The following is a 111,875-nucleotide window of genomic DNA, read 5'->3' as shown; positions in this document are numbered from 1 at the left end:
TGCTGGGGGTTCGCGGTACTCACTTCCGGGTACGCAATGACGATCAGCAATCCCTGGTGGAGGTGCTCAATGGCCAGGTGGCGGTGAATCGCGAAGAGGACGCGCCGCAGCCGGGACCGCGGCGTACGCGTCAGCGCCCTGTGGATAAACCGGCAGGCCCGGTGCCGGGTGAAGTCCAGGTCATGGCGCGCCAGGGGCTGCGGATCCAGAAACAGGGCGAGCTCAAGCCGGTGGAACTGCTGGCCGCGCCGAGGCTGCTGGGGCAGGCTGGGCAGACCGGTGCCCTGCCCGTCTGGCAACTGATCCTGCAACCTTTGCCCGGGGCCAGCCGCTACCGGGCCCAGGTCGCTACCGACAAGGACTTCCTGAACATCAAGCAGGAGCAGTTCTCCAGCACCCCGCAGGTCAACTTCACCGGCTTGCAGGCATTTTTTTATCACGTGCGTCTTTCGGCGTTCGATGAGCACGGCCTGGAAGGCGAAACCGGGGTCTATGACATCTTTTATTACCCCAGGACCACCCGTGTTGAATAACGCCCCGGTGGGCCGTCCATGAGCGTATGGCGCCGTCGGGCCGAAGGCCGTGAACCGACCCAGGCTCAGCGCCTGTTCCGCGGGCTGGTGCGGGAGTGGCTGTGGGTCAGCCTGATTCTTCTGCCGCTGACTGCGGTGTTGTCCCTGAGCCACGGCCTGGCCCTGAACAATCTGTTCTACGACAACCTGCGGCGCTTCACCCCGCTACCGGTGGACCCGCGCATCCTGCTGGTGACCATCGACGACTACAGCTTGCAGCAACTGGGGCGCTGGCCCTGGCCGCGGGCCATTCATGGCCAACTGCTGGACCGGCTGAGCGCGGCCGAGGCCAAAGGGGTGCTGTTCGATGTGATCCTCAGTGAACCCGGCAGCACGGTGGAAAACGACACCCGCCTGGCTGCCGCCCTGTGCCGGGCCGGCAATGTGTTCCTGCCGGTGCTGCGCCAGGGCGTTGCCCGCTATGGCCAGGACATTGAGGAAATCCCGCCGGTGCCGCTGCTGCGCAATTGCGCCCGCGGCCTGGGCCATATCAATGCCGAAGCGGATGCCGATGGCACGGTGCGCAGCGTCTACCTGCGCGAAGGCCCGGTGCTGGCTCCCCGGGCGCAACTGACGTGGCTGCTGTACCAACTGACCGAAGCCGAGCCGGCATTCCCCCATATGCCCGGGCCCGGCAAACCTCGCGTGGCCCAGGGGTGGCTGCGGTCCAACCCGGTGCGCATTCCCTTTATCAGCGCCGACGCCGGCTTTCCCAGCGTGCCCTATGTCAGCGTGCTGCGGGGCGAAGTGCCGCCGGAGCTGCTGCGCGACCGGCTGATCCTGGTGGGCTCCACGGCCCCGGGGCTGGGGGACCGCTACGTGACCCCGCAATCCGGCAGCCAGGGCACCACCCCGGGGGTGGAGATCCAGGCCAACCTGCTCAACGGCCTGCTCCAGCATCGCAGCGTGGTTGCCCTGGGCCAGTGGTCGGGGATGCTGCTGTCCATGGCCCTGACCGCTGTGTTGCTGGGCCTGTTGCTGTGGCGGCCGCGCCACGCGCTGTGGATAACCCTGGGTTGCATGGGGCTGGGCCTGGCGGGCTCGGTATTGATGCTGCGGCTGGGCTACTGGTGGTCGCCGGTGGCCAGCCTGCTGGGCATGCTGCTGGCCTACCTGATCTGGAACTGGCGCCGGCTGAGCGTGATCCTGGCCTACTTCGGCTGGGAACTGGCGCGCCTGGACAGCGAGCCCAAGGTGTTGCCGGAACGCCGGCGCAGCCAGGCCCCGGCCGGGGATGTGCTGCAGGGGCAGATCGTCGCTCTGGAGCAGGCCCTGAGCCGCACCCGGGACACCCGGCGTTTTATCGCCGATGGCCTGGAGTACCTGCCGGTGGCGACCCTGATCAGCGACCCCGACGGCAAGATCCTGCTGGCCAACCGCAATGCACGGGAAGTGTTTGCCCATTCCCTGGTGGGTGAAGGGCTGATTGCCCAGTTGGCCGCCCTGGGTTACCCAGGCCTGACGGAACCGGCCTTGTACCCCCGGCTGGAACAACTGCCGGCGGTGGAGTTCCGTGATGTTCAGCAGCGCAGCCTGCGCATGGAACTGGCGCCGCTGCTGCCGGTGGACAGCGATACCGCCATTGGCTGGCTGCTGAGCCTCACCGACCTCAGCGTCGAGCGCGACGCCGAACAGCAACGCAGCGTGCTGTTGCGCTTTCTGTCCCATGATCTGCGCGCGCCCCATTCGGCGATCCTGGCCTTGCTGGATTTGCAGCGCCATCAGCCGGCGACGCCCCGGCAGGTGTACGGCCAGATCGAACAGCAGGTACGCCGGGCCCTGGCTCTGACCGAGGCCTTCGTGCAGTTGGCCAAGGCCGAGTCGGAGGCCTACCAGTTCGAACCGAGCATGTTCGCCATGCTGGTGCTGGACGCCTTCGATCAGGCCACGACCCTGGCCCAGTTGAAGGACATTCACCTGGAGCATGACCTGGACGACGAGGCCGAAGGCCTGGTGCTGGCGGACCAGTCGCTACTGACCCGGGCGCTGTTCAACCTGCTGGAAAACGCCATCAAGTACAGCCCGGTGGAGTCCAGGGTGAGTGTGCGGGTCAGTTGTACCCCAGGCTGGCTGCGCTGCGAGATCAGCGATGAAGGCCGGGGTATCGATGCCGCGGATCTGCCCCAGCTGTTCGGCCAGTACCAGCGCTTTGCTTCGGCCAAGGGCATTGATGGCCTGGGCCTGGGCTTGTCCATGGTCAAGGCGGTGGTGGACCGGCATCAGGGCCGTATCAGTTGCCAGAGCGTGGTGGGTCGGGGCTCTTGCTTCATCCTCGAACTGCCTTTGCTGGAGGAATGAAGGGCCGGGAATATCCCAGGTGAAAAAAACCGGCTCCAAGGCCGGTTTTTTCGTCTGCTGAAAAACTTATGCACGTTTTTCCACATTTTATGAGTTTGGGAAATATATATATAAATCAGTGAATTATAACTCGATTTCAAGCCTTGTAGGAAAAGTCGTACACAGGTTATCCACAGAAGCTCATACAGCAACCTTATCCGTAGAAGTGGCCAATGGTGGCAATGAGCCCATATCCCGTTGAGCCTGTTCATTCCAGGCCGCCACCCGGTCATTGAGCTCGGCGATGGCTCGCGGGCCGCTGCCTTCGGCATACATCGGCGCGCCGATGGTCACGGTGATGGTGCCGGGGCGCTTGGCCCAGCCGGTCTTCGGCCAGAACTTGCCCGCGTTGTGGGCCACCGGCAGCACCGGCAGGTCGGCATTCACCGCCAGGGCGCTGCCGCTGCGGGAAAACTTGCCGATCTGGCCGTAAGGCACGCGGGTGCCTTCAGGGAAGATCAGTACCCAGACATTGTCCTTGAGCAACTCGTCGCCCTTGCTCGCCACCTGCTTGAGGGCAGCCTTGGGGTTGTCCCGGTCAATGGCGATGGGCCTCAGCATGGCCATGGCCCAGCCGAAAAACGGCACATACAGCAGCTCGCGCTTGAGCACCTGGCTCAGGGGCTCGAAGTAGGCCGAGAGAAAGAAGGTTTCCCAGGTGCTCTGGTGATTGGAAACGATCACGCAAGGCCGCTCGGGGACGTTTTCCGCGCCCTTCACTTCCACGCGGATATTGAGGAATACCTTGGTCAGCCACAGCGCGCAGCGACACCAGTAGACGTTGATAAAGCGATAGCGCGCCTTGAATGGGAGGAACGGCGCGATAAAAAAGCTCAGGGAGCACCACAGCAAGGAACTGGTGCCCAGTAGCAGGTAAAAGAAAAAGGTTCTGATGGCCTGCAGGATCGACATAGCGGCATTTACCATTGCGGGCATGCCCGCCTGTTAAAAAGCGCTCTCCCGAACAGTCCTTGGTCAGGATGCCAGAAGGGGCCTAATTGTGGATAAGTTCAGCGGCAACGGCCGCCAGGTCGTCAAAAATCAAGGTGCCTACCGGCAGGGTTTTCCCCAGAGTCTTTTCGCCTTTCCCGGTCTTTACCAATACTGGCTGAGAGTCGACGGCTTTTGCGGCTTCCAGGTCACCGAGACTGTCACCGACAAACCATAGACCTGTCAGTTCTGCCTGGTAATGCTCGGCAATGGTTAGCAGCATGCCCGGTTTCGGTTTGCGGCAGGCGCACCCTTCGTCGGGCCCGTGAGGGCAGTAGACGATCAGCCCGACTTCGCCGCCCTGCTCCGCCACCAGTTCGCGCAGGCGCGCGTGCATGGCATCGAGGGTGGCCAGGTCGTAGTAGCCGCGAGCGATGCCGGACTGGTTGGTGGCGATCGCCACCGTCCAGCCGGCCTTGCTCAACTGCGCAATGGCTTCGATCGCGCCGGGGAGCGGAATCCACTCCTGCACCGATTTGATGTAGGCATCGGAGTCGTGATTGATCACGCCGTCACGATCGAGTATCAGCAGTTTCACAGCAGTTCCTTACCTGATCAGCTCAGTACCGAAATGTCGGCCACGCCCAGGAACAGGCCCCGCAGCCGCGCCAGCAGCGCGTAGCGGTTGGCCCGTACATTGGCGTCCTCGGCATTGACCATCACCGCCTCGAAGAAGGCGTCCACCGGCTCGCGCAGGGCAGCCAGGCGGGCCAGGGTCTCGCTGTACTGGCGGGCAGCGGCCATGGGCTGTACAGCCTGGTCCGCTTGCTGGATCGCCGAGTACAGGGAGAACTCGTTGGCGTTGTCGAAGTACTTGGCTTCGATGGTGGTCGGCACATTGCCTTCGATCTTGCTCAGCAGGTTCGACACGCGCTTGTTCACCGCAGCCAGGGCGGCGGCTTCCGGCAGCTTGCGGAAGGCCTGCACGGCTTGCACGCGCTGGTCGAAGTCCAGGGCCGAACCCGGCTTCAGGGCACGCACCGAGAGGTAGGTGGCTACATCCACGCCTTCGTCTTCGTAACGGGCACGCAGGCGGTCGAAGATGAACTCCAGCACCTGGTCGGCCAGGCCGGCGGCCTTGACCTTGCTGCCGAAGGCGCTGACGGCGAAGGCCACGGCGTCGTTCAGGTCGAGGTCGAACTTCTTCTCGATCAGGATCCGCAGCACGCCCAGTGCCGCGCGACGCAGGGCGTAGGGGTCCTTGCTGCCGGTGGGCAGCATGCCGATGCCGAAGATCCCCACCAGGGTGTCCAGCTTGTCGGCGATGGCCACGGCGGCACCGGTCACGGTGCTGGGCAGCTCGGCGCCGGCGCCACGTGGCATGTACTGCTCGTTCAGGGCCAGGGCGACATCTTCCGGCTCGCCGTCATTGAGAGCGTAGTAGTAGCCGGCGATGCCTTGCATTTCCGGGAACTCGCCGACCATCTCGGTGGCCAGATCGCACTTGGACAGCAGGCCGGCACGGGCGGCGCGCTGGGCGTCGCCGCCGATGCGCGGGGCAATGAAGGCGGCCAGCTTGGAGATCCGCTCGGCCTTGTCGTAGACGCTGCCGAGTTTTTCCTGGAAGACCACGTTCTGCAGGCGCAGGTTGAAGTCTTCGAGCTTCTGCTTCTTGTCCTGCTTGAAGAAGAACTCGGCGTCGGTCAGGCGTGGGCGCACGACTTTCTCGTTGCCCTCGATGATCTGGCGCGGGTCCTTGCTCTCGATGTTGGCCACGGTGATGAAGCGCGGCAGCAGCTTGCCGTCCACGTCCAGCAGGCAGAAGTACTTCTGGTTGTCCTGCATGGTGGTGATCAGGGCTTCCTGGGGCACTTCGAGGAAGCGCTCCTCGAACGAGCACACCAGTGGCACCGGCCATTCGACCAGGGCAGTCACTTCGTCCAGCAGGTCCGCCGGGACGATCGCCGTGCCTTCCTGCAGGGTCGCCAGTTCCGCGGTGCGCTTGCTGATCAGCTCGCGACGCTCGTTGGCGTCGGCCAGCACGTAGGCGGCACGCAGGTCGGCCAGGTAGTTGGCCGGCGCGGTGATGCGCACGCTTTGCGGGTGGTGGAAGCGGTGGCCGCGGGAGTCGCGACCGGCCTTCTGGGCGAGGATGGTGCAGTCGATGACCTCATCGCCCAGCAGCATCACCAGCCATTGAGTCGGGCGCACGAACTCTTCCTTGCGCGCGGCCCAGCGCATGCGCTTGGGAATCGGCAGGTCGTTCAGCGAATCTTCGACGATGGTTGGCAGCAGGCTGGCGGTCGGCTTGCCCTTGATGCTCTGGCTGTAGCGCAGTTTCGGGCCGCTCTGGTCGATCTCGCTGAGTTCGACGCCGCACTTCTTGGCAAAGCCCAGGGCCGCCTGGGTCGGGTTGCCTTCAGCGTCGAAGGCTGCCTGGCGTGGCGGGCCGTCGAGGTTGATGCTGCGATCCGGCTGCTGGGTGGCCAGTTGGGTGATCAGCACCGCCAGGCGCCGTGGCGCGGCGTATACGTGCTTGGCCTGGAAGCTCAGGCCGGCGCTCTGCAGGCCTTTTTCGATGCCGGCCAGAAAGGCTTCGGCCAGGGTGTTCAGGGCTTTGGGTGGCAGTTCTTCAGTGCCCAGTTCAACCAGAAAATCTTGCGCACTCATTGTGCCGCCTCCAACTTAGCCAACACTTCATCACGCAGGTCCGGGGTTGCCATCGGGAAGCCCAGCTTGGCACGGGCCAGCAGGTAGGCTTGCGCAACGGAACGCGCCAGGGTGCGCACACGCAGGATGTACTGCTGGCGTGCGGTGACCGAGATTGCCCGGCGTGCATCCAGCAGGTTGAAGGTGTGCGAGGCCTTGAGGACCATTTCATAGCTCGGCAGCGGCAGTGGCTGATCCAGTTCGATCAGGCGCTTGGCTTCGCTTTCGTAGAAGTCGAACAGTTCGAACAGCTTCTCGACGTTGGCGTGTTCGAAGTTGTAGGTCGACTGCTCCACTTCGTTCTGGTGGAACACATCGCCATAGGTGACCTTGCCGAACGGGCCGTCGGCCCAGACCAGGTCGTACACCGAATCCACGCCCTGCAGGTACATGGCCAGGCGTTCCAGGCCGTAGGTGATTTCACCGGTCACCGGGTAGCACTCGATGCCACCGGCTTGCTGGAAGTAGGTGAACTGAGTCACTTCCATGCCGTTGAGCCAGACTTCCCAGCCCAGGCCCCAGGCGCCCAGGGTCGGCGATTCCCAGTTGTCCTCGACGAAGCGGATGTCGTGCACCAGCGGGTCCAGGCCCACGTGCTTCAGGGAACCCAGGTACAGCTCCTGGAAGTTCTCCGGGTTGGGCTTCAAGACCACCTGGAACTGATAGTAGTGCTGCAGGCGGTTGGGGTTTTCGCCGTAGCGGCCGTCAGTCGGGCGACGACTGGGCTGCACATAAGCGGCGTTCCAGGTTTCCGGGCCGATGGCCCGCAGGAAGGTAGCGGTGTGGAAAGTGCCGGCGCCTACTTCCATATCGTAGGGCTGAAGTACCACACAACCTTGCTCGGCCCAGTACTGCTGGAGGGCGAGGATCAAGTCTTGGAAGGTACGCACGGCTGGCGTAGGCTGGCTCACGAAATTCACCTGTTACTTGGGCTGCGATTTAAGGAGCGGGAGTATACCCGATTCAGTCCTGCGCACGCCCCCTGGAGCCTTATGCCACGCTGCTTTTGGTGTTCCGAAGATCCGCTGTACATGGCTTATCACGATCAGGAGTGGGGCGTGCCGCTGCGCGATGGGCAGCGCTTGTTCGAGTTGTTATTGCTCGAAGGGTTCCAGGCCGGGCTGTCATGGATCACCGTGCTGAAGAAGCGCGAGCACTATCGCCAGGTGCTGTTCGGCTTCGATGTGCAGCGCGTGGCGCAGATGAGCGATGCCGAGATCGACGACCTGATGCAGGACCCGGGCATCATCCGCAACCGCCTCAAGCTCAACGCCGCGCGGCGCAACGCCCAGGCCTGGCTGGAGCTGGAAGACCCGGTGGCCTTTCTCTGGGCCTTCGTCGGTGGCGTGCCGAAGATCAACCATTTCAAGGACCGCAGCGAAGTGCCGGCGGTGACGCCGGAGGCCGAAGCCATGAGCCGCGGCCTGCGCAAGGCCGGCTTCACTTTCGTCGGCCCGACCATCTGTTATGCGCTGATGCAGGCCTCGGGGATGGTCATGGACCACACCCTGGACTGTGATCGGTACGCCATCCTGGCCGATGCGCGGTTAGAATAGCCGGCTGGCGACACGCTTCATGACCAAGATCAGGAGTCATTTGTGGATAAGTTCAAAGGCGCCCTGCTGGTGGGTGCTCTGCGGTTGTTTGCCCTGCTGCCCTGGCGCGCGGTGCAGGCGGTCGGCGCAGCCATCGGCTGGATCATGTGGAAGACGCCCAATCGTTCCCGCGAGGTGGTGCGCATCAACCTGGCCAAGTGTTTTCCACAGATGGACCCGGCGGAACGCGAGCGCCTGGTGGGCCAGAGCCTGAAGGACATCGGCAAGTCCCTGACTGAAAGCGCCTGCGCCTGGATCTGGCCGGCCGAGCGTTCCATTGCCCTGGTGCGTGAAGTCGAGGGCCTGGAAGTGCTCAAGGACGCCCTGGCCTCGGGCAAGGGCGTGGTTGGCATTACCAGCCACCTGGGCAACTGGGAAGTGCTCAACCACTTCTATTGCAGCCAGTGCAAACCGATCATTTTCTACCGTCCGCCCAAGCTCAAGGCGGTGGACGAACTGCTGCGCAAGCAGCGGGTGCAACTGGGCAACCGCGTGGCGGCTTCCACCAAGGAAGGCATCCTCAGCGTCATCAAGGAAGTGCGCAAAGGGGGGGCAGTGGGCATCCCCGCCGACCCGGAACCGGCCGAATCCGCCGGGATCTTCGTGCCCTTCTTCGCCACCCAGGCCCTGACCAGCAAGTTCGTGCCGAACATGCTGGCCGGCGGCAAGGCGGTCGGCGTGTTCCTCCATGCCCTGCGCCTGCCCGACGGCTCGGGCTACAAGGTGATCCTCGAAGCGGCGCCGGAAGACATGTACAGCACCGATACCGAAACCTCCTGCGCGGCCATGAGCAAGGTGGTCGAGCGTTATGTGGGGGCCTATCCGAGCCAGTACATGTGGAGCATGAAACGCTTCAAGAAGCGCCCGCCTGGCGAGGCGCGCTGGTACTGAGGGAGCTGGCACGATCTGTGGATAACCCCGCATCGGGAGTTATCCACAGCACACCGAACAAGGGCGCAGAAGATGTCCGATCATCGCAAGTCGTTCCGCATCAAGATTTCCCACGAAAGCATCGGCGAATGCCTGGGGCAGACCCGCAACCTGTCCGCCAGCGGCGTCTATGTACAGAGCCCGGCCCTGGCAAGACTGCCCAAGGGCGCGGTGGTCTACGGCCAGGTCCAGGGCCTGCCGGTGACGGCGCCGCGGGTGCGCATGGAAGTGGTGCAAGTGGACGCGGAAGGGATCGCCCTGCGCTACCTGTGAAATAGCCCTGTAGCCGTTGCCGAGCCCGCGAGGCTGCGAAAAGGACCGAAGGGCCTTGCTTGGCGCTCTCTTGTCGAGCCTGTGCGGGTCTTCAGAGCTAGCGAGCAGTGCATCGGAGTGCCGCCCAGCTCGTTCGCAGCCTGCAGCAGCGGCTACCGAGGAGGGGTGGGGTCAGCCTTGAGACTGGCGGTCGAGTTTTTTCAGGAACACCGTCATTTCCTTTTCCGCCTGCTTGTCGCCGTGGCCCCGGGCCGCTTCCAGGCCCTGTTCCCAGGCCTGGCGCGCTGCCGGCAGGTCGCCCTGCCCCTGGCAGGCCTTGCCCAGCAACTTCCACGCCGCGGAATACTTGGGGTCGAAGGCCACGCAACGTTGCAGGTGCTCGGCGGCCTTGGCGAAATCGCCCTGATCCAGGTAACCCTTGCCCAGGCCGAAGCGCAGCAGGGCGTTATCCACACCCTTGGCGAGCATTTTTTCCAGGGATTCAAGCATCGTTGTCACTCCTGTGGGCTCATGTAGCCGCCGCAGGTTGCGATCAGGCCCGCAGGGCCTTCGCAAGGGCAGCGCCTGCTGCGCAGTCGATCGCCGCCTTCGGCAGCGGCTACAGAGTTGTTGATCAGAAGAAGCTCAGGCCGACGTGGAACAGTTTCTCCACGTCGCGGATGTGTTTTTTATCCACAAGGAACAGGATCACGTGGTCGCCGGCTTCGATCACCGTGTCGTCGTGGGCGATCAGCACTTCTTCGTCGCGAATGATCGCGCCGATGGTGGTGCCCGGCGGCAGGCCGATGTTCTCGATGGCACGGCCGATCACCTTGCTCGACTTGGCGTCGCCGTGGGCGATGGCCTCGATGGCTTCCGCCGCGCCCCGGCGCAGGGAGTGCACGCTGACGATATCGCCGCGGCGCACGTGGGCCAGCAGCGTGCCGATGGTGGCCAGCTGCGGGCTGATGGCGATGTCGATGTCGCCACCCTGGATCAGGTCGACGTAGGCCGGGTTGTTGATGATGGTCATCACCTTCTTCGCCCCCAGGCGCTTGGCCAGCAGCGAGGACATGATGTTGGCTTCGTCGTCGTTGGTCAGGGCCAGGAAGATATCGGCGTCGGCGATGTTTTCTTCCAGCAGCAGGTCGCGGTCCGAGGCGCTGCCCTGCAGCACCACGGTGCTGTCCAGGGTGTCGGAGAGGTAGCGGCAGCGGGCCGGGTTCATCTCGATGATCTTCACCTGGTAGCGGCTTTCGATGGCCTCGGCCAGGCGCTCGCCGATCTGCCCGCCACCGGCGATGACGATGCGCTTGTAGGATTCCTCCAGGCGGCGCATCTCGCTCATCACCGCGCGGATGTGGGCCTTGGCGGCGATGAAGAACACTTCGTCGTCGGCCTCGATCACCGTATCGCCCTTGGGCATGATCGGCCGGTCGCGACGGAAGATCGCCGCCACCCGGGTGTCGACGTTGGGCATGTGCTCGCGCAGCTGGCGCAGTTGCTGGCCCACCAGCGGGCCACCGTAGTAGGCCTTGACCGCCACCAGTTGCGCCTTGCCTTCGGCGAAGTCGATCACCTGCAGCGCACCGGGGTGCTCGATCAGGCGCTTGATGTAGTTGGTCACCACCTGCTCGGGGCTGATCAGCACGTCCACCGGGATCGCATCGTTGTCGAACAGCCCGGCGCGGGTCAGGTAGGCGGCTTCGCGCACCCGGGCGATCTTGGTCGGGGTGTGGAACAGGGTGTGGGCCACCTGGCAGGCGACCATGTTGGTCTCGTCGCTGTTGGTTACCGCCACCAGCATGTCGGCGTCGTCGGCGCCGGCCTGGCGCAGCACCGTCGGGAACGAGGCGCGGCCCTGCACGGTGCGGATGTCCAGGCGGTCGCCGAGGTCGCGCAGGCGTTCGCCGTCGGTGTCGACCACGGTGATATCGTTGGCTTCGCTGGCCAGGTGTTCCGCCAGCGTGCCACCCACTTGCCCGGCGCCGAGGATGATGATCTTCATCCAGTCACTCCCTTAAAACCGTTTAGCCGCGAGCTGCGGCGATCTTGATCAGCTTGGCGTAGTAGAAGCCGTCGTGGCCGCCCTCTTGCGCCAGCAACTGGCGCCCGTGGGGCTGCTTGAGGCCGGCGGCAGGCTGCCCCAGTTGGCCGCCGATGTCCAATTCACGAGCCCCCGGGGTGCGGGCCAGGAAGGCCTCGATGACCTCGGTGTTCTCGGTGGGCAGGGTCGAGCAGGTGGCGTAGAGCAGGATGCCGCCCACTTCCAGGGCCTGCCACATGGCATCCAGCAGTTCGCCTTGCAGTTGCGCCAGGGCGGCGATGTCTTCGGGCTGGCGGGTCAGCTTGATATCCGGATGGCGGCGGATCACCCCGGTGGCCGAGCATGGCGCGTCCAGCAGGATCCGCTGGAACGGCTTGCCGTCCCACCAGGCCTGGGTGTCGCGGCCATCGGCGGCGATCAATTGGGCGTCGAGCCCCAGGCGGTCGAGGTTTTCCCGTACCCGCACCAGGCGCTTGGCCTCCAGGTCCACCGCCACTACGCCGGCCAGGGCCGGTTGCACTTCGAGGATGTGGCAGGTCTTGCCGCCCGGTGCGCAGCAGGCATCCAGCACCCGTTGCCCTGGGGCCAGCTCCAGCAGATCGGCAGCCAGTTGCGCGGCTTCGTCCTGGACGCTGACCCAGCCTTCGGCAAAGCCCGGCAGGCTGCGCACATCACCGGCTTCGTCGAGGACGATGCCGTCCTGGCTGTAGACGCAGGCCTTGGCCGCAACCCCCGCTTCGCTCAACAGCTTCAGGTAGGCATCCCGGGAGTGATGACGACGATTGACCCGCAGGATCATCGGCGGGTGAGCGTTGTTGGCGGCGCAGATGGCTTCCCATTGCTCGGGCCAGAAGGCCTTGAGGGATTTCTGCAGCCAGCGTGGGTGGGCGGTGCGCACCACCGGGTCGTGCTCAAGCTCGGCCAGCAGCGTTTCGCTTTCGCGTTGGGCGCGGCGCAGCACGGCATTGAGCAGGGCCTTGGCCCAGGGCTTTTTCAGCTTGTCGGCGCAGCCCACGGTTTCACCGATGGCGGCGTGGGCCGGAACCCGGGTGTAGAGCAACTGATAGAGGCCCACCAGCAGCAATGCTTCGACATCGGCATCGGCTGCCTTGAACGGCTTCTGCAGCAGCTTGGCCGCCAGCGCCGACAGCCGCGGCTGCCAGCGTGCGGTGCCGAAGGCCAGGTCCTGGGTGAAGCCGCGATCACGGGCCTCGACCTTGTCCAGCTGGATCGGCAGCGAGCTGTTGAGCGAGGCCTTGCCGTTGAGCACGGCAGTCAGCGCCTTGGCGGCGGCCAGGCGCGGGTTCATTGGGCCTCCGCTGCTGGGCCGAGCAGGGTGCCGATGGCGAATTTCTCGCGGCGGCTGTTGAACAGGTCGCTGAAGTTCAACGCCTTGCCCCCGGGCAGTTGCAGGCGGGTCAGGCACAGCGCCTGCTCACCGCAGGCAACGATCAGGCCGTCCTTGCTGGCGCCGAGGATTTCCCCCGGCGCGCCCTTGCCTTCGGCCAGGGTGGCGGCCAGCACTTTCAGCGCTTCGCCATTCAAGCTGCTGTGGCAGATCGGCCAGGGGTTGAAGGCCCGCACCAGGCGCTCCAGCTCCACGGCCGGGCGGCTCCAGTCGATGCGCGCCTCGTCCTTGTTCAGCTTGTGGGCGTAAGTGGCCAGGCTGTCGTCCTGGACTTCGCCTTCCAGGGTGCCGGCGGCCAGGCCTTCGATGGCTTGCAGCACTGCGGGCGGGCCCATCTCGGCCAGGCGGTCGTGCAGGCTGCCGCCGGTATCTTCGGCGCTGATCGGGGTGCTGACCTTGAGTAGCATCGGCCCGGTATCCAGGCCGGCTTCCATGCGCATCACGGTCACCCCGCTTTGCGCGTCACCGGCTTGCACCGCACGCTGGATCGGCGCGGCACCGCGCCAGCGTGGCAACAGCGAAGCGTGGCTGTTGATGCAACCCAGGCGCGGAATATCCAGCACCGCCTGGGGCAGGATCAGGCCGTAGGCCACCACCACCATCAGGTCCGGCTTGAGCGCTGCCAGTTCGGCTTGAGCCTCGGCATTGCGCAAGGTCGGCGGTTGCAGCACGGGGATGTCGTTTTCCAGAGCAAGCTGCTTGACCGGACTGGGCATCAGCTTCTGCCCGCGCCCCGCCGGACGGTCCGGCTGGGTGTAGACCGCAACGATCTGGTAAGGGCTGTCGAGCAGGGCCTTGAGGTGTTCGGCGGCGAATTCGGGGGTGCCGGCAAAGACGATGCGCAGTGGCTCAGTCATGGGAATTCTCGATGTTAAACATGCGGAAAAGAAAAAGGCTTGCCGTAGCAAGCCTTTGCAAGACGGTCATCAAGCCTGCTGGCGATGCTGCTTTTCCAGCTTCTTCTTGATCCGGTCACGCTTGAGCGTGGACAGGTAGTCGACGAACAACTTGCCGTTCAGGTGGTCGCATTCGTGCTGGATGCACACGGCGAGCAAACCTTCGGCGATCAGTTCGTAGGGCTGGCCGTCGCGGTCCAGGGCCTTGATCTTGACCCGTTGCGGGCGGTCGACGTTTTCGTAGAAGCCCGGTACCGAAAGGCAGCCTTCCTGGTACTGGTCCATCTCGTCGGTCAGGGCTTCGAACTCGGGGTTGATGAACACCCGTGGTTCGCTGCGGTCTTCGGACAGGTCCATGACCACCACGCGTTTGTGCACGTTGACCTGGGTCGCCGCCAGACCGATGCCTGGGGCCTCATACATTGTTTCAAACATGTCGTCGACCAACTGACGCACTTCGTCGTCCACTACGGCCACTGGTTTGGCGATAGTGCGCAGGCGCGGATCAGGGAATTCGAGGATGTTTAAAATGGCCATAAGCGTAATTGCTACACGTGTGAAGTAAGGGCGGAGTCGGCGTCCGCGCAGGTTCTGGACCTGGGCCGCCGGTGCAAAACGTGCTCTGGGATGGAGCGAGCCGTGCAGGCTCTGGCGTTTCACGCGAACGCACATAATAAAGGGATTCAGCCCATGAGGAAATCACTGTTCGCCCTGCTGCTGGCGGGCTGGACCGCCATCGGCCAGGCCCAGGTGCAACTGCGGGACAGTTATCCACAGCACTATCGGGTGCAGCCGGGCGATACCCTGTGGAGCGTCGCCAGCCTGTATCTGCAGCAGCCCTGGCAATGGCGCGAGCTCTGGCCGGCGGGCTTCGCCGGGCAGATCTTCCCCGGCGACCGCCTGCAACTGGTGCGCAATGACGGCCCGCCACGCCTGCAGCTGGAGCGACCAGCGGCGCCGCCGACGGTCAAGCTCGCGCCCCAGGCCCGGCGCCTGCCCCCTGCCCCGATTCCGAGTATTCCCCTGCAAGCGATCAGCAGCTTCTTGCTGGACAACCGCATCGTCGATCAGCCCGGGGCCCTGGAGCAGGCGCCGTATATCGTGGCCGGCGAGGGCGAGCGGGTGCTGGGTGGCATGGGCGACCGGCTTTTCGCCCGTGGCCGGCTGGACCCTGAGCAGCCGGTCTATGAGCTGTTCCGCCAGGGCAAGGTCTACCGCGACCCCCTGAGCCAGGAACTGCTGGGGGTCAACGCCGACGCCATTGGCAGCGCCCGGGTGGTGGCGAGCGAAGGTGACCTGGCCACCCTCGCCTTGCAGAGCAGCAACCAGGAAGTGCGCCTGGGTGATCGCTTGCTGGCCGCCGATACCTCGGGGTTGCCGGGCTCCTTCAACCCCAGTGCCCCGCAACGGCCGGTGGAAGGGCTGATCATCGACGTGCCCCGAGGGGTCACCCAGATCGGCGCCCTGGATGTGGTGACCCTCAACCGCGGGCGCCGCGACGGCCTGCTGGAGGGCAACGTGCTGGCGGTGATCAAGACCGGTGAAACCGTGCGCGACCGGCAAACCGGCGAGCCGCTGAAAATCCCCGACGAGGCGGCCGGCTGGCTGATGGTGTTCCGCAGCTACGACAGGCTCAGCTACGGATTGGTACTCAAGGCCACGCGTTCGCTGGCGGTGCTGGACAAGGTCCGCAACCCCTGAGGGAGATCTTTCCTCAACAAGTTACCAACAGAGTTATCCACAGCTTGTTCCAGCTCAGGCTGGAGCCCTGACGATCAAGGATGATCCATGTCGAACTCGATGAGCGGCAGCATTTCCCCGGCAGAACTGGAAGCTCGATTGCGCTTGCACGTCCTGCCCGAACTCGGGCCGATGCGTTTTCAGCGCCTGCTTCAGGCATTCGGTTGCGCTTCTAAAGCACTCAGTGCCCCGGCCAGTGCCTGGCGTTCCCTGGACCTGCCGCCGGCCTGCAGCGAGGCCCGGCGCAGCCCCCAGGTGCGCGACGGCGCCCGTCGCGCATTGGCCTGGATAGATAGCCAGGCCCAGCATTTGCTGATGTGGGACCAGCCCGGCTACCCGCCCTTGCTGGCGCAACTCGAGGATGCGCCGCCGCTGCTGTTCGTGGCCGGCGACCCCTCGATTCTCGAACGGCCGCAGTTGGCGATGGTGGGCAGCCGTCGCGCATCGCGACCGGGGCTGGACACCGCCGGGGCCTTTTCCCGCAGCCTGGCCCGTGCCGGTTTTGTCATCACCAGCGGTCTGGCCCTGGGCATCGATGGCGCTGCCCATCAGGCGGCCCTGGATGTTGGCGGGCGCACCGTGGGCGTGCTGGGCACTGGCCTGGAAAATTTTTATCCACAGCGGCACCGGGCCCTGGCCAGGGCCATGATCGACCAGGGCAGCGCGGTGGTTTCCGAGTTCCCGCTGGACACCCCGGCGCGTGCGGAACACTTCCCCCGGCGCAATCGAATCATCAGTGGCCTGGCCCTGGGCGTGCTGGTGGTGGAGGCCAGCGTCGCCAGCGGTTCGCTGATTACCGCGCGGCTGGCGGCGGAGCAAGGCCGCGAGGTGTATGCCATCCCCGGTTCTATCCACCACCCCGGTGCCCGGGGTTGCCACCAGTTGATCCGCGACGGCGCGGTGCTGGTGGAAAGCGTGCAGCACATCCTGGAGACCCTGGCCGGCTGGCAGAACCTGCCGCCCAGCGCCTCGCTGCCGACAGCGGCCTGTACCCACCCGTTGCTGGCCTTGCTGCATGCGGCGCCCCACAGCAGCGAAGCCTTGGCCAGCGCCAGCGGCTGGCCCCTGCCCCGGGTGCTGGCGGCCCTGACCGAGCTGGAGATCGAAGGCCGTGCGGTCCATGAAAATGGGCGTTGGTATGCGCGTCTGAGCTAGGTTTTATAAGCAGGATGGGTAAACTGCGCACAGCTTTTATCTGGAGAGTCGGCAATGGTCAGCAGTTGGCGCGTGCAGCAAGCCGCACGAGAGATTCGCGCAGGGGCGGTGATTGCCTATCCAACCGAAGCGGTCTGGGGCCTGGGGTGCGATCCGTGGAATGAAGAGGCGGTGGATCGCCTGCTGGCAATCAAGTCACGGTCGGTGGACAAGGGCCTGATCCTGATCGCTGACAACATCCATCAGTTCGATTTCCTCTTCGAGGACTTCCCGGACACCTGGATCGATCGCATGTCCAGCACCTGGCCGGGGCCCAATACCTGGCTGGTGCCCCATCAGAACCTGTTGCCCGAGTGGGTCACCGGGGTCCATGACACGGTGGCGCTGCGGGTCAGCGACCATCCGCTGGTGCGTGAGCTGTGCTCCCTGGTGGGCCCGCTGATTTCCACCTCGGCCAACCCCCAGGGGCGCCCGGCGGCGCGCACGCGGCTGCGCATCGAGCAGTATTTCCGTGGGCAACTGGATCTGGTCCTCAGTGGCAGCCTGGGCGGGCGCAAGAACCCGAGCCTGATCCGTGACCTGGCTACCGGCAAGGTAGTTCGGCCTTCCTGAAGCGCTTCGCCGGCAAGCCGGCTCCTACGATACTCGGTAGGAACCGGCTTGCCGGCGAAGGCGTTCAAGGCAGCAGCACAGTCGAGCCAGTCGTGCGTCGTGCCGACAGTTCGATATGGGCCTTGGCCGCATCCGCCAGGGCGAAGCGCTGGCCAATCTCGATCTTCAGCTTGCCGCTGGCAATCATGCCGAACAGGTCGTCGGCCATGCGCTGCAGGTTCTCGGCATTGTTGGCGTAGCTGGCCAGGGTCGGCCGAGTCACGTACAGCGAGCCCTTGGCCGAGAGAATCCCCAGGTTGACCCCGTCCACTGCGCCAGAGGCGTTGCCGAAGCTGACCATCAGCCCGCGTGGGGCCAGGCAATCCAGGGAGGTCAGCCAGGTGTCCTTGCCCACGCCGTCGTAGACCACCGGGCACTTCTTCCCGCCGGTCAGTTCCAGCACTCGCTGGGCCACGTCTTCATGGCTGTAGTCGATGGTTTCCCAGGCGCCCAGGGCCTTGGCGATGGCGGCTTTTTCCGGCGAGCTGACGGTGCCGATCAGCTTTACCCCGAGGGCCTTGGCCCACTGGCAGGCCAGGGAGCCGACACCGCCGGCAGCGGCGTGGAACAGCACGGTTTCGCCGCCCTGGAGTTCATAGGTCTGGCGCAGCAGGTACTGCACGGTCAGGCCCTTGAGCATGACCCCGGCGGCCTGTTCGAAGCTGATGGCGTCCGGCAGGCGTACCAGGTTGGCTTCGGGCAGCACATGCACATCGCTGTAGGCCCCCAGTGGGCCGCTGCCGTAAGCCACGCGGTCGCCGACCTTGAAACGGGTCACGGCACTGCCTACGGCCTCGACCACGCCCGCGCCTTCGGCCCCCAGGCCTGAAGGCAGGGCGGGCGGTGCGTAGAGACCGCTGCGGAAATAGGTGTCGATGAAGTTCAGGCCGATGGCCTTGTTGCTGACGCGAACCTGTTGCGGGCCCGGTTCCGCCGGTTGGTAATCCACATATTCGAGCACTTCGGGGCCGCCATGGGCGCGGAACTGGATACGTTTGGCCATCTGCATTCTCTCCTCGGACGTGTCGTGAAAGTGCTCTATCGGACTCCTCTGCTTGACCTTCGTCAACTGCGGAGCGCCCCGGCGCGGTGTTATGCTACGCGCCCATTTGCGCCGGCCCGTGCTCCATCCCTAGCGCCGCGTAGCTTTGCCCGATTCAAGGTGATGCCATGACTACCCGCACCGAGGCCGTGAAAGCCTACCTGCTCGACCTGCAAGACCGCATTTGCGCTGCACTGGAAACCGAAGACGGTGGCGCACGCTTCATCGAGGACGCCTGGACCCGGCCTGCCGGTGGTGGCGGGCGTACCCGGGTGATCGGCGACGGTGCAGTGATCGAAAAGGGTGGGGTGAACTTCTCCCATGTATTCGGCAGCGGCCTGCCGCCATCGGCCAGTGCCCACCGGCCCGAGCTGGCCGGCCGTGGCTTCGAGGCCCTGGGCGTGTCCCTGGTGATCCACCCGCACAACCCCCATGTGCCGACTTCCCACGCCAACGTGCGGTTCTTCATCGCCGAGAAGGAAGGCGAAGAGCCGGTCTGGTGGTTCGGCGGCGGTTTCGACCTGACCCCCTACTACGGCAACATCGATGACTGCGTGCACTGGCACCGGGTTGCCGAGCGGGCCTGCGCGCCCTTCGGTGCCGATGTCTACCCGCGCTACAAGGCCTGGTGCGACAGCTATTTCCACATCAAGCACCGCAATGAACCGCGGGGCATCGGCGGCCTGTTCTTCGACGATCTGAACGAATGGGACTTCGACACCAGTTTCGCCTTCATGCGCGCCATTGGCGACGCCTACATCGAGGCCTACCTGCCCATCGTCCAGCGCCGCAAGGCCGCGGCCTACAACGCGCAGCAGCGGGAATTCCAGGAATTTCGCCGGGGCCGCTACGTGGAGTTCAACCTGGTCTACGACCGTGGCACCCTGTTCGGCCTGCAATCGGGCGGGCGCACCGAGTCGATCCTCATGTCGCTGCCGCCACAAGTGCGCTGGGGCTATGACTGGAAGGCCGAGCCGGGCAGCGAAGAAGCGCGCCTGACCGAATACTTCCTGCAGGATCGCGACTGGCTGGCAGCCAGCAACTAAACCGCACCCACTGTGTAGAAGCCGGCTTGCCGGCGAAAAGGCCTTCAAGGCGGATGCGGTTCCTACCCCTGTGTTGAGCAAATGGGATGAGAGATGGATCAGTACGTTGTCTTTGGTAACCCGATCGGCCACAGCAAGTCGCCGCTGATCCATCGGCTGTTCGCCCAGCAGACCGGCCAGCAGCTGGAGTACAACACCCTGCTGGCGCCCCTGGATGATTTCGCCGGCACCGCTCGCAGTTTCTTCGCCCACGGGCGAGGGGCCAATGTCACGGTGCCGTTCAAGGAAGAGGCCTATCGCCTGTGCGACAGCCTGACCGAACGGGCCCAGCGCGCCGGCGCGGTGAACACCCTGAGCAAGCAGGCCGACGGCCGCCTGCTGGGGGACAACACCGACGGCGCCGGGCTGGTGCGCGACCTGAAGGTGAACGCCGGGGTCAGCCTCAAGGGCAAGCGCATCCTTGTGCTGGGGGCTGGCGGCGCGGTCCGTGGTGCCCTGGAGCCGTTGCTGGCCGAGCAGCCGGAGGCCTTGGTAATCGCCAATCGCACCGTGGAAAAGGCTGAGCTGCTGGCGGAGTTGTTCGCCGACCTGGGGCCGGTATCGGCCAGCGGCTTCGACTGGCTGCAGGAATCGGTGGACCTGATCATCAATGCCACCTCCGCCAGCCTTTCGGGCGAGCTGCCGCCGATTGCCGGCAGCCTGATCGAGGCGGGCAAGACCGTGTGCTACGACATGATGTACGCCAAGGAGCCGACGCCGTTCTGCCGCTGGGCCAGTGAACAGGGCGCGGCCCTGGTGCTGGATGGCCTGGGCATGCTGGCCGAGCAAGCGGCGGAAGCCTTCTACCTGTGGCGCGGCGTGCGCCCCGACAGTGCCCCGGTGCTGGCTGAACTGCGTCGTCAGCTGGCGCAGTAACCCCCCTTAGGAGCTGGCTTGCCAGCGAAGGCGGCTTCAAGGCTGGGCCAGGCTCAAGGGCTTATTCGCCGGCAAGCCGGCTCTGACGTCGGGTGTGGGCAAGGCGCCTGCGGGTTCAGTCTTCGAAGTGGATCGGGCAGCGTTCCGGGCCTTCGAGCTTGATCAACTCTTCTTTCACCGTCTGCCGTGCCCGGCGCAGGATCAGGCTACGGTCCTGGCGTTTCAGCCGGCGCGCCTCTTGGTGCAGCATTTCCACCCCTGAGTAGTCGATAAAGTTGATCTGCCGTGCGTCGATCACCAGCCTGGGCGCGTGGCAGCGCTGCATGCGCACCTGCAGGTAATGGCTGGCGCCGAAGAAAATCGAACCGCCGACCCGCAGGATGTCTTCATCGCCTTCGCTGGACTGCTGCACCCGCGGTTGCGAAGTGCGCTTGAGGTAGAAGAACAGCGACGCCAGGACCCCGGCATAGATCGCGGTCTGCAACTCCAGGAGCAGGGTGGCGACGCAGGTCAGGCTCATCACCACGAACTCGGCGCGGCTGACCCGGAACAGCGCGCGAATGCCCCGGTGGTCCACCAGCCCCCAGCAGATCAGCAGGATGCTGCCGGCCATGGCCGGGATCGGGATATGGGCGATCAGCCCGGCGCCGGCCACGGCGAACAGCGCCACCCACAGCGCCGAGAACACCCCGGCCAGGGGCGAGCAGGCGCCGGCCTCGTAGCTCAAGCCGGAGCGGGTGAAGGAGCCCGAGGACAGGTAGCCGGAGAAAAACGCCCCGACCATGTTCGACAGGCCCTGGGCGCGGACTTCCTGGTTGGCGTCCAGCAACTGTTCCGAACGTGCTGACAGCGAGCGGGCAATCGACAGGCTGGTGACCAGCCCGAGCATGCCCACCGCCACTGCACTGGGCAGCAACCGCAGGATCAGTTCCAGGTCCAGGGGCAATGGGCTAAACGGCGGCAGCCGGCCAACGAAGGCGCTGACCAGTTGCACATGGCCAAACACCCCTGGCAGCAGCCATACCACCAGGGCACTGAACACCAGGCTCAGCAGCAGGCCGGGCCAGCGCGGCGCCAGCAGCTTGAAGGCGACCCCCAGCGCCAGGGTGCCCAGTCCCAGCAGCAGCGAAGGCCGGTCCACCTCGCCCAGGTGCTGCAGCAACTGGCTCAGGCTGTTGAGGGCGGTGGCCTGGTTCGGCAGTTCCAGCCCCAGCAGGTTGGGCAACTGGCCCAGGGCGATGACCACCGCCGCGCCGAGGGTGAAGCCCAGCACCACCGAGTGCGAGACGAAGTTCACCAGGGCGCCGAAGCGCAGCATTCCCAGCAGCCACTGGAAGACCCCGGCCAACAGCGTCAGGAGCAGGATCAGGGTGATGTAGTCCTCGGAGGCCGGCACTGCCAGGGGGCTGACGCTGGCATAGAGAACGATGGAAATCGCCGCCGTGGGGCCGCAGATCAGGTGCCACGATGAACCCCACAGGCAGGCGATCAGCACCGGGACTATGGCCGCGTATAGCCCGTACTCCGGGGGCAGGCCGGCGATCAGGGCATAGGCGATGGATTGCGGCAGAGCGAGGATCGCGCCGCTCAGGCCCACCAGCAGGTCACGGCCGACGCTGGCCCGGGTCTGGCGCGGCAGCCAGCTCAGCAAAGGCAGGAGAGATTGGCGGTCGGGCCAGGCCATGGTTCCTCACGGGTGGGTTGATTCGGTGGGCCAGGGTAAAGCATTGCCAGGCTTTGGGTGCAGGAGCCGGCTTGCCGGCGAATGGCCGGCGCACCTCGGGCTACAACCTGCTCTTCACCGCTGCCAGGGCCTCTTTGTCATCAATGGTTCGCACTCCCTCCAGCCATTGCTCCAGCACTGCCGGGTGGGCCTTGATCCAGGCCTTGGCGGCCTCGGTGTTGCTGAGTTTGCTGTTGACCACCGCGGCCATGATGCTGTTCTCCATCTCCGGGGTGAACCGCAGGTTGCCCAGCAGTTTGCCGACGTTCGGGCAAGCCTGTGCATAACCCTTGCGGGTCAGGGTGTAGACGCTGCCGCTGGCGCCGAAGTACTTTTCGCCGCCGGTCAGGTAGCGCATCTTCAACTGCACGTTCATCGGGTGTGGGGTCCAGCCGAGGAAGGTGATGAAGCGCTGCTTTTTCGTGGCCCGGGACACTTCGGCGAGCATTGCCTGTTCACTGGACTCGATCAGCTTCCACTGGCCCAGGTTGAACTGGTTGCTCTTGATGATTTCCTGCAGCGACAGGTTGGCCGGCGCGCCGGAGCCGATGCCGTAGAGCTTTTTGTCGAACTTGTCGGCGAACTTGTCCAGGTCGGCAAAATCATGCACTCCGGCCTCCCACACATAGTCCGGCACCGCCAGCGTGAACTCGGTCCCTTCCAGGTTCTTGGCCAGCTGGGTGACGTCGCCATTGGCCACGAACTTGTCATGGAAGCCTTGCTGCGCCGGCATCCAGTTACCCAGGAATACATCCACCCGGCCATCCTTCAGACCCCCGAAGGTGATGGGCACGGCCAGGGTGTCGATCTTCGCCTTGTAGCCCATGCCGTCCAGCAGGAAGCCGGTGATGGCATTGGTGGCGGCGATATCGCTCCACCCCGGGTCGGCCATCTTCACGGTCTCGCACGAGTCGGCCCAAGCGGATGCGCTGCCCAGGGCCAGAAGCCCGAGCGTCAGTGCTGTGGATAACCTTTGCATGCTTTTCCCCTTACGTTTTATTGGTTTTGGCAGGGTTGTGGATAACGGGCCTTGCGCTCCAGGTCATCGAGGTCGATGTGGTTGCGCATGTACTGCTGGCTGGCGTCTACCAGCGGCTGGTGGTCCCAGCTCTTGAGTTTGCCCCGGCTCAGCGCCTCGGCCACCAGCCGGCGGCGGCGCTGGCTGGCCAGGACCTGTTGGTGAATGCGCGGAATGTCCCACTTGGCGCGGGCCTCTGCCAGGAACGCGGCGAACAGCGGCCGATGCTCGGGCGACTGGCCAAGGTCGCAGCGCTCTTGCGGGTCGTGGTGCAGGTCGAAGAGTAGGCAGGGGTCGTCTTCGCTGTAGATGAACTTGTAGGCACCGCGGCGAATCATCATCAGCGGGCCGATGGTGCCTTCGGCCATGTATTCGCCGAACACCTCGTCGTGCCCGCCCTGCCCTTGCAAGTGCGGGACCAGGGAGCGGCCATCCAGCGGCAGGTCGGGATCGACCCGGCCGCCGGCCAGCTCTACCAGGGTCGGCAGCAGGTCGGCGGTGGAGACAGCGGCGCTGACCCGGCCGGCAGTGAACTGCCCCGGTGCACAGATCAGCAGCGGTACCCGGGCGGCCATTTCAAACCAGTGCATTTTGTACCAGAGGCCGCGCTCGCCGAGCATGTCGCCGTGGTCGCCGGAAAACACGATCAGCGTGTCGTCCGCCAGCCCGGTGTCTTCCAGGGTCTGCAGCAGCTTGCCGACGTTGCTGTCGATGTAGCTGCAGGCGCCGAAGTAGGCGCGGCGCGCGTCGCGGATCTTATCCACAGGCAAGGGCTTGTCCCACAGGTCGTAGACCTTGAGCAGGCGCTGGGAATGCGGATCCAGCTCGCTTTGGGGCGGGGTCTGCGGCAGTGGAATCTGGTCGTCGCGGTACAGGTCCCAGAAGGCCCTGGGAATGGTGTACGGATCGTGGGGGTGGGTCATGGAGACGGTGAGGCAGAACGGCTGGTCGCCGGCCTCGCGCACATGGTCGAACAGGTATTGCTGGGCCTTGAACACCACCTCCTCGTCGAAATCCAGCTGGTTGGTGCGTACACAGGGGCCGGCCTGCAGTACCGAGGACATGTTGTGGTACCAGCTGGGGCGCACATCGGGCTGGTCCCAGTTCACCGCCCAGCCATAGTCGGCGGGGTAGATATCGCTGGTCAGGCGCTCTTCATAGCCGTGCAACTGGTCCGGGCCGCAGAAGTGCATCTTGCCCGAGAGCGCAGTGCGGTAGCCCAGGCGCCGCAGGTAGTGGGCGTAGGTAGGCACGTCGGCGGGGAAGTCCGCGGCGTTGTCGTAGGCGCCGATCCGGCTGGGCAACTGGCCGCTGACCAAAGTGAAGCGCGAGGGTGCGCACAAGGGGCTGTTGCAGTAGGCGGCGTCGAAGACCACGCCCTGGGCGGCCAGCCGGCTGAGGTGAGGCAGCTTGATCGGCGAGGATCCGTAGAACGGCAGCAAGGGTGCGGCCATCTGATCGGCCATGATGAAAAGAATGTTCTTGCGCTTCATGGATTCGCGGCATTCCATAGTCGATGGTTATGCGAAAGTGCTGCAATCGAGCATGGATCCCATGCCGTTGGTGGTAAAGCCCATGTACAGCAATGACTAGGATAAGCACAGCTTATGTATGAAGCCCTTGGCGACCTGTCCCTGGACCTGCTCCGAGTGTTCGAAGCAGCCGCGCGCCTGCGCAGCTTCACCGCCGCGGCGGTGGAACTGGGCACCACCCAGCCGGCTATCAGTCAGCAGATCAAGCGCCTGGAGGAACAGCTGGGGGTGCGCCTGTTCGACCGCATCTACCGGGGCATAGAGCTGACCGAGTCTGCAGCCTTGTTGCTGGATCAGGTCCAGGCCGGCCTGCAGAGCATCGATGCCGGCCTCAGCGCCCTCAGCCAGCAGCATCAGCATGAGGTGCTGCAGGTGGCCACGGATTTCGCTTTCGCCGCCTATTGGCTGATGCCCCGCCTGCATCGCTTTCATGAGGCCAACCCCCAGGTGGATGTGAGCCTGGTCACCAGCGAGCGCAGCCACAGCATGCTGCGCAGCGATATCGACGTGGCGGTGCTGTTCGGCGACGGGCGCTTCAGGCAGGGGGAAAGCCACTGGCTGTTCAGCGAAGAAGTGTTTCCGGTGTGCAGCCCGCTGCTGCTCAAGGACCGTGCTGCGCCGCTGCCCGCCCCTTCCCTGCTGGAACTGCCGCTGCTGCACCTGCGGGGTGAAGGCAGCAACCACTGGTTCGACTGGAGCGGGGTATTTCGCGAGCTGGGCCTTGCGGGTGCGCCGGCCCCAGGGCAATTGCGCTTCGACAATTACACCCTGCTGATCCAGGCAGCCATCGGCGGCCAGGGCGTGGCCATCGGCTGGCGTCACCTGGTGGATGACCTGCTGGAGCAGGGCCTGCTGTGCCGGCCCATCGCCGAGAGCGCGCTGTCCGCCTACGGCTATTACGTGGTGCTGCCCCAGCGCAAGCGCCGCGGCCCGCTGATCCAGCGTTTCGTCGACTGGCTGATGAGCGAGCAGGCCGGCAGCGCCCAGAGCCTCAAGGGCCTGGCGCTGCCGTCCATTGCCCGCTAGGTGGCGGCCTGGGGTTGGGTGGCGATGAAACTCACATGCTCGCGCAGGTGCAGATTCAGGCGCAGCTCGTCGCTGATGCCGATTGCCACGCCGTTGAGCCGTCGCAGCGGCTCGGCAAGCCCCGGCTCGAGGCTGTCGCCAACCTGGTTGAAATGCTCGATACCCAGCCCGGCCACGCCCCGCGGCGCGTTGATCAGGGTCCAGTCCAGCGCGCTGCTGCGCAGTGCATCGAGGATTTCCTGCGCGGCATGGTGAGGCAGGCTGGTGCTGGAGGGCGGGTTGTCGAGAACGCTGAACTCCCCCACCAGCATCAACCTACGGATGCCGGCGCCCTGCATGCCTTCGATCAGGGCATCCACTGCCCGTACCTGGTTCACCGGGTCGGGGGCCTGGCCGGGCGTGGTGCTGCCGGGCAGATCGGGGGCATCCAGCAGGCAGATCACCGCCGAGCTACCGGCTACGCTCTGCTTGACCCGGTCCGGGTCGAACAGGTCGCCGCCCTTGGCGCGCAGGCCTGGGCGCGGGGCCAGCGCGGTGAGGTCGTCGAGAATGGCGATCACCTCATGCTGGCGCCTCAGGCTCTCTGCCATCAACGCACTGCCCAGGCTGCTCATGGCACCATAGAGCACCAGTTTGACCACCGGAGTTTCGGCATTTTTCATGGCCTGGCTTCCTTATTTTCCACAGGTACCGGTTGTGACCTGTGGCGAGCCTTGAGGGTTCGTCTTGATTGCGAGGGTTTGCATGCAACGGATCAAGGGCTACCACGCCCATGTCTACTTTGACGCCAGCACCATCGACCAGGCTCGGGCCTTGTGCGAACGGGCGGCGCAGCTGTTCGAACTGAAAATGGGCCGGGTCCACGAGCGGCCGGTGGGGCCGCATCCGGACTGGAGCTGCCAGTTGGCGTTCGGCCCCGAGGTGTTTGCCCAAGTGGTGCCGTGGCTGGCCCTCAATCGCCAGGGGCTGGTGGTGTTCCTGCATCCGGATACCGGTGATGACCTGCTGGACCACACCGACCATGCGATCTGGATGGGGGCTATGCGGCCACTGGACCTGAGGGGGTTCTGAGGGCGACGGACCGCCGGCAAGCCGGCTCCTGCAGGGGCCGGCCGGTCGGGTGAGGTCAGTAGAGCACGCCGTCGAGGATCTCGTAGACGATGCCGGTGCCCACGGCGATCAGCACGATGTCGCCCCCCATGCGTCGCCATTCGTACCCCGGGTACACCGGCAGGCGCGACAGGGCCCGGGGCTCCAGGCGTTCGCCGTAGTAGCCGCGCGGCAGTGGCTGGCCGCGCACCAGGTGGATGCCGGGAGGCGGCGGCGCGCCCCGGACGAAGTAGCCGTGGTTGTCGCGGATGGTCTGGCGCACCGGGCCGAAATCCTGTGGCGGGCCGCCGCGGCGATCATCCCCCGGGCCACGGTGCTCGTTGCCACGGTTGTCCCAATGGCCCTGTTGTGGCCCGCCACGATCATAGCCGCCGCGCTCGTCGGCCATGACCTGCAGCAACGGGCTGGCGCTGAGCATCAGCACCGCGGCACCGGCAATCAGACGTTTGGGCATTTTCATCAGGTATTCCTCGCAACACACAGCAAAAAGGGGTTCGCCACCTTGGTCGCGAACCCCCGGGTCTTGCTGTTTAGTCTGTGTCTCGAGGCGCTAATTCCTCTGTATCAGGAACTTTACCCTCAGCTGACGCGGGCCTTACGTACGCCCTCGGACAGCGCCGCACACAGGCTCAGCACCCCATCCACCGCCTGCTCGGCAGACTCGGCGCTGGCGATGTGGTCGATCAGCGCCGAGCCCACTACCACGCCGTCGGCCAGGCGAGCGATGGCGGCTGCCTGCTCCGGAGTACGGATGCCGAAACCGATGCTGATGGGCAGGTCGGTGTGGCGACGCAGGCGGGCCACGGCCTCTTCCACATGTTCCAGGGTGGCGGCGCCGGCCCCGGTCACCCCGGCCACCGAGACGTAGTAGACAAAGCCTGAGCTGCCGTCGAGCACCTTCGGCAGGCGCGCGTCGTCGGTGGTCGGGGTGGTCAGGCGGATGAAGTCGATACCGGCGGCCTGGGCCGGGTCGCACAGTTCGCTGTTATGTTCCGGCGGCATGTCCACCACGATCAGGCCATCGACACCGGCGGCCTTGGCGTCGGCGATGAAGCGCGGCACGCCGTAGTGGTGGATCGGGTTGAAGTAGCCCATGAGCACCAGCGGGGTGTCGCTGTTGCCTTCGCGGAACTCGCGAACCATCTGCAGGGTTTTCGCCAGGTTTTGCTTGGCCCCCAGGGCACGGATGTTGGCCAGCTGGATCGCCGGGCCGTCGGCCATCGGGTCGGTGAAGGGCATGCCCAGTTCGATCACGTCGGCGCCCGCTGCGGGCAGGCCCTTGAGGATCGCCAGGGAGGTGTCGTAGTTCGGGTCGCCGGCGGTGACGAAGGTTATCAGGGCGGCGCGATTCTGTTCTTTAAGCTGTGCGAAGCGGGTTTGCAGGCGGCTCATCAGTGTTTCTCCTGCTGGGACTGTTGCATGTGGTGCATGACGGTCTGCATGTCTTTGTCGCCACGGCCCGAGAGGTTGACCACCATCAGGTGATCCTTGGGCAGGGTTGGCGCGCGCTTGAAGACTTCGGCCAGGGCATGGGCGCTTTCCAGGGCCGGGATGATGCCCTCCAGGCGGCAGCACTGGTGGAACGCGGCCAGGGCTTCGTCGTCGGTCACCGAGGTGTATTCGACGCGGCCGATATCGTGCAACCAGGCGTGTTCCGGGCCGATGCCGGGGTAGTCGAGGCCGGCGGAAATCGAGTGGGCGTCGATGATCTGGCCATCGTCGTCCTGCAGCAGGAAGGTGCGGTTGCCGTGCAGTACGCCGGGTACGCCGCCGTTGAGGCTGGCGGCATGCTTGCCGGTCTCGATGCCGTAGCCGGCGGCTTCGACGCCGATGATCTCGACGCTCTTGTCGTCAAGGAACGGGTGAAACAGGCCCATGGCGTTGGAACCGCCACCGATGCACGCCACCAGGCTGTCCGGCAGGCGGCCTTCCTGGGCTTGCATCTGCTCGCGGGTCTCCTTGCCGATGACCGCCTGGAAGTCGCGGACCATGGCCGGGTACGGGTGCGGGCCGGCGACGGTGCCGATCAGGTAGAAGGTGCTGTCGACGTTGGTCACCCAGTCACGCAGGGCTTCGTTCATCGCGTCCTTCAGGGTGCCGGTGCCGGCCACCACCGGGATCACTTCGGCGCCCAGCAGCTTCATGCGAAATACGTTGGCCTGTTGGCGCTCGATGTCGGTGGTGCCCATGTAGATCACGCAATCCAGGCCAAAACGCGCGGCCACGGTGGCGGTGGCCACGCCATGCATGCCGGCGCCGGTCTCGGCGATGATGCGTTTCTTGCCCATGCGCCGCGCCAGCAGGATCTGGCCGATGCAGTTGTTGATCTTGTGCGCGCCGGTGTGGTTCAGCTCTTCACGCTTGAGGTAGATCTTGGCGCCGCCGCAGTGCTCGGTCAGGCGTTCGGCGAAGTACAGCGGGCTGGGGCGGCCCACGTAATCGCGCTGGAAGTAGGCCAGTTCCTTGAGGAATTCGGGATCCTCCTTGGCCTTTTCGTATTCGCGGGCCAGGTCGAGGATCAGCGGCATCAGGGTTTCGGCCACGTAACGGCCGCCGAATGCGCCGAACAGGCCGTTGTCGTCAGGGCCATTGCGTAATTGGGACTGGGTCATTGCAGCGCTCCCGGGGGAAGTTTGGAGAAAGAAGGCCTGGTGGAAAGACCGCTTCGTAGAAACACAATGGAGCCCACTCTACCCCTGACATCCGATGCTGAAAACCGATAAGATCGCCGCAACCTGTCAGAAAAACTCACAGATAAAATGAGCCGCGACCTGCCTCCCCTGAATGCCCTGCGGGCCTTCGAAGCCACTGCCCGGCTCAATAGCGTCAGCCAGGCGGCCGAACAGCTGCACGTCACCCACGGCGCGGTCAGCCGGCAGTTGAAGGTGCTTGAAGAACACCTGGGGCTGAGCCTTTTCGTCAAGGAAGGCCGTGGCCTTAAACTCACAGATGCCGGCATTCGCCTGCGCGATGCCAGCAGCGAGGCCTTCGAGCGCCTGCGGGATGTCTGCGCCGAGCTGACCCAGGGCAGCGCCGATGCGCCCTTTGTCCTGGGCTGTTCCGGAAGCCTGCTGGCGCGCTGGCTGATCCCGCGCCTGGGGCGCCTGAACGCCGACCTGCCGGACCTGCGCCTGCACCTTTCGGCCGGTGAAGGCGACCTCGACCCCCGGCGCCCGGGCCTGGATGCCTTGCTGGTCTTTGCCGAGCCGCCCTGGCCGGCGGACATGCAGGTCTATGAACTGGCCAGCGAACGCATCGGCCCGGTGCTCAGCCCGCGCTACGCCGGTTATCCACGCCTGCGGCAGGCGCCGGCTGGCGTCCTGGCCAGCGAGGCCCTGCTGCACACCACTTCCCGCCCTCAGGCCTGGCCCAGTTGGGCACGGCGCAACGACCTGAATCCCGAAACGTTGAAGTACGGGCAGGGTTTCGAGCATCTGTATTATTTGCTGGAGGCGGCCGTGGCGGGCCTGGGGGTGGCAATTGCCCCGCAGCCGCTGGTGGCCGAGGACTTGCTGGCGGGCAGGCTGGTTGCGCCCTGGGGTTTTTCCGACACCCCGGGGCAACTGGCGCTGTGGTTACCCAAGCGCGCCGCTGATGGGCGCGCCCGGCAATTGGCGCAGTGGCTGGAAAACGAACTGCGCCAGCAGCTTTAGTCGCCGCGCTTGCACAGCAGATAGGCGGCCAGCAGGCCGATGGCACCCACGGCAACCCCGGCGGTGGTCCAGGGGTGTTCCTGGGCATAGTCGCGGGTCGCGATCCCGGTTTCACGGGTTTTCACTTTGACTTCTTCATAGGCATCGCTGAGCAGGCTGCGCGAATGCTTCAGCGCGCTTTCGGCATTGCTCTTGAGCGCCTTGAGGGTCTTGCGCGACTCGTCGGACGCATCGTCCTTCAGGCTTTCCAGCGATTTGAGCAGGCTGGAGATCTCGGCTTCCATACTTTCCAGTGAGGCTTTGCGTAACGAGGTGTTGGCCATGTCGGCTCTCCTGCAGGGTGGTGAATGGGCTGTGTAGGTTCCGACTGCGGCGTGTTGGGAAAGTGCAGAAAATCTGAACTTAGCCTTGGGCGCAGGCGCCACAAGTAATAAGAAAAATCACTGCTAGGCTGTAATTCACAGCTAAAAAGGAGAGCGCCATGACTGATCATCACACTTACAAGAAAGTCGAACTGGTGGGTTCGTCGCCGAACAGCATCGAAGATGCGATCAACAACGCGCTGGCGGAAGCGCACAAGAGCATCAAGCACCTGGAATGGTTCGAAGTGACTGAGACCCGGGGCCATATCAAGGACGGCAAAGCGGCGCATTTTCAGGTCACGCTCAAGGTGGGCTTCCGAATTGCCAATAGTTGAAGGCTTGAGCTAGGCTCTGGAACTTGTGCGCTGGCCGAGTGCCATAGGAAATGGCAAAGCGCTACAAGTGTCTTGAGCCTCTGTCAGGCAGGCGTCAATGCCGCCTCTTTTGATCCGACCAGGGAATGTGACCGATGAAAAAACTAGTATTAGCTGCTGCTTTGTTGAGTCTTGCGGGAACAGCCCTTGCCGCTGGCAAGCCGTGCGAAGAACTCAAGAGCGAGATTGCCGCCAAGATCGACGCCAACGGCGCCACGCACTACTCGCTGGAAGTGGTGGACAAGGGCGCGGCGGCGGATGGCAAGGTAGTCGGCTCCTGCGAAGCCGGTACCAAGGAAATTGTCTACAAGCGCGGTTGAGCCTTGTGGATGGTCAAAAAAAAGCCGACGCAGAACGTCGGCTTTTTCATGCCTGTCGTTTCAGCCTTTCATCACCTGTGACAGCAGCTCGTAGGAGTGCAGCCGATCGGCGTGTTCGTACAGATCGCAGGTGAAGATCAGCTCATCGGCTCCGGTCTGCTCGATCAGCACCTGCAGCTTGGCGCGGATTTTCGCCGGGCTGCCGACCATCGCCAGGCCGAGGAAGCTGGCAACCGCTTCCTTCTCATGGGGCAGCCACAGGCCGTCCATGCTTTGCACCGGTTTGCGCTGGACCAGGCTATGGCCACGCATCAGCGCCAGTATGCGCTGGTACACCGAAGTCGCCAGGTAATCGGCCTGTTCGTCGGTGTCGGCTGCCACCAGCGGCACGCCAAGCATCACATAGGGCTTGTCGAGCACCGCCGAAGGCTTGAAGTGGTTGCGGTAGACGCGAATCGCCTCGTGCAGGTAGCGCGGTGCGAAATGCGAGGCGAAGGCGTAAGGCAAGCCCCGTTCCCCGGCCAGTTGTGCACTGAACAGGCTGGAGCCCAGCAGCCATACCGGCACGTTGGTGCCGGTGCCCGGCATGGCGATCACCCGTTGTTCGGGGGTACGCGGGCCCAGGTAGGCCATCAGTTCGGCCACGTCCTCAGGGAAATCGTCGGCGCTGCCGGAACGTTCCCGGCGCAGGGCGCGGGCGGTCATCTGGTCGGAACCCGGGGCGCGGCCCAGTCCCAGGTCGATGCGCCCCGGGTACAGGCTTTCCAGGGTGCCGAACTGTTCGGCGATCACCAGGGGCGCGTGGTTGGGCAGCATGACCCCGCCGGAACCGACACGAATGGTCGAAGTACCGCCCGCCAGGTAGCCGATCAGCACCGAGGTGGCGGAACTGGCGATACCGTCCATGTTGTGGTGCTCGGCGACCCAGAAGCGCGTGTAACCGAGCTTCTCCACATGCTGCGCCAGGTCCAGGGAGTTGCGCAGGGACTGCCCCGGGCTGCCGTTTTCACGCACGGGCACCAGGTCGAGGGTCGAGTATTTAACAGCGGACAGCGGTTTCATAAGCCTGCTTCTCCTTGGGGTGCGCAGGCTTTTGTCATGAGCCAAAACCTGCCGAAGTCTGTAAGTCAGATCTATGCAATGTGGGCATATACCCGAGTTTCAATAGCCTGAGTGAATTTGTCGGGTAAACGGGCATCGGCGACAACGGCTGAACTTTGCCATCGGATCTATCCTCAGAACCCTTAGGCAACAAAAAACATCAGGGTGCGAACTTTCGCACCGGTTCTTGAGGAGAAAGCGATGAGCATCAAAAAGAAAGCCTCGGCGCACTGGGAAGGTGACCTGAAAACCGGCATTGGCTCGATCTCGACCGAAACCGGCGTGTTGCGTGAGGCGCCCTACGGCTTCAAGGCGCGTTTCGAAGGCGGCAAGGGCACCAACCCGGAGGAACTGATTGGCGCGGCCCATGCGGGCTGTTTCTCCATGGCCTTTTCCATGATCCTTGGCGAGGCCGGGCTCAAGGCGGACAGCATCGACACCCAGGCAGAAGTGACCCTGGACCAGGTCGATGGCGGCTTTGCCATTACCGCGGTGCACCTGATCCTCAAGGCGAAGATCCCCGGTGCCAGCCAGCAGCAGTTCGATGAGCTGAGCAAGAAGGCCAAGGAAGGGTGCCCGGTGTCCAAGGTGCTCAACGCCAAGATCAGCCTGGATGCGACGCTGCTGAGTTGAGGCAACTGCTTGGCCGGCAAGCCGGCTCCTGCAACGGTCCGTAGGAGCGGGCTTGTCGGCGAATGCGCCTGTGCGGCGGACAAGCACCTGTGGTCGAATACGCGACTGCGGCTTCAGCGCACCCCCGTGTGCACCGCAGCAAGGGAGCTTTAGATCATGAAACGTTTTGCCTTGGCGGTTGTTAGTTGTGCGCTGGCCACATCGGCCCTGGCCGCGCCCAAGCCCTGCGAGGAACTCAAGGCCGAGATCGAAGCCAAGATCCAGGCCCAGGGCGTACCTTCCTACACCCTGGAAATCGTTACCAACGACGAGGTCCACGACAACAACATGGTGGTCGGCAGCTGTGAAAACGGCACCAGGAAGATCATCTATCAGAAGAACGATCGCTGACCCGACTCAGGGCACGCAGTTGATCATGCGCTCCTCGGCGACTATTTCGCGTTGGGCGTTGTACAGCCGGGCGCTGGGGGTGAACCCCAGGTTGCGCGCCTCCAGGCGATAGCGCTGGCCGGCCTGGAAATGGTCGTAGCGCAGGCTCAGGTAGCACAGGCGCTCCTGGGGATCGTTGTTCATGCCCATGCCGCCGGCGAACACTTCGAAATCGAAGCGCACCATCAATTCGTGGCTGCCGGGGCTGACCTGGAAGAAGCGCCCGTCGTCCAGGCGCTGGTTGTCCAGGCGTTCGGCCATGACCAGCTTGCCCCCGGGCGTCGGGGTGGCCAGGTCGATCCAGGCCTGTTGCGGATCGACGCCCGGCAGGGGCGTGGTGCAGGCGCTGAGGGTGCCAAGGGCGAGAAACAGTAGAAATGGACGCATGACTGGGGCCGAGTGAGCGAGAGGCCCTCAGCATAGCGCCGTTCAACTGCGCTGGCAGCCTGCCGGCCGGGCTTTGTCGAGCAGGGTGTGCTGCTCGTCGTAGAGCCTGGCCCAGGGGTGGAAACCGATGTTCCCGGCCTGTACCTGGTAGCGCTGGCCGGCGCCGAAATCCTTGAATTTCACATTCAGCTGGCAATCGCGCCACAGCGGCTCGGCGTCTGGCCCGATGTTGCTCGGTTGCACGGCGAACTGGTAGCGCAGGGTCAGTTCATGGCTGCCGGGCTGGACCTGGAAATAGCGCGGATCATCGATGTTCTTGGCGTCCACCTCCAATGCCTGCAGGTGGGTGTCCCGGGGCGGAGCCAGGTCGACCCAGGCCTGGGCCGGGTCGGGGTCGGGCAGGCCGGCGCAACCGCCGAGGGTCAGCAGGCCGGTGGTCAACAGCAACACGCGCATGGCGAAACTCCAGGCTGGCGAGATAGTCTTGCGGACAGACTCTCTGTGGATGATTCGATTTGACTAGGCCGTGTTCAAGCCATGGGTTACTTGATCCTCTTTTACGGTTTTTGTTTCCGGCACTGATGCTTTTGCTGCTCAACGGTTGCAGCAGCGTCGGTTATTACAGCCAACTGGCCAGTGGCCAATTGCAGCTGCTGCGAGCCCGTGTGCCGGTGGCGCAAGTCGTCGCCGACCCGAGCTGCGATGCGAGCCTGCGCGCCCATCTGGCCCAGTCGCAGCAGGCACGCCGCTTTGCCAGCGAGCACCTGCACCTGCCGGACAACCGCAGCTATCGGCTGTACGTCGACATCGGGCGGCCCTATGTGGTGTGGAACGTGTTCGCCACCCCGGAGTTTTCCCTGAACCCGCAAACCCACTGCTTTCCCATTGCCGGTTGCGTGGCTTACCGCGGCTATTACAGCCAGGGCGCGGCCCGGGGCGAGGCGGCGTTGCAGCAGTTGAAGGGCATGGACGTGGCGATCGGCGGGGTCGAGGCCTATTCCACCCTGGGCTGGTTCGACGACCCGATCATCAGTTCGATGATGCACTGGGGCGACGAGCGCCTGGCGACTCTGATCTTCCACGAGCTGGCGCACCAGCGCTTCTATGTGAAGGACGACACCGAGTTCAACGAGTCCTACGCCACCTTCGTCGAGCAGGAAGGCACCCGCCAGTGGCGCGCCTATCGCGGGCTGGCGCCATTGAGCGACGGCGAGTTGCGCCAGCGTGACCAGTTCACCCAGCTGGTGCTCGATACCCGCAAGCGCCTGGAGCAGCTTTATGCCCTGCCCTTGCCCGCCGAGCAGATGCGCCAGCGCAAGGCCGCGGAGTTCGAGCGCATGCGCAGCGAGTATCGGCAGTTGCGCGACAGCCAATGGGCGGGTTCCAAGCGCTATGACGCCTGGATCAACGCCCCGCTAAACAACGCCCGGCTGCTGCCCTTCGGCCTGTATGACCAATGGGTGCCGGCGTTTGCCGCCTTGTTCAGGCAGGTGAAGGGGGACTGGCCGGCATTCTTCGCCGCCGTGGAGACGCTGGGACGTTTGCCGGCCGAGGAGCGCAAGGCGGCCCTGATCCGGTTGCAGGACACCGTCGCCCTGGCGCCGGCTCCTGCTTCGGGCCTGTAGCAGCCGGCTTGCCGGCGAAGCCTCTGCCCTAACGCGGCAAAAACGCCTGGTGCAGCTCGCCCAGGGTCTGGAAGTGATATGCCGGGGCTTCGGCAGTCAATTCCTCATGGCTGCCAAAGCCATAACCCACCGCCGCCGCATCCAGCCCGTTGCGCCTGGCGCCGATCAGGTCGTGCTTGCGGTCGCCGATCATCAATGTGCTGGCAGGGTCGAGTTGCTCCTGCTCCAGCAGATGGGCGATCAGCTCCACCTTGTCGGTGCGGGTGCCGTCCAGTTCGCTGCCGTAGATCACCTTGAAGTGCTTGGCGAAGTCGAAGTGACGGGCGATCTCCCGGGCGAAGACCCAGGGCTTGGAGGTCGCGATGTACAGTTGCCGCCCTTGCCCGCCGAGGGTTTCCAGCAGCGGCGTGACGCCATCGAAGACGCGGTTTTCATACAGGCCGGTGACCTTGAAGCGTTCGCGATAGAAGTTCACCGCTTCCCAGGCCCGGGCCTCGTCGAAGCCGTAGAACTGCATGAAGGCCTGCAACAGCGGCGGGCCGATGAAGTGTTCCAGTTTGCTCAGGTCCGGCTCGTCGATGCCCAGTTTGCCCAGGGCGAACTGGATCGAACGGGTGATGCCCTCGCGAGGGTCGGTGAGGGTGCCGTCGAGGTCGAACAGTACGGTTTGGTAATGCATGGGGATTCCTGGGCTGTGCAAGGGGGGGTCAGGGCCGGTCGTAGCCTTCGGCCAGGTGCAGGTCCTTGAGCCTCACGTAGTTGGCGGCGCTGTAGGTGAAGAAGGCGCGCTCCTTGTCGGTCAGCGGGCGCGCCTGTTTCACCGGGCTGCCGACATACAGGAAGCCGCTTTCCAGGCGCTTGCCCGGCGGCACCAGGCTGCCGGCGCCGACTATCACATCGTCCTCCACCACCGCGCCATCCATGACAATGCTGCCCATGCCGATCAGCACCCGGCTGCCGATGCTGCAACCGTGGAGCATGACCTTGTGGGCGATGGTCACGTCGTCGCCGATCAGCAGCGGGAAGCCGTCGGGGTTGAACGGGCCGGCGTGGGTGATGTGCAGCACGCTGGCGTCCTGCACGCTGGTGCGCGCGCCGATGCGGATGCGGTGCATGTCGCCGCGGATCACGGTCAGCGGCCAGACCGAGCTGTCGGCGCCGATTTCCACGTCGCCGATGACCACCGCCGAGTGGTCGACAAAGGCCCGCTCGCCCAGGTTCGGGGTGTGGTTCTGGTAGCTGCGAATGGCCAAGTGCGAATGCCTCTCTGAGATTTATTAATGGGGGCTATAGCTGCGGTGGGCGTCGATTGTAATTAAGATGGCTCAATGTTTCTTCCAGCCAAGGTGCCCACCGTGAGTGTGAACAACCCTCTTCTGCAGCCCTACGACCTGCCGCCGTTCTCGGCGATCCGCGCCGAGCATGTGCAACCGGCCATCGAACAGATCCTGGCTGACAACCGCGCCGCCATCGCTGACATCCTCAAGACCCAAGCCACCCAGCCGACCTGGGCTGGCCTGGTGCTGGCCATGGACGAGCTCAATGATCGCCTGGGCGCTGCCTGGAGCCCGGTCAGCCACCTCAACGCAGTGTGCAACAGCGCCGAACTGCGTGAAGCCTACGAGGCCTGCCTGCCGGCCCTGAGCGCCTATTCCACGGAAATGGGCCAGAACCGCGAGCTGTTCCAGGCCTTCGACGCCCTGGCCAAGAGCCCGGAAGCCGCCGGTTTCGACGTGGCGCAGAAGACTATCCTCGAACACTCCCTGCGGGACTTCCGCCTGTCGGGCATCGACCTGCCGCCCGAGCAGCAAAAGCGTTATGCCGAGGTGCAGAGCAAGCTTTCCGAGCTGGGCAGCCGGTTCTCCAACCAGCTGCTGGATGCCACCCAGGCCTGGACCAAGCACATCACCGACGAAGCCGCCCTGGCCGGCCTGACCGACTCGGCCAAGGCGCAAATGGCTGCCGCCGCCCAGGCCAAGGACCTGGAAGGCTGGCTGATCACCCTGGAATTCCCCAGCTACTACGCAGTGATGACCTACGCCCAGGACCGTGCCCTGCGCGAAGAAGTCTATGCCGCCTACAGCACCCGCGCGTCGGACCAGGGCCCTAACGCCGGCCAGAATGACAACGGTCCGGTGATGGAAGAAATCCTCGACCTGCGTCAGGAGTTGGCCAAGCTCCTGGGTTTCGCCAGCTTCTCCGAGTTGAGCCTGGCCACCAAGATGGCCGAGTCCAGCGACCAGGTGCTCAGCTTCCTGCGGGACCTGGCCAAGCGCAGCAAGCCGTTTGCCGCCCAGGACCTGGAGCAGCTCAAGGCCTACGCCGCCGAACAGGGTTGCCCCGACCTGCAAAGCTGGGACAGCGGTTTCTACGGCGAGAAGCTGCGTGAGCAGCGCTACAGCGTTTCCCAGGAAGCCCTGCGCGCCTATTTCCCCATCGACAAGGTGCTGAGCGGGCTGTTCGCCATTGTCCAGCGCCTGTACGGCATCGAGATCGCCGAGCAGAAAGGTTTCGATACCTGGCACCCGGACGTGCGCCTGTTCGAGATCAAGGAAAACGGCCAGCACGTCGGCCGCTTCTTCTTCGACCTCTATGCCCGCGCCAACAAGCGCGGCGGTGCCTGGATGGACGGTGCCCGCGATCGCCGTCGCACGCTGGACGGGGTATTGCAAAGCCCGGTAGCCAACCTGGTGTGCAACTTCACCCCGGCGGTCAGCGGCAAGCCGGCCTTGCTGACCCACGATGAAGTCACCACCCTGTTCCACGAATTCGGCCACGGCCTGCACCACCTGCTGACCCGGGTCGAGCACGCCGGAGTGTCCGGGATCAACGGCGTGGCCTGGGACGCCGTCGAGCTGCCGAGCCAGTTCATGGAAAACTGGTGCTGGGAGCCGGAAGGCCTGGCACTGATCTCCGGCCACTATGAAAGCGGCGAACCGCTGCCCCAGGACCTGCTGCAGAAGATGCTGGCGGCGAAGAACTTCCAGTCCGGGCTGATGATGGTGCGCCAGCTGGAATTTTCCCTGTTCGACTTCGAACTGCACGCCACCCACGGCGACGGCCGCAGCGTGCTGCAAGTGCTGGAAACCGTGCGCGACGAAGTCTCGGTGATGCGCCCGCCGGCCTACAACCGCTTCCCCAACAGCTTCGCGCACATCTTCGCCGGCGGTTACGCCGCGGGGTACTACAGCTACAAGTGGGCGGAAGTGCTGTCGGCCGACGCCTTCTCCAGGTTCGAGGAAGAGGGTGTGCTCAATTCGGCCACCGGGCGTGCGTTCCGCGAGGCGATCCTGGCCCGTGGCGGCTCCCAGGAGCCTATGGTGCTGTTCGTCGATTTCCGCGGACGCGCGCCGTCGATTGACGCACTCTTGCGCCACAGCGGCCTCAGCGAGGACGCGGCAGCATGAGTGACGCACCCGTGAAGACCAAGAAACGCTTTATCGCCGGGGCGGTATGCCCGGCGTGCAGTGAGCAGGACAAGCTGATGATGTGGAGTGAGGACGATGTGCCTCATCGCGAGTGCGTGGCCTGTGGCTACTCCGACACCCTCAACGAACAGGGGCTGTCGGTGCCCAAGGAACTCGGGACCCGGGTCAACAGCGCGACGCCCAAGGTGGCGGACATCAAGGTGCAATCGGTGCAGTTTTTCCCCAACCCCAAGTTGAAGAAAAAGACTGACTGACCCCGCAGTAAAAAGCCGGCTCCCCTCCAGGAGCCGGCTTGCCGGCGAAGCGCTTCGCCCCCCTTCTTTCGATCCCTGGGTTTTCGCAAGCAGGCTCGCTCCTACACAGGGTGTGGCGCTCAGTTGCTCAGCGGCTTGGTCGCGCTCACCGTCTCGAACCAGCTCTTCACCGAACAGGTGGCGAATACGCTGGTGCTGCAATCGCCATTGGCCAGGGCGGTGCGCAGTTTGTCGACATCGGCCTGCATCATGTAGCGAATGCCATCCTTGAAGTGGGAACTGTCGCCGTACCCACCCTGGGTCATTTCATTCAGCGCTTCTTCTTTGCTCCAACCCTGGATCACCACCCGGTACATGGCCGACATCAGGCCGGTGCGGTCCGAACCATGCTTGCAGTGCATCAGCACCGGGCCTTGGGCTTCGGCGCTCTGGATCGCGCGCAGGGCCTTGAGCACATCGGCGTCGTCCACATGGTTGGTGCGATAAGGCAACTGCACCTGGTTGATGCCTGGTGCCGACAGCCAGCTGGCGTCGGATTCCGGCAGGAAGTTGATCACCGTTGCCACCTTGAGCTGCTGCAGCAGCGGCACCGCGCCTTTGTCCGGCAGGGCGCTGCGATACAGGGTCGGGGACATCTGGTACAGGTTGTACTGCTTTTCCACTGGCTGCGCCCATTGGTCCGGGCGGCTGGAGGGGGCCTCTGCGGCTTGTACCTGTGGCCCGGCCAGCAGCGCCAGCAACGACAGGCAAAGGGCCGGGATGAAACGAATGCTCGACATGCGCGGGATCACCGATGAGGGGATTCAATGCCGCGCAGTATCGATTTGCCGGGGTCAAAGCCCCGTGAGCCCTCTGTCAAAGAATCGTGAAGCTGATCCGCTTTTTCCGGCGGTTTCTGATCTTTTTTCCGCCTGAAACGATTCATCTGGATGCTTAGCCTGCTACCATTTGTAACTAAAGTTTGCTGATGTGTTCATAAAACCGGGTCTTCCCGGCCTTTTGCGTTGCCAAAACACAAAGTCGCGCCATGACGCGGCTGACCAATCCATCAATGCCTGATGAGGTGCACCCATGTCTGATCAAGATCGAGACAACCCGCGGCGTGAGTTCTTGCGTAAATCCCTGACCTTGATCCCTGTGGTCACCGTCGCCAGCACCGGCCTGGGCGGCTCCCTGCTGGCGGCTGCACCTGAAACGGCTGCCGCTGCCACACCGGCCACGCCGGGCAAGCAGCCCGCCGGCAGCGGCCAGGGCTATGAGCCGGGCTATTTCACCGCCGAGGAGTGGGCCTTCATCAAGGCCGCGGTGGAACGCCTGATCCCGGCCGATGAAATGGGCCCGGGCGCCCTGGAAGCTGGCGTGCCGGAATACATCGACCGGCAGATGAATACCCCCTACGCCGCTGGCGCCCTGTGGTACATGCAAGGCCCGTTCAAGGCCGATGCCGCACCGGAGATGGGCTGGCAGAGCAAACTGGTGCCCAAGGACATCTATCGCCTGGGCATTGCCGCCACGGATGCGTGGTGCAAAGAGCTCAAGGGGCAAACATTTGCTGTGCAAGACAGCGCTACCCGAGACGACTTGCTCAAGCAACTGGAGGCCGGAACCCCGCAGTTCGACGCGGTCCCGGCCAAGCTTTTCTTCAATCTGCTGTTGCAGAACACCAAGGAAGGCTTCTTCAGCGATCCGATCCACGGGGGCAATAAAGGCCTGGTGGGCTGGACCCTGATCGGCTTTCCCGGCGCTCGCGCCGATTTCATGGATTGGGTGGAACGCAACGAGCAATACCCCTTCCCGGCTGTATCGATTCGCGGCGAGAGGGCTTGAGCATGGCAACAGTGATGAAGAAGGTCGACGCAGTGATCGTCGGTTTCGGCTGGACCGGCGCGATCATGGCCAAGGAACTGACCGAGGCCGGGCTCAATGTGCTGGCGCTGGAACGCGGGCCGATGCAGGACACCTACCCGGATGGCAACTATCCCCAGGTGATCGACGAACTCACCTACAGCGTGCGCAAGAAACTCTTCCAGGACATCTCCAAGGAGACGGTGACCATCCGCCACAGCGTCAACGACGTGGCCCTGCCCAACCGGCAACTGGGGGCCTTCCTGCCGGGCAATGGCGTGGGCGGCGCCGGCCTGCACTGGTCCGGGGTGCACTTTCGGGTCGACCCCATCGAGCTGCGCATGCGCAGCCACTACGAAGAACGCTACGGTAAGAACTTCATCCCCAAGGACATGACCATCCAGGACTTCGGCGTCAGCTATGAAGAGCTGGAGCCGTTCTTCGACTACGCGGAAAAGGTCTTCGGCACCTCGGGCCAGGCCTGGACCGTGAAGGGCCAACTGGTGGGCGACGGCAAGGGCGGCAACCCTTATGCGCCGGATCGCTCGGACCACTTCCCGCTGGAATCGCAGAAGAACACCTATTCCGCACAGCTGTTTCAGAAAGCGGCCAATGAGGTGGGCTACAAGCCCTACAACCTGCCGTCGGCCAATACCTCGGGGCCTTACACCAACCCCTATGGCGCACAGATGGGGCCGTGCAACTTCTGCGGCTTCTGCAGCGGCTACGTCTGCTACATGTACTCCAAGGCCTCGCCCAACGTGAACATCCTGCCGGCCCTCAAGCCGCTGCCGAACTTCGAGCTGCGGCCCAACTCCCACGTGCTCAGGGTCAACCTCGACAGCAGCAAGACCCGCGCCACCGGCGTCACCTACGTCGATGGCCAGGGCCGCGAGATCGAGCAGCCGGCGGACCTGGTGATCCTCGGCGCCTTCCAGTTCCACAACGTGCGCCTGATGTTGCTGTCGGGCATCGGCAAGCCCTACGACCCGATCACCGGCGAAGGCGTGGTGGGCAAGAACTTCGCCTACCAGAACATGGCCACCATCAAGGCCTACTTCGACAAGGACGTGCACACCAACAACTTCATCGGCGCCGGCGGCAACGGCGTGGCGGTGGACGACTTCAACGCCGACAACTTCGACCACGGCCCCCACGGCTTTGTCGGCGGCTCGCCGATGTGGGTCAACCAGGCCGGCAGCCGGCCCATCGCCGGCACCTCCAACCCGCCGGGTACCCCGGCCTGGGGCAGTGCCTGGAAGAAAGCCACCGCCGACTACTACACCCATCAGGTCTCCATGGACGCCCACGGAGCGCATCAGTCCTACCGTGGCAACTACCTGGATCTGGACCCGGTGTACCGCGATGCCTACGGCTTGCCCCTGCTGCGGATGACCTTCGACTGGCAGGAAAACGACATCAAGATGAACCGCTTCATGGTGGAGAAAATGGGCAAGATCGCCGAGGCGATGAACCCCAAGGCCATTGCCTTGCTGGGCAAGAAGGTCGGTGAGCACTTCAACACTGCGTCCTACCAGACCACCCACTTGAACGGCGGCGCGATCATGGGCACCGACCCCAAGACCAGCGCCCTGAACCGCTACCTGCAAAGCTGGGACGTGCACAACGTCTTCGTGCCCGGGGCTTCGGCCTTCCCTCAAGGCCTGGGCTACAACCCCACTGGCCTGGTGGCGGCGTTGACCTACTGGTCGGCCCGGGCGATCCGCGAGCAGTACCTGAAAAACCCCGGCCCGCTGGTTCAGGCATAAGGAGCGATGACCATGAAAGCACTCGTTATCGCCACCCTGGCGCTGCTGGGCAGCGCAGCCGCCAATGCTGCCGAAGCGGATCAGCAAGCCCTGGTGCAACAGGGCGAATACCTGGCCCGCGCCGGTGACTGCGTAGCCTGCCATACCGCCAAGGACGGCAAGCCGTTCGCCGGCGGGCTGCCGATGGAGACCCCCATCGGCGTGATCTATTCCACCAACATCACCCCGGACAAGACCGGCATCGGCGACTACAGCTTCGAGGACTTCGACAAAGCCGTGCGCCATGGCGTGGCCAAGGGCGGCAGCACCCTGTACCCGGCCATGCCGTTTCCTTCCTACGCCCGAGTCAGCGACGCCGACATGCAGGCGCTGTATGCCTACTTCATGAAGGGCGTGGCACCGGTGGCCCGGGACAACCAGGACAGTGACATTCCCTGGCCCCTGAGCATGCGCTGGCCGTTGTCCATCTGGCGCTGGATGTTCGCCCCGAGCGTGGAGACCCCGGCACCTGTGGCTGGCAGCGATCCGGTGATCAGCCGCGGTGCCTACCTGGTGGAAGGCCTGGGCCACTGCGGCGCCTGTCACACGCCACGGGCCCTGACCATGCAGGAGAAGGCCCTGAGCGCCAGCGATGGCAGCGACTTCCTGTCTGGCAGCGCGCCGCTGGAGGGCTGGATCGCCAAAAGCCTGCGTGGCGATCACAAGGATGGCCTGGGCAGCTGGAGCGAAGAGCAACTGGTGCAGTTCCTCAAGACCGGTCGCAGTGATCGCAGCGCGGTGTTCGGCGGCATGAGCGATGTGGTGGTCCACAGCATGCAGTACATGTCCGATTCCGACCTGACGGCGATTGCCCGCTATCTCAAGTCCCTGCCGGCCAATGACCCCAAGGACCAGCCGCACCAGTACGACAAGCAAGTGGCCCAGGCCCTGTGGAACGGTGACGACAGCAAGCCGGGCGCGGCGGTGTACATCGACAACTGCGCGGCCTGCCACCGCACCGACGGCCACGGCTACACCCGGGTGTTCCCGGCGCTGGCGGGCAACCCCGTGCTGCAATCGGCGGATGCCACCTCGCTGATCCATATCGTGCTCAAGGGCGGCACCTTGCCAGCGACCCACAGCGCGCCTTCGACCTTCACCATGCCGGCCTTCGCCTGGCGCCTGTCGGATCAGGAGGTGGCCGATGTGGTCAACTTCATCCGCAGCAGCTGGGGCAACCAGGCCTCGGCGGTGAAGCCCGGGGATGTGGCGGCGCTGCGCAACGGCGACTTGCAGAGCACCTCCAACGACGACCTGGGGCAGGTCACCAGCCACTAACCCCAAGGCCGGCGCTCGCTGCGGGCGCCGGCCCGGGATGGCCGTTCAGCCCTGGGTGAAGCGCTGGATGCCCAGGCGGCTTTCCAGTTGATAGCCGGCAATGCAGTCCGCCAGCCCGGCGGTCATCAGGTCTTGCCAGCTTGCGGGGAGCAGGCCGATGCCGTCGTGGCAGGGGCTCCAGCGCACCTCGGCGAACTTCGGGTCCGCTTCATCGAAGGGTTGCTGGCCGTTCACAGTGGCCTTTTCGATGTCCTGGGTGCACAGCTCGAATTCGCAGGCCACTCCCCACAACTGCCCGTCGGGGGCCCTGACGATGATCAGGTCGGCACCTTGTTCGTAGCTGGGGAGGTAGGCCTCTGCGGCGTAGAAAATCTTTTCCAGCGTGCCGGGTGTCCTGGGCATGCTTGTGCTCCTGTTCTTTGAGCCTGCCTTATACCCTAACGCCACACGCCCGCAGTAGCCGGCTTGTCGGCCAAGGATGCGGTACGCTTTGTGTCGCATTGGGGAACGTCCGCTGGCAGGGGTGGGTTTCGGTCCGACGGTGCTGGTCAGGTAAATCCGGCTCCATTACTGTATGTACATACAGTTATGGAGTGCTTCCATGTTCAACCCCCTGCCTCCCCGTGGTCGCGGTACCGCGAGCAATCCGCACAACCGTTTTGCGCCCAATCGTTCGGTGGCCGAGGATGATGGCTGGTACCAGGAAGTGCCGTTGACCCAGGGCACCGAGGTGCGCTTTGAAACGGCCAAGTCGATCATCACCCGCAACAGTTCGCCGGACCTGCCCTTCGACCGCTCCATCAACCCCTATCGCGGTTGCGAGCACGGTTGCATCTATTGCTACGCGCGGCCCAGCCACGCCTATTGGGACCTGTCCCCGGGGCTGGATTTCGAAACCAAGCTGATCGCCAAGAGCAACACCGCGGCCTTGCTGGAGCAGCAACTGTCCAAGCCCGGCTATCGCTGCGCACCGATCAACCTGGGGTCCAATACCGATCCCTACCAGCCCATCGAGCGCGAACAGCAGCTGACCCGGCGCACCCTGGAGGTGCTGCTGCGTTATCGACACCCGGTGACCATCGTCACCAAGGGCTCGTTGATCCTCCGGGACCTGGACCTGCTGAGCGAGCTGGCGCGCCAGCGCCTGGTGGCGGTGATGATCAGCCTGACCACTTTGGACGATGAGTTGAAGCGCATTCTCGAGCCCCGGGCGGCGGCGCCCAAGGCGCGCTTGCGGGCCATCCGGGTGATGCGCGGGGCGGGCATCCCGGTGGGCGTGCTGTGTTCGCCGATGATCCCGATGATCAACGACAGCGAGCTGGAAAGCCTGCTCAGCGAGGCCCATGCCGCGGGGGCGCAGAGCGCGGCCTACATGATGCTGCGCCTGCCCCTGGAAGTGGCGCCGCTGTTCGAGGAGTGGCTGGCGGCGCATTACCCGCAAAGGGCGGCCCATGTGCTCAGCCTGATCCGCCAGAGCCGTGGCGGTGAGCTCTACGACAGCCGTTTTGGCGCCCGCATGCGCGGTGAAGGGCCCTTCGCCGATCTGCTGGCCCAGCGTTTTGCCAAGGCGCTCAAGCGTCTGGGGCTCAACCGTCGCGAGGGTTTCGATCTCGACTGTTCAGCCTTCTGTCCGCCGGGCGGGCAGATGTCGTTGTTGTGAGCGGCATTGGCCTATCGTTGAGTAGTGGGCGCAGCGTTCCCGAGGTACTCTGGTCGCCTTTTGCCATCGCTCATAGTGGCGTTCTAGAGCCTTCCGTTCAGTTTGAGTTAAGTATTCATGGCTACCTTGTTCATCGAGTGACCTACGGGTCGCCGCCAGCGGGTCGGTGGTTTTTTTATCGATGGCTGGCGTCGTGCCGGATATTTCTGGAAAATTCACCAAATCCGACAGAGAGGATGAATCATGAGTGACAAGGATAAACAGCCGTTGGCTGCGTCGGCTCCGGCACCCACAGAAGTCGCCGAGACCGCCGATGCAGCGCTGCAGCACATCGTTGACGGCTTTTTGCATTTTCATCATGAAGTCTTCCCGCAGCAGGAAGAGCTGTTCAAGAAACTCGCCACCGCTCAGCGGCCGCGGGCGATGTTCATTGCCTGCGCCGACTCGCGCATCGTTCCCGAGCTGATCACCCAGAGCTCCCCGGGCGATCTGTTCGTGACCCGCAACGTGGGCAACGTGGTGCCGCCCTACGGGCAGATGAACGGTGGTGTCTCCACGGCGATCGAGTACGCGGTGCTGGCCCTGGGGGTGCATCACATCATCGTCTGCGGGCACTCGGATTGCGGCGCCATGCGCGCGGTACTCAACCCGCAGAGCCTGGAGAAAATGCCCACGGTCAAGGCCTGGCTGCGCCACGCCGAAGTGGCGCGGACCATGGTCCACGAGAACTGCGATTGCGCCGACGAATCCTCCAGCATGCATGTGCTGACCGAAGAGAACGTCATTGCTCAACTGCAGCACCTGCGCACCCATCCTTCCGTGGCCTCGCGCATGGCCAACGGCCAGTTGTTCATCCATGGCTGGGTCTATGACATCGAGACCAGCTCGATCAAGGCCTACGACGCCGACAAGGGGTGTTTCCTGCCTCTGGATGGCAGCCACCCGATCCCGGTAGCGACGCCCAAAGCGCGTTTCTGACCCCACCTCAATCCCCCTGAGTGGTTGTAGCCAGGGCTGCCATCTGGCGGCCCGGCTTTGCCACGCCTGAAGAAAAGTCGGGAGAACTGTCATGCGTGCAGCACAGTTGAAAAGTGTCCTGCCACGGGAGCTGCTGGCTTCGGTGGTGGTGTTTCTGGTGGCCCTGCCCCTGTGCATGGGGATCGCCATTGCCTCGGGCCTGCCGCCGGCCAAGGGCCTGATCACCGGGATCATCGGTGGCCTGGTGGTGGGCTGGCTGGCGGGCTCGCCCTTGCAGGTCAGCGGGCCGGCGGCCGGGTTGGCGGTGCTGGTGTTCGAGCTGGTGCGCCAGCATGGGGTGGCCATGCTCGGGCCGATCCTGCTGCTGGCCGGGCTGCTGCAATTGCTGGCCGGGCGCCTGCGCCTGGGTTGCTGGTTCCGGGTCACGGCGCCAGCGGTGGTCTACGGCATGCTGGCGGGCATCGGCGTGCTGATCGTGCTGTCCCAGGTGCATGTGATGCTCGATGCCGCGCCCCAGGCCTCGGGCCTGGATAACCTTGTGGGCTTTCCCCAGGCTCTGGCGCAGGCCTTGCCGAGCCTGGGGTGGCAGGCTGGCTTGCTGGGGTTGGCGACCATCGCGGTGATGTGGGGCTGGGACAAGTGGCGGCCCCAGGCGCTGCGGTTCATCCCCGGTGCCCTGCTCGGTGTCGGGCTGGCGACCCTGGCCAGCCTGCTGCTGGCGCTGCCGGTGAAGCGCGTCGAGGTGCCGGCCAACCTGGCCGAGGCCATCGACTGGCTGCGCCCCGCCGACCTGCTCAACCTGGCGGACCCCAACCTGCTGATCGCCGCCTTCGCCGTGGCCTTTATCGCCAGTGCCGAAACCCTGCTGTCCGCCGCCGCGGTGGATCGCATGCACAGCGGCCAGCGCTCGGACTTCGACCGTGAACTGTCGGCCCAGGGCGTGGGCAACATGCTCTGCGGTCTGCTGGGTGCCCTGCCCATGACCGGGGTCATCGTGCGCAGCTCGGCCAATGTCCAGGCCGGGGCCCAGACCCGTTATTCGACGATTTTCCATGGCCTGTGGCTGCTGGGTTTCGTGCTGGTGCTGTCCAGCGTGCTGCAGAGCATTCCGGTGGCGAGCCTGGCGGGGGTGCTGGTCTACACCGGCTTCAAGCTGGTGGACCTCAAGGTCTTTCGCGGCCTGGGGCGCTACGGGCGCATGCCGATGCTGACTTACGCGGTGACGGCCCTGGCGATTGTCTTCAGCGATCTGCTGACCGGGGTACTGATCGGCTTTGCCCTGACCCTGGCCAAGCTGGCGTTCAAGGCATCGCGCTTGAAGATCAGCCTGATCGACCTGGCAGAGGAAGGCGAGATGGAGTTGCGTCTGGTCGGCGCTGCGACCTTTCTCAAGGTGCCGGCCCTGACTCGGGTACTGGCGACGATTCCCCCGGCCACCACTGTGCATGTGCCCCTCAGCAACCTCAGTTATATCGACCATGCGTGCCTGGAGTTGCTGGAAGACTGGAATCGGGCCAACAGTGCCAAGGGCTCGCGGCTGGTGATCGAAACGCGGGGCTTGAAGCGGCGCCTGGAGGGCCGGTTGACCACCACCAGCGGCGTGGGGGCGGCTGCGGCGAGAGGTTGAATCGCCGGTTGGGCGAGAGGGGCTTGGGCGAGCCAGGCCCTTCGCCACAAGGCTCGCTGCGAGCCTTGCTGGCGAGGAGTGGGTCAGGCGGCTGGCTGGTCGAGTTCCAGTTCCACGCCCAGTTGGCGTGACAGGCAAGGCCAGCGTTTCCAGGCGGCCTCGGTGTCCGGGCTGCTGAGTTTCTCGCGGTAGGCTTCCACCGACTCCAGGGCGAAGCTTTCTTCGTCGAGCATGGCGTCGACGGCGTGGTGCACCGCTTCGTCCAGCTGGTTGGCGAAGGTTTCGCCGATCAGTTGGTGGGCGATGAGGTTGGCGACAGTCATGTCCAGGGGGATCAGCGGACGGCCGAAATGCTTGATGTACAGGTCGTTGACCTCTTCCACCAGACGGTGGGCCAGATAGGCTTCATCCAGCAGGCCGTCGAGGCCGACGTGGCCATCCATGATGGCCGGCGGCTGGAGGAAGAATTGCTCGGCGATCTTCAGCACCGGCTTGATCTGCGACTCGATGCCGGCTTCCCGGGCTACAGAGTTGGCGGCGTCCAGAAGGTCTGGAACCTGGTCGATGTAGGCGCTGACAAAACGGGTCATGACGCCCTTGGCGTCGACTTCGGGCAGCTGGATGGCGGGGTGCAGGTGAGGCAATTGGCTCTCCAACTGACGGGTCAGGAGGCCGGTACTGGCTTCGTGCTGCTGGGCCAGTTTGATCTGCTCGCGCAATGCGGCGGTGTTCATGAAAACTCCAGGGAACAAGGGCAATTGAATAGGGAGAACATAAGTTAGCCTGCTTACAAAAGCGCTTAAGACGCATTTGTCATAATTATTTCATGCTTAGTCACCACGGTTATATCGTTTCGCCATCCAGGGCACTCGATCCCTTTCCCGCCGTGGCCTGCAAACCTCCTTATTAGTGTTTCAGCTGATTTACGCCCTCGCGTTGCGAGGTGGGAGTCGCTGTCTATACTCGCCCTTGTATGAAGTTAGCTGATGACGCCCGACTGCAAATGCAGCGAAGGCTCGGCCGGTTTAAGTTCGTAGTCTAGGCAGCCGCTCCCTTGCCGCAGGTGTTAAGCCGGCGGGATAACAAGAACGATAAGGGGAACCCGCAATGATGCGACATCCACATGTCTGGATGGGCCTCCTGTTGTGGTCGGTATTCAGCCAGGCGCAAGCCGCCTGGACCGTGAATATGACGCCTGGGGCGACCGAGATAAGCCACGCGGTATTCGACCTGCACATGACCATCTTCTGGATCTGTGTGGTGATCGGCGTCATCGTCTTCGGTGCGATGTTCTGGTCGATGATCGTTCACCGCCGTTCCGTCGGCCAGGTCCCGGCCAAATTCCACGAAAGCACCACGGTGGAAATCCTCTGGACCATCATTCCCTTCCTGATCCTGGTGGCCATGGCCGTGCCTGCCACGGCGACGCTGATCAAGATGTACGACACCAGCGAGCCGGACGTGGATATCCAGATCACCGGCTATCAGTGGAAGTGGCACTACAAATACCTCGGCCAGGACGTGGAGTTCTTCAGCAACCTGGCCACCCCCGCCGACCAGATCCACAACCAGAGCACCAAGGGCGAGCACTACCTGCTGGAGGTCGACCAGCCGTTGGTACTGCCGGTGGGCGCCAAGGTGCGCTTTCTGGTGACCGCCGCCGACGTCATCCACTCCTGGTGGGTGCCGGCCTTTGCGGTCAAGCGTGATGCTATCCCGGGTTTCGTCAACGAAGCCTGGACCCGGGTCGACAAGCCCGGCATCTACCGTGGCCAGTGCGCCGAGCTGTGCGGCAAGGACCACGGCTTCATGCCGATCGTGGTGGAGGTCAAGAGCCAGGCCGACTACGACACCTGGATGGGCGAGCGCAAGGCCGAGGCGGCCAAGCTCAAGGAACTGACCAGCAAGGAATGGACCCTAGACGAGCTGGTGGCCCGCGGTGACAAGATCTACCACACCACCTGCGTTGCCTGTCACCAGGCGGAAGGCCAGGGCCTGCCGCCGATGTTCCCGGCCCTCAAGGGCTCGAAGATCGCTACCGGGCCCAAGGAGGCTCACCTGAGCCTGGTGTTCCACGGCAAGCCGGGCACCGCCATGGCGGCCTTCGGCAAGCAGCTGTCGGAAGTCGACATCGCCGCCGTCGTCACCTACGAACGCAACGCCTGGGGCAACAACAAGGGCGACATGGTGACGCCCAAGGAAGTCCTGGCGCTGAAGCAGGCGGAAAGCAAATGAGCCGGCTCATGGGGTATGTGCGCAACCGGTCGCGGCGTCTCGCCGCCGATCATCCAGTCCATTCGCTCGCAGGAGACAGGACATGAGTGCTGTGATCGATGACCACGGCCACGCCGGCCATGATGACCACGCCCATGGCCCGGCCAAGGGCCTGATGCGCTGGGTACTGACCACCAACCACAAGGACATCGGCACCCTGTACCTGTGGTTCAGCTTCTGCATGTTCCTGCTGGGCGGCTCGTTCGCCATGGTGATCCGTGCCGAACTGTTCCAGCCCGGGCTGCAGATCGTCGAGCCGGCGTTCTTCAACCAGATGACCACCATGCATGGCCTGGTGATGGTCTTCGGTGCGGTGATGCCGGCCTTCGTCGGCCTGGCCAACTGGATGATCCCGTTGATGATCGGCGCGCCGGACATGGCCCTGCCGCGGATGAACAACTTCAGCTTCTGGCTGCTGCCGGCGGCCTTCCTGTTGCTGATCTCGACCCTGTTCATGCCCGGCGGCGGGCCGAACTTCGGCTGGACCTTCTATGCCCCCCTGTCCACCACCTACGCCCCGGAAAGCGTGACCTTCTTCATCTTCGCCATCCACCTGATGGGCGTCAGCTCGATCATGGGCGCGATCAACGTGATCGCCACCATCCTCAACCTGCGAGCCCCGGGCATGACCCTGATGAAGATGCCCCTGTTCGTCTGGACCTGGCTGATCACCGCCTTCCTGCTGATTGCAGTGATGCCGGTACTGGCCGGGGTGGTGACCATGATGCTGATGGACATCCATTTCGGCACCAGCTTCTTCAGTGCGGCCGGCGGCGGTGACCCGGTGTTGTTCCAGCACGTGTTCTGGTTCTTCGGCCACCCCGAGGTGTACATCATGATCCTGCCGGCCTTCGGCGCGGTCAGCTCGATCATCCCCACCTTCAGCCGCAAGCCACTGTTCGGCTACACCTCGATGGTCTATGCCACCGGGGCGATCGCCTTCCTGTCGTTCATCGTCTGGGCGCACCACATGTTCGTGGTGGGCATCCCGCTGGTGGGCGAGCTGTTCTTCATGTACGCCACCCTGCTGATCGCCGTGCCCACTGGAGTCAAGGTGTTCAACTGGGTGAGTACCATGTGGCAGGGCTCGCTGACCTTCGAGACACCGATGCTGTTCGCGGTGGCCTTCGTCATCCTGTTCACCATCGGCGGTTTCTCCGGGCTGATGCTGGCCATTGCTCCGGCGGACTTCCAGTACCAGGACACCTACTTCGTGGTGGCGCACTTCCACTACGTACTGGTGCCGGGGGCGATCTTCGGGATCTTCGCCTCGGCCTACTACTGGCTGCCCAAGTGGACCGGGCACATGTACGACGAGACCCTGGGCAAGCTGCACTTCTGGCTGTCCTTCGTCGGCATGAACATGGCGTTCTTCCCCATGCACTTCGTGGGGCTGGCGGGCATGCCGCGGCGGATCCCGGACTACAACCTGCAGTTCGCCGACTTCAACATGGTGTCCTCCATCGGTGCCTTCACTTTCGGTGCGACGCAGATCTTCTTCCTGTTCATCGTCATCAAGTGCATCCGCGGCGGCAAAGCGGCTCCGGCCAAACCCTGGGAAGGTGCCGAAGGCCTGGAGTGGAGTATTCCCTCGCCGGCGCCGTACCACACCTTTGTCACCCCGCCGGAAGTGAAATGAACATCTGTGCTGTAGGAGCGAGCTCGCTCGCGAAGGCGCCAGAGGGTGGTGCCCGCTTCGCCGGCAAGCCGGCTCCTACAGGCTTGGGAGGACGTTGAGATGGCCGAGGTAACGCTGAAGAAACTGGTGACCCGCCTGTTGCTGGTGGTGGTGGCGATGTTCGTCTTCGGTTTTGCCCTGGTGCCGATCTACGACGTGATGTGCAAGGCCCTGGGGATCAACGGCAAGACCGGTGGGCAGTATGCGGACCAGGGGCAGCAGGTGGATGTATCGCGCCAGGTGCGGGTGCAGTTCCTGTCCACCAATGCCATCGACATGGTCTGGGATTTCTATCCCAAGTCCGATGACATCGTGGTCCATCCGGGGGCGGTGAACGAGATGATCTTCATCGCCCGCAACCCCAGCGACCACCCGATGAGCGCCCAGGCGATCCCGAGCATCTCCCCCAGCAGCGCGGCCATGTATTTCCACAAGACCGAGTGCTTCTGCTTTACCCAGCAGGTGCTGCAGCCGGGCGAGAAGATCGAGATGCCGGTGCGTTTCATCGTTGACCGTGACATGCCCAAGGATGTGAAGCACCTGACGCTGGCTTACACGCTGTTCGATATCACCGCGCGTCATCCACCGGTGGCGGTTGCCGCCAAGAACGGTGGCTAGACGATCTAGCGTGCCCGATAAGGAGAACAACCCATGGCGACTCATGAGCACTATTACGTTCCCGCCCAGAGCAAGTGGCCGATCATCGCAACGGTGGGCATGTTCGTCACCGTGGTGGGCCTGGGCACCTGGTTCAATGACCTCAAGGCTGCGCGACCGGAATCCCACGGCCCGCTGATCTTTTTCGTCGGCGGCCTGCTGCTGGCCTACATGCTGTTCGGCTGGTTTGGTGCGGTGGTCAAGGAAAGCCGCGCCGGGCTCTACAGCGCCCAGCTCGATCGCTCGTTCCGCTGGGGCATGAGCTGGTTCATCTTTTCCGAAGTGATGTTCTTCATGGCCTTCTTCGGCGCGCTGTTCTATGTGCGGCACATGTCCGGGCCCTGGCTCGGCGGTGAGGGGCACAAGGGCATCGCCCACATGCTGTGGCCGAACTTCGAGTTCGTCTGGCCGCTGCTCAACAACCCCGACCCGAAACTCTTTCCGCCGCCCAAGGGCACCATCAGCCCCTGGGGCCTGCCGCTGCTCAACACCATCCTGCTGGTGAGTTCCAGCGTCACCGTGACCATCGCCCACCACGCCTTGAAGAAAGGCCATCGGGGCGCGCTGAAGATCTGGCTGGCGCTGACGGTGCTGCTGGGTTGCGCCTTCCTGGGCTTTCAGGCCGAGGAATACATCCATGCCTACCACGAGCTGGGGCTGACCCTGGGTTCGGGGATCTACGGCGCCACCTTCTTCATGCTCACCGGTTTCCACGGTGCCCACGTGACCATTGGCACCCTGATCCTGTTCGTGATGCTGATGCGCATCATGCGCGGGCATTTCGACGCCGAGCACCAGTTCGGCTTCGAGGCCGCCAGCTGGTACTGGCACTTCGTCGACGTGGTCTGGATCGGCCTGTTCGTTTTCGTCTACGTGCTCTGAGGCGCCCTACCAAGGCGCGTGGGAGACCAGCTGGCCGCTGAAGAAACCCCAGGCGATCAAGCCGACGGTGACCACGGCCAGCGCGACCCGAATGCTCAGTGAGGTCACCAGGCGCTTGGATGAACTGTCGTCCTTGACCAGAAAGAACAGGCCGCTGAACAGGCTGACAACCGTGGCAATCAGCATCAGGACGATGGCTGCTTTGAGCATGGTGGGACTCCGGGGGAAACGCGATGTACAGCAGTATAGCGAGTGGATTTCTCAGCCTTGCAGGCCAGCCATGAAGGGCTTCCGGCCGGGCATCGGGCCGACCCTGGTGGTGCTTTTGCTGCTGCCGGTGCTGGTTGCCCTGGGCTTCTGGCAACTGGGCCGGGGCGAGCAGAAGCGCCAGTTGTTGGCCAGCTACGCCGAGCGCCGAGCGGCGGAGCCGGTGGCCCTGTTCGAGCTGTTGGCCAGCGAGGATCCGGCTTTTCGCCGGGTACGCCTGCACGGTCATTTCGATGCCGACCACAGCCTGTTGCTGGATAACCGCCTGCATGACGGCAAGGTCGGGGTCGAGCTGCTGCAACCCTTCCTCGACCAGGCCAGCGGTCGCTGGCTGCTGGTCAACCGCGGCTGGCTGCCCTGGCCCGACCGGCGCACGCCTCCCGTATTCAGCACTCCGCAGCAGAACCTGAGCCTGGATGCCCGGGTCTACGTTTCGCCGGGCGCGGCATTCCAGCTGCACGCCGACCCCAGCGGTGCGATCTGGCCGCGGCTGATTACCGCCGTGGCGCCACAAGCGCTCTGGGCCGAGCTGGGCCGCAGCGGTTTCGACCATGAAGTGCGCCTGGAGTCGGGCCCGGGTGCCTACCTGACCGAATGGCCGGTGGTCGCCATGGGCCCGGAAAAACACCAGGCCTATGCGGTGCAGTGGTTCGCCATGGCCCTGGCGCTGTTCGCTCTCTATCTCTATTTCGGCTGGCACAACACTCGGGAGAAACGCCATGGGAACGGCCATGAATCCACCCAACATCTCTGACGCCCAAGCGCCCAACCGGCGGCGCGGCCGCTGGCAACTGGTGCTGATCCTGCTGATGGTGATCGGCCCGATGATCCTTGCCACCGGCATGTACAAGCTGCAGTTCTGGGTACCGGAAAGCCGCAGCTATCACGGCGAGCTGATCGGCAATGGCCAGACCCGCGCCCAGATCGGCGTGCAGGCCGAGGAGGATCGCTGGCAGGTTCTGGTCACCGCGCCCGGGGAGTGCGCAGTGGATTGCCAGCAACTGGTGTACCTGGCGCGGCAGATCCAGATCGCCCTGGGCCGTGATGCCTCGCGGGCCAGCCATGCCCTGGCCAGCGCCCGGCCCCTGAGCGCCGAATACGAAGCCAAGCTGCAGCGTGAATACCCGCAACTGCAACGCTACCCCCTGGACCTGGCGACCTTCACCAAGGGCGCCAACGACAAGGAGGCGCCGCAACTGTGGATCGTCGACCCCCACAGCAACCTGGTGCTGCGCTACGACGCCCGGGTCAAGGGCAAGGACCTGCTCAACGACCTGCGCCACCTGCTGAAACTGTCGAACATCGGATAAGGGCATCGTCATGGCCAAACCTGGATTTCGCCTCGCGTTGTTTGCCACCTTGCTGGCACTGATCGTGGTGCTGCTGGGCGCCTACACCCGGCTGACCCATGCCGGCCTCGGCTGTCCGGACTGGCCCGGCTGCTACGGCTTTATCAGCGTGCCCAAAAGCGAAGCCCAACTGGCCCATGCCGAACTGCACTTTCCCGACACCCCGGTGGAAGCCCACAAGGGCTGGAACGAGATGATCCACCGATACTTCGCCGGCACCCTGGGGCTGCTGATCGTGCTCCTGGCGGCCCGGGCCTGGACCCATCGCCGGCATCCGGGGCAGCCCCTGAAGCTGCCGCTGTTCCTCCTGGCAGTGGTGTTCGCCCAGGCGGCCTTCGGCATGTGGACGGTGACCCTCAAGCTCTGGCCGCAAGTGGTCACCGCGCACCTGCTGGGCGGTTTCGCCACCCTGAGCCTGTTGTTCCTGCTGACCTTGCGCCTGTCCGGGGTATTGCCGGCGCTGATCGTGCCGCGGCGCTTGCAGTACTGGGCCACCGCCGGGCTGGTGCTGGTGATCGGGCAGATCGCCCTGGGCGGCTGGGTCAGTTCCAACTACGCGGCGGTAGCCTGTATCGACCTGCCCACCTGCCATGGCCAGTGGTGGCCGAACATGGATTTCGCCAACGGCTTCCATCTGACCCAGCACATCGGCCCCAACTACCTGGGCGGGCAACTGGACAGTGATGCCCGCACCGCCATCCACATGACCCACCGGGTCGGCGCGGTGCTGGTGACCCTGGTGTTGCTGGGCCTGGCCTGGCAGCTGCGGCAGACCGGCATGACCCGCCTGGCCGGGCTGGTGCTGGTGGCGCTGGGGGCGCAGGTCAGCCTGGGCCTGAGCAACGTGTTCTTTCATTTGCCACTGCCGGTGGCCGTGGCCCACAACGCCGGGGGGGCGGCGCTGCTGCTGACCCTGGTGCTGGTCAACTACCACGCCCGTACCAGCCTGGTACGGGCCCGGGATCGCCTGCCCCTGGGCTGGCGGCTCAGCCCGCGTAAACAGATGGCGGGTCCCATCACCATCAAAGGAGAGATGCCATGGCGACTCTGATCAGCGAACGTCAGCATCCCCAGGCCATCTGGCGCGATTACCTGGAGCTGACCAAACCCAAGGTGGTGGTGCTGATGCTGATCACCTCGCTGGTGGGCATGTTCCTCGCCACCCGCGCCGGGGTTCCGTGGACGGTGCTGGTGTTCGGCAACCTGGGCATTGCCCTGTGCGCGGGTGGCGCGGCGGCGGTCAACCATGTGGTGGATCGGCGCATCGACGCGCTGATGGCCCGGACCCACAAACGGCCCCTGGCCGAAGGCCGGGTATCGCCACGAGCGGCGCTGGCCTTTGCCCTGCTCCTGGCGCTAGCCGGGCAGGCGCTGCTGCTGACCTTCACCAATCCACTCACGGCCTGGCTGACCCTGGCCTCGCTGCTGGGCTATGCGGTGGTCTACACCGGGTTTCTGAAACGTGCGACGCCGCAGAACATCGTGATCGGTGGGCTGGCCGGCGCGGCTCCACCGTTGCTGGGCTGGGTCGCCGCCACCGGGCACATGAGCGCAGAACCGCTGCTGCTGGTGCTGATCATCTTCGCCTGGACCCCGCCGCACTTCTGGGCCCTGGCCATCCACCGCAAAGAGGAGTACGCCAAGGCCGATATCCCGATGCTGCCGGTCACCCATGGCGAGCACTACACCAAGGTGCACATCCTGCTCTATACCTTTGCCCTGCTGGCGGTGAGCCTGCTGCCCTATGTCATCCACATGAGTGGCGTGCTGTACCTGGTGTGCGCCCTGGCCCTGGGCGGGCGCTTCCTGCAATGGGCCTGGGTGCTGTACCGTGGCACTCGGCCGCACGCGGCGATCAACACCTTCAAGTACTCTATTTATTACTTGTTCCTGCTGTTCATCGCCCTGCTCGTAGACCACTACCTATTGTTGAACCTATGACTCGAACTCAGAAAACCGTCTTTATTCTCGTTGCCCTGGTGGCCCTGGTGCTGGGGCTTACCGTCAACAAAGTACTGTCCGGCAAGGGTCAGGGCGACCCCACTGCACTGATCGATGCGGGCATCATCCTGCTGCCGCAAAGCCGTACCCTGCCTGCGGTGAAGATGGTCGACCAGGACGGCCAGCCAGTGGTGATCGACGAGTTGAAGGGCAAATGGTCGCTGCTGTTCTTCGGCTACACCTTCTGCCCGGACATCTGCCCCACCACCCTGGCGCAGTTGCGGCAGATCAAGAGCGAGCTGCCCAAGGAAGCGGTGGACAAGCTGCAGGTGGTCCTGGTCAGCGTCGACCCCAACCGTGATACCCCGCAGCAGCTCAAGCAGTACCTGGGCTACTTCGACAAGGACTTCAAGGGCCTGACCGCCTCCTCGGTGGAAGACCTGCAGAAGCTCGCCAACGCCGTGAGCATTCCCTTCATCCCGGCCGATACCAGCAAGCCCAACTACACCGTGGACCACAGCGGCAACCTGGCGGTGATCGGCCCGGACGGTACCCAGCGCGGTTTCATCCGTGCTCCGTTGAACAACCAGAAGCTGGTGGCCCAACTGCCGGTGATGCTGCAGCGCAAATAACGCTACATGCTCGAACCGCCGAACCGCCGAACCGCCGAACCGCCGAACCGCCGAACCGCCGAACCGCCGAACCCTGTAGCCGCTGCCGCAGGCTGCGATCGGCCTCGAAGAGGACGCGCTCCTGAGGCCCTCGGAAGACGCTGGGCGCCTTATCCCGGCCTTCGGCAGCGGCTACAACGAAACGGGGCGCCCCAAGGCGCCCCGTTTGTGTTTCTGCAACCGATCAGAACGCCGGCACGATGGCGCCTTTGTACTTTTCGAGAATGAACTGCTTCACTTCAGGGCTGTGCAGGGCCGCGACCAGCTTCTTCATGGCGTCCGAATCCTTGTCGTCAGGACGGGCCACCAGGATGTTCACGTAAGGCGAATCCTTGCCTTCGATCACCAGGGCGTCCTTGGAAGGATCCAGCTTGGCTTCCAGGGCATAGTTGGTGTTGATCAGCGCCAGGTCGACCTGGGTCAGCACGCGCGGGATGGTGGCGGCTTCCAGTTCACGGAACTTCAGGTCCTTGGGGTTCTCGGTGATGTCCTTGATGGTGGCCAGGATGTTGTTGGAATCCTTGAGCTTGATCAGGCCGGCCTTGTCCAGCAGCAACAGCGCGCGGCCGCCGTTGGTGGCGTCGTTGGGGATCACCACGGTGGCGCCGCCCGGCAGTTCGGAGAGCTGCTTGTACTTGCTGGAATAGGCACCCAGGGGCTCGACGTGAATACCGGCAACGTTCACCAGCTTGGTGCCCTTGGCCTTGTTGAACTCATCCAGGTAGGGCTGGTGCTGGAAGAAGTTGGCGTCCAGGCGCTTTTCGGCGACTTGCACGTTGGGCTGCACGTAGTCGGTGAAGACCTTGACCTTCAGGTCCACGCCTTCCTTGGCCAGGGCCGGTTTGACGAATTCCAGGATCTCGGCGTGGGGCACTGGTGTGGCGGCCACGGTCAGGGTTTCGGCGGCGTGCGCGGAGAACGCGGCAACGGCTGCGAAAGCGACGAGTAGTTTTTTCATCCAACAAGCTCCTTGTAAGTCGCCCGACCCCGGGCGCCTGCCGGCCTGGGCCGGCAATTTTATTTGCGGGAAAAGTGCACCACCAGCTTGTCGCCGACGGTTTGCAGAACCTGGACCAGCACCAGCAGCAACACCACGGTCACCACCATCACATCGGTCTGGAAGCGCTGGTAGCCGAAGCGGATCGCCAGGTCGCCCAGGCCACCGGCCCCCACCACGCCGGCCATGGCGGTGTAGGACACCAGGGTAATGGCAGTCACGGTGATAGCGGCAAAGATGCCCGGGCGGGCTTCCGGGAGCAAGGCATTGGTAATGATCTGCCGGGTGCTGGCACCCATGGACTGGGTGGCCTCGATGATGCCGCGATCCACTTCGCGCAGGGCGGTTTCCACCAGCCGGGCAAAGAACGGCGTGGCGCCGACCACCAGCGGTGGAATGGCCCCGGCAACCCCCAGCGATGTGCCGGTGATCAGTACGGTGAAGGGAATCATCACGATCAGCAGAATGATGAACGGCAGCGAACGCAGGATGTTGACCACCAGCGACAGCAGCGCATACAGCGACTTCTGCTCCAGCAGTTGGCGCGGGCTGCAGAGGAACAGCAGCACGCCCAGTGGCAGGCCCAGCAGTACGGTGAACAGCAGCGAGCCGCCGAGCATCATCAGGGTGTCGCCGGTGGCCAGCCAGATTTCCAGCCAGTCGATGTTGGCGAAGAAGGTATCCATCAGCGCAGCACCTCCATGTGGACATCGGCCGCGGTGAAGCGGGCGAAGGCCGCTTCCATGTCACCGCCGGTGATGGCCAGGGTCAGTTGCCCGTAAGGGGTGTCCTTGATGCGGTCGATGCGTCCGGCGAGGATGCTGTAGTCGACCCCGGTCTCCCGGGCCACAGTGCCCAGCAGCGGTGCGTAGGTGGCATCGCCCTGGAAGGTCAGGCGCACGATACGGCCTGGCACGTGGGCGAAGTCGTCGCGTTGCTCGTTCTCGTCGATCTGCTCGTCTTCCTGGACGAAGCGCCGGGTGGTCGGGTGCTTGGGGTGCAGGAACACGTCGGCCACCGGGCCCTGTTCGACGATCACGCCGGCGTCCATCACCGCCACCTGGTCACAGACGCGACGGATCACGTCCATCTCGTGGGTGATCAGGACGATGGTCAGGTTCAGCTCGCGGTTGATCTCGGCCAGCAGTTGCAGGACCGAGGCAGTGGTCTGCGGGTCCAGGGCGCTGGTGGCCTCGTCGCACAGCAGGATCTTCGGCTTGGTGGCCAGGGCGCGGGCGATGCCGACGCGCTGCTTCTGGCCGCCGGACAGCTGCGCCGGGTATTTCTTCGCGTGGTCGGCCAGGCCGACCCGGTCCAGCAGCTCGGCCACCCGGCGGTCGATGTCGCTGCGCGACAGCTCGCCGGCCAGGGTCAGGGGCAGGGCGACGTTGTCAGCCACGGTCTTGGACGACAGCAGGTTGAAGTGCTGGAAGATCATGCCGACCTGCTGGCGGAAGCGGCGCAGGCCACTGGCGTCCAGGGCGGTGACGTCTTCGTCGTCGACGACGATGGTGCCGCCACTGGGGTTTTCCAGGCGGTTGATCAGGCGCAGCAGAGTACTTTTACCCGCACCGGAGTGGCCGATCAGGCCGAACACCTGGCCATTCTCGACCCGAAGGCTGGTCGTGTGCAGGGCGGGAATATCCTTACCGGCGACCCGGTAGGTTTTATGGACGTTTTGAAACTCGATCACGTAGCGAACCTTGTGGGGCGCGTTAGAAAAGGATCAGCGGTTAGCCGGGCGCGCATTTTAGCCTGTCCGTATAGAGGTTCTTAGCATTTATTTCGCAATCATCCTGCCATTTGGCAATAACGCGATCAAAGGTCATAAAAAAGGAACGCTCGCACCTTCTCGTCAGTCACTAGTTAAGTCACTCGAAAGCCGCCAGGTGCCGTGCCTGGAGGCCTTTGCCCACGAAGCCCCGGCACGCCAGGGATTTCGCCAACGAGGAGTTTTGCCTGATGAGCACGAAGAAGCCCGATACCCCAAAAAGCCAGATGGCCGGGACCGACACCCTGGACCGCGGCAACAGCAACAGCAAGCTCAAGAGCCTGGAGACGTTCCGCTCCGACGCCACCGGGCAGGCCCTGCGGACCAACCAGGGGGTGAAGATCGCCGACAACCAGAACACCCTCAAAGCCGGTGCTCGTGGGCCTTCGCTGCTGGAAGACTTCATCATGCGGGAGAAGATCACCCACTTCGACCATGAGCGGATTCCCGAGCGCATCGTGCATGCCCGAGGGGTGGGTGCCCATGGTTACTTCCAGAGCTATGACAACCATTCGGCATTGACCAAGGCCGGTTTCCTGCGTGATCCGGGGAAGAAAACACCAGTGTTCGTACGCTTTTCCACGGTCCAGGGGCCAAGAGGCTCTGGCGACACCGTGCGTGACGTGCGCGGCTTTGCGGTGAAGTTCTTCACTGACGAAGGCAACTTCGACTTGGTGGGCAACAACATGCCGGTGTTCTTCATTCAGGACGCGATCAAGTTCCCCGATTTCGTACACGCCGTGAAACCCGAACCCCACAACGAAATACCCACCGGCGGCTCGGCCCATGACACCTTCTGGGACTTTGTCTCGCTGCAGCCGGAATCGGCGCACATGGTGATCTGGGCCATGTCCGACCGGGCCATTCCGAAAAGCCTGCGGGCCATGCAGGGCTTTGGCGTGCATACCTTTCGCCTGATCAACGCCCAGGGCCGGTCGAGCTTCGTCAAGTTCCACTGGCGGCCGACGGTGGGCACCTGTTCGCTGGTCTGGGATGAGGCGCAGAAGCTGGCGGGCAAGGACACCGACTTCCATCGCCGCGACCTGTGGGAATCGATCGAAGCCGGGGATTACCCGGAGTGGGAGTTCGGCGTACAGATCATCGCCGAGGAAGACGAGCACAACTTTGATTTCGACATCCTCGACCCGACCAAGCTGATTCCCGAGGAGCTGGTGCCGATCACGCCCCTGGGCAAGATGGTGCTGAACCGCAACCCGGACAACTATTTTGCCGAGACCGAGCAGGTCGCCTTCTGCCCGGGGCACATAGTGCCCGGGATCGACTTCTCCAACGACCCGCTGTTGCAAGGACGGCTGTTTTCCTACACCGATACCCAGATCAGCCGCCTGGGTGGGCCGAACTTCCACGAATTGCCGATCAATCGGCCGCTGGCGCCCTTCCACAACAGCCAGCGCGACGCCATGCACCGCATCACCCTGGACAAGGGCCGGGCCTCCTATGAGCCCAATTCCATCGACGGCGGTTGGCCCCGGGAAACCCCACCGGCGGCCGAGGATGGCGGCTTCGAGAGTTACAACGAGCGTATCGATGCGCACAAGATCCGCCAGCGCAGCGAATCGTTCAGCGATCATTTCTCCCAGGCGCGGCTGTTCTACAAGAGCATGAGCAAGCACGAGCAGGAGCACATCATCGCCGCCTACAGCTTTGAGCTGGGCAAGGTGGAACGTGAATGGATCCGCGAACGCCAGGTCAACGAGATTCTGGCCAACATCGACCTGCAACTGGCCGCGCGAGTGGCCGAGAACCTCGGGCTGGCGGCGCCGAAGAAAGCCACGGTGGCGGAGCGCAAGACTTCGCTCTCGCGCTCGCCGGCCCTGAGCCAGGCGAACCTGTTGCCGGGCAATATCAAAACCCGGAAGGTGGCGATTCTGGCGGCCAACGGCGTCGATGGTGCGGCGATCGATGCGCTGAAGAAGGCTCTCAAGGCCGAAGGGGCACACGCCAAGCTACTGGGGCCGACCTCGGCGCCGGTCACCGCGGCGGACGGCAAGAGCCTGCCGGTGGATGCGTCCATGGAGGGCTTGCCATCGGTGGCCTTCGATGCGGTGTTCGTGCCCGGAGGTGCGCAGTCGATCAAGGCCTTGAGCGGCAATGGCGTGGCCCTGCATTACTTGCTGGAGGCGTACAAGCACCTCAAGGCGATTGCCCTGCACGGCGATGCCCGGGAGCTGTTGCACAGCCTGCGGCTGGAGGCGGATGAAGGCTTGATCGTGGGGGCCGATGCCAAGGCGCTGAAGGCATTCATTGCCGCCATCGCGCAACATCGGGTCTGGAGCCGAGAGGAAAAGGCCAAGGCAATCCCGGCCTGAACACACTTTCCCCGACAAGCCTGCTCCGTCTAGGAGCCGGCTTGCCGGCGAAGGCTTTACTGCGCCTTGCGCGGCGTCAGCACCATCTGCGCCGGTACATGGCGCACGATTTGCCGATTGATCTTCTGTTCAAAGTCCGGGTCGAGCTTCTTCACCCGCTTGCCGAGCAGGGTCGATAGCCAGGGGTAATCCTCGGTGCGTGGTACCTGGATGCTCACGTCGCACTGGTAATTCACCACATCGGCGGCCAGGGCATCGAGTTGATGCCGCAGCTTGCGGATATCAGTGACGTTCAAGGCGACGGTGGTGCTCTCGGCGGTCGGATCGATCAGCTTGGCCGCAGGGCGCGCTTCGGCGGCCTTCAGGGCGGCTTCGGCCTTGTCCAGCTCCGCCTTGCGGGCGTGGGCAATGGCATTGTTGACCCCGCCGGTCAGCGCCGGAGCCTTGGGCATCAGTGCCCGGGCACGGCTCAGGGCCGTGGCTGCGGCGTTCACATCGCCCTTCTGCAGGACGATCTGGCTGCGCTGCAGATAGGCTTCGGCCAACTGCCGCTGGTACTGCACCAGTTGCGGGTCGTCGGGCGTCTGCGCCTGCAAGGCGCTGAGTTGATCTTCCGCGGTGGCCAGTTCGCTGCTGGCGATGTTTTGTTCCAGCTGCGCGATGGCCGTGGCCCGTGCATCAGGGACCTCGGTGGCCGCTGGTGGCGTGCTTTGGCAGGCTCCCAGTAGCAGGGAAAATGCGACAAGGAGCAGATAACGGGAGGCGAACGGCTTCATTCCTGCGACTCTCTAATTGCGCAAAAAGCGAGCAAGTCTACACCCCTCGACGGGGCAGAACAAAACTCAGCAGAAACAGTGTGGCGGCGGTGACCACGATCGACGGCCCGGCCGGTGTGTCCTTGAACCAGGACAGCGCCAGCCCGCCGCACACCGCGAGCATGCCCAGCAGGCTGGCGCCCAGGGCCATCTGCTCCGGCGAGCGGGCGTGACGCTGTGCCGCAGCGGCCGGGATGATCAGCAGCGAGGTGATCAGCAACACCCCGACAATCTTCATGGCCACGGCAATCACCACGGCGATCAGCAGCATCAGCGCCAGGCGCAGCGAGGCCACAGGCAGGCCTTCGACCCTGGCCAGTTCCTCGTGCACGGTGATCGCCAGCAAGGGGCGCCACAACGCCACCAGCAGCAACAGCACCGCCGCGCTACCGCCGAGAATCCACGCCAGGTCGCCCGGGCTGATCGCCAGCAGGTCACCGAACAGGTAGGCCATCAGGTCGATTCGCACTTCATGCATGAAGCTTAGTACCACCAGGCCCAGAGACAGGGTGCTGGGTGCAAGAATCCCCAGCAGCGTGTCGGAAGCCAGGGGTTGGCGCTGTTGCAGGGTCACCAGCAGCACCGCCAGCAGCAGGCAGCCGACCGTGACCGCTACCGCCGGGCTGACATCCAGCAGAAAGCCCAGGGCCACGCCGAGCAGCGCGGCGTGGGACAGGGTGTCGCCGAAATAGGCCATGCGACGCCAGACCACGAAGGACCCCAAGGGGCCGGCAACCACTGCCAGGGCCAGGCCTGCGAGCAGGGCGTAGAGCAGAAAATCAGCCATGCTTGCAGTTTTCTCCATGGACATGGGCGTGGCCCGAAGCGGGCTGGGTGACGACCGAACCATGCAGGTCGTGGGCATGGTCGTGATGGTGGTGGTAGATCGCCAGGCTCGGTGCGTTCTTGCCGAACAGCTCGACGAAGGCCGGGTCGCCGCTGACCTGCTCGGGGTGGCCAGAGCAGCAGACGTGGCGATTGAGGCAGACCACCTGATCGGTGGTGCTCATCACCAGGTGCAGGTCGTGGGAGACCATCAGCACGCCGCAGCCGTGACGGTCGCGCAGGCGGGTAATCAGGCTGTAGAGCTCGGCCTGGCCGGCCACGTCGACGCCTTGCACCGGTTCATCGAGCACCAGCAGCTCCGGCTCGCGCAGCAGCGCCCGGGCCAGCAGCACACGCTGCATCTCGCCACCGGAGATGCTCTGCACCGGGCTGTCGATCACCTGCTCGGCACCTACTTCCTTGAGCGCTGCCAGCGCCCGGGTACGGTCCACTCCCGGCACCAGGCGCAGAAAGCGCAGCACCGACAGCGGCAAGGTCGGGTCCACATGAAGCTTCTGCGGCATGTAGCCCACTCGCAGTTTGGGCTTGCGCCAGACACTGCCGGTGTCGGGCTTGAGCAGGCCGAGCACGGCGCGCACCAGCGTGGTCTTGCCGGCGCCATTGGGGCCGATCAGGGTGACGATCTGGCCGGGTTCGACGCTGAGCTGGATGTTCTCCAGCACGTTCTGCCCGGCAAAAGTCACCCCGACCTGCTCGAGGCGGATCAACGCATTGCTCATCAAGCCCCCTGGCAGCCCGAGCAGAGCCCGACCACTTCGACGGTCTGGCCCTCGACCACGAAGCCGACGTCGCGGGCGCTGCTGATGATGGCGTCGCTGATGGATTTCTGTTCCAGCTCGATGGCGGCGTGGCATTCGCGGCAGATCAGGAACTGACCCTGGTGCGCGTGCTCGGGGTGGTTGCAGCCGACAAAGGCATTGAGCGAGGCGATGCGGTGCACCAGGCCGTTTTCCAGGAGGAAATCCAGCGCCCGGTAAACCGTTGGCGGAGCGGCGCGACGGCCGTCCTGCTCGCTGAGCACGGCCAGGATGTCGTAGGCCCCCAGGGGCTTGTGGCTTTGCCACACCAGCTCCAGCACCCGCCGGCGCAGGGCGGTCAGGCGCAGGCCTTGCCGTGCGCACAGGGCGTCGGCCTCAGACAGTGCGCTGTGTACGCAGTGAGAGTGGTCGTGTGGACGGCTGGCAAGGGGTGTTTTAGGCATGAGCGGCGACGAGGTTTGTGAGAGACGTTATTATGTTACCCGTTCTCGCCTCCTCGAGTGTCCATCGTGCCCAGACTTTTTCGCCTTTTTGTCGCTTTTACCTTCAGCCTGTTCGCGATCGGCTCGGCCCAGGCCGAAGTGCGGGTGCTGACCAGCATCAAGCCGCTGCAACTGATTGCCGCCGCCGTGCTGGATGGCGTGGCGGTTCCCGAGGTGCTGCTGCCGCCCGGAGCTTCCCCGCACAACTACGCGCTGCGCCCTTCGGACGTGCGCAAGGTGCAGAGTGTGGACCTGCTGTACTGGATCGGCCCGGACATGGAAGGCTTCCTGCCGCGGGTGCTGAAGGGCCGTAGCCTGCCCTCGGTGGCGGTACAGGACCTGCCGGGCATGAGACTCCGGCACTTTGCCGAAGATAGCCACTCCCACGCTGAAGATGCCGACGAACATGACCATGATCATCGCCCCGGCACCCTGGACGCGCACCTCTGGCTGTCGCTGATCAATGCCCGGGTGATCGCCACCCGCATGGCCGCGGACTTGAGCGCCGCCGACCCGGCCAATGCCGCCCGCTACCAGAACAACCTGAAGGCGTTCAGCGAGCGTCTGGATGCCCTGGATGCTCGCTTAAAAGCCCGCCTGGCGGGGATCGCCGGCAAGCCTTACTTCGTGTTCCACGAAGCTTTCGACTACTTCGAGGACGCCTACGGCCTCAAGCACGCCGGGGTGTTCAGCGTGGCAGCGGAAGTCCAGCCGGGGGCCCAGCACGTCGCCGCCATGCGCGCGCGCTTGCAGCAGGTGGGCAAGACCTGTGTGTTCAGCGAGCCGCCCCTGCGCCCGCGCCTGGCGGAAACCCTGGTGGCCGGCCTGCCGGTGAAACTGGCGGAGCTGGATGCGTTGGGCGGTTACACGCCGGCAACCGCTCAAGGCTATGAGCAGGTGCTGGAGAAGTTGGGGAATGATCTGGCGGGCTGCCTGGAGCAGCTTTAAGCGGGGATTGTTGCGCGATGGCTTTCGCGGGCAAGCCCGCTCCTACAGGTTGAGCGCATCTCTGTAGGAGCGGGCTTGCCCGCGAAGCGTTTTACAGAGCGAACGGCAGCGCGATGCTGACCTGTTGCCGCTGCGCCAGGCGCTGCTGGAACTCCATCGGATCGTGAATCAGCACGTCCTGCCCGGCGAAGCTCTCGGCGGCGATCAGCCGCGATAGCCAGAAGCGCACGCAGGCTACCCGCAGCAGGGTCGGCCAGAGTTCGGCCTCTGCCGCAGTGAACGGGCGCAGCGCCGCGTAGGCGCCCAGCAGGGCTCGGGCCCGTTGGCCGTCGAGTACGCCTTCATCGTCGGAGCACCAGTCATTCAGGGCGATCGCCACGTCGTAGAGCATCGGTCCCGAACAGGCGTTGTAGAAGTCGATCAGGCCGGTCAGGTGGGTGCCTTCGAACATGGCGTTGTCGCGAAACAGATCGGCGTGGATGTTGGCCCGGGGCAGGGCGAGGATCTTCATCTTCTGAGCGGCGATTTCATCCAGGGCCCGTTGCAGCAGGTCTTGGGCCGTGGGGGCCAGGTGCGACAGCAGTTGCCTGCCCTCTTCCTGCATCCAGTCCAGGCCGCGATCGGTCTTGCGCTTGATCATGTGGTCCTTGGTGGCCACGTGCAGGTGGCCGAGCAGCTCACCGACCTGGGCACAGTGCTGGGCGTTGGCCTGCTTGATGTGCTTGCCCGCCAGCCGCGGTTGCAGCAGCGCCGGCTTGCCCGCCAGTTCGCGCAGGGCGACGCCGTCGGTGGTGCGCAGGGCATAGGGCACTGGCAGGTTGGCCTGGTGCAGCACGTCCAGCAGTTCAATGAAGAACGGCATTTCCTGGACCGGGCCACGTTCCACCAGGGTCAGGACGAACTCGCCCTGTTCCAGGCTGATGAAGAAGTTGGTGTTTTCGCTACCAGCGGCGATCCCCTGGAAATCAAGCAGGCGGCCGAGCCCATACGGGGCGAGAAAGGTTTCCAGCTCGGGCCGAGCCAGGGGGGTGAACACAGACATGGTTAAAAACTGCCAGTACGGGCGCTGCTATCCAGCCAGCGCCATTGAGTTGAAGTCGGAGTGGTTTACCACTCAAAGATTTTCCACGAAGGGATCAGCATATCCGGCTGATCCGAACGGATGAAGTTGCCGTCCGAGCCATCGGCACGCACCAGGAAGTAGGGTTTGCCGCCCTTTGGCGTGATCTTGATGGCATACAGGAAGCCATTTTGCCGGTATTCCTGGATGGTCTTGTCGCCTTCCGTGCGAATGGTTACTTCCGGGTCCGCTGATGGCGCATCTTCTGCGGCGATCGCGGCCAATGGAGCGATTGCAATCAAGCCGGTCAGCAGCAAGCGATTTAGTGTGCGCATGATAACCTTGTCCCTTTGTCGTCAACGGTCCCGCTATTCTAGCGCCGGACCCGCCGAAAAGGTTGATCCCGCTCATGAGCCAAGCCCCCCTCGTCCTGGTGGACGGTTCTTCATATCTGTACCGCGCGTTCCACGCGCTGCCACCGCTGACCACCTCCAAAGGCCTGCCTACCGGCGCGGTCAAGGGCGTGTTGAACATGCTCAAGAGCCTGCGCAAGCAGTACCCGGACAGCCCGTTCGCCGTGGTCTTCGATGCCAAGGGCGGGACCTTCCGCGATGACATGTATGCCGAATACAAGGCCAACCGTCCGAGCATGCCTGACGACATGCGGGTGCAGATCGAGCCGTTGCACGCCAGCGTGATCGCCCTGGGTTTCCCCTTGTTGTGCGTGGAAGGTGTCGAGGCCGATGACGTGATCGGCACCCTGGCCCGCAGCAGCGCGGCAGCGGACCGCCCGGTGGTGATTTCCACTGGCGACAAGGACATGGCACAGCTGGTGGACGGGCACATTACCCTGGTCAACACCATGTCCGGTAGCAGCATGGATGTGGAAGGCGTGAAGGAGAAATTCGGCGTCGCTCCCGAGCAGATCATCGATTACCTGGCGCTGATGGGCGACTCTTCCGACAACATTCCCGGGGTGCCGGGCATTGGTCCGAAGACCGCTTCCGGCCTGCTGGTCGGGGTCAATGGCGGGTTGAAGGAGCTGTACGAACAGCTCGATATCGTACCGACCCTGCCGATCCGCGGGGCCAAGACCTTGCCGGCCAAGCTCGAAGAACACAAGGAAATGGCCTTCCTCTCCTATCAGTTGGCGACCATCAAGGTCGACGTGCCGCTGGATGTCGGGCTCGACGACCTGCACCTGGGCGAGCCGGACCGCGAGAAGCTGGTGGAGCTCTACAGCCTGCTGGAGTTCAAGAGCTGGCTCGACGAGTTGCAGCGCGATGCCAAGCGTGTCGAGCTCAGCGGCGCTGAGGCGACACCCGCCGCCGTGCCGCCGCAGGCTGTGGAGCAAGCTCCGCTGGAGCTGCAGTACGAAACCATCCTCGACCAGGAGCGTCTCGATGCCTGGCTGGAGAAACTCAAGGGCGCCAAGCTGATTGCCTTCGATACCGAAACCACCGGGATCGATGCGCAGCAGGCGCAACTGGTGGGCCTGTCCTTCTCGGTCAAGGCCGGCGAAGCGGCCTATGTTCCCCTGACCCACTCCTACATGGGCGCGCCGGCACAGCTGGATCGCGACAGCGTACTGCTGGCCCTCAAGCCCTTGCTGGAAGATCCCAAGCTGCTCAAGGTCGGCCAGCACGCCAAGTTCGACATGAACATCCTGGCCAACTGCGCCATCGGCGGCGACCAGGCCAATGGCATCACTGTGCGCGGCGTGGCCTTCGATACCATGCTCGAATCCTACGTGCTCAACTCCACCGCCACCCGCCATGACATGGACAGCCTGGCGCAGAAGTACCTGGACCACAGCACTGTGAGTTTCCAGGACATCGCCGGCAAGGGTGCCAAGCAGTTGACCTTCGACCAGATTCCCCTTGAGCAGGCCGGCCCCTACGCCGCGGAAGATGCCGACGTGACCCTGCGCCTGCACCAGGTCCTGTTCGACAAGCTGTCCGCGATACCGAGCCTGGCCAGCGTGCTCACCGATATCGAAATGCCTTTGGTGCCGGTCCTGGCGCGCATCGAGCGCCAGGGAGCACTGGTGGACGACAAGCTCCTGGGAGTGCAGAGCATCGAACTGGGGGACAAGATGGTCGCCCTGGAGCGCGAAGCCTTCGAGATCGCCGGCGAGGAGTTCAACCTGGGCTCGCCCAAGCAACTGGGCAGCATCCTCTACGACAAGCTCGGCCTGCCGGTGCTGAAAAAGACTGCCAAGGGCCAGCCATCCACGGCTGAAGAGGTGCTGGCCAAGCTGGCGGAAGACGACTATCCGCTGCCGCGGGTGCTGATGCAGTACCGTTCCATGAGCAAGCTGAAAAGCACCTATACCGACCGCCTGCCGGAGCAGATCAACCCGCGTACCGGGCGCATCCATACCTCCTATCATCAGGCGGTAGCGTCCACCGGCCGGCTGTCCTCCAGCGATCCGAACCTGCAGAACATTCCGGTACGTACCGCTGAAGGCCGGCGCATTCGCCAGGCCTTCATCGCGCCGCCAGGCTACAAGCTGCTGGCAGCGGACTATTCGCAGATCGAGTTGCGGATCATGGCGCACCTGTCCCGCGACGAAGGTTTGCTCAACGCCTTCCGCAACAACCTGGACGTGCACACCGCCACGGCGGCCGAGGTGTTCAAGGTCGAGCTCAAGGACGTCACTTCCGATCAGCGCCGCAGCGCCAAGGCCATCAACTTCGGCCTGATCTATGGTATGGGCGCGCAGAAGCTGGGCAAGGACATCGGTGTCGATACCAAGCAGGCCAAGGCCTATATCGACACCTACTTCGCGCGTTACCCGGGGGTTCGCGAGTACATGGAACGCACCCGCGCCCAGGCCGCGGACCAGGGTTATGTCGAGACCATCTTCGGTCGCCGCCTGTACCTGCCGGAGATCAACTCCAACAAGCCACAGGAGCGCGCCGGCGCCGAACGCACCGCGATCAATGCGCCGATGCAGGGCACCGCGGCAGACATCATCAAGAAAGCCATGGTGGCCGTGGACAACTGGCTGGAGTCCTCCGGGCTGGATGCCCGAGTGATTCTCCAGGTGCACGACGAACTGGTGCTGGAAGTGCGCGAGGACCTGGTGGACCAGGTTCGTGAGGAAATTCGCGGGCACATGAGCGGTGCCGCAACCCTGGATGTGCCGTTATTGGTGGAAGTGGGGGTGGGAAATAACTGGGATGAGGCCCATTAAGGGCACTTTTCAGGTGTTTTTGCCGCGGCATAGTGTCGCGGCAAAAACTAGCGAAGAGCTATTAGCACCGAAAATTTCATCGATTATTGCCAATAGTTTTTGCAACCGGCCGGAACTAAATAGGTGAACGCCCACTCAGAGTTACTGAATGGCTGGTGAAGCCCTTCGATGCTCCTATGTTGTGTTAAGTGTTGGCAGATATCTGGACCCCGCCCTAGCGGTCTAGAACTTGAACCCCGAACTTCCCCCTCCCCATACGAAGTCCGGGGTTTTTTTTGCCTGAAAACCGCCTGGGAAATGATCATGCTGCGTTAAAAGCGCGGCGCGAAATGCTCATTTACAGCCAGTAAACTCCGCTTTCGCACCGCGCTTTTGCCTTGCCTGATCATCCCCCAGGCAATTTTCCCTACGTCTCTCAGGCCTCGGCTTCGGCGCCTTTGTCGGCCAGTTCCATCCAGCCCGCCAGCACGGTGTAGGCCTCTTCCAGGCCCATGCGCTTGGGGGCCGAGAACAGTTGGATGGTGACGGCTTCGCCCCAGCCCTTGCGGATCTGCGACTGCACCTTGAGCAGGGTGTTCTTGGCCGCGCCGTAGGTCAGTTTGTCGGCCTTGGTCAGCAGGATGTGCATCGGCATGCCGCTGGCGACCGCCCAGTCCAGCATCAGCAGGTCGAAGTCGGTCATGGGATGACGGATATCCATCATCAGGATCAGGCCCTTAAGGCTCTCGCGGCTGCCCAGGTAGGCTTCCAGGTGACGCTGCCAGTGTTGCTTGAGCGGGATTGGCACTTTGGCGTAACCGTAGCCCGGCAGGTCGACCAGACGGCGATCGTCGTCTAGCTTGAAGAAGTTCAACAACTGCGTGCGACCCGGAGTTTTCGAGGTGCGTGCCAGGCTGGCGTGGGTCAGGGTGTTCAGGGCGCTGGATTTGCCGGCGTTGGAACGCCCGGCAAAGGCCACTTCGAAGCCTTCATCGTCAGGGCATTGATCGACTTTGGCGGCGCTGAGCATGAACGTAGCCTGTTGGCACAGACCGAGGATGGGGTTCTTGAGTTGCATGGGATTTCCGATTGGGGCGATGCCGAGAGTGGACGCGGCGAGCGGTGTCGTTTCCGTTTCAGTAACGCCAGTATATAATGCCGCAGATTTTGTGTGCGCTTTGTCCCAGCGTAGGATGAAGTTCACGAGAGCGATAAACCTTGAATGCGCATTAGAACGCACCACGCTCTCAACCCTGAAAAGGTCGTTTTATGACGAAATGGCTGCTAGCTGCCGGTGTCTTGATGCCGTTTTACGGCGCTCAGGCTACACAGGATCCGGAAGCTGTGTACAACCGTGTTTGTGGGGCTTGTCATTCCGGCCAACTACCCACGGCGCCCCGCAAGGGCGACCAGGAAGCTTGGGCGCCGAGGTTGGCGCAAGGTATGGAGACGCTGGTGCAACACGTGACCCAGGGTTTCAAGGCGATGCCGCCGCGTGGTTTGTGCATGGACTGCAGTGCCGAGGATTACCGAGTCATCATCCATTGGATGAGCGAGTGATCCCGGTCCATAACTCTTAACCCTTAGCCGTAGTTGGATTAGCTGATGAACAAATTACTCGTGAGTCTGCTGTTGACCTTGGGCATCACAGGTGTCGCCCATGCCGCAGGCGACGCTGCTGCCGGTCAGGCGAAAGCCGCAGTCTGTGGTGCTTGCCACGGCCCTGATGGGAACAGCATGGCGCCAAACTTTCCCAAGCTGGCGGGTCAGGGGGAAAAGTACCTGAACAAGCAGTTGCACGATATCAAGTCCGGCAAGCGCCAGGTGCTGGAGATGACAGGCCTGTTGACCAACCTGAGCGATCAGGACCTGGCTGACATCGCCGCCTACTTCGCCAGCCAGAAAGGCAGCGTCGGCGCAGCAGATCCTAAAGTCGTGGCCCGTGGTGAAGAACTGTTCCGTGGCGGCAAGCTCGACCAGGGCATGCCTGCCTGCACCGGTTGCCACTCGCCAAACGGTGCGGGTAACGCAGCAGCCGGCTTCCCCCATCTGGGCGGCCAGCACGCACAGTACGTGGCCAAGCAGCTGACCGACTTCCGCGAAGGCAACCGTACCAACGACGGCGATACCCTGGTGATGCGCAGCATCGCTGGCAAGCTGAGCAACAAAGACATCGAAGCGGTGTCCAGCTATATTCAGGGCCTGCACTGAGGCCGGCTCGATCAGCGTTGCCCAAGGTGCTAAGCCACGGCAACGTTAATGATCGATTAATCTGACGGTGCAAGCATAAAGGGTGGCTCAGGCCGCCCTTTTTTATGGCGTCTGCCGCTACACTAGCGAACTCAAGCCCGCCAAGACCTGGTCGAATTCAGGTCGAGCGAGGCGCCAAAATTGTCCAGGAGTAAAGCATGCGTAATCTGATTCTCAGCGCCGCACTCGTCACCGCCAGCCTGTTTGGCGTGACCGCTCAAGCGGCCGAACCGCTTGAAGCCGGTAAACAATATGTCGAGTTGAGCAGCGCCGTTCCGGTTGCCGTGCCAGGCAAGATCGAAGTGGTTGAGCTGTTCTGGTATGGCTGCCCGCACTGCTACGCTTTTGAACCCACCATCAATCCCTGGGCTGAAAAACTCCCGGCCGACGTCAACTTCGTCCGTATCCCGGCCATGTTCGGCGGTATCTGGAACATCCATGGCCAACTGTTCATCACCCTTGAAGCCATGGGTGTCGAGCACAAGGTGCACAAGGCCGTATTCGAGGCCATCCATGGCGGCAAGAAACTCGCTACTCCTGAAGAGATGGCCGAGTTCCTGGCTGGCGAAGGCGTCGACAAGGACAAGTTCCTGAGCACCTACAATTCCTTCGCCGTCAAAGGCAAGGTCGAAGACGCCAAGAAAAAGGCCCAGGCCTACCAGATCACCGGCGTACCGACCATGGTGGTCAACGGCAAGTATCGTTTCGACCTGGGCACCGCCGGTGGTCCTGAAGGCGCGCTGAGCGTGGCTGACCAGTTGATCGCCAAAGAGCGCGCAGCCAAGTAAGCGCCCGCCGCCATGCCGCGCTGGAGCTCGGAACGCATCGTTGGCCTGCATGATCCGCAGGTCAACGAGCACCATTTGGCGTCGTCCGGCCTGCCGGCAGACAGTCGTCTGCGCTTGCTCAGTTTCAATATCCAGGTCGGTATCAGCACCGAACGTTATCGCCATTACCTGACTCGTGGTTGGCAGCACCTGCTGCCCCATCATGGGCGTGCCGACAATCTGCAGAAAATCGGCAACCTGCTTGGCGATTTCGACCTGGTGGCCCTGCAGGAGGCCGATGGCGGCAGCCTGCGCTCCGGCTACGTCAATCAGGTGGAACACCTGGCCCAACTGGGCGCCTTCCCCTACTGGTACCAACAGCTCAATCGCAACCTGGGACGCCTGGCTCAGCACAGCAATGGCGTGCTCAGCCGCCTGCGCCCCTGGGCCATCGAAGACCACCCGCTGCCTGGCCCCAAGGGGCGCGGCGCGATCCTCGTGCGTTTTGGCGAGGGTCCCGAGGCACTGGTGGTGGTGATGATGCATCTGGCGCTCGGTGCCCGCACCCGAACCCGGCAACTGGCGTACATCCGCGAGTTGATCGGCGGCTACAAGCATCAGGTGCTGATGGGGGACATGAACACCCATGCCAGCGACCTGCTGGAGCATTCCCCTCTAAGGGACCTCAGCCTCTTGGCGCCGCAACTGCAGGCGACCTTTCCCAGCTGGCGTCCGCAACGTTGCCTGGACCATATTCTGCTCAGCCCCAGCCTGACCCTGGAGCGCGTGGAGGTCCTGGCCCAACCCATATCCGATCACCTGCCGGTCGCGGTAGAGATTCGTCTGCCGGGTTCGCTCACGGCTGATGCATTGCCCGCGTTGAGTCCTGCCCCTCGCGGAACCGATGAATGAGCGACGACGCCAATCGCTGGAAAGAGAAATACCTCAAAAGTATCGAACAGCAGGAAAAGCTCGAACGCCGATGGGCGGCCCGTCTCGACTTGCTGCGTCGTGGCCTGGTACGCAGCACCCTGGCGGCGGAGGGCACCGATCGCGCGGTCGACCAGTGCATGAAGGAAATGCGCGAGGTGGTACGCACCGACGACATGGACGCCGGGCTTGCTGCCCTGCTGCCGCGCCTGGAAAAAGCCGTGCTGGACTCCGAGCAGCGGCGGGAAACCCGGGTCGAGCAGATGAGCAGCGCGCTGACGGCGCTGGTCAGCCAGTTGCAGTCCCTGCCCCTGCCCCGGGAGGTCAGCCGTCCGCTGAAAGCCTTTGCCAAGCAACTGGATGGCCGGGTTGGCCAGGCGCGGGAAATTCCCTTGCTGCTCGGCGAACTGAGCAGCCTGCAGGGCAAGGCCCTGAGCCAGCTGGAAACCCCGGCCGAACCCGACCGCCCAAGCCTGTTGCAGCGCCTGTTCGGCAGCCGCGAGGCGAGCGAGACGCCAGCCCCGGCGGAGGAAGCCGTTGCGACGAATCCGCCGCTCCCGGCCGCCGCGGCGGAGGCTCATCCACAAGCCGATGAAGCCCCGGTCCCGGAGGATGGCGCGCGCGAGCACTATCAGACGCCGACCCAGGCCTTGCCTGAGGCGGTTTCGGCGCCTGCCGCGCCCGCCCCGGCACAGCCCGAAGTGCAGCTCGAACCTGAGCCGGTTGCCCAGCCGGTTGCCAGCGACGAGCCGGAGGTTGCTGCAGTGCCCGCTCCGGCCCCGGTGGTGGCGTTCGTGCCTCCGGTACTGGTGCAGGAGGCGCCCGCCGAGCCTGTACCCGCTATCGAGGTCGAACCTCAAGCAACCATTTCGCCTGTCGCGGAGCCACAAGCGCCCGTCGATCCCGGGGTGGTCGCCGCTTCCGATTCGCCGCCAGCGCCTGTCGCCGAAGCCGCGCTCAATCCCGACGAGTTGGTGCCCCTGCCTACGGTTTCCCCGGCAGTGCTGCTGGACAGCCTGCCCCTGCCGGCAGTCATGGCCGAGGCCCTGGCCGCCATCGATCCGGAGCAGTCGGAGCACGATGTGCTCTACGCTCTGCCGGATTCGCCCGAGCCCTCCTACAGTTCGGTGGCCAAGCACATCGAGCACACCTTGCTGGGGCTGCTCGACGACCTGAGCCTGCCGGAGCGCCACCGGCCACAGGCCGAGGCCATGCGCGATCGTCTGCAGCATGGGCTGAACTGGTACGAATTGCTGCCGATCCTCGACGATCTGGCGGTGTTGATGCTGGCCATCACCGACTCCGGCCAGCATGAGTTCGAGACTTACCTCAAGCAGCTCAACGAGCGCCTGGAGGCCTTCCAGAGCAACCTGCAGGCGGCCAGCGACGGCCATGCCGACAGCAGTTCGGCGGCACGGGCCATGGACAGCCAGATCCGTGAACAGGTCGACGGCCTGCAAAGCAGCGTGCAGGAGGCCGCCGACCTGGATGACCTCAAGCAAGTGCTGGAAAGCCACCTGGAAGGCCTGCTGGGCACCATGGACCACCACCAGAAGCAGCGCGACGAGCGTGAACGGGAAGTGGCCGCCCGCCTGCAAAGCCTGGCGGAGCGGGTTTCGAGCATGGAGCAGGAAGCCCAGGGCTACCGTGAGCACCTGGAAGAGCAGCGGCAGAAGGCGCTGATCGATCCGCTCACCGGCCTGCCCAACCGGGCTGCCTGGAGCGAACGCCTGGAACATGAAGTCGGCCAATGGCAACAACATGGCAACAGCCTGCTGCTGGCCATGCTCGATCTCGATCATTTCAAGCGGATCAACGACAACTACGGTCACCTGGCCGGTGACAAGGTGTTGAAGATCATCGCCAACGTACTGCGCAAACGCCTGCGAGGCAGCGATTTCATCGCACGTTTCGGTGGCGAGGAGTTTGTTCTGCTGCTGCCCAACACCCCCTGGCCGGTGGGCGTGCGCATTGTGGAAGCCTTGCGCGCGGCAATCGAGGCGTGCCCGTTCCATTTCAAGGGCGAGCCGGTGACCATCACCGTGTCCGTCGGGCTGAGTGCGTTCAAGGCCGGTGATCGCAGCGATCTGGTGATCAAAAGAGCCGATCAGGCGCTGTACCGGGCCAAGGATGCCGGCCGGAACCGGGTGGAAGCTGGTTGAGGAGCCAGCACTTTGCTGAATGAAAGCGCGGTTTTGCCCATGATCGCCAGGGCAGTACGTTACACTGTTGCATTATCGTCTTCAGCGTACTGCCTTTTGCCATGAAACTTCTTGTTCTTGCCCTCTCCCTGCTGATCCTCGCCGGCTGCGCCAGCGGCCCGCGCATCGACACCAGCCACCCGTCGGTCAATTACGATCAGCGCGCCCAGTTCATCATCGTCCACTACACCTCGGCATCGCTGGAGCGCTCCCTGGCCCTATTGACCCATGGCCAGGTCAGCAGCCACTACCTGATCGGCGATGACAAGTCCGCCACCATCTACAAGCTGGTGGACGAGCAATACCGTGCCTGGCATGCCGGTGACAGCCAGTGGCAGGGCCGGACCTGGCTCAACTCCAGTTCCATTGGCATCGAGATCGTCAACCCGGGGTTCCGCGATGGCCCCAGCGGGCGGCTCTGGTACCCCTACAGCGAAGCGCAGATCCAGAACCTGATCGTGCTGCTCAAGGACATCAGCAAGCGCAACAACATCTCGCCGCGCCACATCATTGGCCACAGCGATATCGCCCCCATGCGCAAGCTGGATCCGGGCCCGTTGTTTCCCTGGAAACGCCTGGCCGAGGCCGGCCTGGGACTGTGGCCCGATGCCCAGGCAGTGGCACGCCAGCAGGCGTTCTTTACCGTGAGCCCGCCGAGCATCGGTTGGTACCAGCAGCAACTGGCCCAGCTGGGTTACGCCACGCCGCAGACCGGCGAGCTGGACAAGGCGACCCGTAACGTCCTGGCCGCATTCCAGATGCACTACCGGCCGGGGCGTTTCGATGGTACGCCGGACGCAGAAAGCGCGGCCATCCTGATGGTGCTCAACCAGACAAAATAATGACGCCGCCGGACGGTTGGGGCCGATTGTCCAATCAGTTGCTATAACTCATTGGTAATCCTTCGGATCTCCCATGATGCCGGCCGCTCGCGAGCCCTTGCGTACCTGGTTCCATCGCCCCTGGACGCTGGCGATGCTGGCGGCTGTGCTGAGTGCGGTGATTTTGCTGCTGGGCAGCGCCGGGCTGGCCATGCACCAGGTCCAGCAACGGGAAAGCGAGCAGATGAACGCCCAGGGGCAGCGTTTCCTGGAGCGGCTGGAGCAGTTGTTCGGGCAACTGCGCGAAGGTCTCGACGTGCTGGAGGCGCAGCCGCTGCGCGAGTGCAACGCCGATCTCATCGCAGCTCTGCAGCAGGTCAGCTACAGCTATCGCTTCATTTATGAAGCGGCCTACAGGGACGCCACCCACACTTGTTCCAACTGGCCACGGCAGAACCTCCTGCCGGCGGCCAGGCCGCCGGATATCCGCGGGCCGACCTACAGCTACTGGCTCAACACCTCGACCCAGCCCAATGAGAACCTTGCTGCGCTGATGCTGGGTCGCGGCAACTTTCGCGTGGCCACTTCCCGCGGGCACCTGACCGATGTGGTCGATCTGCCTCCCGGTGGCAGCCTGATGGTGGTGGTGGATCATGGTGCCCGGGCGATACCGGTGCTCGGCCCGGCCCATGCCTGGCCCCCCGCACAGCCTTGGCGGGGGGGCCGCGACGGGCCCTTGCAGGTCACCCCGGACCTGCTGATCTATCGCATGCCCACTCGCAACCCCGAGTACCAACTGGTGCTGATCACCCCCCGCGCCAGCCTGCAGGGCGAAGTGCTCGACGGTTGGTGGTGGTTGCTGCCCTCCAGCCTGGTGCTGGCGCTGTTCATCGGTGGGTTGGTGTATCAGGTGGTCCGCCAGCGCCAGTCCCTGGGGGCGGAGCTGCAAGGGGCCCTGCGCCGCGGCGAGTTGCAGGTGCTGTACCAGCCGATCTTCGATCTCAGTAGCCGGCTCTGCGTGGGGGCCGAGGCCCTGCTGCGCTGGCGCCGCCCGGACGGTACCCTGACCAGCCCCGACCTGTTCATCCCGCTGGCGGAGAACACCGGGCAGATCCGCCAGATCACCGACTTCGTCCTGCAGCGCCTGCTGGAGCAACTGGGGCATGTGCTACGGGCCAATCCCCAGCTGTACATCTCAGTCAACCTGGCGGCCTGCGACGTGATGGTCCCGCGGATCGGCATGGTCATGGCGCGGCTGCTGGCGACGCATCGGGTAGCGGCCCGGCAGATCGCCTTCGAGGTCACCGAGCGTGGGCTGATCGATGTGGTGGTGGCGCGCAACAACCTGCAGGCCCTGCGCGATGTCGGGCATCAGGTGCTGATCGATGATTTCGGCACCGGCTATTGCAGCCTGGCCTACCTGCAGAGCCTGCCGGTGGATTGCCTGAAGATCGACAAGGCGTTCATCGATGCCCTGGGGCACGATGCCGCCAGCAGCGGCGTGGCGCCGCACATCATTCGCATGGCCCACGCGTTGAAACTCAAGGTGATTGCCGAGGGCATCGAGTTCGAGGACCAGGCGCTGCTGCTCAGCAGCGAGGGCGTGAGCTTCGGCCAGGGCTGGCTGTTCGCCCATGCCCTGAGTGCCTTGCAGTTCACTGAGCTGATTACCCGTGGCCGACGGCTGGTGGCCAGGCGCCTGGATGATGAAGCATGAAGCCCTAGAGCGGCAGGGCCAGATAGAACTGGGTGCCCTGCCCGGGCCTTGAGTAGACGCCCATGCGCCCGCCATGCAGCTGGACGATCTCCTTGCACAGCGCCAGCCCGAGGCCGGCACCGCCCTTCTTGCGGCCCACCTGGACGAAAGGCTCGAAGATCCGCCCTTGCTGGCCATAGGCAATACCCTCGCCATTGTCTTCGACGCTGACGATCACCCGCTCGCCATGGCGCCTCGCCTGCAGGCGGATCTGGCCCTCGCTGGCGGTGTGGCGCAAGGCGTTGTCGATCAGGTTGTCCAGCACCCGCTCCAGTTGTGCGCGGTCGGCATGCAGCCGTGGCAACGGCGCCTGGATCTCCAGCAGCAGGTCGATGCCCTGCTGTTGGGCCTGCTCGCTGAAGCGGCCCTGGGCCTGCACCAGCAGTTCTTCCAGGGGGCAGGGAGCGAGGGTGAGTTTCTGCAGGCCGTTCTGATAGCGGGAAAAATTCAGCAGGTCGTTGATCAACTGCATCAGGCGCTGCATTTCCTCGTTGACCGTATTGAGCAGGTCGGTTTCCCGGGACTCCTCGGGAAAGTGCAGGCGTTCCTGAAGCAGCCCGAAGGCCATGTGCATGCCAGTGACCGGGGTACGCAGTTCGTGGGAGGCGCGCAGCACGAACTCACTGCGCACTCGTTCGAACGCCCGTTGCTCGGTGACATCGTGCAGCACCATCACGGCGCCGAGAATATGGCCCTGGGTATGGCTGACGGGGGTCAGGCTGTAGGTCAGCAGGCGCGACTCGCCGTCGACCTCGATATCCAGGTCGTCCGGCGCCCGTTCCAGGTTGCCGCCGCGCAATACCAGCTGTAGCTGCTCATCCAGCTCCGGGCGTTGCAGGGCGCTGCCCAGGCCCTGGCCGAGGCGCTCCTGGTCCCAGCCCAGCTGGCGCTGGGCCACGGGGTTGAGGTGTTCCAGGCGGCCCTGGCGGTCGATCATCAGCAAGCCGTCGTCAATACTGTCGAGCACGGCCTGCAGGCGCTGCTGGCCGGCCAGCAGCTCATCGACATTGGTTGCCTGATGCTGGCGCAGGGCCTCGGCCATGATGCCGAAGCGCCGGGTCAGCAGGTTCATCTCCGCCGCCGCCGAAATGGGCAGGGTGACGTCGAAATTGCCTTCGCCAATCTTGTCCGCAGCTTTGGCCAGGGCTTCGATCGGCCCGCCAAAGCGCCGGGCGATGGCATGGGCCGTGACGAAGCCGATGATCAGCACCGCCAGGGCCACCAGGCCCAGCAGGCCGGCCACCAGCCATGCACGGTTGCGGGCCTGCTGCTCCACCTGGCTGATGTTGTCCAGGGCGCGCTTGTGTTCGTTGATCAGCCCGCCGCGCAAGGCGTTGAAGCGCTCGGTCAGCTCGTTGTTGTCATGCAGCCCGCTTGCGGTGCTGTTGCGCTCGAAGGCCTGGTAGAAGCTCAGGTAGTCGCTACGGGCCTGCTGGAAGCCACTTTGTACCTGGGTCTGCCGATCATGGGCGATGCCTTCGTCGAGCAGCTCCAGATAATGCTGCCGGGAGGTTTCCAGGGCGGCGCGGTCCGGCTGCTTGCCGAGCATGATGATGAGCTGGTCGCCCAGGGTCTGGCGCAGCTTGAGGCCCAGGTCCAGGGTGATGAAGTTGTTGCGGATCAGCGATTCCTGGGTGCTGGCCATCTGCATCACGCTGACCAGCCCGAGCACCAGGCCCAAGAGGGCCACGGTGATCAGCGCCGAGATGCTCAGAAACAGCCGGGTGCGCAGTTTCATCGCTAACTTCATAGGGTGTTGCTCACAGGTTGTACTGTTTGCGTTTGCGGTACAGCGTCGACGCGTCGATACCCAGGGTCTTGGCGGCTTGATCCAGGGTGTCGCTGGTGGCCAGGACCGCACCGATGTGTGCCTTTTCCAGCTCGTCCAGGCTCAGGGCGGCGCCGATCCGCGGGGCGTTGTTGGTGGGTTGCTCGGCCATGCCCAAGTGGCTGATTTCCACCCGTTCCTGCGGGCAGATGATGCTCGCCCGTTCCACCACGTTACGCAGTTCGCGGATGTTGCCCGGCCAGCGGTAGTTGAGCAGCGCTTCCCGGGCTTCATCACTGAAGACCCGGGCCGGGCGCGAATACTCTTTGACGAAGCGGGCGAGGAAGCGGTCGGCCAGGGTCAGGATATCTTCGCTGCGCTCGCGCAGGGGCGGCAGGTGCAGGGTGATGACGTTCAGCCGGTACAGCAGGTCTTCGCGGAAACGCCCGTCGCGCACCATGTCTTCAAGGTTGAGGTTGGTGGCGGCGAGGATGCGCACATCGGCGCGGCGGGTTACCGGGTCGCCGACGCGCTCGTATTCCTTGTCCTGGATGAAGCGCAGCAGCTTGGGTTGAAGGGTCAACGGGAAGTCGCCGATCTCGTCGAGGAACAGGGTTCCGCCATCGGCCTGGTTGACCCGGCCCAGGGTGCTCTCGCTGGCCCCGGTAAAGGCGCCGCGGCTGTGGCCGAAGAGTTCGCTCTCCATCAGTTCGGCAGTCAACGAGGGGCAGTTGATGGTCACGCAGGATTTCTTGGCGCGTTTGCTCCAGCCGTGAATGGCCCGCGCCAACTCGCCCTTGCCGGTGCCGGACTCGCCGAGGATAAGGATGTTGGCGTCGGTGCTGGCCACCTGACGCGCGGTTTCCAGCACCACTTTCATTGCCGGGCTGTGGGAGTCCAGGCCGTCCTTGGGCTTGCGTACCTCACCTTCGAGGGCTTCCAGGCGTGCCGAGAGCTGGCGTACTTCCAGCTGCTTGGCGGTGGCCAGGCGCAACTGGTCGGGGCTGCAGGGCTTGACCAGGTAGTCTGCGGCGCCGGCCTGGATCGCATCTACTGCGGTGTCCACGGCAGAGTGAGCGGTGACGATCACTACCCGCATCCAGGGTGCCTGGGTACGCATTTGTGCCAGTACGTCGAGGCCGTTGTCTTCGCCCAGGCGCAGGTCGAGGAAGCACAGGTCGAATACCTGGCGTTGCAGCAGAGCATCGGCCTGCGCCGCGCTGTTGGCGGTGGCCACGGTGTAGCCCTCGTCTTCCAGGCAGTAGCGGAAGGTGCGAAGGATTGCGGATTCGTCATCCACCAGAAGGATGCGGCCTTGATTCTCCGGCGCTGACTCCATTTCCCGAGGCTCCTTAATGAATGATCTTTATTTAGTCCCGGAAAAATCGGGCAAGTTGCAAGGTTGATTCTGATCCATTCCAGCGCCAGCAGGTTAGATATCTCCGGCTGAAACGGCTAACAGGCTGAAATTACGCATGTTTTACCCAGAGTAGCTGCTGGGTGGGTCTGTATCAGGCTATTGGCCATTCATCAAAGTTCCCCCCTGTGATCAAAAAACGCTCACTGTTTTCCTGGGACATCGTGCATTTCGCACGGCCGGCATGGGGGCATCGTGCAGTATGCGTGTGGAATGCTTTTGGTAATTTGATTTAAGTATTTGATTTTATTGAATTTAATTTCAAAGAAAAAGCTGGCATGCAGCCTGCAATATCCCTCTCATCGAGAAGCGCCGGCCGTGGCTTCCATAACAACATCACCACCAGTGTGGGAGGAGTTTCAGGATGAATCGCCAACGTCTTGCCCAATTGCGTATTGCGCCACTGCATCTCCAGCAAGGCCTCTTCGCCGTTCTGGCGTTGCTGGTCACCCTGATCGCCGGGCAACAGTTCCAGCGCTGGCAGGACAGCCAGGCACCCGCGCCGCGAGTGCCGGTTCATCACTTCACCCAGACCCATTTCAGTTCGGTGAGCAGCCAGCTCAACGACCAGGCCCCCATGCAACTGATGGCCGTCGACCAGGCACAGCCGGTCGCGGACGCGCCACGTCAGGAACGCTGGGTGTTCTAGCACCAAGGCCGGGCCCGCAATCGGCGGCGCCGGGCTGGCTCCATAGGCAGCACCACTAATAGAAGAGTAAGGAGAATCATCATGCTGAGCTGGGCAATCACATTCCTGATCATTGCCATTGTCGCTGCGGTCCTGGGCTTCGGTGGTATCGCGGGCACCGCCACGGGTATCGCCAAGATTCTCTTTGTGGTGTTCCTGGTGATGTTCATCGCTTCGTTCTTCTTTGGCCGTCGAGGCCGAGGCTGACCATGAGTCTCACGTTGAAGACATTGACTGCCGCGCTGCTGCTGGGCGCCAGCGCCCTGGCGTCGGCGGCCAATGATGGCCAGGCACGAGCCAATCAGCTGCTGGGGTCGGACCCGCAGTTTCGTGAAACCTGGCAGGGGGTCGTGCACAAGGAGGAGCGCCTGCCCGAGTGGGTGATGAACCTCTCGGGTGATGCGCCGCAACAGATGAATGCCATGACCGAAGATGGCGATCAGTATCTGGTGGGCCCTCTGTGCGAAACCGCTCAGAGTTGTCAGAACCAGCGTTTGATTGTGGCCTTCAGTTTCGACAAGAAGCATGCCTACGCGATGCTGGTGGACGTGCCGGCGGGTTTACCCGCGGACAAGTCACCGACCCGCCACGCCAATTATCGGTTCCTCGGCAAGCCCGATGACGGCATGCAAGCGCTGCTCCAGGAGCAGTTGCGCAAGGACCCGAACTGGTACTGATGTGCAAATTGCCGATATTGCATAACAGATAGACGAAAGGGCCGCCCTGGCGCTTTCGGCTGTTGCACCACCCGAGGAGGGCGAGTGCATGACCAAGGGGCCGGGATGTTCTGATCCACGGGTGATCGGAGTGACCTAGGGGTACAGGGAGTGCCTCCGCAAGGGCCGGGTCAGGAAAGAGCGGCGGCGCAAGCTCCCAGGTCGGCCACCGACCTGATGAGCTTGCGGCGTGCTTGAATGGCAAAGTCCTGTGCTAGAGCCGTCCGTCTGACAATTTCCGTGCTCGCGCGGGAAAAAATCTTCCTTTGACTCCGATCAAACGTTTCCTGGTGTTTCTCTGCGACCGTATATCGAGAAACTTTGTGCGAATTGCGCAGCGTTTCCGGGCGCCCGAATCAGAGCAATTCTAAACTTTTTTAGCCTTTTTCCTGACCCCTCCGACAAGCCTGCACGCCGCCTGAAATGGCCGTTTCACGGCATTTTTGCCTGCCGAAATGTCGTATTCGAACCGGTTGGGACGCTCGTTTTGTTTGGAAAAACTCATGCCGATTCGGCATAGGGTAGGCGTTTACGGCATTAGACGTGCCTCCCTAGCATCGGAATAGTTGCGCCTTTTTTCGCCCGCAGAGAGCCGTAAATGCTCGTTCGGGATGACCTTATACGGGGGCCGATGCACAAACTTTTCCGCCATTGAGCGTTCCAGTTCGCGCATCAGCCCGAGTCCAACTGAAGTAAGGGTAATGATATGAAGAAGGCAAAATTAAGCCTCGCCTGGCAGATCCTCATCGGTCTGGTCCTGGGGATTGCGATTGGCGCGCTGCTCAATCATTTCAGTGCTGAAAAGGCCTGGTGGATCAGCAACGTCCTGCAGCCTGCGGGCGATATCTTTATCCGCTTGATCAAGATGATCGTGATCCCGATCGTCATTTCCTCGCTGATCGTCGGCATCGCCGGTGTCGGTGACGCGAAGAAACTGGGGCGCATCGGCCTCAAGACCATCATCTACTTCGAAATCGTGACCACCATCGCCATCGTCGTCGGCCTGCTGCTGGCCAACCTGTTCCATCCGGGCGCAGGCATCGACATGAGCACCCTGGGCACCGTGGACATCTCCAAGTACCAGGCCACTGCGGCCGAGGTGCAGCATGAACACGCGTTCATCGAGACCATCCTCAACCTGATTCCATCGAACATCTTCGCGGCCATGGCCCGTGGCGAGATGCTGCCGATCATCTTCTTCTCGGTGCTGTTCGGCCTGGGCCTGTCGAGCCTGCAGTCCGACCTGCGCGAACCGCTGGTGAAGATGTTCCAGGGCGTTTCGGAAAGCATGTTCAAAGTCACCCACATGATCATGAACTACGCCCCTATCGGCGTATTTGCACTGATCGCGGTGACCGTCGCCAACTTCGGTTTCGCCTCCCTGCTGCCGCTGGCCAAGCTGGTGATCCTGGTGTACGTGGCCATCGCCTTCTTCGCTTTCGTGATCCTCGGCCTGATCGCCCGCCTGTTCGGCTTCTCGGTGATCAAGCTGATGCGCATCTTCAAGGATGAGCTGGTCCTGGCCTACTCCACCGCCAGCTCGGAAACCGTGCTGCCGCGGGTGATCGAGAAGATGGAAGCCTACGGCGCGCCGAAAGCCATCTGCAGCTTCGTGGTGCCGACCGGCTACTCGTTCAACCTCGACGGTTCGACCCTGTACCAGAGCATCGCGGCGATCTTCATCGCCCAGCTGTACGGCATCGACCTGTCCATCAGCCAGCAACTGCTGCTGGTGCTGACCCTGATGGTCACCTCCAAAGGTATCGCCGGGGTTCCGGGCGTGTCCTTCGTGGTCCTGCTGGCCACCCTGGGCAGCGTCGGCATTCCTCTGGAAGGCCTGGCCTTCATCGCTGGTGTCGACCGTGTGATGGACATGGCGCGTACCGCCTTGAACGTGATCGGCAACGCCCTGGCGGTACTGGTCATCTCCCGTTGGGAAGGCATGTACGACGACGCCAAGGGCCAGCGTTACTGGAACTCCCTGCCGCACTGGCGCAGCAAGGAAAAACTGCCAGCAGGCGAAGCGTCCAAAGGCTAAGCGCCTATTGTGTAGGAGCTGGCTTGCCAGCGAAGAGGCCCCAAGCCCTTCAGCTGCCTGCAGATCGCCTTCGACAGCAATCCAGCCCCTACAGATGACAGGCCCCGGTTAATCCGGGGTTTGTCGTTTCTGCCCGCCCCGCTATCATTCGCCGCATCTTTCGAGGGGTATGACCGATGCTCAATGGCCTGTGGCTTGGCTTCTTTATCGTGGCAACCGTGTCGGCCCTGGCGCAGTGGCTGGTGGGTGGCAACGCCGGGATCTTCGCTGCCATGGTGGAAAGCATCTTCGCCATGGCCAAGCTGTCGGTGGAGGTCATGGTCCTGCTGTTCGGCACCCTGACCCTGTGGCTGGGTTTTCTGCGCATCGCCGAGAAGGCTGGAATCGTCGAGTGGCTGGCCAAGGTCCTGGGGCCCCTGTTCAAGCGCCTGATGCCGGAAGTGCCGCCGGGGCACCCGGCCCTGGGCCTGATCACCCTGAACTTCGCCGCCAACGGCCTGGGCCTGGACAACGCCGCCACGCCCATCGGCCTCAAGGCCATGCGCGCCCTGCAGGAACTCAACCCCAGCGCCACCACTGCCAGCAATGCGCAGATCCTGTTCCTGGTGCTCAACGCCTCGTCCCTGACCCTGCTGCCGGTGACCATCTTCATGTACCGCGCCCAGCAAGGCGCGGCGGACCCGACCCTGGTGTTCCTGCCGATTCTCCTGGCCACCAGCGCCTCGACCCTGGTGGGCCTGCTGTCGGTCGCGGTGATGCAGCGCCTGCGCCTGTGGGACCCGGTGGTACTGGCCTACCTGGTTCCCGGGGCCCTGGCCCTGGGCGCCTTCATGGCCTTGCTCGCCACCCTGTCGGCCACGGCCCTGGCGTCCCTGTCGTCGATTCTCGGCAACCTCACGCTGTTTGGGCTGATCATGCTGTTCCTGGTGGTCGGCGCGCTGCGCAAGGTCAAGGTCTACGAGGCCTTTGTCGAGGGCGCCAAGGAGGGCTTCGACGTCGCCAAGAGCCTCTTGCCATACCTGGTCGCGATGCTCTGCGCCATCGGCGTGCTGCGGGCGTCCGGGGCCCTGGATTTCGGCCTCGACGGCATTCGTCATCTGGTGGAGTGGGCCGGTTGGGACACACGTTTCGTGGACGCCTTGCCCACTGCCTTGGTCAAGCCGTTCTCGGGCAGTGCGGCACGGGCCATGCTCATCGAGACCATGCAGACCCAGGGCGTGGACAGCTTCCCGGCCCTGGTGGCGGCCACCATCCAGGGCAGTACCGAAACCACCTTCTATGTGCTGGCGGTGTACTTCGGCGCGGTAGGCATCCAGCGGGTGCGGCACGCCGTGGGCTGTGCCTTGCTGGCGGAATTCGCCGGCGTGGTGGCGGCGATTGCGGTTTGCTACTGGTTCTTTGGATGAGTTGAGCGAGCCTTCGCCGGCAAGCCGGCTCCTACTCCCTCTGTAGGAGCCGGCTTGCCGGCGAAAGGGCTCTCAATGTTTGAGCGCCCGATTGCCCTGCCCCACTGCCCAATCCACCACTTGCCGGGTCAGCGCGTCGCCGGCCTGGCCAAATCCTGTGACCACCGCCGGCACCCCGGTTTCAGCCAGCGCTTGGCGCACTTCGAAGCGCCGGCTGGCGAGGATCTTCTGGTCGTAGCCACGAATCAGCCGCGCATCCAGGCGGATCACCACCTGGGCGGCGTTGCCCTGGTATTCGGTCTGGAAGGCTTGCAGGTCGCCGCCCAGGGCCAGGTCGGTCTGCAGGTTGCTGTCATCGGTGCTCAACAGCTGGACCCGGCCATCGCGCTGGAAGCCGTCCAGCAGGCGGTTGCGCAGCAGGATCGGTGCCGGGTCGCTCCAGCGCGAAGCCTTGTAGCTGCTGATCAGGTTGCCCTGGGGAATCACCGCGATCCGTGCGCTGTTCAGCGCATCCCCGGCCTGGGGCTTGAGCAACTGCAAGGACCACGACAGGGCCTGGTTCGGCGCCGTGGCGCCGGCCTGGCTCACCGGCAGCCGATAGATGTCCAGCGGCTCGCCCTTGGGCAGTATCGAGCAGGCCCCGGTCAGGGCCAGGGCGGCGCTCAGGCCCAGGGGGGCAAGCAGGCGATAGGCACGCTTCATGGCGTGAACTCCTTGTTCTTCTCGTTACCCAGCAGGTAACCGCCGGGGTTGGCTTCCAGGCGCCGGGTGATGGCCCGCAGCGAGCTCAGGGTCTCGCGCAGCTCGCGGACGGCTGGCGCCAGGCCGTTGAGGCCCTGCATGCCGTTGTTCAGCGAGTCCTGGTTGTCGCTCAGCAGTTTGTTCAGGGTGGCGCTGCTTTGCTCCAGGGAGCGCATGGCGTGCTCGGCGCTGCCGAACATCTGCTTGCCCTGGTCGTTGAGCAGCCCGTTGGCGTTGCGCATCAGCGCGGTGGTCTGTTCCAGCATGGCGCCGGTCTGCTTGCTGATGGAGCCCAATTGCTGCATCAACTGGCGCAGGTCGTCGCGCTGCTCGGCGATGCTGGCGGAGGTCTTCTGCAGGTTGTCCAGGGTGCTGCTGACCCGGGCCACGTTGTCCGGGGAGAACATGCGGTTGGCGTTGTGCAACAGCAGGTTGACCCCGGTCATCAGGTCGTTGCTGTTGTTCAGCAGGCGGGCGATGGGCGACGGTGAGGCGATGATGGTGGGCAGTTCGCCGTCCTTGCCCTTGAGGGTCGGGCTTTGCGGCGTGCCGCCGCTGAGCTGGATGATCGAGGTGCCGGTGATGCCGGTCAGGGCCAGCTTGGCCTGGGTGTCCTCCTTGATCGGCGTCTCGCTGCCCAGGCGGATCTGTGCCAGCACCCGGCGCGGGTCCTTGGGGTCCAGGCGCAGGTTGACCACATCACCGACCTTGATCCCGCTGTATTGCACGGAGCTTCCCTTGGACAGGCCACTGACCGCCTCGTTGAAGACGATCTGGTAGTCCTGGAAGGCGCTGTCGACGCTGGACTTGGCCAGCCACAGGCCGAACAGCAAGGCGCCGGCCACCACGATCACGGTGAACAGGCCGATCAGTACATGATGGGCTCGGGTTTCCATGTCATCCCTCGTTGGTCTGTGTAGCGGCCTGGTAGGCCGCGCGGCCGCGAGGGCCATGGAAGTATTGGTGAATCCATTCGTCGTCGGTCTCGGCGACGATATCGATGGCATCCGCCACCAGTACCTTTTTCTGCGCCAGCACCGCCACCCGGTCGGTGATGGTGTAGAGGGTGTCCAGGTCGTGGGTGACCAGGAACACACTGAGCCCCAAGGCATCGCGCAGGGTCAGGATCAACTGGTCAAAGGCGGCGGCGCCCACCGGGTCGAGGCCGGCGGTGGGTTCGTCGAGAAACAGGATGTCCGGGTCCAGGGCCAGCGCCCGGGCCAGGGCAGCGCGCTTGATCATCCCGCCAGAGAGCGAGGCCGGGTACTTGTCGGCCGCCGACAGCGGCAGGCCGGCCAGGGCCAGCTTGACCGCCGCCAGGTGTTCGGCATCGGCACGGGACAGGCCGGCATGCTCGATCAATGGCAGGGCGACGTTCTCGGTCACGGTCAGCGAGGTGAACAGCGCGCCCTTCTGGAACAGTACGCCGAAGCGTCGTTCGATCAGCGAACGTTGCTGTTCCGGCAGGCTTGGCAGGTCCTGGCCGAATACCCGCACCGAGCCTTCGCTGGGCTGGCGCAGGCCGACGATGCTGCGCAGCAGTACCGACTTGCCGCTGCCCGAGCCGCCGACCACGCCGAGGATCTCGCCCTGGTACACATCCAGGTCGAGGTTCTCGTGCACGCTCTGCTTGCCGAAGCGGTTGCACAGGCCACGGACCTCGATCACCGCCTTCGCCGGCGCGCGTGGCGGCCGGCTCACCAGCCCATCTCCATGAAGAACAGCGCGGCCACGGCATCGATGACGATCACCACGAAGATCGACTGGACCACGCTGGAGGTGGTGTGGGCGCCCACCGACTCGGCGCTGCCGCTGACCTTGAAGCCTTCCAGGCAGCCGATGGCGGCGATCAGGAAGGCGAAGATCGGCGCTTTCACCAGGCCCAGCAGGAAGTGCTTCACGCCGATATCCGAATGCAGCAGCGAGAGGAACATCGCCGGGGAGATATCCAGGGACAGGGCGCAGACCACCGCGCCACCGACTATCCCCGAAAGCATCGCCAGGAACGTCAGCATCGGCAGCGACACCAGCAGGGCCAGGACCCGAGGCAGCACCAGCAGTTCTACCGGGTCCAGGCCCAGGGTGCGGATGGCGTCGATCTCTTCATTGGCCTTCATCGAGCCGATCTGCGCGGTGAAGGCGCTGGCGGTGCGCCCGGCCATGAGAATCGCGGTGAGCAGTACGCCGAATTCCCGCAGGAAGGAAAATGCCACCAGGTCCACGGTGAAGATGCTGGCGCCGAAGTTGGCCAGCACGGTGGCGCCGAGAAAGGCCACCACCGCGCCCACCAGAAAGGTCAGCAGGGCGACGATGGGCGCCGCGTCGAGGCCGGTCTGTTCGATGTGTGCCACCACCGGGGTGATGCGCCAGCGCTTGGGGCGCAGCAGGCCGCGGGCCAGGGTTTCCAGGATCAGGCCGATGAAGCCCAGGACCTTCAGGGTGTCCTGCCAGACGGTATAGACCGCGCTGCCAATGCGCGAAAGCAATTGCACGCTGACCGAGATCTCCGGTTCCTTGACCGGTACGCAGAAGTCGTTCAACGAGGTGTAGACCGTGTGCAGCAGCGCGCGGTCGGCGGCGGACAAGGTGCAGTCGGGGTGTTCGGCGGATTGCCCCAGGCGTTCTGCCCCCAGCAGTTCCACCAGCAGCGACGCGCCGGCGGTGTCCAGGGCGCCCAGGCCGTTGAGGTCGATATGGGTGCTGCTGTCGTAGCGGCCGTCCAGGGATTGGCTGAGGCGCTTGAGGTCGCTGTAGTGCGCCAGCGTCCAGTCGCCGCCGATGCGCAATTGCGCCGGGGAGTGGGCAAGGTCCAGTTGAGCGGTGCCGGGCGTCACGCTGCTAGTCATAAGCTCCGAGCTTGTGTGGCCATTTCGCAGTGCTACGTAATAGCACGATCCCGGTTACTTTGCCTCGCCGGTCTTGGCCGCGTCTTGATCTGGAGCGGTGATCTCGAAGCGCAGCACGCCGATCACCTGGCCGTCCTCGGTGATTACCCGCACCTGCCAGTCGCCCGCCGGGTTGGCGGGGAAATTCTGCTTGTGGGACCAGGCACGGTAGCCTTCCTTGCGCCCGCCATGGATGTCCAGGGCGACGCGATCCACCTCGCTGCCGTTGAATTGCCAGACGTGGTAAATGCGCTCGTCCAGGCCCCGGGGGGCGTTGATCGCGGTGTAGGCGTACAGGCCGGTGCTGCTTACCTGGGCGGTGCTGATCTGCTCCAGGCTGTCGCCCGGGGTGCGATCCTGGAGCTGGGTGCTGATGGCATCCTCGGTCAGCCACAGGGTGGCCGGCGGCACCCAGGAGCGCAGCAGCCAGCCGGTGCTGCCGATGGCCAGGGTAATGGCCAGCACGGTCAGGGCACTGCGCAGGCTGCGGATCGGCAGGATCGAGGCCAGGCTCGGAAAGGACAGGAGCATGGCGATGCCCAGGGCCAGCTTGAAGCTCTGGGCGGTGGTCAGGTGCAGGATCAGCGGCAGGGCCGTGAGCAAGGCGGCGAACAGGGTCAGGGTGTGCAGCGCCAGGAACAGCCAGCGGCGCGGGGCCAGCCATTTGTAGTACAGCGGGTCAGTGATGGAAATCAGCGCCGCGGCGCCGAGCAGGCCGGTGAACACCAGTTGGCCACTGTTCCAGCTGGTGGTGATGAAAAAGAACGGCAGGACGAAGAACAGGCTTTCCTGGTGGATCATCTGCGTCGCATAGCGCAGCAGCGGCTGCGGGATCTCGCGCTTGAAGACCTTGGTGAACAGCTGGGTCAGGCTGTTCTCCAGCATCAGCCAGACCCAGCTCACCAGCAGGATCACGGCGATCCACGAGGCCAGGCTCTGTTGCCGGTCCACCAGGATGAAGCTTCCGACCCCGGAGATGAAACCGCCGAGCGCAATGATCCCCGGATAGCGCTTCATCAGTTCGAGAATGCGCTGGATAAGGAGGGTCAGGTTCGGCATCGGGGGGATCACAGTCAGGGCAGGAAAAACCGCGACAGGATAACGTCGGCGGCGGTCCGTGGCGAGGGAGCTTGCTCAGGTGCGCAGGCGCTGGTGAGGTAATCCGGCCAAGGTGATCGCATTGCCCTGTCCCTGGGGCTGCTGCGCGGCCCGGCGGGAGCAAGCTCCCTGGCCATGGGTCAGCGGGCCCGGCGGCGCAGCAGGTAGACGCCGAAGCTGCCGAGCAGGACCAGGGACAGCAGGCCGCCGATCAGCCAGAGCAGTTGTTCGTCACTGAGCAGCGGTTGTTCGATGCGCAGGTAGCCCGGCTGCTGCAGCAGCTGGCGCAGGGCCAGGTTGGCCTGTTCCAGGCTCACTGCTTTCAGGCGCCTGGCCGGGTCGCTGAAGCGGCCGTTGTCGAAGTCCCCGAGGGCGCTCCAGTAATAGTCCGCCAGGGCGCTGTTGCCCTGCACGGCCCAGGCCTGGCGATCGATGGCAGCCTGTTTCAGGCGGGCGAAGGTGGCCGGGTCGAGGCCGTCCTTGAGCAGCCGTGCCTTGAGCTGCTCTACCACTTGCCGGGCTTGGGGCAGGTCGTCGCGCTCAAGGTCGGCATTGAGGCTGAGAAAGCCCACGCCACCGAAGACTTCCCGATCACTCCAGGGGCCGTAGGACAATTCGTGCTCAAGACGCAGTTGGCGATACAGCGCCCAGTCCAGGTAGTCCTTGAGCAGGTCGAAGGTCTCGTCGTGCTGCTGGTCCAGCACGGGCTCGGGAAACAGCCAGTGCAGTTGCGCGCTCTGCCCTACCCAGCCATGGACCAGGGTGCGCTCAGGGGCGGCGGTGCCCTGGATCTGCGGCAGGTCGGGGTGTTCGCTGGGTTCCACCGGCTCCAGGGCACCGTAGGTGCGCTCCAGGTAGGCCGGTAGCAGGCGATCGAGCTCGCCCACCACGATCAGGGTCATGTTGTTGGGGGCGTACCAGTCCTTGCGTACCTGCTCCAGCTGGGCCAGGGTCAGGTTTCCGACCTCGGCGCGTTCGGCGCATTTGAGCCCCAGTTCCACCGCCAGCTGGTTGCCTGCCTTGTGTCCCAGGTCCTGGCGGTCGAGCCAGCGTTGCAGGTGCGAATAGTGACCCCCGCCTTCGCGTTCCACCACTTGCTTGGCCGCGGCCACGGCGTTGTCGTCCAGGCGGGTATGGGTCAGCAGCGACAGCAAGAGGTCCAGGACCTTGCGCTGGTTGCGCGCCGGGGCCTCGATGACGAAGGTGGTGTCGGCATTGCTGGTGTAGGCATTCCATTCGCCGCCCAGGGCCTGCATGCGTTCTTCCAGGCCGCCTTCCCCGCTGTCATCCACGCCGCTGAACAGCAGGTGTTCCAGCAGGTGCGGCAACTCCTTGTCGGCACAGGCGAAGTCGTCCAGGCCCACCCCCACCACCAGGCGGATCGCCACGTGGCCGCGTTCGCTGCCGGGCTTGAGCAGCAGTTGCAGGCCATTGGGCAGGGTGTAGCCTTCGACCTGGAAACGATCCAAAGCCCATCCTTGTGCACTGCCCAGCAACAGGCAGGCGAATAACAGACAACGCATAACAAGCTTCCTTACGGCGTGCGTAAGTTCTACAGACTTCGTGGGACTGTGGACGTTCAGGGTGAATGAGTGATGTCAGCCATCTCTTCGACCTCCAGCGCGCCGGTGTCCGAGGTTTCCAGAACCACGTAGGCACTGCTGCAGAACAGGGAGTTGAGGCGCTTCATGTCGGCGATCAGCTCCAGGTGCAGGGAACTGGTCTCGATGCTCTGGACGATCTTGCGTTGCAGGCGGCTGACGTGGGCGTGGGCCAGGCGCCGCTCCTGGGCGCGGAAACGGCGTTTTTCCCGCAGCAGCTGGCGCGCGCTTTCCGGGTCGGCGCTCAGGAACACCGAGAGCCCCAGGCGCAGGTTGGCGATCAGTTGCGCGTGCAGCCCGGTCAACTCTTCCAGGCCAACCTCGGAGAAGGAGCGGCGCTGGGAGGTCTTCTGCTGCTGGACCTTGCGCAGCATGCGTTCGATCAGATCGCTGGCCAGCTTGAGGTTGAACGCCAGTTCGATGATTTCGGCCCAGCGCCGGCTGTCCTGGTCGCTGAGGTCTTCCCGGGGCATCTGCGCCAGGTACAGCTTGATGGCGCTGTACAGCGCTTCGACGTCGTCGCTGAGGGCGCGCAGCTCCTGGGTGATGGCGGTCTGCTTGCCCTGCAGCGCGTCGCGCATCGCCTCCAGCATGCTGTCGATCAGGTCACCGATGCGCAGGGTTTCGCGGGCGGCGTTGGCCAGGGCCAGGCTCGGCGTGGCCAGGGCGGTAGGGTCCAGGTGCCGCGGGCGAGCGCGGCCGTTTTCCTGGGGGCGCTCCGGCAGCAGCCAGGCGCAGAGCCGGGCCATGGGGCCAACAGTGGGCAGCAGCAACAGGCAGCGGGCGGTGTTGTACAGCAGGTGGAAGCCGATCACCACTTCCTGGGGGCTGAAGTCCAGGCTGTCCATCCAGTGGGCCAGTGGGTCGAGCACCGGGATGATCAGCAGCAGGCCGATGAGCTTGTACAGCAGGCTGCCCAGCGCGACCTGGCGCCCGGCGGCGTTCTGCATGCTGGTGCTGAGGAAGGCCAGTACCCCGCTGCCGATGTTGGCGCCGATCACCAAGCCGATGGCCACCGGCAGGCTGATGACCCCGGCGCCGGCCAGGGTCGCGGTGAGCAGCACCGCCGCCAGGCTGGAATAGGACACCATGGCGAACACCGCTCCCATCAGTGCATCCAGGAGAATATCGCCGGTCAGCGAGGCGAACAGGACCTTCACGCCCTGGGCATGGGTGATGGGGGCCGCGGCTTCGACGATCAGTTGCAGGGCCAGGATGATCAGCCCCAGGCCGATGCCGACCCGGCCCAGCTGGCCGGCGCGGGTCTGCTTGCGCGAGAGAAAGAAGATCACCCCGAGGAAGATCAGCAGCGGCGACAGCCAGGACAGGTCGAAGGTCAGTACCCGGGCCATCAGCGCGGTACCGACGTCGGCGCCGAGCATGGTGGCCAGCGCCGGGGTCAGCGCCATCAGGCCCTGGCCGACAAAGGACGTCACCAGCATCGCCGTGGCGTTGCTGCTCTGGACCATGGCCGTGACCAGGATCCCGGCAATGAACGCCAGTGGCCGCCTGGCCATGTTCTGGCCGATCACGTGGCGCAGGTTGGAGCCGTAGACCCGCAGGATGCCGGTACGGACGATATGCGTACCCCAGATCAGCAGGGCCACGGCGGAAAGCAGATTGAGCAGGGTCAGCATAGAGGCCCCCCCTGGGGTGAAGTGCCCCAAGCGGGGCGAGTGGACGTTGTTGCGCGACGTTCTACGTTATGTACTTAAGCTGTAGTTGGCTAACGCACGAGGCGCCAGCATCGCATAGCCAAACCGGCGATTGAAACAAAACTGTCATGAAAACAGCTTCCTGCAGACGCAGAAAAGGGGCTCGAGAGCCCCTTTTCCATTCAGCGCATTCCCGGATTATTGACCAGGAACGTCCTTGCGCAGTTTCACCGGGTCCTGCTGTTTTTTCTTTTTCGCGATGGCGGTGCGCATCTTGATGTTGATGGCTTCCACCGCCAGGGAGAAGGCCATGGCGAAGTAGACGTAGCCTTTTGGCACGTGCACTTCGAAGGCTTCGGCGATCAGGACCGTACCCACCACCAGCAGGAAGGACAGCGCGAGCATTTTCAGCGACGGGTGCTTGTCGATGAATTCGCTGATGGTCCCGGCCGCCAGCATCATCACCAGCACCGCGACGATGATGGCCGCCACCATGACCGGCACATGGGAAACCATGCCCACGGCGGTGATCACCGAATCCAGGGAGAAGACGATGTCGATAATGGCGATCTGGATGATGGTGTAGAGGAAGTTGCCGCCCTTGCCCTTGGGCTCATCAATGGTTTCGTCCTCGCCTTCCAGGGCGTGGTACATCTCCTGGGAGCTTTTCCACAGCAGGAACAGGCCACCGAAGAACAGGATCAGGTCACGCCCGGAAATGCCCTGGCCGAAGACCACGAACAGGTCGGCCGTGAGGCGCATGACCCAGGTGATCGACAGCAGCAACAGAATGCGCGTGACCATCGCCAGCGCCAGACCGAAGATCCGCGTGCGCGCCTGCATGTGCTTGGGCATGCGGCTGACCAGGATCGAGATCATGATGATGTTGTCGATGCCCAGGACGATCTCCAGGGCAGTCAGGGTAAAGAAGGCAACCCAGATTTCCGGGTTGGTCAGCCATTCCATGTGTATTCCTTTGAGCGAGTGTTATAGCCCGGGCCGTGAGGCCGGCCCGGGCGCAGAAGCATTGCTTTTATAGAGTGCTGAACAGCGGAAAAATCCCCATCAGCAAAGCGGCGAACATTATGCACAGGCAGACCAGCACTGCCCACTTGAGGGTGAAGCGCTGGTGATCGCCGAACTCGATACCGGCCAGGGCCACCAACAGGTAGGTCGAGGGTACCAGCGGGCTGAGCAAGTGCACGGGTTGGCCGACGATCGACGCACGGGCCATTTCCACCGCGGTGATGCCGTAGTGGCTGGCGGCTTCGGCCAGCACCGGCAGCACGCCGTAGTAGAAGGCATCGTTGGACATGAAGAAGGTGAACGGCATGCTCACCAGCGCGGTAATCACCGCCAGGTACGGCCCCAGGGCTTCCGGGATCACCGCCAGCAGGCTCTTGGACATGGCATCCACCATGCCGGTGCCGGACAGGATGCCGGTGAAGATGCCCGCCGCGAAGATCAGCCCGACCACCGCCAGCACGCTGCCGGCGTGGGCCGCGACCCGATCCTTCTGCTGCTGCAGGCAGGGATAGTTGACGATCATGGCGATACTGAAGGCCACCATGAACAGCACCGGCAACGGCAGCAGCCCGGCGATCAGCGCGCACATCAGGGCGAAGGTCAGGGCGCCGTTGAACCAGATCAGCTTGGGACGACGAGCGTCGGGGTGCTGCGACACGCTGATCTCGCTGTGGTCGATCTCGTCGCCCGCCAGGTGCAGTTCACCCAGGCGCGCCCTTTCTCGCTTGCCGTACATGTAGGCGATCGCCAGGATCGCCACCACGCCGGCCAGCATGGCCGGGATCATGGGCACGAAGATGTCCGACGGGTCCACGTGCAGGGCGCTGGCCGCGCGGGCGGTCGGGCCGCCCCAGGGGGTCATGTTCATCACCCCGCCGGCGAGGATGATCAGGCCGGCCATGATTCGCGGGCTCATGCCGATGCGGCTGTACAGCGGCAGCATGGCGGCCACGCAGATCATGTAGGTGGTGGCGCCGTCACCGTCCAAGGACACCACCAGGGCCAGTACCGCAGTGCCCACCGAGACCTTCAGCGGGTCGCCCTTGACCAGCTTGAGGATCTTGCGCACGGCCGGGTCGAACAGGCCGGAGTCGATCATCAGGGCGAAATACAGAATGGCGAACATCAGCATCACGCCCGTGGGCGCGAGCTTGGTGATGCCTTCGAGCATCATCGGGCCGATCTTCGGCGCGAACCCGCCGAACAGGGCGAACAGGATGGGCACGATGATCAGGGCGATCAGCGCCGACAGGCGCTTGGTCATGATCAGGAACATGAAGGTGATGACCATGGCAAAGCCAAGGAAAGTCAGCATGGGATTACTCCAGGCGTAGCGCGGCTAGGGAATGGCGAACCGGGTGGGATCAGCGCAGAACGGCAAGCACGAGGCGTACGGGAGGAGTTGCAGCGAACAGGCGGGTAGGAGCGGACATCAGAATCACCATTGTTGTTGTTAATAGGGCCGGGAGCGCGAGAAACGCCCGCTGTGGCCAACCGGTCTGTTGCCGGTAGTGGAGGCGATCCTAATGGGGGAAGCTTTCAGCCAGCTTTCGTCGCTGAAAGGAACGAACGGATGTTGCAGCAGGCGACCAGCGGCATAAAGTGATGGCTATCGGCGCCAGGGAGACATGCACATGAGAGAGTTGCACACCGGAGGCTGCCACTGCGGGCGGCTGCGTTACCAGTTCAGCGGCCCGTTGCGGGACATCGCCCACTGCCATTGCTCGATCTGCCGCCGGGTCAGTGGCGGTCTGGTGACCACCTGGATCACCCTGCCCGCCTCGGCTTTCGAATGGCTGGAAGGCGTTCCCGCCCGGTACGACTCATCTGGAAGTTGTGCGCGCTATTTCTGCGGCAACTGTGGTGCTCATTTGGCGCTGATCACCCACCTGAGCCCAGACAGCATCGATGTCACCATCGCCACCCTGGATCACCCGGAACGGGCGCCTGCAGACCGGCATATCTGGACCGACAGCCGCCTGCCCTGGTTGCATCTGGACGAGCACCTGCCGCAAGAACCGCAGGAAACCCTGTAGCCGCTGCCGTAGGCTGCGCACGAGCGTGTAGCGGTCGCGAGGCTCTCAAGGCCGCCCAGCAAGGCCCTTCGGTCCATTTCGCAGCCTCGCGGGCTAGGCAGCGCTACGGCAGTTCCAGGCCGCCTGCCGCCTTGTGCAGCGTCCGCAGATGCTCGCCCACCAGCTTCAGGTTGGCCTCGTTGGCGGCGATTTCCGCCGCTCGGGCCGGTTCCAGCAGGGCTCGCACTTCCTTGTCCAGGTCACCGGTCAAGGATTGCAGTTGCTTCTGCCGCTGGCTGCTCTCGGACTCCAGGCGTTGCCATTCAGCGGGCTGAGGCAGGCCGTAGCCGCCGCTGCCCAGCAATTCTGCCGGGCGGCTGAGGAAGCCGCTGTTGGCGAGGATCTGCTGCAGGGTCTTGTTGGCCTGCGCCATACCACCATTTTTCAGCTCGCGAGCCCCCAGGTAGCGCTGCTTGACCTCGTCCTGAGCCAGCAGCAGTTGCCGGCGATAACTGGCCTGCTCCAGCAGCAGCAAGGCGGCGCTGGTGCGCAGGTCGGCCTGGTCGAACCAGTGCCGGCGTTCCTCGGCACTCAGCGACAGCCAGTCTTCGACGCTGGCCTGCTTGATCGGCAGGCGCTTCTTGATCACCTCGAACATCGCCTGGTAGCGGTCGCGGAAGGAGTCGAAGCGATACCCCAGGCGCAGCGCCTCGCGCGGGTCGTCGAGCACGCTGGTGTCCGCCAGCCCCCTGCCCTTGAGCACCTCCAGCAAGCCGTTGGGCATGATGCTGTCGAGGCCGATCAGTTGCTTGTTGTTGCTGCCGCTGCGCAGCAGCTTGAGGCTTTCCACTGCGCAGTTGTTGGACAGGAAGTAGTAGTTGCCGTCGTAGCTCCAATGCATCTCGGCGGCGTGCTCCACCACTTCCTCGATCTCGCTGCGTGACAGCTTCAACGGTACCGAGGCCAGGCTGCGCAGCTCGGTCTTGGTGTACTCGTCGATGACCTGGGACAGCGGCAGGACAAACAGCCGCGAAGGGTACTTGCCCACCAGGCCGTCCCAGCTGGAGAGCTGCACGTCACCGACAAAGGCGCGGTAGGACAGCACCAGGTGCTGGTCCAGGTCCAGCCGGCAATCCGGCCCGCGGGGGCGGCCCGGGGCGCAGATCACCAGGCGCAGCATGCTGTGACCCCAGCGGCTGACCCAGTTCTGGTTGGCTTCGGCCAGCAGGTAGTCCACCGCGTAGACCCGCTCCGGGTCCACCTGCCCCAGGGGCGTTTTGGCGAAGTCGTTGCCGGCGTTGAGGAAGGCGAAGGACTTGGCGCAGCTGTCCTTGGCGGCCGGCGCCCAGCCGAAATGTTCCTGGTAATAGCGGTACAGCGCCGGGCGGCGGCAGGCGTAGCTCGGATCGAGAAGGAAGTACTCCATGTTCACCGCGACGAATTCCTTCGGGTTGGTGATCTCGTAGATGTCCGGGCTGCGGGCGACCTGACGGTTGTGCTGCTCGCGTTCGCCACGGCGGCCGACGTATTGCGGCCAACCGGCCAGATCCAGCAGCCGTGGATCATCGCTGAGGGTGAAGCGCCGGTCATTCTGGCCGCGACACTCATCCGGCAGGCCGATCAGCCCGGAGGTGCTGTTCTTGCGGGTGCAGCGCTGGATCAGGCTACGCTCGGCACCGGGCCACAAACGCGCGCGATCATAAATGTGGGTCAGTTCATGGAGTACCGTGGCGAGCATTTCCCGGCGCACGGTGCCATGGGGGCGGCTGGTCTTCTGGGTGGCGGCGGAGCCGTCGGTCAGGCTGGGCAGCAAGGCGCGGTTGAGGTCCAGTTCCGACACCAGGGATGCCTCGCCATAGGCGTTGTCGGGCATTCGGTCGGTCCAGCCGACATCAATGGTGCGATCCAGTTGCTGGATGAAACGCGGCGGCAACGCCTGCATCGCTTCATCCAGCAGTGCCTGGCTGGCGTGTTGCTGCGCCGGGCTCAAGCCATCGGTCTTGAGGCGCAGTTGCAGGTCGGCCTGGGCGGTGCCGCAGAGCAGCCCCAGGGTCCCGGCCAGCAGCCAGGCTAGGAGTGGTTTCACAGGGCCAGGATGGCTTCGGCAAGCACCTGGTCGCTGGCGTCGCGGGCTTCTGGCAGCTGCGTGCGCAGGGCATTGAACGCCGCTTCAAGTTGCGCGCCGCGGATATCACCGTTGCTGGCGACGAAGCTGGCGGCATCGTCGTGGGCTTCGCGCACGACTTTGGAGTCACGGATCGAAGTGGTGGTGTCCGAGGTGAAATCGATCGTGCGGCCGGAGGCGCGGACGATGATGTTACTGGTGGCCACCAGGGTGTGTGCCTGGGCCACGTCGGCCAACAACAGCAGGCCAAGGGTGGCGGCAATCAGCGGGCTACGCATGGAACGACTCCGGAAGAACAGGGATGGTTATTGGACGAGAATTGCCTGCGCCAGTTCAAGGTCGCTGGCATGAAGTTTTGCCGGGTCCTGGCGCAGGTATTCCAGCGCAGACTCCAGGCGGGCGCCGCGCAGTTGGCCGTCGGTTGCCACGAAGGCAGCGGCGTCATCCTGGGCAGCAAGCAGCAGTTTATGGTCGAAGGGCGCCGAGGTCACCTGGCCTGTCGCATAGACGGTGACAACCAGGCTTTGGGTGGTGAGGTCGAATGCCTGCACCGAACCGGCCCAACAGGCGGCGATCAATACGGGAGCGGAAAGCGAAATACGGAACAAACCCAAGAGTCTCGACAGCTGAAAACCAGCGCCAAGGCTAGCGCAATGCCCCTTGGAGGACCAGCGCAGAGGGTTTCAGGTGCGCCGGGGCACCTGAAACCGAGACGCTTCAGATTGCCAGGATGGCCTGGGCCAGCTGTGCATCAGAGGCCTGCAACTGAGGCGCTTGCTGGCGAATGTGGGCAAATGCGCTTTCCAGTTTTACCCCGCGAATGGCGCCGTCGGTGGCGACGAAACTGGCGGCATCATCCCGGGCGGCACGGACAATCTTGTTGTCACGCAGGGAAGAAGTGGCATCGGAGGTGGCGTCGGTGGTGGCCTTGAGCGCGCCGACAATGGCGTCGGTGGTCACGATCAGGCTGGTGGCGTGGGCATTGGCAGCCAGGGCCAGCAGGGCGGCGGCGCTGAGCAGGCGGAGACGGGACATGGGTAACTCCTGTGAATGAACAGACAATTTAAGGGCGCTGAGTGAGACGCCGGGCAGCCACTGCGAGGTGCTGTGTCTGATTGCTCTGACGCAGCTCGAATGAAAATCGCCACGTCGCCTCAGATATTAGGCTCAGCGGCCCCATTCGCACAGCGTTGCGGCAGGCCTCAGCGCCAAAAGGGTTTGTGCAGTTCCGCTGCCCGATCGCTGTGGCTGATGCCGCTGTCCGAGAGTTGTCGTTCATCCATTTGTGCCAGCAAGTGACGGGTGCGGGCCCGCTCCCGTGTGTTGGCGAGCGCCGTGAGCCAGCGCTTGAAGGGCGTGCAGTGAAGGTTGGTGCCAGGGGACGAGTGCATGATGCTTGCCTCCATGAGCAGCCGAGCGATGAGCTGGCTGCAACCTCATGGTGCGGCGGTTCGATGCGGTGATACAGATACACTCGAGCTAAATTGTACTGGTTAATTGTTATGTTTTATAAAACTGTACCTGTCCCGATGAAACGGGCTGTATTTCAGCTGTTTAGCGCGTTTTCCGCGGCCAGAACGACAAGACCCGTCGCGGTTTCCCGCGACGGGTCTTGTTGTGTGCAATTCGGGGTGCTGGCGGTGGACCCGGTGGGTCAGGGCCAGCGACGCTGAGTTAGCGCCAGAACGGCTTGCTCAGCTCTTCGTAGCGTTGTGCTTCGCTGATCCCGGCATCGGCCAGCAGACGCGAATCCAGGCGAGCCAGTTGATGGCGGCTGGAGATGCGGCGCTGCCACAGCATCAGGTTGGCGATAACGCGCAGAGGCAGGGAAGCCTGGGTTTTTTCAGCTTTGTCTTCGAAGAACAGTTCGGAACTGAGTGTACGTTCCATGGTTGACATCCTTCCGCTTGTGGCGGGATCAGGTAGTGGTTTAACTGGTGCCCATGATCCTCTTCCCGCGCAAGACTCTGTAGATACAGTTCACCTGTATTGTGAAGGACCAGTTAACTGTTTATAGGGGCTGTACTGTTCGGAAAAGGCGCAACTGTACCTGTCAGCACCTTTATGGTGCATTTCGGTGCTTTTTGATGGGAGGCAAGTGGTTTTAGGCGGGGAAAATACCGGTACAGCAGTACAGTTTTTGGCGGTCTCTGGCGAGCGGCCGGCAAGCTGACGAAACTGTGTTTGCGTCAGCTGCCAACTGTATCAATTACTCGACGAGCATTTTCCCGGTTTCTTCCAGGTTGATGTGCCAGCTCAGGGCATCACGCAGGATATGCGGCGTGTGACCACCCAAGGCGCAGGCCTTGGTGAAGTAGTCATTCAGTGCGTCGCGGTAGGAAGGATGCACACAGTTGTCGATGATCACCCGGGCCCGCTCCCGCGGCGCCAGGCCGCGCAGGTCCGCCAGGCCGATCTCGGTCACCAGGATGTCGACGTCATGCTCGGTGTGGTCCACGTGGCTGACCATCGGCACCACGCTGGAAATCGCCCCGCCCTTGGCAATCGACTTGGTGACGAAGATCGCCAGGTGTGCGTTGCGGGCGAAGTCGCCGGAGCCGCCGATGCCGTTCATCATCCGCGTGCCGCAGACGTGGGTGGAGTTGACGTTGCCGTAGATATCGAACTCCAGCGCGGTGTTGATGCCGATGATACCCAGGCGGCGCACCACTTCCGGGTGGTTGGAGATCTCCTGCGGACGCAGCACCAGCTTGTCCTTGTAGCGTTCCAGGTTGCCGAACACGTCGGCGTTGCGTCGGCTCGACAGGGTGATGGAGCTACCTGAGGCGAAGCTGAGCTTACCGGCGTCGATCAGGTCGAAGGTCGAGTCCTGCAGTACTTCGGAGTACATGGTCAGGTTCTCGAATGGCGACTCGATCAGGCCGCACATCACCGCGTTGGCGATGTTGCCGATACCGGCCTGCAGCGGGCCGAGCTTGTTGCTCATGCGCCCGGCATCCACTTCCTGCTTGAGAAAGTCGATCAGGTGGTTGGCGATGCCCTGGGTCTCGCTGTCCGGGGTGGAAACCGTGGACGGCGAATCCGACTGATTAGTGATGACGATGGCGACGATCTTGTCCGCAGGGATCGGAATCGCCGTGCTGCCGATGCGATCGTCGACCTTCACCAGGGGAATCGGTGTACGGGTCGGTCGATAGGTCGGGATATAGATGTCGTGCAGGCCTTCCAGGTTCGGGTTGTGCGCCAGGTTGATCTCGACGATCACCTGCTTGGCGAAGATCGCGAAGCTGGCGGAGTTGCCCACCGAGGTGGTCGGCACGATATGGCCCTGTTCAGTGATGGCGACAGCCTCGATCACTGCAATGTCCGGCAGCTTGAGCTGCTGGTTGCGCAGTTGTTCGACGGTTTCCGACAAGTGTTGGTCGATGAACATCACTTCGCCAGCGTTGATCGCCTTGCGCAGGGTGCTGTCCACCTGGAACGGCATGCGTCGGGCCAGCACGCCAGCTTCGGTGAGCTGCTTGTCCAGGTCGTTGCCCAGGCTGGCGCCGGTCATCAGGCTGATTTTCAGTGGCGTTACCTTGGCCCGTTCGGCCAGGGCATGGGGCACGGCCTTGGCTTCACCGGCGCGGGTGAAGCCGCTCATGCCGACGGTCATGCCGTCCTCAATCAGAGCGGCAGCGTCAGCGGCGCTCATCACCTTATCCAACAACGAAGGCAAGCGGATACGATCACGGTACATGGATTGTTATCTCGGGCAACGGAAGCAAGAAGCGCAGTCTAGTGATTTCAAAAAAAAACACCGCGCGACAAAGGTCGAATGAAAGGCCCTGATCTAGAGCCTTCTGTCGGCTTTATGGAGTAAATAAAAAACCCCAGCCTACTAAAGGCTGAGGTTTTGGGTATTGCGCTACAGCAGCTTTATTCGACGGCTTTGACCATGTCTTCGATGACCTTCTTCGCGTCGCCGAAGACCATCATGGTCTTGTCCAGGTAGAACAGTTCGTTGTCCAGGCCGGCATAGCCGCTGGCCATGGAGCGCTTGTTGACGATGATGGTCTTGGCCTTGAAGGCTTCGAGAATCGGCATGCCGGCAATCGGCGACTTAGGATCGTTCTTCGCCGCCGGGTTGACCACGTCGTTGGCGCCCAGCACCAGCACCACGTCGGCCTGGCCGAACTCGGAGTTGATGTCTTCCATCTCGAACACCTGGTCGTAAGGCACTTCGGCTTCGGCCAGCAAGACGTTCATGTGGCCGGGCATGCGCCCCGCTACCGGGTGGATCGCGTATTTCACGGTCACGCCGCGGTGGGTCAGCTTCTCGGTCAGCTCTTTCAGCGCGTGCTGGGCGCGTGCCACCGCCAGGCCGTAGCCGGGAACAATGATCACGGTATCGGCGTTGGTCAGCAGGAAGGTCGCATCGTCGGCTGAACCGGATTTCACTGGGCGTGCTTCCTTCGAACCTGCCGGGCCGCCGGCATCGGCTGTGTTGCCGAAACCGCCCAGCAGGACGTTGAAGAACGAACGGTTCATCGCCTTGCACATGATGTAGGAGAGGATTGCACCGCTGGAGCCCACCAGCGAGCCGGCGATGATCAGCATCGAGTTGTTCAGGGAAAAACCGATCCCTGCTGCCGCCCAGCCCGAGTAGCTGTTGAGCATCGACACTACTACTGGCATGTCGGCACCGCCGATCGGGATGATGATCAGCACGCCCATGACGAAGGCCAGGGCCAGCATCAGGGCAAAAGCACCGAGGTTGCCGGTGACCATGAAGGTCACGCCCAGGCCGAGGGTGGCCAGGCCCAGTACCAGGTTGAGCTTGTGCTGCCCGGCGAACTGTACCGGTGCGCCTTGGAACAGGCGGAACTTGTACTTGCCCGACAGCTTGCCGAAGGCGATCACCGAACCGGAGAAGGTGATGGCACCGATGGCTGCGCCAAGGAACAGCTCCAGGCGGTTACCGGCGGGAATCGAGTCGCCCAGGTGCTTGACGATGCCCAGGGACTGAGGCTCGACCACGGCGGCAATGGCGATGAATACCGCGGCCAGGCCGATCATGCTGTGCATGAAGGCCACCAGTTCCGGCATCTTGGTCATCTCGACACGCTTGGCCATGATCGAACCGGCGGTACCACCGATCAGCAGGCCAACGATGACGTAGCCGATGCCGGCGGTCGCCAGTTCCGCGCCCAGCTTATAAATGAGGCCGATGGTGGTCAGTACCGCCAGGGCCATGCCCAGCATGCCGAACAGGTTGCCGCGTCGGGACGTGGTCGGGTGCGAAAGGCCCTTGAGCGCCTGGATAAAGCACACCGAGGCGATCAGGTAGAGGGTTGTTACCAGGTTCATGCTCATTATTTCTGCACCTCTTCTTTCACGGCTTTGGGCGCTTTCTTCTTGAACATTTCCAGCATGCGACGGGTGACCAGGAAGCCGCCGAACACATTGACCGCAGCCAGGGCCACGGCCAGGGTGCCCATGGTCTTGCCCAACGGGGTCACGGTCAGGGCGGCAGCCAGCATGGCGCCGACGATGACGATCGCGGAAATGGCGTTGGTCACTGCCATCAGGGGGGTGTGCAGTGCGGGTGTAACGTTCCAGACCACGTGGTAACCGACATAGATCGCCAGCACGAAGATGATCAGGTTGTAGATACCGGGGGAGATAAGCTCTTCCATCGTCTGAATCCCTGCTTAGGCGTTTTTGCGGATGACTTGGCCGTCGCGGCACATCAGGCACGCGGCGACGATGTCGTCTTCGAGGTTGACTTCGAACTGCCCTTCTTTGGTGAAGACAAGCTTCAGGAAGTCCAGCAGGTTGCGGGCGTACAGCGCCGAGGCGTCGGCAGCCACTGCCCCGGCCAGATTGGTCGGGCCGACGATGGTCACGCCGTGCTCGACTACGACCTGGTCAGCCACAGTCAGTGGGCAGTTGCCGCCCTGAGCGGCTGCCAGGTCGATGACCACCGAACCGGGCTTCATCTGGGCCACGGTATCGGCGCTCAGCAGGGTCGGTGCCTTGCGGCCCGGAATCAGCGCGGTGGTGATGACGATATCGGCCTGTTTGGCGCGTTCGTGCACGGCCTGAGCCTGGCGCTGCATCCAGCTGGCCGGCATGGGGCGCGCGTAACCGCCGACACCGACGGCGCACTCGCGCTCTTCGTCAGTCTCGTAAGGCACGTCGACGAATTTGGCGCCCAGGGATTCGATCTGCTCCTTCACTGCCGGACGCACGTCCGAAGCTTCGATCACCGCACCCAGGCGCTTGGCCGTGGCGATGGCCTGCAGGCCGGCAACACCGGCGCCGAGAATCAGCACCCGGGCAGCCTTCACCGTACCGGCGGCGGTCATCAGCATCGGCATGAAGCGCGGATAGTAGTGGGCAGCCAGCAGCACGGCCTTGTAGCCGGCGATGTTGGCCTGGGACGACAGCACGTCCAGGCTCTGGGCCCGGGAGGTGCGGGGTGCGGCCTCCAGGGCGAAGGCGGTGATCCCGCGCTCGGCCAGCTTGGCGATGGTTTCATTGCTGAACGGATTGAGCATGCCCACCAGCACGGTGCCGCTCTTGATCAGCGCCAGTTCGCTGTCGCTGGGCGCCACGACCTTGAGAATCAGCTCGGCGCCAAAGGCATCGTTGGCGCTGCCAATGGTGGCTCCTGCCGCTTCATAGGCACTGTCGACCACGCTGGCGTTAATGCCGGCGCCGCTTTGCACAGTGACTTTATGACCCTGGCCGATCAGCTTCTTGATGGTTTCCGGGGTTGCAGCAACCCGTGTTTCACCCGTCTGGGTTTCGAGAGGAACACCAATGTGCACGTCAAATCTCCTGCTTGATCTTATTGCTTTCGATCTTTCTTAGAAGGCCAGCGCACTTCGGAGGGTGCGGCTGGGGCGGCCGATCAGCACGATCCCGCTGAAATCACAGCGGGGCGCGGCATTTTGCAGGCGAACTTTGAGGCCTTCAAGGGATTCTGACTAGTGACGGAAAATTAACTACAAGTCACCCCGTGACCGAATGTCGCAACGTACCAGGTTAAAGCCTTGTAAGCCGTGCCTTTCAAGGCTTTGCTATGGAAAATAAGATTTTTCTCATCCGTGACATGAATAGTCTTACATTGCCCTTGAATAAACCCTACAAGCCGCGTGGTTAGGCGCTTGTAGAACGATTGTTCAAGGTGTCGGTACAGTCTGTGAAAATGCGACAAATAGTTATATCTGTAGGGTTCTAATTTATTTGACTACGGGGTCAGCTATTAGCTGTGAGCCTTTATTTTTCAAGGTTGTAGCTGTTTGCCTGGTTCACCAGCCAGTCGCGAAAAGCCCGTAAAGAGGCCGATTCCACTTTGCGTTCGGGAATCATCAGGTAATACGCCTTGATGCTCGAGAGTGCCTGGGGGTTGGCAATGACCAAGCGTTTTTCGGCCAGCTCGCGCTGGATAAGGAAGGGCGGAATCAAGGCGATACCCATGTCGTGCATGGCGGCCTGGGCGAGCATGGAGAATAGCTCGTAGCGCGTGCCTGTCATGTCGCGGGGGATATTCAGCTGCTGTGAGTTGAACCATTGCCGCCAGGCATAAGGCCGCGTGGTCTGCTGCAGCAGGGGCAGTTCGGCTATGGCCTCGGCGCTCAACTCTTGCTGCTTGCCGAGCATTGCCGGGCTGCACACCGGCATCGGGTTTTCGCCCATCAGCCAGTGAGACTGGGTACCCGACCAATCGGCGTCGCCAAAGTAGATGGCGGCGTCGAAGGGGGTGTCGGCAAAGAGGAAGGGGCGCGTGCGGTTGGTCAGGTTGACCGTGACTTCGGGGTGCTGCTGCTGGAAGTCCTTCAGGCGTGGCAATAACCACTGCGTCCCGAAGGTCGGAACCACCGCCAGTTCGATGACGTTAGCCCCCTGCTGACCCATCACTGAAAGTGTGTCGCGCTCCACTGCGTCCAGTTGTGTGGCGACCCGGCGGCTGTAGGACAGCCCGGCCTCAGTGAGCTTGACTCCCCGTCGTGAACGCCGGAAAAGTTCCAGCCCGAGGAACTCTTCAAGGCTGGCGATCTGTCGGCAGACCGCACCCTGGGTCAGGGAAAGCTCTTGGGCTGCCTTGGTAAAGCTCTCATGACGTGCCGCGGCTTCGAAGCTGATTAAGGCGGTGGTACTGGGGATCTTTCTGCGCATGTACGGCAATCTCACTAATAGATGCTGTAAAAGGCGGTTTAGGCCATTACGAAGTGAGAAATTAGCACAACACTATGCGAAATCCTCGTTTGCCTGGGGCGCACCGTAGGCCTAGGATCTGTTCCACGATAGTTGACCTACTTCACGAGGATTCACTCATGGGCGGTAAAGCAAGCTTCAACTGGATCGATCCCCTTCTGCTGGACCAGCAACTCACCGAAGAAGAACGCATGGTCCGCGACAGTGCCGAGCAGTTCGCTCAAGACAAGCTGGCACCACGGGTTCTCGAAGCTTTCCGCCATGAGAAGACCGACCCGGCCATCTTCCGGGAAATGGGTGAAGTCGGCCTGTTGGGCGCTACCATTCCTGAGCAGTACGGCGGCAGCGGCCTTAACTATGTGTGCTATGGCCTGATCGCTCGTGAAGTGGAGCGAGTGGACTCCGGCTACCGCTCGATGATGAGTGTGCAGTCGTCCTTGGTGATGGTGCCGATCAACGAGTTTGGTACCGAGGCGCAAAAGCAGAAGTACCTGCCGAAACTGGCGTCCGGCGAATGGATTGGCTGCTTTGGTCTGACCGAGCCGAACCATGGATCTGACCCGGGTGCGATGATTACTCGTGCACGCAAAGTGGACGGTGGCTACAGCCTGACTGGTAGCAAGATGTGGATCACCAACAGCCCGATTGCTGATGTATTCGTGGTTTGGGCCAAGGATGATGCCGGCGACATTCGTGGTTTTGTCCTGGAGAAAGGCTGGAAGGGCCTGAGTGCACCAGCGATTCACGGCAAGGTCGGCCTGCGGGCCTCGATCACCGGCGAAATCGTCATGGACAACGTGTTCGTGCCGGAAGAGAACATCTTCCCGGATGTGCGTGGGCTCAAAGGACCTTTTACCTGCTTGAACTCGGCGCGTTACGGCATCTCCTGGGGCGCCTTGGGGGCTGCGGAGTTCTGCTGGCACACCGCACGTCAATACACCCTTGATCGCCAGCAGTTCGGTCGTCCTCTGGCGGCAACCCAACTGATCCAGAAGAAGCTGGCGGACATGCAGACCGAAATCACCCTCGCCCTCCAGGGCTGTCTGCGCCTGGGGCGGATGAAGGATGAAGGGACTGCGGCGGTGGAAATCACCTCGATCATGAAGCGCAACTCCTGCGGCAAGTCCCTGGATATCGCGCGCATGGCCCGTGACATGCTGGGCGGCAACGGGATATCCGATGAGTTCGGTATTGCTCGTCACCTGGTGAACCTGGAAGTGGTCAACACCTACGAAGGTACTCACGACGTGCATGCGCTGATTCTCGGGCGTGCACAAACCGGTATCCAGGCGTTCTATTAATAGGAGAGCGGCCATGGGCGCGTTATCACATCTGCGGGTACTGGATTTATCGCGGGTACTGGCTGGGCCGTGGTCCGGGCAGATCCTTGCGGACCTGGGGGCCGAGGTGATCAAGGTCGAGCGTCCGGGTAATGGTGACGATACACGCGCCTGGGGGCCGCCCTTCCTTAAAGATGCCTATGGCGTGAACACCACGGAGGCTGCCTATTACCTGTCGGCCAACCGTAACAAGCAGTCGGTGACCATCGACTTCACGCGCCCAGAGGGGCAGCAGCTGGTGCGTGAGCTGGCTGCCAAGTCGGATATCGTCATCGAGAACTTCAAGGTGGGTGGGCTGGCGGCTTATGGTCTGGACTATGAGTCGCTCAAGGCCGTCAATCCGCGGCTGATCTACTGTTCTATCACCGGTTTTGGTCAGACCGGGCCCTATGCCAAGCGCGCGGGTTATGACTTCATGATCCAGGGCTTGGGTGGTCTGATGAGCCTGACTGGGCGACCTGAGGGTGATGAGGGGGCTGGGCCGGTAAAAGTGGGGGTGGCCTTGACCGACATCCTTACCGGGCTCTACTCCACTGTGGCGATTCTGGCGGCCCTGGCTCATCGAGATCAGGGTGGCGGTGGTCAGCACATCGATATGGCATTGCTGGATGTGCAGGTCGCTTGCCTGGCCAACCAGGCCATGAACTATCTGACCACGGGGGTCGCACCCAAGCGCTTGGGTAATGCGCACCCTAATATAGTGCCCTATCAGGATTTTCCGACGGCGGATGGCGACTTCATCCTCACCGTGGGTAATGACGGGCAGTTTCGCAAGTTTGCCGAGGTAGCGGGTCAGCCGCAGTGGGCGGACGATCCTCGGTTTGCCACTAACAAGCTGCGGGTGGCCAATCGGGCGGTGCTGATCCCGCTGATTCGCCAGGCCACGGTGTTCAAGACTACGGCGGAGTGGGTGAGTCAGCTGGAGCTGGCTGGGGTGCCTTGTGGGCCGATCAATGATCTGGCACAGGTGTTTGCTGATCCACAGGTCGTGGCTCGAGGCCTGGCTGTGGAGCTGCCACACGCGTTGGCTGGGATGGTGCCTCAGGTGGCTAGCCCGATTCGTCTTTCGCAAACCCCCGTTGAGTACCGTAACGCCCCTCCTCTATTGGGCGAACATACTGCAGAGGTTCTGCAACGTGTATTGGGGATGCGGGTCGAGGCT

The 111,875-nt window shown here is 63.6% G+C and carries 112 protein-coding genes (2 of these 112 only partly in view); 53 read left to right on the top strand and 59 right to left on the bottom strand.

Annotated features, from left to right (window positions below; genetic code table 11):
* On the top strand, positions 1-533 hold the 3' portion of the coding sequence (locus A9971_RS17020) for a FecR domain-containing protein (protein WP_183001276.1). 466 nt of this gene lie to the left of the window's left edge; 533 of the gene's 999 nt are visible here — the last part of the coding sequence; its start codon lies off the left edge, out of view; the stop codon is at positions 531-533.
* 18 nt (positions 534-551) lie between these two features.
* Entirely contained in the window at positions 552-2,870 is a 2,319-nt protein-coding gene (locus A9971_RS17015) for a CHASE2 domain-containing protein (RefSeq protein WP_183001277.1), read from the top strand.
* 180 nt (positions 2,871-3,050) lie between these two features.
* On the opposite strand, the gene A9971_RS17010 is transcribed toward A9971_RS17015, so the two are convergent.
* From A9971_RS17010 to glyQ, 4 genes are all read right to left on the bottom strand, one after another.
* Positions 3,051-3,821, bottom strand: coding sequence for a 1-acyl-sn-glycerol-3-phosphate acyltransferase (locus A9971_RS17010; RefSeq protein ID WP_041114926.1), 771 nt, complete (start codon positions 3,819-3,821; stop codon positions 3,051-3,053).
* A gap of 82 nt (positions 3,822-3,903) precedes the next feature.
* On the bottom strand, positions 3,904-4,437 hold the full coding sequence (gmhB, locus tag A9971_RS17005; protein ID WP_015633611.1) for a D-glycero-beta-D-manno-heptose 1,7-bisphosphate 7-phosphatase: 534 nt from the start codon (positions 4,435-4,437) through the stop codon (positions 3,904-3,906).
* A gap of 17 nt (positions 4,438-4,454) precedes the next feature.
* Entirely contained in the window at positions 4,455-6,509 is a 2,055-nt protein-coding gene (gene glyS, locus A9971_RS17000) for a glycine--tRNA ligase subunit beta (RefSeq protein WP_015633612.1), read from the bottom strand.
* A complete protein-coding gene (gene glyQ, locus A9971_RS16995; RefSeq protein ID WP_003177094.1) occupies positions 6,506-7,459 on the bottom strand; it encodes a glycine--tRNA ligase subunit alpha in 954 nt (317 codons plus the stop codon). Before glyQ ends, glyS begins: the two co-directional genes overlap by 4 nt.
* Before the next feature lie 81 nt (positions 7,460-7,540).
* Between glyQ and A9971_RS16990 the strand changes: the two genes are divergently transcribed.
* From A9971_RS16990 to A9971_RS16980, 3 genes are all read left to right on the top strand, one after another.
* Positions 7,541-8,104, top strand: a complete 564-nt coding sequence (locus A9971_RS16990) for a DNA-3-methyladenine glycosylase I (RefSeq protein ID WP_047290171.1) — start codon at positions 7,541-7,543, stop codon at positions 8,102-8,104.
* Positions 8,105-8,146: 42 nt separating this feature from the next.
* Positions 8,147-9,034 carry a lysophospholipid acyltransferase gene (locus A9971_RS16985; RefSeq protein ID WP_011058405.1) on the top strand — a complete coding sequence of 296 codons (888 nt, stop codon included), beginning with the start codon at positions 8,147-8,149 and terminating at the stop codon, positions 9,032-9,034.
* Between the two features lie 72 nt (positions 9,035-9,106).
* Positions 9,107-9,346, top strand: coding sequence for a PilZ domain-containing protein (locus A9971_RS16980; RefSeq protein WP_011058406.1), 240 nt, complete (start codon positions 9,107-9,109; stop codon positions 9,344-9,346).
* A 171-nt stretch (positions 9,347-9,517) separates the two neighbouring features.
* Here the strand turns inward: A9971_RS16980 and A9971_RS16975 are convergent, their stop codons facing one another.
* The 5 genes from A9971_RS16975 to def form a co-directional block, all read right to left on the bottom strand.
* On the bottom strand, positions 9,518-9,835 hold the full coding sequence (locus tag A9971_RS16975) for a tetratricopeptide repeat protein (protein WP_011058407.1): 318 nt from the start codon (positions 9,833-9,835) through the stop codon (positions 9,518-9,520).
* A 124-nt stretch (positions 9,836-9,959) separates the two neighbouring features.
* Complete coding sequence (trkA, locus tag A9971_RS16970) at positions 9,960-11,333, bottom strand: Trk system potassium transporter TrkA (protein WP_011058408.1); 1,374 nt, start codon at positions 11,331-11,333, stop codon at positions 9,960-9,962.
* A 22-nt stretch (positions 11,334-11,355) separates the two neighbouring features.
* Entirely contained in the window at positions 11,356-12,681 is a 1,326-nt protein-coding gene (rsmB, locus tag A9971_RS16965; RefSeq protein WP_077933140.1) for a 16S rRNA (cytosine(967)-C(5))-methyltransferase RsmB, read from the bottom strand.
* Complete coding sequence (fmt, locus tag A9971_RS16960; protein WP_015633615.1) at positions 12,678-13,637, bottom strand: methionyl-tRNA formyltransferase; 960 nt, start codon at positions 13,635-13,637, stop codon at positions 12,678-12,680. Before fmt ends, rsmB begins: the two co-directional genes overlap by 4 nt.
* Positions 13,638-13,706: 69 nt before the next feature.
* Complete coding sequence (def, locus tag A9971_RS16955; RefSeq protein WP_011058411.1) at positions 13,707-14,213, bottom strand: peptide deformylase; 507 nt, start codon at positions 14,211-14,213, stop codon at positions 13,707-13,709.
* 153 nt (positions 14,214-14,366) lie between these two features.
* Between def and A9971_RS16950 the strand changes: the two genes are divergently transcribed.
* From A9971_RS16950 to A9971_RS16940, 3 genes are all read left to right on the top strand, one after another.
* Positions 14,367-15,377 (top strand): LysM peptidoglycan-binding domain-containing protein, encoded by a 1,011-nt coding sequence (locus A9971_RS16950; protein WP_015633617.1) that lies wholly within the window; start codon positions 14,367-14,369, stop codon positions 15,375-15,377.
* 87 nt (positions 15,378-15,464) lie between these two features.
* Positions 15,465-16,571 (top strand): DNA-processing protein DprA, encoded by a 1,107-nt coding sequence (gene dprA / locus A9971_RS16945; protein ID WP_077933142.1) that lies wholly within the window; start codon positions 15,465-15,467, stop codon positions 16,569-16,571.
* A gap of 54 nt (positions 16,572-16,625) precedes the next feature.
* The gene (locus tag A9971_RS16940) at positions 16,626-17,183 is read left to right on the top strand and encodes an L-threonylcarbamoyladenylate synthase (RefSeq protein WP_011058414.1); all 558 of its coding nucleotides are present in this window, start codon (positions 16,626-16,628) and stop codon (positions 17,181-17,183) included.
* Positions 17,184-17,247: 64 nt separating this feature from the next.
* Here the strand turns inward: A9971_RS16940 and A9971_RS16935 are convergent, their stop codons facing one another.
* On the bottom strand, positions 17,248-18,225 hold the full coding sequence (locus A9971_RS16935) for an NADPH:quinone reductase (protein WP_026020270.1): 978 nt from the start codon (positions 18,223-18,225) through the stop codon (positions 17,248-17,250).
* A gap of 167 nt (positions 18,226-18,392) precedes the next feature.
* On the opposite strand from A9971_RS16935, the gene hemF reads away from it, so the two are divergent.
* Together hemF and aroE are read left to right on the top strand one after the other, a co-directional pair.
* Positions 18,393-19,310, top strand: coding sequence for an oxygen-dependent coproporphyrinogen oxidase (gene hemF, locus A9971_RS16930; RefSeq protein WP_183001278.1), 918 nt, complete (start codon positions 18,393-18,395; stop codon positions 19,308-19,310).
* A 93-nt stretch (positions 19,311-19,403) separates the two neighbouring features.
* On the top strand, positions 19,404-20,225 hold the full coding sequence (gene aroE, locus A9971_RS16925; protein WP_015633620.1) for a shikimate dehydrogenase: 822 nt from the start codon (positions 19,404-19,406) through the stop codon (positions 20,223-20,225).
* A 115-nt stretch (positions 20,226-20,340) separates the two neighbouring features.
* On the opposite strand, the gene A9971_RS16920 is transcribed toward aroE, so the two are convergent.
* The 3 genes from A9971_RS16920 to betC form a co-directional block, all read right to left on the bottom strand.
* Positions 20,341-21,909 (bottom strand): SulP family inorganic anion transporter, encoded by a 1,569-nt coding sequence (locus A9971_RS16920; protein ID WP_123472569.1) that lies wholly within the window; start codon positions 21,907-21,909, stop codon positions 20,341-20,343.
* Positions 21,910-22,009: 100 nt separating this feature from the next.
* Entirely contained in the window at positions 22,010-22,927 is a 918-nt protein-coding gene (choX, locus tag A9971_RS16915) for a choline ABC transporter substrate-binding protein (protein WP_183001279.1), read from the bottom strand.
* 17 nt (positions 22,928-22,944) lie between these two features.
* Entirely contained in the window at positions 22,945-24,459 is a 1,515-nt protein-coding gene (betC, locus tag A9971_RS16910; protein WP_183001280.1) for a choline-sulfatase, read from the bottom strand.
* A 114-nt stretch (positions 24,460-24,573) separates the two neighbouring features.
* Between betC and A9971_RS16905 the strand changes: the two genes are divergently transcribed.
* Positions 24,574-25,524 carry a choline sulfate utilization transcriptional regulator gene (locus A9971_RS16905; protein WP_183001281.1) on the top strand — a complete coding sequence of 317 codons (951 nt, stop codon included), beginning with the start codon at positions 24,574-24,576 and terminating at the stop codon, positions 25,522-25,524.
* Here A9971_RS16905 and A9971_RS16900 read toward each other — a convergent pair.
* Positions 25,521-26,186 (bottom strand): NAD(P)-dependent oxidoreductase, encoded by a 666-nt coding sequence (locus tag A9971_RS16900; protein ID WP_041774015.1) that lies wholly within the window; start codon positions 26,184-26,186, stop codon positions 25,521-25,523. The two genes, A9971_RS16905 and A9971_RS16900, sit on opposite strands and share 4 nt — an antisense overlap.
* An 82-nt stretch (positions 26,187-26,268) precedes the next feature.
* On the opposite strand from A9971_RS16900, the gene A9971_RS16895 reads away from it, so the two are divergent.
* On the top strand, positions 26,269-26,595 hold the full coding sequence (locus A9971_RS16895) for a DOPA 4,5-dioxygenase family protein (protein WP_011058423.1): 327 nt from the start codon (positions 26,269-26,271) through the stop codon (positions 26,593-26,595).
* A gap of 55 nt (positions 26,596-26,650) precedes the next feature.
* Here A9971_RS16895 and A9971_RS16890 read toward each other — a convergent pair whose 3' ends face one another.
* From A9971_RS16890 to trpB, 3 genes are all read right to left on the bottom strand, one after another.
* Complete coding sequence (locus tag A9971_RS16890; protein ID WP_183001282.1) at positions 26,651-27,094, bottom strand: anti-virulence regulator CigR family protein; 444 nt, start codon at positions 27,092-27,094, stop codon at positions 26,651-26,653.
* Positions 27,095-27,213: 119 nt separating this feature from the next.
* Positions 27,214-28,026: a tryptophan synthase subunit alpha gene (gene trpA, locus A9971_RS16885; RefSeq protein WP_183001283.1), complete on the bottom strand. Its 813-nt coding sequence runs from the start codon at positions 28,024-28,026 to the stop codon at positions 27,214-27,216.
* The gene (trpB, locus tag A9971_RS16880; protein ID WP_015633628.1) at positions 28,026-29,246 is read right to left on the bottom strand and encodes a tryptophan synthase subunit beta; all 1,221 of its coding nucleotides are present in this window, start codon (positions 29,244-29,246) and stop codon (positions 28,026-28,028) included. Before trpB ends, trpA begins: the two co-directional genes overlap by 1 nt.
* Before the next feature lie 147 nt (positions 29,247-29,393).
* Here trpB and A9971_RS16875 point away from each other — a divergent pair, with 147 nt between their 5' ends.
* Positions 29,394-30,287 (top strand): LysR family transcriptional regulator, encoded by an 894-nt coding sequence (locus tag A9971_RS16875; RefSeq protein ID WP_011058427.1) that lies wholly within the window; start codon positions 29,394-29,396, stop codon positions 30,285-30,287.
* Here the strand turns inward: A9971_RS16875 and A9971_RS16870 are convergent.
* A complete protein-coding gene (locus tag A9971_RS16870) occupies positions 30,284-30,610 on the bottom strand; it encodes a YqjD family protein (protein ID WP_011058428.1) in 327 nt (108 codons plus the stop codon). The genes A9971_RS16875 and A9971_RS16870 overlap by 4 nt on opposite strands.
* A gap of 158 nt (positions 30,611-30,768) precedes the next feature.
* On the opposite strand from A9971_RS16870, the gene A9971_RS16865 reads away from it, so the two are divergent.
* A complete protein-coding gene (locus A9971_RS16865; protein ID WP_011058429.1) occupies positions 30,769-30,984 on the top strand; it encodes a dodecin in 216 nt (71 codons plus the stop codon).
* Between the two features lie 134 nt (positions 30,985-31,118).
* Positions 31,119-31,343: a DUF1161 domain-containing protein gene (locus tag A9971_RS16860; RefSeq protein WP_011058430.1), complete on the top strand. Its 225-nt coding sequence runs from the start codon at positions 31,119-31,121 to the stop codon at positions 31,341-31,343.
* Positions 31,344-31,403: 60 nt separating this feature from the next.
* Here A9971_RS16860 and A9971_RS16855 read toward each other — a convergent pair whose 3' ends face one another.
* A complete protein-coding gene (locus tag A9971_RS16855; protein ID WP_183001284.1) occupies positions 31,404-32,405 on the bottom strand; it encodes an LLM class flavin-dependent oxidoreductase in 1,002 nt (333 codons plus the stop codon).
* A 240-nt stretch (positions 32,406-32,645) separates the two neighbouring features.
* Here A9971_RS16855 and A9971_RS16850 point away from each other — a divergent pair, with 240 nt between their 5' ends.
* Both A9971_RS16850 and A9971_RS16845 read left to right on the top strand, forming a co-directional pair.
* Entirely contained in the window at positions 32,646-33,077 is a 432-nt protein-coding gene (locus A9971_RS16850) for an OsmC family protein (protein ID WP_011058432.1), read from the top strand.
* Positions 33,078-33,233: 156 nt separating this feature from the next.
* A complete protein-coding gene (locus A9971_RS16845; protein WP_011058433.1) occupies positions 33,234-33,467 on the top strand; it encodes a DUF1161 domain-containing protein in 234 nt (77 codons plus the stop codon).
* A gap of 6 nt (positions 33,468-33,473) precedes the next feature.
* Here A9971_RS16845 and A9971_RS16840 read toward each other — a convergent pair whose 3' ends face one another.
* Both A9971_RS16840 and A9971_RS16835 read right to left on the bottom strand, forming a co-directional pair.
* The gene (locus tag A9971_RS16840) at positions 33,474-33,893 is read right to left on the bottom strand and encodes a hypothetical protein (protein ID WP_011058434.1); all 420 of its coding nucleotides are present in this window, start codon (positions 33,891-33,893) and stop codon (positions 33,474-33,476) included.
* 42 nt (positions 33,894-33,935) lie between these two features.
* Positions 33,936-34,349 carry a hypothetical protein gene (locus tag A9971_RS16835; RefSeq protein ID WP_011058435.1) on the bottom strand — a complete coding sequence of 138 codons (414 nt, stop codon included), beginning with the start codon at positions 34,347-34,349 and terminating at the stop codon, positions 33,936-33,938.
* Positions 34,350-34,408: 59 nt separating this feature from the next.
* On the opposite strand from A9971_RS16835, the gene A9971_RS16830 reads away from it, so the two are divergent.
* Positions 34,409-35,518 carry an aminopeptidase gene (locus A9971_RS16830; protein WP_183001285.1) on the top strand — a complete coding sequence of 370 codons (1,110 nt, stop codon included), beginning with the start codon at positions 34,409-34,411 and terminating at the stop codon, positions 35,516-35,518.
* 28 nt (positions 35,519-35,546) lie between these two features.
* Here the strand turns inward: A9971_RS16830 and A9971_RS16825 are convergent, their stop codons facing one another.
* Together A9971_RS16825 and A9971_RS16820 are read right to left on the bottom strand one after the other, a co-directional pair.
* A complete protein-coding gene (locus tag A9971_RS16825; RefSeq protein ID WP_011058437.1) occupies positions 35,547-36,197 on the bottom strand; it encodes an HAD family hydrolase in 651 nt (216 codons plus the stop codon).
* A gap of 28 nt (positions 36,198-36,225) precedes the next feature.
* Complete coding sequence (locus tag A9971_RS16820) at positions 36,226-36,771, bottom strand: gamma carbonic anhydrase family protein (RefSeq protein ID WP_183001286.1); 546 nt, start codon at positions 36,769-36,771, stop codon at positions 36,226-36,228.
* Positions 36,772-36,873: 102 nt separating this feature from the next.
* Between A9971_RS16820 and prlC the strand changes: the two genes are divergently transcribed.
* Both prlC and A9971_RS16810 read left to right on the top strand, forming a co-directional pair.
* Positions 36,874-38,925 carry an oligopeptidase A gene (prlC, locus tag A9971_RS16815; RefSeq protein ID WP_011058439.1) on the top strand — a complete coding sequence of 684 codons (2,052 nt, stop codon included), beginning with the start codon at positions 36,874-36,876 and terminating at the stop codon, positions 38,923-38,925.
* On the top strand, positions 38,922-39,200 hold the full coding sequence (locus A9971_RS16810) for a YheV family putative zinc ribbon protein (protein WP_011058440.1): 279 nt from the start codon (positions 38,922-38,924) through the stop codon (positions 39,198-39,200). The genes prlC and A9971_RS16810 overlap by 4 nt, the downstream gene beginning before the upstream one ends.
* Before the next feature lie 119 nt (positions 39,201-39,319).
* Here A9971_RS16810 and A9971_RS16805 read toward each other — a convergent pair whose 3' ends face one another.
* Positions 39,320-39,979: a tyrosine-protein phosphatase gene (locus A9971_RS16805; protein WP_019095605.1), complete on the bottom strand. Its 660-nt coding sequence runs from the start codon at positions 39,977-39,979 to the stop codon at positions 39,320-39,322.
* 292 nt (positions 39,980-40,271) lie between these two features.
* Between A9971_RS16805 and A9971_RS16800 the strand changes: the two genes are divergently transcribed.
* From A9971_RS16800 to A9971_RS16790, 3 genes are read left to right on the top strand one after another with little or no spacing between them, the layout of a single operon-like run.
* Complete coding sequence (locus A9971_RS16800) at positions 40,272-41,027, top strand: gluconate 2-dehydrogenase subunit 3 family protein (RefSeq protein WP_019095606.1); 756 nt, start codon at positions 40,272-40,274, stop codon at positions 41,025-41,027.
* 2 nt (positions 41,028-41,029) lie between these two features.
* Positions 41,030-42,814 carry a GMC family oxidoreductase gene (locus A9971_RS16795; protein WP_015633637.1) on the top strand — a complete coding sequence of 595 codons (1,785 nt, stop codon included), beginning with the start codon at positions 41,030-41,032 and terminating at the stop codon, positions 42,812-42,814.
* Between the two features lie 12 nt (positions 42,815-42,826).
* Positions 42,827-44,131 carry a cytochrome c gene (locus A9971_RS16790; protein ID WP_123431158.1) on the top strand — a complete coding sequence of 435 codons (1,305 nt, stop codon included), beginning with the start codon at positions 42,827-42,829 and terminating at the stop codon, positions 44,129-44,131.
* 45 nt (positions 44,132-44,176) lie between these two features.
* Here the strand turns inward: A9971_RS16790 and A9971_RS16785 are convergent, their stop codons facing one another.
* The gene (locus A9971_RS16785; RefSeq protein WP_065364963.1) at positions 44,177-44,533 is read right to left on the bottom strand and encodes a hypothetical protein; all 357 of its coding nucleotides are present in this window, start codon (positions 44,531-44,533) and stop codon (positions 44,177-44,179) included.
* 199 nt (positions 44,534-44,732) lie between these two features.
* On the opposite strand from A9971_RS16785, the gene A9971_RS16780 reads away from it, so the two are divergent.
* The 3 genes from A9971_RS16780 to A9971_RS16770 all read left to right on the top strand — a co-directional run bounded on the left by A9971_RS16780 (position 44,733) and on the right by A9971_RS16770 (position 48,396).
* Positions 44,733-45,791, top strand: a complete 1,059-nt coding sequence (locus A9971_RS16780) for a PA0069 family radical SAM protein (RefSeq protein WP_011058445.1) — start codon at positions 44,733-44,735, stop codon at positions 45,789-45,791.
* Between the two features lie 243 nt (positions 45,792-46,034).
* Positions 46,035-46,769 carry a carbonic anhydrase gene (locus A9971_RS16775; RefSeq protein ID WP_011058446.1) on the top strand — a complete coding sequence of 245 codons (735 nt, stop codon included), beginning with the start codon at positions 46,035-46,037 and terminating at the stop codon, positions 46,767-46,769.
* A gap of 91 nt (positions 46,770-46,860) precedes the next feature.
* Positions 46,861-48,396, top strand: coding sequence for a SulP family inorganic anion transporter (locus A9971_RS16770; RefSeq protein ID WP_011058447.1), 1,536 nt, complete (start codon positions 46,861-46,863; stop codon positions 48,394-48,396).
* 83 nt (positions 48,397-48,479) lie between these two features.
* Here the strand turns inward: A9971_RS16770 and A9971_RS16765 are convergent, their stop codons facing one another.
* Positions 48,480-49,130, bottom strand: coding sequence for a hypothetical protein (locus A9971_RS16765; protein WP_015633641.1), 651 nt, complete (start codon positions 49,128-49,130; stop codon positions 48,480-48,482).
* A gap of 373 nt (positions 49,131-49,503) precedes the next feature.
* On the opposite strand from A9971_RS16765, the gene coxB reads away from it, so the two are divergent.
* The 4 genes from coxB (at position 49,504) to A9971_RS16745 (ending at position 53,887) form a co-directional block, all read left to right on the top strand.
* Positions 49,504-50,631, top strand: a complete 1,128-nt coding sequence (coxB, locus tag A9971_RS16760; RefSeq protein WP_011058449.1) for a cytochrome c oxidase subunit II — start codon at positions 49,504-49,506, stop codon at positions 50,629-50,631.
* A gap of 82 nt (positions 50,632-50,713) precedes the next feature.
* Positions 50,714-52,309, top strand: a complete 1,596-nt coding sequence (gene ctaD, locus A9971_RS16755) for a cytochrome c oxidase subunit I (protein ID WP_011058450.1) — start codon at positions 50,714-50,716, stop codon at positions 52,307-52,309.
* Positions 52,310-52,408: 99 nt separating this feature from the next.
* Entirely contained in the window at positions 52,409-52,966 is a 558-nt protein-coding gene (locus tag A9971_RS16750) for a cytochrome c oxidase assembly protein (RefSeq protein ID WP_011058451.1), read from the top strand.
* 33 nt (positions 52,967-52,999) lie between these two features.
* A complete protein-coding gene (locus A9971_RS16745; protein WP_019095612.1) occupies positions 53,000-53,887 on the top strand; it encodes a cytochrome c oxidase subunit 3 in 888 nt (295 codons plus the stop codon).
* A gap of 6 nt (positions 53,888-53,893) precedes the next feature.
* Here the strand turns inward: A9971_RS16745 and A9971_RS16740 are convergent, their stop codons facing one another.
* Entirely contained in the window at positions 53,894-54,097 is a 204-nt protein-coding gene (locus A9971_RS16740; RefSeq protein ID WP_011058453.1) for a twin transmembrane helix small protein, read from the bottom strand.
* A gap of 70 nt (positions 54,098-54,167) precedes the next feature.
* Between A9971_RS16740 and A9971_RS16735 the strand changes: the two genes are divergently transcribed.
* From A9971_RS16735 to A9971_RS16715, 5 genes are read left to right on the top strand one after another with little or no spacing between them, the layout of a single operon-like run.
* Positions 54,168-54,908, top strand: coding sequence for an SURF1 family protein (locus A9971_RS16735; protein WP_183001287.1), 741 nt, complete (start codon positions 54,168-54,170; stop codon positions 54,906-54,908).
* Positions 54,874-55,464 (top strand): hypothetical protein, encoded by a 591-nt coding sequence (locus tag A9971_RS16730; RefSeq protein ID WP_015633644.1) that lies wholly within the window; start codon positions 54,874-54,876, stop codon positions 55,462-55,464. Before A9971_RS16735 ends, A9971_RS16730 begins: the two co-directional genes overlap by 35 nt.
* Positions 55,465-55,474: 10 nt before the next feature.
* Positions 55,475-56,554 (top strand): heme A synthase, encoded by a 1,080-nt coding sequence (locus A9971_RS16725; RefSeq protein WP_019095615.1) that lies wholly within the window; start codon positions 55,475-55,477, stop codon positions 56,552-56,554.
* Positions 56,542-57,444, top strand: coding sequence for a heme o synthase (cyoE, locus tag A9971_RS16720; RefSeq protein ID WP_011058457.1), 903 nt, complete (start codon positions 56,542-56,544; stop codon positions 57,442-57,444). The genes A9971_RS16725 and cyoE overlap by 13 nt, the downstream gene beginning before the upstream one ends.
* Positions 57,441-58,076, top strand: coding sequence for an SCO family protein (locus A9971_RS16715; RefSeq protein WP_015633647.1), 636 nt, complete (start codon positions 57,441-57,443; stop codon positions 58,074-58,076). Before cyoE ends, A9971_RS16715 begins: the two co-directional genes overlap by 4 nt.
* 223 nt (positions 58,077-58,299) lie before the next feature.
* Here A9971_RS16715 and A9971_RS16710 read toward each other — a convergent pair whose 3' ends face one another.
* The 3 genes from A9971_RS16710 to A9971_RS16700 are packed head-to-tail and all read right to left on the bottom strand — an operon-like array spanning position 58,300 to position 60,805.
* Positions 58,300-59,073 (bottom strand): MetQ/NlpA family ABC transporter substrate-binding protein, encoded by a 774-nt coding sequence (locus tag A9971_RS16710; RefSeq protein WP_161466471.1) that lies wholly within the window; start codon positions 59,071-59,073, stop codon positions 58,300-58,302.
* Positions 59,074-59,132: 59 nt separating this feature from the next.
* Entirely contained in the window at positions 59,133-59,798 is a 666-nt protein-coding gene (locus A9971_RS16705; RefSeq protein ID WP_011058460.1) for a methionine ABC transporter permease, read from the bottom strand.
* Positions 59,798-60,805: a methionine ABC transporter ATP-binding protein gene (locus A9971_RS16700; protein ID WP_183001288.1), complete on the bottom strand. Its 1,008-nt coding sequence runs from the start codon at positions 60,803-60,805 to the stop codon at positions 59,798-59,800. The genes A9971_RS16705 and A9971_RS16700 overlap by 1 nt, the downstream gene beginning before the upstream one ends.
* 215 nt (positions 60,806-61,020) lie before the next feature.
* Here A9971_RS16700 and katE point away from each other — a divergent pair, with 215 nt between their 5' ends.
* Complete coding sequence (gene katE / locus A9971_RS16695; RefSeq protein ID WP_259652353.1) at positions 61,021-63,213, top strand: catalase HPII; 2,193 nt, start codon at positions 61,021-61,023, stop codon at positions 63,211-63,213.
* A 56-nt stretch (positions 63,214-63,269) separates the two neighbouring features.
* Here katE and A9971_RS16690 read toward each other — a convergent pair whose 3' ends face one another.
* The 4 genes from A9971_RS16690 to zur are packed head-to-tail and all read right to left on the bottom strand — an operon-like array spanning position 63,270 to position 66,075.
* Entirely contained in the window at positions 63,270-63,989 is a 720-nt protein-coding gene (locus A9971_RS16690) for a PA5502 family lipoprotein (RefSeq protein ID WP_019095618.1), read from the bottom strand.
* A 37-nt stretch (positions 63,990-64,026) separates the two neighbouring features.
* A complete protein-coding gene (gene znuB, locus A9971_RS16685) occupies positions 64,027-64,815 on the bottom strand; it encodes a zinc ABC transporter permease subunit ZnuB (protein WP_011058464.1) in 789 nt (262 codons plus the stop codon).
* Positions 64,808-65,593, bottom strand: coding sequence for a zinc ABC transporter ATP-binding protein ZnuC (znuC, locus tag A9971_RS16680; RefSeq protein ID WP_011058465.1), 786 nt, complete (start codon positions 65,591-65,593; stop codon positions 64,808-64,810). The genes znuB and znuC overlap by 8 nt, the downstream gene beginning before the upstream one ends.
* On the bottom strand, positions 65,593-66,075 hold the full coding sequence (zur, locus tag A9971_RS16675; RefSeq protein ID WP_011058466.1) for a zinc uptake transcriptional repressor Zur: 483 nt from the start codon (positions 66,073-66,075) through the stop codon (positions 65,593-65,595). Before zur ends, znuC begins: the two co-directional genes overlap by 1 nt.
* A gap of 57 nt (positions 66,076-66,132) precedes the next feature.
* Here zur and A9971_RS16670 point away from each other — a divergent pair, with 57 nt between their 5' ends.
* Positions 66,133-67,062 (top strand): metal ABC transporter solute-binding protein, Zn/Mn family, encoded by a 930-nt coding sequence (locus tag A9971_RS16670; protein WP_183001290.1) that lies wholly within the window; start codon positions 66,133-66,135, stop codon positions 67,060-67,062.
* A 91-nt stretch (positions 67,063-67,153) separates the two neighbouring features.
* Here A9971_RS16670 and A9971_RS16665 read toward each other — a convergent pair whose 3' ends face one another.
* The gene (locus tag A9971_RS16665; RefSeq protein ID WP_041114995.1) at positions 67,154-68,104 is read right to left on the bottom strand and encodes a homoserine kinase; all 951 of its coding nucleotides are present in this window, start codon (positions 68,102-68,104) and stop codon (positions 67,154-67,156) included.
* A gap of 65 nt (positions 68,105-68,169) precedes the next feature.
* Positions 68,170-68,457 (bottom strand): DUF2782 domain-containing protein, encoded by a 288-nt coding sequence (locus tag A9971_RS16660; protein WP_011058469.1) that lies wholly within the window; start codon positions 68,455-68,457, stop codon positions 68,170-68,172.
* A gap of 74 nt (positions 68,458-68,531) precedes the next feature.
* Between A9971_RS16660 and polA the strand changes: the two genes are divergently transcribed.
* Positions 68,532-71,321, top strand: coding sequence for a DNA polymerase I (gene polA / locus A9971_RS16655; protein WP_183001291.1), 2,790 nt, complete (start codon positions 68,532-68,534; stop codon positions 71,319-71,321).
* A gap of 415 nt (positions 71,322-71,736) precedes the next feature.
* On the opposite strand, the gene yihA is transcribed toward polA, so the two are convergent.
* Positions 71,737-72,378: a ribosome biogenesis GTP-binding protein YihA/YsxC gene (yihA, locus tag A9971_RS16650; RefSeq protein WP_011058471.1), complete on the bottom strand. Its 642-nt coding sequence runs from the start codon at positions 72,376-72,378 to the stop codon at positions 71,737-71,739.
* 191 nt (positions 72,379-72,569) lie between these two features.
* Between yihA and A9971_RS16645 the strand changes: the two genes are divergently transcribed.
* From A9971_RS16645 to A9971_RS16615, 7 genes are all read left to right on the top strand, one after another.
* Positions 72,570-72,860 (top strand): cytochrome c5 family protein, encoded by a 291-nt coding sequence (locus A9971_RS16645; RefSeq protein ID WP_015633654.1) that lies wholly within the window; start codon positions 72,570-72,572, stop codon positions 72,858-72,860.
* Positions 72,861-72,905: 45 nt separating this feature from the next.
* Positions 72,906-73,511: a cytochrome c gene (locus tag A9971_RS16640; RefSeq protein WP_011058472.1), complete on the top strand. Its 606-nt coding sequence runs from the start codon at positions 72,906-72,908 to the stop codon at positions 73,509-73,511.
* A gap of 197 nt (positions 73,512-73,708) precedes the next feature.
* Positions 73,709-74,338: a thiol:disulfide interchange protein DsbA/DsbL gene (locus A9971_RS16635; RefSeq protein WP_011058473.1), complete on the top strand. Its 630-nt coding sequence runs from the start codon at positions 73,709-73,711 to the stop codon at positions 74,336-74,338.
* A gap of 12 nt (positions 74,339-74,350) precedes the next feature.
* A complete protein-coding gene (locus tag A9971_RS16630; protein WP_011058474.1) occupies positions 74,351-75,229 on the top strand; it encodes an endonuclease/exonuclease/phosphatase family protein in 879 nt (292 codons plus the stop codon).
* The gene (locus tag A9971_RS16625; RefSeq protein ID WP_183001292.1) at positions 75,226-77,409 is read left to right on the top strand and encodes a GGDEF domain-containing protein; all 2,184 of its coding nucleotides are present in this window, start codon (positions 75,226-75,228) and stop codon (positions 77,407-77,409) included. Before A9971_RS16630 ends, A9971_RS16625 begins: the two co-directional genes overlap by 4 nt.
* Before the next feature lie 101 nt (positions 77,410-77,510).
* Positions 77,511-78,290 (top strand): N-acetylmuramoyl-L-alanine amidase, encoded by a 780-nt coding sequence (locus tag A9971_RS16620; protein ID WP_041115001.1) that lies wholly within the window; start codon positions 77,511-77,513, stop codon positions 78,288-78,290.
* 73 nt (positions 78,291-78,363) lie between these two features.
* The gene (locus A9971_RS16615) at positions 78,364-79,986 is read left to right on the top strand and encodes an EAL domain-containing protein (RefSeq protein WP_183001293.1); all 1,623 of its coding nucleotides are present in this window, start codon (positions 78,364-78,366) and stop codon (positions 79,984-79,986) included.
* A gap of 4 nt (positions 79,987-79,990) precedes the next feature.
* Here the strand turns inward: A9971_RS16615 and A9971_RS16610 are convergent, their stop codons facing one another.
* Positions 79,991-81,775, bottom strand: a complete 1,785-nt coding sequence (locus A9971_RS16610) for a KinB sensor domain-containing domain (protein WP_011058478.1) — start codon at positions 81,773-81,775, stop codon at positions 79,991-79,993.
* 10 nt (positions 81,776-81,785) lie between these two features.
* Positions 81,786-83,132 (bottom strand): sigma-54-dependent response regulator transcription factor AlgB, encoded by a 1,347-nt coding sequence (gene algB, locus A9971_RS16605; RefSeq protein ID WP_011058479.1) that lies wholly within the window; start codon positions 83,130-83,132, stop codon positions 81,786-81,788.
* A gap of 442 nt (positions 83,133-83,574) precedes the next feature.
* Here algB and A9971_RS16600 point away from each other — a divergent pair, with 442 nt between their 5' ends.
* From A9971_RS16600 to A9971_RS16580, 5 genes are all read left to right on the top strand, one after another.
* Positions 83,575-83,859: a hypothetical protein gene (locus tag A9971_RS16600; RefSeq protein ID WP_015633659.1), complete on the top strand. Its 285-nt coding sequence runs from the start codon at positions 83,575-83,577 to the stop codon at positions 83,857-83,859.
* A gap of 81 nt (positions 83,860-83,940) precedes the next feature.
* Positions 83,941-84,105, top strand: a complete 165-nt coding sequence (locus tag A9971_RS16595) for a DUF1328 domain-containing protein (protein WP_003170804.1) — start codon at positions 83,941-83,943, stop codon at positions 84,103-84,105.
* 2 nt (positions 84,106-84,107) lie between these two features.
* Positions 84,108-84,575 carry an inhibitor of vertebrate lysozyme family protein gene (locus tag A9971_RS16590; RefSeq protein WP_019095623.1) on the top strand — a complete coding sequence of 156 codons (468 nt, stop codon included), beginning with the start codon at positions 84,108-84,110 and terminating at the stop codon, positions 84,573-84,575.
* A gap of 745 nt (positions 84,576-85,320) precedes the next feature.
* Positions 85,321-86,652: a glutamate/aspartate:proton symporter GltP gene (gene gltP / locus A9971_RS16585; protein WP_011058482.1), complete on the top strand. Its 1,332-nt coding sequence runs from the start codon at positions 85,321-85,323 to the stop codon at positions 86,650-86,652.
* Positions 86,653-86,828: 176 nt separating this feature from the next.
* The gene (locus A9971_RS16580; protein ID WP_019095624.1) at positions 86,829-88,058 is read left to right on the top strand and encodes a nucleoside recognition domain-containing protein; all 1,230 of its coding nucleotides are present in this window, start codon (positions 86,829-86,831) and stop codon (positions 88,056-88,058) included.
* Between the two features lie 72 nt (positions 88,059-88,130).
* On the opposite strand, the gene A9971_RS16575 is transcribed toward A9971_RS16580, so the two are convergent.
* The 9 genes from A9971_RS16575 to A9971_RS16535 form a co-directional block, all read right to left on the bottom strand.
* Positions 88,131-88,760: an ABC-type transport auxiliary lipoprotein family protein gene (locus A9971_RS16575; protein WP_053154839.1), complete on the bottom strand. Its 630-nt coding sequence runs from the start codon at positions 88,758-88,760 to the stop codon at positions 88,131-88,133.
* On the bottom strand, positions 88,757-89,695 hold the full coding sequence (locus tag A9971_RS16570) for an MlaD family protein (RefSeq protein ID WP_011058485.1): 939 nt from the start codon (positions 89,693-89,695) through the stop codon (positions 88,757-88,759). Before A9971_RS16570 ends, A9971_RS16575 begins: the two co-directional genes overlap by 4 nt.
* Before the next feature lies 1 nt (position 89,696).
* The gene (locus A9971_RS16565; protein ID WP_011058486.1) at positions 89,697-90,500 is read right to left on the bottom strand and encodes an ABC transporter ATP-binding protein; all 804 of its coding nucleotides are present in this window, start codon (positions 90,498-90,500) and stop codon (positions 89,697-89,699) included.
* Complete coding sequence (locus tag A9971_RS16560; protein ID WP_011058487.1) at positions 90,497-91,645, bottom strand: ABC transporter permease; 1,149 nt, start codon at positions 91,643-91,645, stop codon at positions 90,497-90,499. Before A9971_RS16560 ends, A9971_RS16565 begins: the two co-directional genes overlap by 4 nt.
* 54 nt (positions 91,646-91,699) lie before the next feature.
* Entirely contained in the window at positions 91,700-92,743 is a 1,044-nt protein-coding gene (locus tag A9971_RS16555; RefSeq protein WP_015633662.1) for a DUF5924 family protein, read from the bottom strand.
* Positions 92,744-92,922: 179 nt separating this feature from the next.
* Positions 92,923-94,305 (bottom strand): pitrilysin family protein, encoded by a 1,383-nt coding sequence (locus A9971_RS16550; protein ID WP_053160586.1) that lies wholly within the window; start codon positions 94,303-94,305, stop codon positions 92,923-92,925.
* Positions 94,306-94,361: 56 nt separating this feature from the next.
* On the bottom strand, positions 94,362-96,020 hold the full coding sequence (locus A9971_RS16545; protein ID WP_011058490.1) for a Na/Pi cotransporter family protein: 1,659 nt from the start codon (positions 96,018-96,020) through the stop codon (positions 94,362-94,364).
* Between the two features lie 216 nt (positions 96,021-96,236).
* Positions 96,237-97,004, bottom strand: a complete 768-nt coding sequence (locus A9971_RS16540; protein ID WP_011058491.1) for a TerC family protein — start codon at positions 97,002-97,004, stop codon at positions 96,237-96,239.
* 67 nt (positions 97,005-97,071) lie between these two features.
* Positions 97,072-98,379 (bottom strand): CitMHS family transporter, encoded by a 1,308-nt coding sequence (locus tag A9971_RS16535; RefSeq protein WP_183001294.1) that lies wholly within the window; start codon positions 98,377-98,379, stop codon positions 97,072-97,074.
* A gap of 319 nt (positions 98,380-98,698) precedes the next feature.
* On the opposite strand from A9971_RS16535, the gene A9971_RS16530 reads away from it, so the two are divergent.
* Positions 98,699-99,100: a GFA family protein gene (locus A9971_RS16530; RefSeq protein ID WP_011058493.1), complete on the top strand. Its 402-nt coding sequence runs from the start codon at positions 98,699-98,701 to the stop codon at positions 99,098-99,100.
* A 103-nt stretch (positions 99,101-99,203) separates the two neighbouring features.
* Here A9971_RS16530 and A9971_RS16525 read toward each other — a convergent pair whose 3' ends face one another.
* The 11 genes from A9971_RS16525 to A9971_RS16475 form a co-directional block, all read right to left on the bottom strand.
* A complete protein-coding gene (locus tag A9971_RS16525) occupies positions 99,204-101,165 on the bottom strand; it encodes a DUF4105 domain-containing protein (RefSeq protein ID WP_183001295.1) in 1,962 nt (653 codons plus the stop codon).
* A complete protein-coding gene (locus tag A9971_RS16520; RefSeq protein ID WP_011058495.1) occupies positions 101,162-101,482 on the bottom strand; it encodes a DUF2388 domain-containing protein in 321 nt (106 codons plus the stop codon). The genes A9971_RS16525 and A9971_RS16520 overlap by 4 nt, the downstream gene beginning before the upstream one ends.
* A 27-nt stretch (positions 101,483-101,509) precedes the next feature.
* Positions 101,510-101,818, bottom strand: a complete 309-nt coding sequence (locus A9971_RS16515; protein WP_011058496.1) for a DUF2388 domain-containing protein — start codon at positions 101,816-101,818, stop codon at positions 101,510-101,512.
* Positions 101,819-101,921: 103 nt separating this feature from the next.
* Positions 101,922-102,239: a DUF2388 domain-containing protein gene (locus A9971_RS16510; RefSeq protein ID WP_011058497.1), complete on the bottom strand. Its 318-nt coding sequence runs from the start codon at positions 102,237-102,239 to the stop codon at positions 101,922-101,924.
* A gap of 167 nt (positions 102,240-102,406) precedes the next feature.
* Positions 102,407-102,610 (bottom strand): DUF1127 domain-containing protein, encoded by a 204-nt coding sequence (locus A9971_RS16505; protein ID WP_077933162.1) that lies wholly within the window; start codon positions 102,608-102,610, stop codon positions 102,407-102,409.
* A 268-nt stretch (positions 102,611-102,878) separates the two neighbouring features.
* Entirely contained in the window at positions 102,879-103,094 is a 216-nt protein-coding gene (locus A9971_RS16500) for a DUF1127 domain-containing protein (protein WP_011058498.1), read from the bottom strand.
* 319 nt (positions 103,095-103,413) lie between these two features.
* A complete protein-coding gene (locus tag A9971_RS16495; protein ID WP_011058499.1) occupies positions 103,414-104,907 on the bottom strand; it encodes an acetyl-CoA hydrolase/transferase family protein in 1,494 nt (497 codons plus the stop codon).
* Positions 104,908-105,086: 179 nt separating this feature from the next.
* Entirely contained in the window at positions 105,087-106,523 is a 1,437-nt protein-coding gene (locus A9971_RS16490; RefSeq protein ID WP_041115026.1) for an NAD(P)(+) transhydrogenase (Re/Si-specific) subunit beta, read from the bottom strand.
* Entirely contained in the window at positions 106,523-106,846 is a 324-nt protein-coding gene (locus tag A9971_RS16485; protein ID WP_005783507.1) for an NAD(P) transhydrogenase subunit alpha, read from the bottom strand. The genes A9971_RS16490 and A9971_RS16485 overlap by 1 nt, the downstream gene beginning before the upstream one ends.
* A gap of 15 nt (positions 106,847-106,861) precedes the next feature.
* Positions 106,862-107,983, bottom strand: coding sequence for a Re/Si-specific NAD(P)(+) transhydrogenase subunit alpha (locus tag A9971_RS16480; protein WP_041115030.1), 1,122 nt, complete (start codon positions 107,981-107,983; stop codon positions 106,862-106,864).
* Positions 107,984-108,434: 451 nt separating this feature from the next.
* Entirely contained in the window at positions 108,435-109,334 is a 900-nt protein-coding gene (locus A9971_RS16475) for a LysR family transcriptional regulator (RefSeq protein ID WP_183001296.1), read from the bottom strand.
* Between the two features lie 158 nt (positions 109,335-109,492).
* Between A9971_RS16475 and A9971_RS16470 the strand changes: the two genes are divergently transcribed.
* Both A9971_RS16470 and A9971_RS16465 read left to right on the top strand, forming a co-directional pair.
* Positions 109,493-110,674: an acyl-CoA dehydrogenase gene (locus A9971_RS16470; protein WP_011058503.1), complete on the top strand. Its 1,182-nt coding sequence runs from the start codon at positions 109,493-109,495 to the stop codon at positions 110,672-110,674.
* A 13-nt stretch (positions 110,675-110,687) separates the two neighbouring features.
* Positions 110,688-111,875, top strand: the 5' portion of a protein-coding gene (locus tag A9971_RS16465) for a CaiB/BaiF CoA-transferase family protein (protein WP_183001297.1). Its footprint extends 33 nt past the window's final position; 1,188 of the gene's 1,221 nt are visible here — the first part of the coding sequence; the start codon lies at positions 110,688-110,690; the stop codon falls past the right edge of the window.

Origin of the sequence: Pseudomonas sp. UME65 (genome assembly GCF_014170225.1) — a bacterium.
In the GTDB taxonomy this organism is placed as follows: Bacteria; Pseudomonadota; Gammaproteobacteria; order Pseudomonadales; family Pseudomonadaceae; genus Aquipseudomonas; species Aquipseudomonas protegens.
This window is presented reverse-complemented; position numbering and strand designations above follow the sequence as displayed.

Coding starts and splice junctions, on each gene's coding strand:
- glyS (WP_015633612.1), bottom strand. CDS start 6,509: ATGAGTGCGCAAGATTTTCTGGTTGAACTGGGCACTGAAGAACTGCCA.
- A9971_RS16870 (WP_011058428.1), bottom strand. CDS start 30,610: ATGGCCAACACCTCGTTACGCAAAGCCTCACTGGAAAGTATGGAAGCC.
- A9971_RS16595 (WP_003170804.1), top strand. CDS start 83,941: ATGCTGAGCTGGGCAATCACATTCCTGATCATTGCCATTGTCGCTGCG.
- A9971_RS16825 (WP_011058437.1), bottom strand. CDS start 36,197: ATGCATTACCAAACCGTACTGTTCGACCTCGACGGCACCCTCACCGAC.
- rsmB (WP_077933140.1), bottom strand. CDS start 12,681: ATGAACCCGCGCCTGGCCGCCGCCAAGGCGCTGACTGCCGTGCTCAAC.
- A9971_RS17015 (WP_183001277.1), top strand. CDS start 552: ATGAGCGTATGGCGCCGTCGGGCCGAAGGCCGTGAACCGACCCAGGCT.
- algB (WP_011058479.1), bottom strand. CDS start 83,132: ATGGAGTCAGCGCCGGAGAATCAAGGCCGCATCCTTCTGGTGGATGAC.
- A9971_RS16530 (WP_011058493.1), top strand. CDS start 98,699: ATGAGAGAGTTGCACACCGGAGGCTGCCACTGCGGGCGGCTGCGTTAC.
- A9971_RS16745 (WP_019095612.1), top strand. CDS start 53,000: ATGGCGACTCATGAGCACTATTACGTTCCCGCCCAGAGCAAGTGGCCG.
- znuC (WP_011058465.1), bottom strand. CDS start 65,593: ATGAGCAATGCGTTGATCCGCCTCGAGCAGGTCGGGGTGACTTTTGCC.
- A9971_RS16810 (WP_011058440.1), top strand. CDS start 38,922: ATGAGTGACGCACCCGTGAAGACCAAGAAACGCTTTATCGCCGGGGCG.
- A9971_RS16535 (WP_183001294.1), bottom strand. CDS start 98,379: ATGCTGACTTTCCTTGGCTTTGCCATGGTCATCACCTTCATGTTCCTG.
- coxB (WP_011058449.1), top strand. CDS start 49,504: ATGATGCGACATCCACATGTCTGGATGGGCCTCCTGTTGTGGTCGGTA.
- zur (WP_011058466.1), bottom strand. CDS start 66,075: ATGCCTAAAACACCCCTTGCCAGCCGTCCACACGACCACTCTCACTGC.
- ctaD (WP_011058450.1), top strand. CDS start 50,714: ATGAGTGCTGTGATCGATGACCACGGCCACGCCGGCCATGATGACCAC.
- A9971_RS16730 (WP_015633644.1), top strand. CDS start 54,874: ATGGGAACGGCCATGAATCCACCCAACATCTCTGACGCCCAAGCGCCC.
- A9971_RS16975 (WP_011058407.1), bottom strand. CDS start 9,835: ATGCTTGAATCCCTGGAAAAAATGCTCGCCAAGGGTGTGGATAACGCC.
- trpA (WP_183001283.1), bottom strand. CDS start 28,026: ATGAGCCGCCTGCAAACCCGCTTCGCACAGCTTAAAGAACAGAATCGC.
- A9971_RS16485 (WP_005783507.1), bottom strand. CDS start 106,846: ATGGAAGAGCTTATCTCCCCCGGTATCTACAACCTGATCATCTTCGTG.
- A9971_RS16630 (WP_011058474.1), top strand. CDS start 74,351: ATGCCGCGCTGGAGCTCGGAACGCATCGTTGGCCTGCATGATCCGCAG.
- A9971_RS16510 (WP_011058497.1), bottom strand. CDS start 102,239: ATGTCCCGTCTCCGCCTGCTCAGCGCCGCCGCCCTGCTGGCCCTGGCT.
- A9971_RS16715 (WP_015633647.1), top strand. CDS start 57,441: ATGACTCGAACTCAGAAAACCGTCTTTATTCTCGTTGCCCTGGTGGCC.
- A9971_RS16710 (WP_161466471.1), bottom strand. CDS start 59,073: ATGAAAAAACTACTCGTCGCTTTCGCAGCCGTTGCCGCGTTCTCCGCG.
- A9971_RS16520 (WP_011058495.1), bottom strand. CDS start 101,482: ATGCGTAGCCCGCTGATTGCCGCCACCCTTGGCCTGCTGTTGTTGGCC.
- A9971_RS16505 (WP_077933162.1), bottom strand. CDS start 102,610: ATGGAGGCAAGCATCATGCACTCGTCCCCTGGCACCAACCTTCACTGC.
- A9971_RS16615 (WP_183001293.1), top strand. CDS start 78,364: ATGATGCCGGCCGCTCGCGAGCCCTTGCGTACCTGGTTCCATCGCCCC.
- gltP (WP_011058482.1), top strand. CDS start 85,321: ATGAAGAAGGCAAAATTAAGCCTCGCCTGGCAGATCCTCATCGGTCTG.
- A9971_RS16575 (WP_053154839.1), bottom strand. CDS start 88,760: ATGAAGCGTGCCTATCGCCTGCTTGCCCCCCTGGGCCTGAGCGCCGCC.
- trkA (WP_011058408.1), bottom strand. CDS start 11,333: ATGAAGATCATCATCCTCGGCGCCGGGCAAGTGGGTGGCACGCTGGCG.
- A9971_RS16560 (WP_011058487.1), bottom strand. CDS start 91,645: ATGACTAGCAGCGTGACGCCCGGCACCGCTCAACTGGACCTTGCCCAC.
- A9971_RS16470 (WP_011058503.1), top strand. CDS start 109,493: ATGGGCGGTAAAGCAAGCTTCAACTGGATCGATCCCCTTCTGCTGGAC.
- A9971_RS16570 (WP_011058485.1), bottom strand. CDS start 89,695: ATGGAAACCCGAGCCCATCATGTACTGATCGGCCTGTTCACCGTGATC.
- A9971_RS16580 (WP_019095624.1), top strand. CDS start 86,829: ATGCTCAATGGCCTGTGGCTTGGCTTCTTTATCGTGGCAACCGTGTCG.
- A9971_RS16890 (WP_183001282.1), bottom strand. CDS start 27,094: ATGAAAATGCCCAAACGTCTGATTGCCGGTGCCGCGGTGCTGATGCTC.
- A9971_RS16900 (WP_041774015.1), bottom strand. CDS start 26,186: ATGAAAAATGCCGAAACTCCGGTGGTCAAACTGGTGCTCTATGGTGCC.
- A9971_RS16860 (WP_011058430.1), top strand. CDS start 31,119: ATGAAAAAACTAGTATTAGCTGCTGCTTTGTTGAGTCTTGCGGGAACA.
- hemF (WP_183001278.1), top strand. CDS start 18,393: ATGACTACCCGCACCGAGGCCGTGAAAGCCTACCTGCTCGACCTGCAA.
- def (WP_011058411.1), bottom strand. CDS start 14,213: ATGGCCATTTTAAACATCCTCGAATTCCCTGATCCGCGCCTGCGCACT.
- A9971_RS16725 (WP_019095615.1), top strand. CDS start 55,475: ATGGCCAAACCTGGATTTCGCCTCGCGTTGTTTGCCACCTTGCTGGCA.
- A9971_RS16690 (WP_019095618.1), bottom strand. CDS start 63,989: ATGAAGCCGTTCGCCTCCCGTTATCTGCTCCTTGTCGCATTTTCCCTG.
- A9971_RS16475 (WP_183001296.1), bottom strand. CDS start 109,334: ATGCGCAGAAAGATCCCCAGTACCACCGCCTTAATCAGCTTCGAAGCC.
- A9971_RS16865 (WP_011058429.1), top strand. CDS start 30,769: ATGACTGATCATCACACTTACAAGAAAGTCGAACTGGTGGGTTCGTCG.
- polA (WP_183001291.1), top strand. CDS start 68,532: ATGAGCCAAGCCCCCCTCGTCCTGGTGGACGGTTCTTCATATCTGTAC.
- A9971_RS16935 (WP_026020270.1), bottom strand. CDS start 18,225: ATGGCCAAACGTATCCAGTTCCGCGCCCATGGCGGCCCCGAAGTGCTC.
- betC (WP_183001280.1), bottom strand. CDS start 24,459: ATGAAGCGCAAGAACATTCTTTTCATCATGGCCGATCAGATGGCCGCA.
- A9971_RS16795 (WP_015633637.1), top strand. CDS start 41,030: ATGGCAACAGTGATGAAGAAGGTCGACGCAGTGATCGTCGGTTTCGGC.
- A9971_RS16660 (WP_011058469.1), bottom strand. CDS start 68,457: ATGCGCACACTAAATCGCTTGCTGCTGACCGGCTTGATTGCAATCGCT.
- A9971_RS16620 (WP_041115001.1), top strand. CDS start 77,511: ATGAAACTTCTTGTTCTTGCCCTCTCCCTGCTGATCCTCGCCGGCTGC.
- A9971_RS16940 (WP_011058414.1), top strand. CDS start 16,626: ATGGTCAGCAGTTGGCGCGTGCAGCAAGCCGCACGAGAGATTCGCGCA.
- A9971_RS16645 (WP_015633654.1), top strand. CDS start 72,570: ATGACGAAATGGCTGCTAGCTGCCGGTGTCTTGATGCCGTTTTACGGC.
- A9971_RS16950 (WP_015633617.1), top strand. CDS start 14,367: ATGAGGAAATCACTGTTCGCCCTGCTGCTGGCGGGCTGGACCGCCATC.
- A9971_RS16705 (WP_011058460.1), bottom strand. CDS start 59,798: ATGGATACCTTCTTCGCCAACATCGACTGGCTGGAAATCTGGCTGGCC.
- A9971_RS16545 (WP_011058490.1), bottom strand. CDS start 96,020: ATGCTGACCCTGCTCAATCTGCTTTCCGCCGTGGCCCTGCTGATCTGG.
- A9971_RS16610 (WP_011058478.1), bottom strand. CDS start 81,775: ATGAAGTTAGCGATGAAACTGCGCACCCGGCTGTTTCTGAGCATCTCG.
- A9971_RS16845 (WP_011058433.1), top strand. CDS start 33,234: ATGAAACGTTTTGCCTTGGCGGTTGTTAGTTGTGCGCTGGCCACATCG.
- A9971_RS16640 (WP_011058472.1), top strand. CDS start 72,906: ATGAACAAATTACTCGTGAGTCTGCTGTTGACCTTGGGCATCACAGGT.
- A9971_RS16770 (WP_011058447.1), top strand. CDS start 46,861: ATGCGTGCAGCACAGTTGAAAAGTGTCCTGCCACGGGAGCTGCTGGCT.
- A9971_RS16740 (WP_011058453.1), bottom strand. CDS start 54,097: ATGCTCAAAGCAGCCATCGTCCTGATGCTGATTGCCACGGTTGTCAGC.
- A9971_RS16835 (WP_011058435.1), bottom strand. CDS start 34,349: ATGCGCGTGTTGCTGTTGACCACCGGCCTGCTGACCCTCGGCGGTTGC.
- A9971_RS16600 (WP_015633659.1), top strand. CDS start 83,575: ATGAATCGCCAACGTCTTGCCCAATTGCGTATTGCGCCACTGCATCTC.
- A9971_RS16765 (WP_015633641.1), bottom strand. CDS start 49,130: ATGAACACCGCCGCATTGCGCGAGCAGATCAAACTGGCCCAGCAGCAC.
- A9971_RS16490 (WP_041115026.1), bottom strand. CDS start 106,523: ATGAGCATGAACCTGGTAACAACCCTCTACCTGATCGCCTCGGTGTGC.
- A9971_RS16990 (WP_047290171.1), top strand. CDS start 7,541: ATGCCACGCTGCTTTTGGTGTTCCGAAGATCCGCTGTACATGGCTTAT.
- A9971_RS16540 (WP_011058491.1), bottom strand. CDS start 97,004: ATGGAATGGCTGACCAACCCGGAAATCTGGGTTGCCTTCTTTACCCTG.
- A9971_RS16735 (WP_183001287.1), top strand. CDS start 54,168: ATGAAGGGCTTCCGGCCGGGCATCGGGCCGACCCTGGTGGTGCTTTTG.
- A9971_RS16980 (WP_011058406.1), top strand. CDS start 9,107: ATGTCCGATCATCGCAAGTCGTTCCGCATCAAGATTTCCCACGAAAGC.
- choX (WP_183001279.1), bottom strand. CDS start 22,927: ATGCAAAGGTTATCCACAGCACTGACGCTCGGGCTTCTGGCCCTGGGC.
- A9971_RS16790 (WP_123431158.1), top strand. CDS start 42,827: ATGAAAGCACTCGTTATCGCCACCCTGGCGCTGCTGGGCAGCGCAGCC.
- aroE (WP_015633620.1), top strand. CDS start 19,404: ATGGATCAGTACGTTGTCTTTGGTAACCCGATCGGCCACAGCAAGTCG.
- A9971_RS16780 (WP_011058445.1), top strand. CDS start 44,733: ATGTTCAACCCCCTGCCTCCCCGTGGTCGCGGTACCGCGAGCAATCCG.
- A9971_RS16550 (WP_053160586.1), bottom strand. CDS start 94,305: ATGCGTTGTCTGTTATTCGCCTGCCTGTTGCTGGGCAGTGCACAAGGA.
- A9971_RS16855 (WP_183001284.1), bottom strand. CDS start 32,405: ATGAAACCGCTGTCCGCTGTTAAATACTCGACCCTCGACCTGGTGCCC.
- A9971_RS16625 (WP_183001292.1), top strand. CDS start 75,226: ATGAGCGACGACGCCAATCGCTGGAAAGAGAAATACCTCAAAAGTATC.
- A9971_RS16500 (WP_011058498.1), bottom strand. CDS start 103,094: ATGGAACGTACACTCAGTTCCGAACTGTTCTTCGAAGACAAAGCTGAA.
- A9971_RS16905 (WP_183001281.1), top strand. CDS start 24,574: ATGTATGAAGCCCTTGGCGACCTGTCCCTGGACCTGCTCCGAGTGTTC.
- A9971_RS16495 (WP_011058499.1), bottom strand. CDS start 104,907: ATGTACCGTGATCGTATCCGCTTGCCTTCGTTGTTGGATAAGGTGATG.
- yihA (WP_011058471.1), bottom strand. CDS start 72,378: ATGCAACTCAAGAACCCCATCCTCGGTCTGTGCCAACAGGCTACGTTC.
- A9971_RS16875 (WP_011058427.1), top strand. CDS start 29,394: ATGAGCCGCGACCTGCCTCCCCTGAATGCCCTGCGGGCCTTCGAAGCC.
- A9971_RS16785 (WP_065364963.1), bottom strand. CDS start 44,533: ATGCCCAGGACACCCGGCACGCTGGAAAAGATTTTCTACGCCGCAGAG.
- znuB (WP_011058464.1), bottom strand. CDS start 64,815: ATGGCTGATTTTCTGCTCTACGCCCTGCTCGCAGGCCTGGCCCTGGCA.
- cyoE (WP_011058457.1), top strand. CDS start 56,542: ATGGCGACTCTGATCAGCGAACGTCAGCATCCCCAGGCCATCTGGCGC.
- A9971_RS16805 (WP_019095605.1), bottom strand. CDS start 39,979: ATGTCGAGCATTCGTTTCATCCCGGCCCTTTGCCTGTCGTTGCTGGCG.
- dprA (WP_077933142.1), top strand. CDS start 15,465: ATGTCGAACTCGATGAGCGGCAGCATTTCCCCGGCAGAACTGGAAGCT.
- A9971_RS16920 (WP_123472569.1), bottom strand. CDS start 21,909: ATGGCCTGGCCCGACCGCCAATCTCTCCTGCCTTTGCTGAGCTGGCTG.
- A9971_RS16895 (WP_011058423.1), top strand. CDS start 26,269: ATGCAACGGATCAAGGGCTACCACGCCCATGTCTACTTTGACGCCAGC.
- trpB (WP_015633628.1), bottom strand. CDS start 29,246: ATGACCCAGTCCCAATTACGCAATGGCCCTGACGACAACGGCCTGTTC.
- A9971_RS16750 (WP_011058451.1), top strand. CDS start 52,409: ATGGCCGAGGTAACGCTGAAGAAACTGGTGACCCGCCTGTTGCTGGTG.
- A9971_RS16635 (WP_011058473.1), top strand. CDS start 73,709: ATGCGTAATCTGATTCTCAGCGCCGCACTCGTCACCGCCAGCCTGTTT.
- A9971_RS16665 (WP_041114995.1), bottom strand. CDS start 68,104: ATGTCTGTGTTCACCCCCCTGGCTCGGCCCGAGCTGGAAACCTTTCTC.
- A9971_RS17010 (WP_041114926.1), bottom strand. CDS start 3,821: ATGTCGATCCTGCAGGCCATCAGAACCTTTTTCTTTTACCTGCTACTG.
- A9971_RS16590 (WP_019095623.1), top strand. CDS start 84,108: ATGAGTCTCACGTTGAAGACATTGACTGCCGCGCTGCTGCTGGGCGCC.
- A9971_RS16800 (WP_019095606.1), top strand. CDS start 40,272: ATGTCTGATCAAGATCGAGACAACCCGCGGCGTGAGTTCTTGCGTAAA.
- A9971_RS16850 (WP_011058432.1), top strand. CDS start 32,646: ATGAGCATCAAAAAGAAAGCCTCGGCGCACTGGGAAGGTGACCTGAAA.
- A9971_RS16840 (WP_011058434.1), bottom strand. CDS start 33,893: ATGCGTCCATTTCTACTGTTTCTCGCCCTTGGCACCCTCAGCGCCTGC.
- A9971_RS16775 (WP_011058446.1), top strand. CDS start 46,035: ATGAGTGACAAGGATAAACAGCCGTTGGCTGCGTCGGCTCCGGCACCC.
- fmt (WP_015633615.1), bottom strand. CDS start 13,637: ATGACTGAGCCACTGCGCATCGTCTTTGCCGGCACCCCCGAATTCGCC.
- A9971_RS16555 (WP_015633662.1), bottom strand. CDS start 92,743: ATGCCGAACCTGACCCTCCTTATCCAGCGCATTCTCGAACTGATGAAG.